Below are 115,343 nucleotides of genomic sequence, written 5' to 3'. Positions count from 1 at the left end.
CAGGACGTCACGCACCTGCCCCCGTACAAGCGGCCGGTGAACACGGTCTTCCAGTCGTACGCCCTCTTCCCGCACCTCGACATCTTCGAGAACGTCGCCTTCGGTCTGCGCCGACGCGGCATCAAGAGCGTGAAGAAGCAGGTCGAGGAGATGCTGGACCTGGTCCAGCTCGGCGAGCAGGCGCGCAAGAAGCCGCACCAGCTCTCGGGCGGCCAGCAGCAGCGCGTCGCCGTCGCCCGCGCCCTCATCAACCACCCCAAGGTGCTCCTCCTCGACGAGCCCCTCGGCGCCCTCGACCTCAAACTGCGCCGCCAGATGCAGCTGGAGCTCAAACGCATCCAGACCGAGGTCGGCATCACGTTCATCCATGTCACGCACGACCAGGAGGAGGCCATGACCATGGCCGACACGGTCGCCGTGATGAACGGTGGCCGGGTCGAGCAGCTCGGCTCGCCCACCGACCTGTACGAGAACCCGCAGACCACCTTCGTCGCCAACTTCCTCGGCACCTCCAACCTCATCGAGGCCGAGGTCGACTCCCGCAGCGGCGACGACATAGTGCTGAAGGCCGGCGACGGCAAGCTGATCCTGCCCGACGTCCGATGTTCGGCGCCCGCCACCACCGGCGGCAAGGTCCTCGTCGGCGTACGCCCCGAGAAGATCACCCTCACCCACGCGGACGACGCGGGGGAGATCCCGGTCGGCCGCAACCGCATCACCGGGAAGATCGCCGCGACCAGCTTCATCGGCGTCTCCACGCAGTACGTGATCGACAGCTCGGTCTGCCCCGAGTTCGAGGTCTACGTCCAGAACATCGACCGCGACACCCGGCTCGTCCCCGGCGCCGAGGTCGTCCTGCACTGGAGCCCCGCGCACACGTTCGGCCTGGACGCCGCCCAGGACATCGACGCGGGTGTGGACGAGGGGGCGGCCGCCTGATGTCTACCGGAACCCTCGCCGAAGCCGAGGCACCCCCACCCCTCGCCCCGGTACCGGCCACCGGGAAACCGCCCCGCAAGAGGGGCCGCTGGACGCCGTACCTGCTGCTCGCGCCCGGTCTGATCTGGCTGCTCGTCTTCTTCGCGATGCCGATGGTCTACCAGGCCTCCACGTCCGTGCAGACGGGCTCGCTGGAGGAGGGCTACCAGGTCACCTGGCACTTCGCGACCTACTGGGACGCGCTGAGCGAGTACTACCCGCAGTTCCTGCGCTCGGTGCTCTACGCGGGCTCGGCGACGGTCCTGTGTCTGCTCCTCGGCTATCCGCTGGCGTATCTGATCGCCTTCCTGGCCGGCCGCTGGCGCAATCTGATCCTGATCCTGGTGATCGCCCCCTTCTTCACCAGCTTCCTGATCCGCACCCTCGCCTGGAAGACGATCCTCTCGGACGGCGGCCCGGTCGTCGGAGCCCTCAACACGCTGCACGTCCTGGACGTCACCAGCTGGCTCGGCCTCACCGCCGGGGACCGGGTGCTGGCCACCCCGCTCGCCGTGGTCTGCGGCCTCACGTACAACTTCCTGCCGTTCATGATCCTGCCGCTCTACACCTCCCTCGAACGCATCGACGGACGGCTGCACGAGGCGGCCGGCGACCTGTACGCCCGACCGTTCACCACGTTCCGCAAGGTCACCTTCCCGCTCTCCATGCCGGGCGTCGTCTCCGGCACCCTGCTGACCTTCATCCCGGCCAGCGGCGACTACGTGAACGCCGAACTCCTCGGCTCCACCAACACCCAGATGATCGGCAACGTCATCCAGAGCCAGTTCCTGCGGATCCTCGACTATCCGACGGCGGCGGCGCTCTCCTTCCTTCTCATGGCCGCGATCCTCCTCATGGTCACGGTCTACATCCGAAAGTCCGGGACGGAGGACCTGGTTTAAATGGCCTTCGTCAATTGGCTCAAGCGCCGACTCGTCGTCATCGCGGGACTGCTGACGCTCGGATATCTCCTGCTGCCGAACATCGTCGTCACGGTCTTCTCCTTCAACCAGCCGAAAGGCCGCTTCAACTACGAGTGGCAGGAATTCTCCACCGCCGCCTGGACCGACCCGTGCGGTGTCGCCGACCTGTGCGGCTCGCTCTCGCTCAGCCTCCAGATCGCCGCCTGGGCGACGCTCGGAGCGACCGCCCTGGGCACGATGATCGCCTTCGCGCTGGTGCGGTACCGCTTCCGCGCGCGCGGCGCCGTCAACTCGCTGATCTTCCTTCCGATGGCGATGCCCGAGGTCGTGATGGCCGCCTCGCTGCTCACCCTGTTCCTCAATCTGGGTGCGCAGTTGGGATTCTGGACGATCCTCATCGCCCACATCATGTTCTGCCTCAGCTTCGTCGTGGTCGCCGTCAAGGCACGGGTGATGTCGATGGACCCGAGGCTGGAGGAGGCCGCGCGCGACCTCTACGCCGGGCCTGTCCAGACCTTCGTCCGGGTCACCCTGCCGATCGCCGCACCCGGTATCGCGGCGGGCGCGCTGCTCGCCTTCGCGCTCTCCTTCGACGATTTCATCATCACCAATTTCAACGCGGGCTCGACCGTCACCTTCCCCATGTTCGTCTGGGGTTCGGCGCAACGCGGCACACCCGTCCAGATCAATGTCGTCGGTACGGCCATGTTCCTGGTCGCCGTACTGTTCGTGGTGGCCGGAATGGCCATCGGAAATCGCAGAAGGCGGCAGAAGGCATGACGCCGCTCGTTTCGATGACTCTGTAGGGAGTTGAAATCATGGCCCCGAGCGCCATGAACCGTTGGACAAAGTCTCTCTCCGACGCACAGCCGGTCCCGTTCTGGCTCGATGACCCCGGCAAGCCCCGTCCCGAGCCCGCGCTCACCGGCGCCGAGACCTGCGACCTGCTGGTCGTCGGCGGCGGCTACAGCGGCCTGTGGACCGCGCTGAACGCCAAGGAGCGCGACCCCGGACGGGACGTCGTCCTGCTGGAAGGCCGCGAGGTGGGCTGGGCCGCCTCCGGCCGCAACGGCGGCTTCTGCGCCGCCTCCCTCACCCACGGCCTGGCCAACGGCCTCGCCCGCTGGCCCGACGAGATACACAAGCTGGAGGAACTGGGCGCCCGCAACCTCGACGAGATCGAGGCGGCGGTCGCCCGCCACGGCCTGGACTGCGACTTCGAACGCACCGGCGAGATCGACGTCGCCACCGAGACGTACCAGGCCTGGGAGCTGCGCGACTGGTACGACGAGATCGCCCGCAAGGGTCTCGCCGACGGCATCGAGTTCCTGGACGCCGACGCCGTGCGCGACCAGGTCGCCTCGCCCACCTTCGAGGCGGGCCTGCACGACCGCCGGGGCGTGGCCATGCTGCACCCCGCCAAGCTCGCCTGGGGCCTCAAGCGGGCCTGCCTGAACCTCGGCGTCCGGGTCTACGAGCACACGCCCGCGCTGAACCTGAAGGCGTACGGCGCCGGCATGGCAGTCCGCACCCCCTACGGCCAGGTCCGTACCCGGCAGGTGGCGCTCGGCACCAACATCTTCCCCAGCCTGGTCAAGCGCGTCCGCGCGTACACCGTCCCCGTCTACGACTACGCCCTGATGACCGAGCCGCTCACCGCCGACCAGCTGGCGTCGATCGGCTGGAAGAACCGGCAGGGGCTCGGGGACTCGGCCAACCAGTTCCACTACTTCCGGCTCAGCGCCGACAACCGGATCCTCTGGGGCGGCTACGACGCGGTCTACCAGTACGGCGGCCGGGTGCGCGCCGAGTACGACGACCGGCCGGAGACGTACGCCAAGCTGGCCGGCCACTTCTTCGCCTGCTTCCCGCAGCTGGAGGGCGTTCGCTTCACCCACGCCTGGGGCGGCGCCATCGACACCTGCTCCCGCTTCTCCGCGTTCTACGGCACCGCCCACCAGGGCAGAGTCGCCTACGCGGCCGGCTACACCGGGCTCGGCGTGGGGGCCACCAGGTTCGGCGCGGACGTCATGCTGGACCTCCTCGCGGGGGAGCGCACGGAGCGCACCGAGCTGGAGATGGTGCGCAAGAAGCCGCTGCCCTTCCCGCCGGAGCCGTTCGCCTGGACCGGTATCGCTCTCACCAAGTGGTCGCTGGCCCGCGCCGACTCCCACGCGGGCCGCCGCAACCTGTGGCTGAAGGCCATGGACCGGCTCGGGCTGGGCTTCGACAGCTGAGGGCGCGGGCACCGGAACCCGTGGTCGACAGGGCGTGCGGGCGCACTCGTGATCGACAGGCGTGCGCCCTGCCCGACCGCCTTACGCCATTCACCACCAAGAAATCGCCAGAACCCGCGTAATGCCCGGCCGGAACCTCTGTCTGTGCTCCTGACGCGAAACCGCGTCCGCAGGAGCTCTAGAGAGAGGAAGGTCCCTGTCATGACTGGGGCCAAGACGGCGGTCGAGTGGCTGGCATCCGTGTCACCGGACCCCGAGGCCTGCCGCTGGGAGTGGGAGCGCAACCCCCTGGGGGTCGCCCTGCTTCCGGCCGGCAGGGCCTGGGACGTGCTGATCCTGCCGGGTGAACTCGGCTATCCCACGCTCGATGTCCTGACCCGCATCATCGATCGACCGGGGCCCGTGCTCGCCGACTTCGGCGACGACCGCATGGGGTTCTTCGTACCACCGGGCACGGCCTCCCGGTGGCTGGGCACGGGGGTGCGCAGCGCGGGCGGCGGCACCTGGATCGTGGTGCCGTACCCGGGCCGGCAGACCGGCGGCGTCCGCTGGCTGGTCCCACCGGACGGCAGCGGCACCCTCACCGACCCGGCTCTCCTCGAACTGGCCATGCACGAGGCGGCGGCGAGCCTGGCGAGGGACGAGGACCGGTAGCCGGGGCCGACCGCCCCGTGTCGTGACGAGCGGCCGTCCGCCGGCCGCACCCGCTCTCGTCGGCCGCCCGTGCGGCCGACGCGAAAGCGGACACCGAACAGATGTCGAACGGGCGTCGAACTGACCCACGAGTGTCGAGTCGATCTGACCCACAAGTGGCGAACGGAGCGCGCACGTCACCCGGGACGGCGGCGCCGCACCCCGAACCACAGCGAGGAGAGCAGCAGCGTGCACACACACCAGCTCGCCACCACGTCGAGCGGCCAGTGGTAGCCCTGCCGGACCAGCCCGAAGCCGACCCCGATGTTCACGACGACCGCGACGGCGACGGCCGCGAGGCGCGCGAGGGTGCCACGCAGCCAGGGCCACAGCAGCAGGACGGCGGAGCCGTACGCGACCGAGGCGGTCGCGGTGTGGCCGGAGGGGTAGAAACCCGTCCCAGGGCCCATGATCGGCGGGCCGGACCGGGCGATGAGCTCCTTCAGCGGGACGACCCACAGGGGTACGGCGGCCATCAGGAGGGCCGCGGCGGCGGACGGCCGCCACCAGCGGTCCCGACCGGTGGCACGCGCCCGCCACGCGACGAACAGGACCACCAGGGCGAGGGCCGGGACGGCGACCGTGACGTTGCCGAGGTCGGCGAGGAACTGCGTGGGGGCTCCCCGGTGGACGAGCGAGTCGCTGAGGCGTTCGTCCAGGCGGGCCAGTGGGCCGCGCGCGAGGACCTGCCAGGTGATCAGCGCGAAGAGAAGGGCCGGGGCGCCGCCGAGAAGGAGGAGGCGGGCGGCGCTGCGGCCCGAGGGGGTGGTCGGCCGTCCTCGAACAGGGGGGGTGGTTCGAGGACGGCCGTCCGGATCGGTGTGCCGCACGCCCCGGGGGGTTTGGGGCGGGCGGCCATCCGATCGGTGAGGAGATCCGGAGCCGGAAGCTCCGAGTGTGTGCGCGAGGGCACGACCAGGGCGAAGCTGGGGAGGCCCCGACCCGGTGTCACCCACAGTCCCCTGTGGGTGGGGTGTATCTCTCATCTGCATCTGAACCTACGGCAGCGAGAGCGGCGAGGACAGGTGGAATCGCGACCCGACATGCACCTTGCACACCTTCTTCACGCCCTCTGACGCTTGTCCACAGGGGCCGGAATCCGGGCTCGGATTCCGGTTCCGGGAAGCGTGGGACGTCGGGGACGGATGGGGGATTCCGTATGCGAGCGCCGTGCGGAGAACGGGCTCCCGCGCAGGTGTCCGGCCCTCTCGGACGTGTGTCAGATGCGGGTGAACGCCTGCTCGATGATGTCGAGGCCCTCGTTCAGGAGGTCGTCGCCGATGACGAGCGGCGGCAGGAAGCGCAGCACGTTGCCGTACGTGCCACAGGTCAGGACCAGCAGTCCCTCCTGGTGGCACGCCTTGGCGAGCGCGGCGGTCGCCTCGGGGTTCGGCTCCTTCGTCGTACGGTCCTTGACCAGCTCGATGGCGATCATGGCGCCGCGGCCGCGGATGTCACCGATGACGTCGAACTTCTCGGCCATGGCGGTCAGGCGCGCCTTCATGGTCGCCTCGATGTTCTTCGCTCGGGTGTTGAGGTCGAGCTCCTTCATCGTCTCGATCGAGCCGAGGGCGCCCGCGCAGGCGACGGGGTTGCCGCCGTAGGTGCCGCCCAGGCCGCCCGCGTGCGCCGCGTCCATGATCTCCGCGCGGCCGGTGACGGCGGCGAGCGGGAGACCGCCGGCGATGCCCTTGGCGGTGGTGATCAGGTCCGGCACGATGCCCTCGTCCTCGCACGCGAACCACTGCCCGGTGCGGCAGAAGCCGGACTGGATCTCGTCGGCCACGAAGACGATGCCGTGGTCGGAGGCGAACTTGCTGATCGCGGGCAGGAAGCCCTTGGCCGGCTCGATGAAGCCGCCCTCGCCCAGCACCGGCTCGATGATGATCGCGGCCACGTTCTCCGCGCCGACCTGCTTGGCGATCTGGTCGATCGCCTGCGCGGCGGCCTCCGGGCCCGCGTTCTCCGGACCGGTGGGCCAGCGGTAGCCGTAGGCGACGGGCACGCGGTACACCTCGGGCGCGAACGGGCCGAAGCCGTGCTTGTACGGCATGTTCTTCGCGGTCAGCGCCATCGTGAGGTTGGTGCGGCCGTGGTAGCCGTGGTCGAACACGACCACGGCCTGGCGCCTGGTGTACGACCGGGCGATCTTCACGGCGTTCTCGACGGCCTCGGCGCCGCTGTTGAACAGCGCGGACTTCTTGGCGTGGTCGCCCGGGGTCAGCTCGGCGAGGGCCTCGGCGACCGCGACGTAGCCCTCGTACGGCGTGACCATGAAACAGGTGTGCGTGAAGTCCTGGAGCTGGGCGGTCGCCCGGCGGACCACGGCCTCCGCGCTGGCGCCGACGCTCGTGACGGCGATGCCCGAGCCGAAGTCGATCAGCCGGTTGCCGTCGACGTCCTCGATGATGCCGCCGCCCGCGCGCGCGGTGAACACGGGCAGCACCGACCCCACGCCCGCCGCGACGGCGGCGACACGGCGAGCCTGCAGTTCCTGGGACTTCGGTCCGGGGATGGCGGTGACGACGCGGCGCTCCTGGGGAAGTGCGCTCATGTGGGGCTCCTGGGATGGTACGGACGTCTTGGCTTCTTTTCTCGCAGGCTAGGGCGACGGCCGGTGGGTGGGCATGCTCCATGTGGGCGTTGTCGGGTGTTCGTCTTGTCCGGGTTGGACATGGAGGAACGGGGGCACGGGTGTGCGCCCTGCCGCGTAATACGGTGAGCACGCGGGTCCGCCCGGCCGCGTAAACGGTGAACTCCCCATGCGGGAGCGTTAGATTGGCTCGCTGATGGTGGACGGAACGGCTGGTCAGGGGGCAAGCGCGATGAACAGCGACGGGACGCGGGACGCGCGGGGCACACATGCGAATCCTGTGCCGCGTCCGGCGGGGTCGCCGGAGATGCCGGCCGCACCTCCCGTGCCGCCGATGCCCGCGGGGGCGCCGGGCGCACCGGGAATGCCGGGCGTGCCGCCCCGGCCGGACGGGAACGCCTTCCTGTCCTGGCTGCGGACGCCCCGGCCCGACGCGGCCCCCGGAGTGTGGCGGTTCGGCCACCGGCCGCGGCCGGAGGAGGAGCCGGAGACCGTCCCCGCCCGGCAATTGCTGGGCGGCGCCCTGATCGCCTTCCTCGTCGGCTGGCTGATCTGGTCCCTGCTCTGGAACGGCTACCTCGGCGGCTGGTGGCTGGTGCCGCTCTACGCCATGATCCCGGACTCCTGGGCGCCGGCCCACTCCTACTCCGCCGTGGTGCTCAGCTACGTCTGGTACGCGGTCGTCGCTCTGGCGATCATGATCGGCGTGGGACGGCTCGGCCGCTGGGGCGAGGTCTGGCGCCGTTACGGTGCCTCGCGTCTGCGGCAGCCGCGGGAACGGCAGGTCGTACCGCCGCCCCAGGACGACCCCGCCCAGTGGAACCAGCTGCGGGAGGCCGGGGCCGGGGAGGCCGCCGAGCGGCTCGTGGCCGAGGCCGGGGCCGGGCTGATGCGGGACGTGGACCATGCGCGGATCATGCGGGCGTGGCAGGGCGTGCGCAGCGGCCGGCACAGTCTGGCGACGTTCACCGGCGCCGTGCTGAAGGACGGGGCGGCCGCGTGCCTGCACCCCTCCGGGGAGCGGGACCTGCCCACCCGGCTCGCCAGGCACGACCTGGTCACCGGGCAGGTCCGCCTCGGCGGCACCGTCGACGACCCGCGCAACCCGTACGCCTACCGGGGCACGGGCCTCGCCCTCGGCCCCGAACTGCTCGGCACGTCCCTGCTGGCCGTCGGGCCCGCCGGGTCGGGGAAGACCGGCAGTGTCGTCTGGCCCGTCGCCGAGTCGCTGTGTCTGCACGCGCTCGCCGGGCGGGCCGCCGTGGTGGTCGTGGGCGCGGCGGGGGCGGGGCTCGGCCCGGCGGACGCGTACGACGTCGTCGTGCGGATCGGGAACCCGGAGTCCGTGTACGACCTCGACCTCTACGGCGGGACCACCGATCCCGACGAGGCGGCGGCCGTCCTCGCGGAGGCGCTCGTCGGTGATCTCGCCGACCCGCACCCCGGCGGCGACAGCCGGCGCTCGACCACTGTCCTCGCCCAGTTGCTCGGCCCCTTCCGGGCGGTGCACGGGCGGTTCCCGTCGGTGCCGCAGCTGCGGCAGCTGCTGGACGGCGCCCCCGGCCCGCTGGGCGAGCTGCGCGCGGCCCTCCAGGACGCCGGGCAGGAGTCGCTGCTGCGGGAGCTGGACGCGCGGGAACGCCAGCTCGGACACCCCGGGGACGTCGGGAGTGTCCTGGCGGACCGGGTCGCCCTGCTCGACCGGCCCGCCTTCGCCGCGTTCTTCGACACCTCCGGCCAGTCCCGGCCCTTCTCGCTGCGGGCCCTCGACCACCCCGTACGGGTCCGGATCGACCTCCCCGAACGCGGTCACGCCGACGCCTCGCGCATCCTGGCGCGGCTGGTGCTCGCGCAGTTCACCGCGAGCGTCGCCGTCCGGGAGGACCGGTCGCTGTTCGCCTGCCTCGTGCTGGACGACGCCACGGGCGTGGTCACGCCTGAGGCCGTACGCGGCATCCAGCGGCTGCGGTCCACCAACGCGGGGGCCGTCCTCACCCTGCGCACCCTCGACGACGTGCCCCGGCCGCTGCGCGGCCCGCTCCTCGGCGCCACCGGCTGCCGGATGGCGCTGTCCGGCCTCACCCCCTGGGACGGGCAGGACTTCGCCGAAGTGTGGGGCAAGGAGTGGACCGAGGCCAGGGATGTCACCGACCGGCAGATCATCGCCGACTCCCCGGCGGGCAAGGCCTGGCACGCGCTGCGCCGGGTCATGACCGGCCACGCGCCCACGGCCCGGGCCGTCACCGTCCGGCAGGTGGAGCGGGAACGCTGGTCCGCGTCCGAACTGGCGCACGGGGTGCCGCCCGGGCACGCGGTGCTCTCCCTGACGAACGTGCGGGGCGAGCACGCGCCGCCGTTGCTGGTGGACCTGCGGGGCTGAGGGGCGCGCGCCGAGGGGAGCTGTCGGGAGACGTACGTGGGGTCGTCGGCGGACCGTTCGTGGGGTCGGCGGGTGCGTTCGATTCGAGCCATTCGGTGTGCGGTGCGTGGGACTTGTGATCGTACGGTGAGGCAGAATCGGGACAGGCCGTTCATACGCGGCGGCCAAAAAGCCTTGTCTGTTTCCCGCCCGGTCCTCTTCCCGCCTCCGACGTCGACCTGAAGGTCCCATGCCCCCGACGCTCGCCTCGCTCGTCCACCACTCCGCGCTCAAGCTGACCGTGCGGGCGGGCGAGGACCGCCTCGACGTGCCGGTGCGCTGGGCGCACGCCAGTGAGCTCGCCGACCCCGTGCCGTACATGGAGGGCGGGGAGCTGCTGCTGATCACCGCGCTGAAGCTGGACGCGGAGGATCCGGAGGCGATGCGGCGCTATGTACGGAGGCTGGTGGGGGCCGGGGTGGTCGGGCTCGGGTTCGCCGTCGGGGTGCACTACGAGGACATCCCCCAGGCGCTCGTCGACGCGGCCGAGGGGGAGGGGCTGCCCCTGCTGGAAGTCCCCCGGCGCACGCCCTTCCTCGCCATCAGCAAGGCGGTGTCCGCCGCGATCGCCGCCGAGCAGTACCGGGCGGTGACGGCGGGGTTCGCCGCGCAGCGCGAACTCACCCGGCAGGCCCTGGCCGCCGGACCCGAGGGACTGCTGGGCGCGCTCGCCGGGCAGGTCGACGGGTGGGCGGCCCTGTACGACGCCTCCGGCGCGGTCGTCGCGGTGGCGCCCGAGTGGGCGGAGCGGCGGGCCGGGCGGCTCGTCGCCGACGTCGAACGGCTGCGGGACCGGCCCGCTCCGGCCAGCGCGGTCGTCGGCGGCGAGGACCGCGTCGAACTGCACTCCCTCGGCACCGGCCGCCGGGCCCGCGCCGCCCTCGCCGTCGGCACGGCGGCGGCTCTCGGTACGGCCGAGCGGTACGCCGTGCACTCCGCGATCGCGCTCCTCACCCTCACCACGGAACGGTCGGGCTCGTTGCACGCCGCCGAGCAGCGGATCGGCGCGGCGGTGCTGCGCATGCTGCTGGCGGGGGAGTGCGACCACGCGCGCGCCGTCGCCGGGGATCTGTACGGGGGCCTCCTTGACGCCCCGTTCCGGCTGATCCTCGCGGAGGCGGCGTCGGCTTCGGCCGCGCGGGCGCGGATGGAGGGGACGGTCGGTGCGGTGGGGACGGCGGGCGCCGTGGAGGAGGCGGTCGGGGCCGGGTCGGTGAGTTCGGCCGGGGGCGCGCGTGCCTCCGAAAGGGCGCGCGGGGTCGGGGAGGGGGCTCGGTCCGGGCTTGGGGGCGCGCAGGGGGCTGCTGGGTCCGGGGGCGCGGCGGCGGGCGCGGCCGGGGGCGTGACCGCCGAAGTCGTACGGGCCCCGGCGGGCGCGACAGCCGGTGGCGACTCGGGTGGGGAACTGCTCGGGCAGCTCGTCGAGGTGGTGGAGGCGGCAGCGGCGCGCGCCGGGGAGGCGGTGCTGGTGGTGCCCGACGGGGAGCGGCTCGTCGTGCTCGCCGTCGACGGGGGCGCGGCGGTGGCCGCGTGCGGGGAGTTCGCGGTGGCATTGGAGACGGCTCGGGCGGCGGGGCGGGACCCTGTGTCCGCCGGCGCGTCCGGCTCCGCGGCAGTCGGTGGGGGCGTCGAGGAGGAGGAACTCGTCGTCGGGCTGTCCGCGCCGGCCGGGCCGATCGCCGCGGCGGCCGCGTACAAACAGGCCGAGCAGGCGTTGTCCGTGGCCCGGCGCCGGGGGCGTTGTCTGGTCGAGCACGAGGAGCTGGCGGCGGGGTCCGTGCTGCCGCTGCTCGGGGACGACGCCGTGCGGGCCTTCGCCGACAGCCTGCTCCGCCCGCTGCGTGAGCACGACGCGACGGGGCGGGGGGATCTGGTGGCCTCGCTGCGGGCGTGGTTGTCGCGCCACGGCCAGTGGGACGCGGCTGCCGCGGACCTGGGAGTGCACCGGCACACGCTGCGGTACCGGATGCGCCGGGTGGAGGAGATCCTCGGCCGGTCCCTGGACGATCCGGACGTGCGGATGGAGCTGTGGCTGGCCCTGAAGGCCACGGAGGCGGCCGGGGAGTAGGGCGCATTTCCGTGCCCGTAGCCCGTGCCCTTTCCCGTGCCCGTGCGGCTGCGGGCCTGGCGGGGCCTCCTCAGACGATGGCGAGCCGGTCCACCAGCAGCTCCACCCTGCGTTCGGTGTCCTCCGGGGGGAGCCGTCGGGCGCGGGTGAGGCCGGCGAGTCCGTGCAGGGCCGCCCAGAACACCTCGGTGAACAGTCCCGGGTGGACGCCGTCCCCGGCGACCTCGTCGAGGTTCTCCAGCAGGGCGGCGAAGGCGTCCTTCAGCGGTTCGGGGGTGTCCTCGTGGGCGAACGCCAGGCCGCCGTCGAGCCGGAACATGGCGTCGTAGACCGCCGGGTGGCGTTCGGCGAAGTCGAGGTAGGCGCGGGCCAGAGCGGTGATCCGGGAGCGGGCGCCCTCCGAGGCCGAGGCCGAGGCCGCGGCTCGTAGCGCCGCCGCCATCTCGGTGGCCCCCTCCAGGGCCACGGCCCCGATGATCTCGCGCTTGCCGCGGAAATGACTGTAGAGGACGGGCTGGCTGTACTCGATGCGCTCCGCGAGCCGACGGGTGGTGACCGCGTCCCAGCCCTGGTCCTCGGCGAGTTCGCGGGCCGTGGCCACGATGAGGCGCTCGCGGACCGCCCGTTCGCGCTCCTTGCGTTCCTGTGCCGACATGTCTCGATCCTAGCATCGCTAGACAATCGAGCGATGGAAGGTCTAGCGTTGCTTCATCGGCTAGCGACGCTAGATTCCTGGAGGGTCATCATGCTCGACGCACTTGAGGTGTTCACCACGGTGGTCATCGGCCTGATGGTGGGGGTGGAGTTCTCCGTCGCCTTCGTCGTCAACCCGATCCTCAACGGACTGCCCGAGGAGAGCGCCGTGCTCGGCCGCGCCCGCGGGGGCCGGATGCTCGGCACCGTGATGCCGGTCTGGTACATCGCGTCGCTCGTGCTCGTCGCGGTCTGGGCGGTGGCCGGATGGCAGCACCGCGGTACCGGCCTCGTGGTCACCGCCGGGGTTCTGCTGGTCGTCAGCGTGATCATGTCGCTTCTGCTGCTCGCCCCGATCAACAACCGGGGCAAGACGTGGACGCCCGAGAACCGACCCGAGGACTGGAAGGAGCAGGCGAACCGCTGGGACCGCTTCCACTACGCCCGCGTCGCCGTCATCATCGCCGCCTTCACCCTGCTGGTCGCGGCCCTCGCCTGAGCCCGCCTGCGCACGTGGCTCACGCCCGCAGGCACGCCGCCTGTGGGTCGTAACAGACGAGCCCGTGCTCGTGGGCCAGTGAAGCGGCGTGATCAAGGACCTCTTGGGTCGCGCGACAGGACATGACCAGGTAGACGATCGGCCCCGAGGCTTCGTCGACGACCGGGGGCGACGCCCAGACGGTGTCGCCGTCGATGTCGTCCGGGTATCGCTGGAGGAGTGCCTCGACGTAGGCCGCGATGGCCGGGGTCGGGGGCGCGGTGACCTCGTCCGACTCCAGGTAGCGTGCATAGAGCTCGTCGTAGACCGAGCCCGCTTGATCGTCGTCGAGTGGGCGTGCACCGTCCCACACCGCGAGGTCGTAGGTCACGGGGGGAATCCTCGCAGGCGGCGCTCCGGTCGGGTCCGACGGGCCTGATTCCAGCGGTGTCGGTGCCCCACTCGTCCAATCCGGCGCAACCCCCGGCCGTACTCATACGTGCCGGACAAACGACCCCTCGGCGACCCGGCCCTACCGTGGAGCGGAAGCCGAAGTGTCACTTATCGAAGGGCCGGGAACGACTATGACCGCCACTCACGCCTTCTGGCTCGCCGGCCGTCGGGCCACCGGTGAGACCACGTTCGATGTGACGTCGCCCTGGGACGGGCGCTCGGTCGGCAGCGTGAGTGTGCCGACGGACGAGCAGGTCGAGGAGGCCGTGGCCGCCGCGTACGCCGTGCGGGACGAGTTCGCGGCGACGCCCGCGCACGTGCGGGCCGCGGTCCTGGACCGGGTCAGCCGGAGTCTGGCCGAGCGGACCGAGGAGATCGCGCAGCTGATCTCCGCCGAGAACGGCAAGCCGATCAAGTGGGCGCGGGGCGAGGTCGGCCGGGCCGTGTCCGTGTTCCGGTTCGCGGCCGAGGAGGCCCGGCGGTTCAACAGCGGCGAGGCGCAGCGGCTCGACACCGACCTCGGCGGTCAGGGGCGGCTGGCCCTCACGCGCCGCTTCCCCAAGGGCGCCGTCCTCGGTATCGCACCCTTCAACTTCCCGCTCAACCTCTGCGCCCACAAGATCGCCCCGGCGATCGCGGCCGGTGTGCCGATCGTCCTGAAGCCCGCCCCGGCCACCCCGCTCTCCGGTCTGATCATCGGAGAGCTGCTCGCCGAGGCCGAGGCCCACGCGGCGACCGCGGCAGGCGCGGGAGCCGGGACCGTGCTTCCCGCCGGCTCCTGGAGCATCCTCCCCGTCGCCAACGACCGCATGCCCGCCCTCGTCCAGGACGAGCGGCTGCCCGTGATCTCCTTCACCGGCTCCGAGAAGGTCGGCTACGCGATCATGGACTCGGTGCCGCGCAAGCACTGCACCCTGGAGCTGGGCGGCAACGGCGCGGCGGTCGTGCTGGCCGACTACGCGAGCGACGAGGACCTCGACTGGGCCGCGACCCGTATCGCGACCTTCTCGAACTACCAGGGCGGCCAGTCCTGCATCTCGGTGCAGCGGGTGATCGCGGACGCGTCCGTGTACGAGCGGCTGCTGCCGCGCATCGTCGCCGCCGTCGAGGCCCAGGTGACCGGCGACCCGTCCGACGGCGCCACCGACGTCGGACCGCTGGTCGACGAGAACGCCGCCAAGCGGGTCGAGGCATGGGTCCAGGAGGCGGTCGGCGCCGGGGCCACCCTCCTCACCGGCGGCAAGCGCGACGGCGCCACGTACGCGCCGACGGTCCTGGCCGACGTGCCCGCCGACGTGACCGTCTCCTGCGAGGAGGTCTTCGGACCCGTCCTCACCGTGCGGAAGGTGGACGGGGAGGCCGAGGCCTTCGCCGCCGTCAACGACTCCAAGTACGGCCTCCAGGCGGGCGTCTTCACCCACGACCTGCAGACCGCCTTCCGTGCCCACCGCGCGCTGGAGGTCGGCGGCGTGATCATCGGCGACGTGCCGTCCTACCGCGCCGACCAGATGCCGTACGGCGGCGTGAAGCAGTCCGGGACCGGGCGCGAGGGTGTGAAGTTCGCGATGGACGACTACACCTACGAGCGGGTCATGGTCCTGACGGGACTCCAGCTCTGACGCCCCACTGAGATCACCCCGCTCCACCCCTAGCTTCTGACAATCGTTTTCAGGTAGCCTGGGGGCAGATCCCGGGATGAAGGGGCCCGGCACCGATGCCTTCCGGTGCCGGGCCCCTTCTGTGCGTCGGCCTGCCTCCGGACCCTCAACCGGAGAAGCCGACGTGCGCCAGCCGCAGGGGGCCGCGCAGCTCCAGGCGGACGTCGTGCACGCCGGCGGCCCTCAGGTCGGCGCGCAGCGTGGTGTACGTGTACAGGTCGCAGGTGGGACGCTCCGGTGTCAGCGTGGCGAGGACCGGGCCGCCGATCAGGGAGAACTCGACGGTGCCCGCCCCGGACACCTCCACCTCGACGCCGGTGATCCCGGCGCCGAAGTCGCAGTCGCGGAAGAGCAGTTCACCGGCACCGCCGCCCGTCGGTGTCACCGCGTCCCCCGACTCCTTGGTGCGGTCGACGATCTCCGTGCCGCGCTGCTCGTCGAAGTCCGCCGCGGCCAGGCCGTGCGTCACGACCGCCCGCGGGGCCACGGGTTCGCCCTCGACGGTGACGGTCGTACGGAGACGGATGTCCTCGCTCGACGCGCCGGCGAGGAGTTCGTACGCGCCGGGCTCCAGGTGCCAGGTGCCGTGGGCCACGTCCCAGAACTGCAGTACGGAGAGCGGGAGTCGGAAGGCCAGCTCGGACGAGGCGCCAGGCGTGAGCGTGACCCGGCGGTGCCCGACCAGCTCGCGGCGGGGGCGCGGGACCGACGGGTGCTCGGCGCGGACGTACAGCTGGGCGACCTCGTCGGCGGTCACCGCGCCCGTGTTGGTGACGGTGAAGGAGACCGTCAGGACGTCGTCACCCACCTGAGCGACCAGGTCTCCGTACGCGAACTCCGTGTACGACAGGCCGTGGCCGAACGGGAAGAGCGGGGTGCCCTCGAAGTAGAGGTAGGTCTGACGGGCGCCGATCACGTCGTAGTCGAGGAGGCCGGGGAGGTCGGCGTCGGCGGCGTACCAGGTCTGCGGGAGGCGCCCGGCCGGGGAGACGTCGCCGGCGAGGACCCGAGCCAGGGCGGTGCCCGCTGCCTGGCCGCCGTGCGCGGTCCACAGGACGGCGGGCAGGTCGGCGGGATCGACCGCGTAGGGATAGGCCGAGACCAGGACCAACGCGGTGTCGGGGTTGGCGGCGCGGGCTGCGCGCAGCAGGCGCTCCTGGTGGGCGGGGAGCGCGAGGCCGGTGCGGTCCTCGGTCTCGCGGCCGTTGATGTGGGGGTCGTTGCCCGCGACGACGAGCACCATGTCGGCCTCGGCGGCCACCCTGGCCACGGCCTCCTCGCCGGACTGCACCACCACGAGTTCGAAGGTTTCCGGATTCTTGTCGGCAACCTTCACGCCGTCGGGGCCGACAGTGACGTACCGGCCTGTCCCGGCGTGCTTGAGGAGGTGCCCGTTCCCGTGGGATCCGGAGGGCTCCAGGTGGAACGTCTCCTGCACGATCCAGCCGCCCGGCTGGTCCGCCGAGGCGCGCAGGTACCCGTCGTCGGCGACCGAGAGGTAACGGCCGTCGGGGGCGCGGAAGGTGAGGACGCCGTCGCCCCAGTCGACGAGGGCCAGTTCGGTGCCGTCCGGGTCCGTGGTGAGCGGGGGCAGGTCGGTGCGGCCGGCCAGCAGCGCCGGGTCGAGGGCGCCCTCCGCGCCGCGCGCCTCGTCGGCGGCCTCGGCGGCCTCGGGCACGGACACGAACGCGCCGGTGGACAGCGCCCTCAGACGGACGCGGTCCACGCCCTCCGCGAACGTCACCCGCTCGGCGCCGAAGCGGTCGTACAGGCCTTCGAGCGGGGTGGAGCGGTGGAGAAGGGTGCCGCTGTACCAGTCGAGTTTGCACTCGTCGGCGAGCAGCCCGACGACGGCGATCCGGGTGTCGGCCGCGAGCGGCAGCAGCTCTCCCTCGTTCTTCAGCAGCACGACCGCCTGCTCGGCGGCCTCCTGGGCGAGGGCGCGGTGGGCCGGGGTGTCGAAGTCCGTGACGGCGGCGTACGGGTCGGCTTCGATGTCGAACTCGCCGAGGCGGAAGCGCACCGAGAGCTGGCGGCGGACCGCCCGGTCGATGTCCTCCTCCGTCAGCAGGCCCTTGTCCAGGGCGCCCCGGATGCGGCCGATCATCGTCGAACTCTCCGTGCCGTGGTCGGTGAAGCTGTCGACTCCGGCACGCAGCGAGGCGGCGGTCGCCTCCTCGTGGGTGGCGTAGTAGTGCTCGGAGTCGACGAGGTTCGACGGCGCGCCCGCGTCCGAGCAGACCAGCAGGTGTTCGTCGGTCCAGCGCCGCAGGTGCTCGGCCAGGTGGGGCGAGACGTGGTTGGGGCGGCCGTTGACCAGGTTGTACGCGGGCATCACCCCGGCCACGGCGCCCGCCTCGACGGTCTCGCGGAAGGCGCGCAGGTCGTACTCGTGCAGGACGCGCGGGCGGACCGAGGAGGAGGTGGTGGAGCGGTCGGTCTCGTTGTTGTGCGCCAGCCAGTGCTTGAGCACGGGGGCCGTACGCCAGTACGTGGGGTGGTCGCCGCGCAGACCGCGGGTGTACGCGGTGGCGATCGCCGAGGTCAGCCTGGGGTCCTCGGAGTAGCCCTCCTCGTTGCGGCCCCACAGCGGGTGACGCAGCAGGTTGACCGTGGGGGACCAGACGTTGAGGCCGACGCGGTCGTCGCGGGCGCGCATCGCGCGCACCTCGGTGGAGACGGCCTCGCCGACGCGGCGGACGAGATCCTCGTTCCAGGTCGCGCCAAGGCCCACGGCCTGCGGGAACACCGTCGCGGGGCCCATCCAGGCCACCCCGTGCAGAGCCTCCTGGCCGGTGCGGAAGGCGGCGACCCCCAGACGGTCGACGGCGGGGGCGAACTGGTGCAGGAAGGCGACCCGCTCGTCCAGGGTGAGCCGCTGGAGCAGATCGTCGATGCGCTTCGCGAGCGGCAGCTGCGGATCGCGGAAAGGCGGCGTGGGTGTCGTGTGTGCGGTCACGTTGGGGATCCCTTTGCGATGAACCGGCGGGGCGCTTTCGAAGCGCTTCGATGCTCATTCGACTGTGGGGCGGGTGTCAAGAGATCGAGGCGCAACAGATCCGTTTCCGCACCGACATACGGCCCGGGACAACGAAGGTCGGAGTGGGGTGTTCCGGTCGGCCGCACCGCCGAGGAATCTGGGAATCGACCCTTGTGCACCCCCGGTCGTTCACTTAACCTCGCAGCAACATCGAAGCGCTTCGACTGTGGAGGGCAACGCTTCGCGTGCTCACCTCCCTCCGTCGCTCGAGGGTTCACCGCTTCAGCACAGCCAGTTCCTCACAGACACCGCAGCCGACGGCCACCGCCGGGTGTCCTGGTGTGCGCCATGAAGGGTTGACGCAATGACGCCGAACTCCGCCACCCCCGCCCCGAGCCGGAGAAGTTTCCTCGCTTCCACGGCGGTCGCCACCGCAGCGGTCGCCGGGGGGCTGCCGCTGCTGTCCGCCTGCGGCGGCTCGGACAGCGGCTCGCGCGAGGGCACCACGTCGGGCAAGGACGCCAAGAAGATCCTCCCGGCGTACGTGGCGAGCGACGTGGTGAAGCCGGACATCCCGGCGAAGAACGGCTCGTCGATGGGCTTCACCGCCAAGCTCGACAGCGCCGACCTCAGGACGTCGGTCACCAAGAAGCTCGGCAAGGGCGGCAAGGTCACCATCATGTCGCCGTTCTGGGGCTCGCCGCCCAAGCAGGACAACGCCTACTACACGTCGATGAACGACCTGATCGGCGTCGACGTCCAGTGGCGCAACCAGGACGGCGGCACCTACGACCAGAAGCTCGGCGCGGTCCTCGCCTCCAGCGACGTCCCGGACGTGGTCGTCATCCCCGGCTGGAACATGATGGGCAAGATACCCAGCGCCATCATCAGCAAGTTCGCCGACCTGGGCCCGTACCTGTCCGGGGACAAGGTCAAGGAGTATCCCAACCTCGCGGCGATCCCCAGCGATGCCTGGCAGCGCTCCATCTTCGGCGGCAAGCTGATGGGCCTGCCGATGCCCGCCGGGTACGTCGGGAACATCGTGCCGCTCTACCGCCAGGACATCTTCGACAAGGAGGGCTACGAAATCCCGCGGTCCGCCGACGAGTTCATGGCCCTGTGCAAGGACATCACCAACCCCAGGGCCAAGCGGTGGGCCTGCGGTGACATGAAGTGGACCGCGTTCAGCAACTTCGGCGTGCTCGGGGGCGGTGAGAAGCCGCTCTGGTGGAACCTGGTCGACGGCAAGCTGATCAACCGTATCGAGACCCCGGAGTACCTTGAAGCCATCGAGTGGACGCGGAAGTTGTTCGCCGCCGGAGTCGTCCACCCCAACTTCAAGCTGGGCAAGAGTCAGATCGCCGACCCGACACCCAAGTTCGCCGCCGGCGAGTTCCTGATCTGGAACACCGACATGTCCGGCTGGTACGGGCACCAGGCCTCCTTCTCGACCCAGAACCCCGACGTCAGGGTCTGGGGCATGGACATCTGGGGCCACGACGGCGGTGACCCGACGCTGTACGCCACGATGCCGGCCAACATCTTCGCCTTCGTCAACAAGAAGGTCTCCGAGTCCGTCATCCGCGACGTGCTGGCGGTCGCCAACGTCACCGCGGCGCCGTACGGCACCAAGGAGTGGATGATGACCAACTACGGCGTCGAGGGCACCCACTACACGCTCAAGGACGGCGTCCCCGTCAAGAACGACAAGGGCAACAACGAGGTCATCAACGCCTACGTCATGGTGGCGAGCCCTGCCCCGACCATCGCGCACCCCGACCTCCCGGACTACACCAAGGCCCAGGTCGAATGGCAGCAGCGGATGGGCGCCTTCACCAAGAAGTCGTCCTTCTGGGGCCTGCAGATCACCGAGCCCTCCCGCTACACCAACCTCGCCAACGACTTCGAGCAGCTCGAGGACGACATCATCCGCGGGCACAAGAAGATCAGCGACATGCAGCAGGCCGTGTCCGACTGGAAGAGCAAGGGCGGCGACAAGCTGCGCGACTGGTACAAGAAGCTCCTCGACGAGAACGGTTCGGCGGCGAGCTGACCGGGCTCTGAGGCAAGGAGAGCGGCTGTGTCCCACAGCACGGTGCCTCGCAGCGAGACCGAGGCCAGCACGCCGGTGAAGACCCGGGTGACGTCCGGCGGCACCACCGGCTCCCCCGAGAAACGCCCCCCGGAGAAGCTGAGCCTGCGGCTCAGGTTCCGACGCGACCGGGTTCTGCTCCTGATGACGCTGCCGGCCGTCGTGCTGGTCCTGGTCTTCAACTACCTGCCGGTGCTCGGCAATGTGGTCGCCTTCCAGGACTACGACCCCTACATCAGCGACAACGGCATCGTGTCCATGCTGAACAGCCCCTTCGTGGGTTTGGAGAACTTCCAAAGGATCTTCGAGGACTCGGCCTTCTGGAACGCCGTCGAGAACACGCTGGTGCTGTTCCTCGTCCAGCTCGTGCTGTTCTTCCCGATCCCGATCCTGCTCGCGCTGCTCATCAACAGCGTGATCCGGCCCCGGGTGCGGGCTGTCGCCCAGGCCGTGCTCTACCTGCCGCACTTCTTCTCCTGGGTGCTCGTCATCGCCGTCTTCCAGCAGATGTTCGGCGGCGCCGGGATGCTGTCCCAGTTGCTGCGGCAGAACGGCTACGACGGCCTCGACATCATGACCAACCCGGACACCTTCCCGTTCCTGATCACCGCGCAGAGCGTGTGGAAGGACGCCGGGTGGGGGATCATCGTCTTCCTCGCCGCGCTGGCCTCGGTGCCCTCGGACCACTACGAGGCCGCCGCGATGGACGGTGCCGGACGATGGCGCCGGATGTGGCACGTCACGCTTCCCGCCCTGCGTCCGGTGATCGCCCTTCTGCTCGTCCTGCGCGTCGGCGACGCCCTGACCGTCGGGTTCGAACAGATCCTGCTGCAACGCGACGGCGTCGGACCGGGCGCGGGGGAGGTCCTCGACACCTTCGTGTGGTGGAACGGCGTACGCAACCAGGACTTCGGCTACGCGGCCGCCGCCGGCCTCGTCAAGGGCGTGGTCAGCATCGGCCTGGTGCTCGCCGCCAACAAGGTGGCCCATCTCATGGGCGAGCAGGGGGTGTACAAGAAATGACGTCCGTGATGGCGCGCCCGCGCCAGGACACCGAGCCGGACCGGCGGGAGAGGACACCCCGCTGGTGGCAGGCCCCGCCCCGACCGGCCTGGGAGGAGGAGCCCTCGAAGGCCGGCCTGGCGGGCAAGGGGATCGCCCTGTCGTTCGCCTGTCTGGCGGTCCTCTTCCCACTGTGGATCGTGGTCGTCACCAGTCTGTCGTCCCGCAAGACCATCGACGAGGCGGGCGGCCTGGTGATCGTGCCCAAGGGCATCACCTTCATCGCCTACGAGGAGCTGCTCAGCGGCGGTCAGGTCACCCGCGCCGCGATCATCAGCATTCTCATCACCCTGGTCGGCACCCTGTTCTCCATGGCGGTGTCCGTCCTGTGCGCCTACGGCCTGTCGCGCAGCGGATCCTTCGGGCACCGCTGGATCCTGATGATGCTGCTGGCGACGATGTTCTTCAGCGCGGGGCTCATCCCCACCTACCTGCTGGTGCAGTCCCTCGGACTGATGGACACCTATCTCGCGCTGATCCTGCCGAGCGCGGTGAGCATCTTCAACATCCTCGTGCTGCGCGGCTTCTTCATGGGGGTATCGCAGGAACTCATCGACAGCGCGCGCATCGACGGCGCCGGTGACGTCCGGATCCTCTGGCAGATCGTCATGCCGCTGTCCCGGGCGGTCCTCGCCGTGATCACGCTGTTCTACGCCGTCGGGTACTGGAGCGCCTGGTTCAACGCGTCGATCTACCTGAACGAACAGGACATGATGCCGTTGCAGAACGTCATGATCCAGCTCGTTCAGAAGCAGGAAGCGCCGGTCGGACTGAGCCAGGCGATCAGGACCGGTCAGCTGTCCGGGCTGGCCATCCAGATGGCGGTCATGGTGATGGCCCTGCTGCCGGTCGCGGTGCTCTCGCCCTTCGTCCAGAAGCACTTCAAGAAGGGCATGCTGACCGGCGCGATCAAGGGCTGACAGGGGCGCCTGACAGCTCGGGGGTTCGGGTGCGTGGGCGGCTGCGGGTGCGTGGGGCTTCTCGCGCAGTTCCCCGCGCCCCTGGGCGCATGGGGCTCGCCCGGAGTCTTTGGGGGCGCGGGGAACTGCGCGACCAGCCACGAACCACCGCAGCCGCCCACGCACCCCGAACCCCCGAGCTCGCGGCACTCCACCCACCCGAATCTTCAAGCTCGTGGCGCTCCGCCCACCCCCACCCCCCCCGTACAAGACGAGGTATGTCATGCGCACCCCCCACCCAACCCGCCGAACCGTACTCGCCGGGACCGCGGCCGCCGCGGCCCTCACCACCCTCCCCGCACTGACAGCCCAGGCCCACGCCACCGAGGCTCGAAGCGGCTCGACCGCCGGAGGCTACCGGTGGCGCAACGCCGTGATCGGCGGCACCGGCTTCGTCAGCGGCGTCCTCTTCCACCCCGCGAGACGCGGTCTCGCCTACGCCCGCACCGACATCGGCGGCGCCTACCGCTGGGACGACCACAAGGCCCGCTGGACCCCGTTGACCGACCACCTCGGCTGGGACGACTGGAACCTCCTCGGCGTGGAGGCCATCGCCCTCGACCCCGCCCACCCGGACCGCGTCTACCTCGCCCTCGGCACCTACACCCAGCCCTGGGCCGGCAACGGCGCGATCCTGCGCTCCGACGACCGCGGCGCCACCTGGACCCGCAGCGACCTGACCGTGAAGCTCGGCGCCAACGAGGACGGCCGGGGCACGGGGGAGCGCCTGCTCGTCGACCCCCGCGACAGCGACACCCTGTGGCTGGGCACCCGGCACGACGGTCTGCTCAGGTCGACGGACCGGGGCGCCACCTGGGCGTCCGCGACCGGCTTCCCGGCGACCCCGAGCGCCTCCGGCCAGGGCGTCACCCTGCTCGTGGCCGCCGGCCGCACCGTGTACGCCGGCTGGGGGGACGCCGACGACACCTCCGCGACGGCGAACCTCTACCGCACCGGCGACGGCACCACCTGGGAAACCGTCCCCGGCAGCCCGACCGGCGCCGCCGCCAAGGTCCCGATCCGAGCCGCCTACGACCGGCACACCCGCGAGCTGTACGTGACGTACGCGAACGCCCCCGGCCCCAACGGCCAGTCGGACGGCAGTGTGCACAAGCTCCGCACCACCACCGGCACATGGTCCGAAGTGACCCCCGTGAAGCCGGGCGGCACCACGACCGACGGCGGCACCGACGCCTTCGGCTACGGCGGAGTCGCCGTCGACGCCCGCCGCCCGGGCACGGTGGTCGTGTCCACCAACAACCGCTGGGCGGAGATCGACACCCTGTTCCGGTCCACGAACGGCGGCCGCACCTGGACGTCTCTCAAGGACTCCGCCGTCCTCGACGTGTCCGAGACCCCCTATCTCAAGTGGGGCGCCGACAAGCCGAAGTTCGGCTGGTGGATCCAGGCGCTCGCCCTCGACCCGTACGACTCGAAGCACATGGTCTACGGCACCGGTGCGACCCTCTACGGCACCCGGGACCTGAAGAACTGGGCCCCGCAGATCAGGGGCCTGGAGGAGACGTCCGTACGCCAGCTGATCTCGCCCCCGACCGGGCAGGCGCACCTGATCAGCGGCAGCGGGGACATCGGCACGATGTACCACGAGCGGCTCACCGCCTCCCCGTCGCGCGGCATGGCGTCGAACCCCGTGTTCGGATCGGCGACCGGACTCGCGCAGGCCGCGGCGAAGCCGTCGTACGTGGTCCGCACCGGCTGGGGCGACCACGGCAACGGCGCCCGCTCGAACGACGGCGGCCGGACCTGGGAGCCCTTCGGGGCCCAGCCCGACATCGCGAAGGACGCGCCGGGACCGATCGCCGTGAACGCCGACGGCAGCGTGCTGGTGTGGTCCTTCGTGCACTGGGACGGCACGAAGTACGCGGCCCACCGCTCCACCGACAACGGCGCGACCTGGGCCGAGGTCCCCACCTTCCCCAAGGGCGCCACGCCGGTTGCCGACCCGGTCGACCCCGCGCGCTTCTACGCCTACGACACCGACACGGGGACGCTGTACGCGAGCACGGACAGCGGTGCCTCCTTCTCGGCCCGGGCCACCGGACTGCCCGCGGGGGACAGCCAGTTCAAGCTGGTCGCGGCCCCCAGACGCACCAGTGACCTGTGGCTGAGTGCGAAGACGAGCGGGCTGTACCGGTCCACCGACGCGGGGGCGGCCTTCTCGAAGGTCGACAGTTGCCGGGCCTCGTACACCCTCGGCTTCGGCAAGGCGGCCCCGGGCGCCGGCTACCCGGCGATCTACCAGGTCGGCTCGACGGAGACCCGCACCGTCGTCCACCGCTCCGACGACGCCGCGAAGACCTGGACCCGGATCAACGACGACGCCCACCAGTGGGGCTGGACCGGTGAGGTCATCGTCGGCGACCCGCGCGTCTACGGCCGTGTGTACCTGGCCACCAACGGGCGCGGCATCCAGTACGGGGAGCCGACCTGATGCCGGGACCGACGGGACCGTCCCTGGCCGACGCCACCCGTGGCCGCATCCTCTTCGGCGGCGACTACAACCCCGAGCAGTGGCCCGAGGAGGTGTGGCATGAAGACGTACGCCTGATGCGGGAGGCGGGCGTCAACTCCGTCACCCTCGGTGTCTTCTCCTGGGCGAAGCTCGAACCCAGGCCCGGGGCACGAGAGTTCGGCTGGCTGGACCGGCTGATGGACCTGATGCGCGCGAGCGGGATCGGCGTCGTCCTCGCCACCCCCACCTCCTCCCCGCCGCCGTGGATGGGGCGCCTGTACCCCGAGACCCTCCCGCGCGACGAGGACGGCCGCATCGAGTGGTGGGGCTCCCGCCAGCACTTCTCCCACTCCAGCGAAATCTACCGGCGTCACGCCGCAGCCATCACCGAGGATCTCGCCGCCCGCTACGCCGACCACCCGGCCCTCACGATGTGGCACATCAACAACGAGTACTGCACCTACGACTGGGGCGACGAGGCGGCCCGCACCTTCCGGGCGTGGCTGCGGCGGAAGTACGGCACGCTCGAAGCGCTGGGCGAGGCCTGGGGCACCGCCTTCTGGAGCCAGGGCTACGACGGCTGGCACGAGATCCTCCCGCCGCGCCGGGCCCACTACCTGCGCAACCCCGCCCATGTGCTCGACTTCAAACGCTTCACGAGCGACATGCTCCTGGAGTGCTACGTCATGGAGCGCGACATCGTCCGCCGGCACACCCCCCACCTGCCGGTCACCACCAATTTCATGCCGATGTGGGTGGGGCAGGACGCCTGGCGGTGGGCCGAGGAGGAGGACGTCGTCTCGGTCGACCTCTACCCGGATCCGCGTGACCCGCTCGGCGCGCAGAACGGCGCCCTGGTCCAGGACATGACCCGCTCCCAGGCGGGTGGCGGCCCCTGGATGCTGATGGAGCAGGCGGCCGGACCCGTCAACTGGCGCGGTGTCAACCACCCCAAACCCCGCGGGCTCAACCGCCTGTGGTCCTTCCAGGCCGTGGCCCGGGGCGCGGACGCCGTCTGCTACTTCCAGTGGCGGCAGTCCCGGCAGGGCGCGGAGAAGTTCCACTCGGGCATGGTCTCTCACGCGGGCGAGCAGGGCCGCACCTACCAGGAGGTGAAGCAGCTCGGACAGGAACTCGCGGCCATCGGCAGCGAGGTGACGGGCCGGCGCATTCAGGCGGACATCGCTGTGCTGTTCGACTGGAACTCCTGGTGGGCCGGTGCCCATGACGGCCGCCTGTCGTCCGAGGTCGATCTCCCGCAGGTCGTGGGCGCCTGGCACCGCGCGCTCTGGGAGGCCAACCTCACCACGGCCTTCGCCCACCCCGAGCACGATCTCTCCGCCCACCGGCTCGTCGTCGTACCGCAGCTCTACCTGCTCACGGACGCCGCCGTGGACAACCTCCGCGCGTACGTCCGGGGCGGAGGCACCCTCGTCAGCGGCTTTCTGACCGGTGTCGCCGACGAGGACGACCGGGTGCGCCCCGGCGGCATGGACGCCCGGCTCCGCGACCTCTTCGGCATCCGCACCCTGCACGAGTGGTGGCCGCTGGACCCGGGGGAGGAGGTCGAGTGCGACGGCGCCCGGGGCGTCTTCCGGGGAACACTGTGGTCCGAGGAGATCGAGCCGGAGGACGCGGAGCAGGTCGTCCCCTACAAGGGCGGCGAACTCGACGGCCTCCCGGCGGTGCTGCGGAAGGGGCGGGTCTGGTACGTCTCCACGCTGCCCGAACCGGCCGAACTGCGGGCCCTGCTGGGGCGGATCGCCGCCGACGCCGGGGTACGGCCCGTGCTGGACGGACTGCCCGGCGGGGTCGAGGCGGTGCTCCGCGGCGACCTGCTGTTCGTGCTCAACCACGGCCGCGACGAGGTCACCGTCGACGTGCCCGGTACCCATCGCGACCTGCTGACGGGGGCGACCGTCACCGGGTCGCTCTCGCTCGGCCGGCACGGCGTGGCGGTACTGAAGCCGTGACCGTGATCATGCCCATGGCTTCCCCGGCGCCGCGGCAGGCCGGACATTCGCAGTGATCGGCCCCGGCGCCGGAGAAGACCGCGATCTCCCCACGAGTCCGCGGTAGCTCCCCACCCCGCACGCCCCCCCACCCATGGAAGGAACCGGCACCCATGGCACTACGCACCCGCACCCGCACCCTGGGCCGGATCGGCAAGGTCCTGCTCGCCCCCGCGCTCGCGCTCGGCGCCACGATCGGCCTCGCCGCCGCCCCCGCCTCGGCCGCAGTCTGGAACTCGTGCGACCAGTGGGGCAACACCAGCCTCAACGGCTACACGCTCTACAACAACATCTGGGGCTCCGGAGCCGGCAGCCAGTGCATCTGGGCCAACTCCGGTACCAACTGGGGAGTCTGGGCCAACCACCCCAACACCGGCGGCATCAAGTCGTACCCCAACACCAAGAAGGTGATCAACAAGACGATCACCTCGCTCGGCTCGCTCAACAGCAGCTACAACGTCACGGTCCCGTCGTCGGGCGCGTACAACTCGTCGTACGACATCTGGGACACGGACTACGACTACGAGATCATGCTCTGGGTCAACTACAACGGAGCCGTCGGTCCGCTCGGCAGCGCGCAGGGCAACGCCACGCTCGGCGGCCACACCTGGAGCGTCTACAAGGGCAGCAACGGGGCCAACGAGGTGTTCTCCTTCCTGCGCACCTCGGACTCGAACTCCGGCACGGTCCAGATCCTCCCCATTCTCAAGTGGATCAAGGACACCAAGGGCTGGATGGGCAACGAGACCATCGGTGACGTCCAGTTCGGCTTCGAGGTCACCTCGTCCTCCGGCGGCCTGGACTTCGTCACCAACAACCTGACGGTCAGCAGCAGCTGACGTGCGGACGTCGTCGGCGAACGGGTCGTAGCCAGGCCCGCGTACGAGTCCGAGCCGGTGCCGCGCCCCACGCGGTGCCGGCTCGGGTCCTCCTAGGCCCTTGTCCGTTCCTCCTGGGACAGGCGAATCAGCAGGATGCCGGGGGTGCGCGGCACCGAGACCCGTAGTTCGCCGGTGGCGGGGTCCCAGGATGCCGCCGAGTCCGCACGCGCGGCCGAGGGGTGCAGGACCTCGGTGTGCACGGGCAGGTCCGAGCCCGCCAAGTGCCGTACCGGGATCCGTACTTCGGCCGCTCCGCCCCTCCGCCACACGGACACGTACGCCGGTCCTCGTCCGTCCTCGGCGCGCAGCCCCAGCGCCAGCCACTCGTCCGTCCAGCCCGGCGCCTGCCGATGATCGCCGTCTTTCTCGTCGGCCGGCGAAAGATCGTGTCCGGAATCACCAGTGGAGCCGTCAAATGACCGGAGGTCCAGCCGCGTGATCACGCCCACCCGCACGAGAGCCCGCAGCCAGCACCGCACCAGGTCCCGAACGAGAACCGCCCTGGTCACAGCACTACTTGGAGTCACCGTCATGGCAGGCAGCACCCTCCCCGCCACCGGACCGGCCGCCGCCGCGGCCGCCGATCCGCAGCGCCTCACCGTCGACCTCTCCGCCTCCGAGGGCCCGGTGATGCACGGCGCCAACGGCGCGCTGTACGGGCTCAGCGACGACGGGGTGCCCAGCGACGCGGCCCTCGCCCCGCTGAAGATCACCAGCATCTCGCAGAAGCCGGAGGGCGGCGCCCAGCACCCCAACGGCGACGCGCTCACCGTCTCCAAGTCGTTCTTCCGCAACGGCGGCGGCGAGATCAACGTGATGATGCAGGACATCTACGCCAAGTGGCCGTACGAGGACCTCGGCATCGACGACTACCTCCCCAAGGTCGACAAGATCGTCAAGCAGGTCTCGGCCGACCCCGACAGCGACCGCTTCGTCTACATCCCGTTCAACGAGCCCGACCAGATCTGGTACAAGCTCGACGTCGCCGACCAGGCCCAGTACGAGATCAACCGCGACCGGTTCTTCCGGGACTGGAAGACGGTCCACGAGCGCATCCGCGCGATCGACCCCGACGCGCGCATCGCCGGCCCCAACGAGGCCGGCTACCACACACGCCTGCTGCGGGACTTCCTCGCCTTCGCCAAGCGCGAGAACGTCCTGCCGCAGGTGATGACCTGGCACGAACTGAGTTCGGGCTCGCTCCGCGACTTCCAGGGGCACTACGACGACTACCGCGCACTGGAGCGGGCGGCGGGCGTAACCCCCCTGAAGATCAACATCGACGAGTACGCCAACCGCCGCGACCTCTCCGTCCCGGGTCAACTCGTCCAGTGGGTCTCGATGTTCGAGCGCAACAAGGTGTACGCCAACCAGGCCTACTGGGACGCGGCCGGCAACATGGACGGCAACGTCGTCCGCTCCAACATCCCCAACGGCGGCTGGTGGTTCTTCCGCTGGTACGCGGGTCTGACCGGGAACACCGTCAAGGTCACCCCGCCGCGCGCGAACACCATCGACACCCTCCAGGGCCTCGCCTCCCTCGACACCTCCCGCCGTCAGTCCCAGGTCCTGCTCGGCGGCTCCGCCGGCGACGCGGACGTCGTGGTCCAGAAGGTCCCCCGGTCCCTCTTCGGGCGCACGGTCACCGCGACCGTCTCCGAGGCCGCCTGGTCCGGCTACGAGGGACAGCACGCAGCCCCGCGCGTCCTGTCCCGCACGAAGGTGCGGATCGCGGACGACGGCACGGTCACCGTCCCGCTGCGCGGCCTGCACAAGATGTCGGCCTACCGTGTCGTCCTGACCCCGGGCGGCACCGGCACCCCGACCATGCCCGCCGTCCCCTGGAGCGCCTCCTACGAGGCCGAGGACGCCGCGATCACCGACGGCAAGGTCTACACCCAGGGCACCGTCGCCAACGCCAACGGCTACGCAGCCTCCGGCACCAAGGACGTCGGCTCCCTCAACCAGCCCACCAGCAAGGTCGACTTCACCGTCTCCGTCCCCGAGAACGGCACGTACGACCTGGCGATCCTCTACGGCAACCAGTCCGGGACCCCGGCCACCCAGAAGCTGACCGTCGACGGCGGCGAACCGGTCACGGTCACCTACCCCTCCACCGAGAACTGGACCTATCGCGCCAAGAAGGACCTCACCGTCCGGCTCACGGCGGGCACCCATCGACTGACCCTCGCCAAGGGCGACACCGAGGTCACCCTCGACCGGATCGACCTCACCGCCCGCACCGGCGAGCCCGCCGCCTCCTACGAGGCCACACTCGCGGACATCAGCGGTAAGCCGTCGTACGACTACTCCTCCTCGGCCGGCGTCGGCACCGGCGCGCTCGTGCTGGGCTCCGGGGACAAGGCGGTCTTCGACGTGTACGCCCCGCACGACGGCTACTACCGGGTGGTGCCCCGGGCGTCGGCGCCGGTGCGGCTCGCCCTGCACGGGCAGTCGGTGGCGGCGGTGCCCGACCGGCCACTGCGGCTCTACCTGGTCGCGGGCAACAACCGGATCACCGCGACCGCCAGGCACACGGCCGTGCGCTCCCTCGACGTCACGGGCGCGGGTTCGACCACCGGCACCCTGGCGTACGACGGCGCCACGGCCACCCTCGCCGGCGGGGCCGAGCTCGTCGACTCCGCCCACGCCTCGGCCGGTTCGTACATCGGATGGCTCGGCAACGGCGCGGACTCCACCGCCGAGTTCACGGTGGACGCCCCCACCGCCGGCCGGTACGTCCTGGTCGTCCACTACGCCCACAACGACCGCCGCGACAACGGCCACGCCTACAACACCGACATCATGTCCCGCACGGCGGACATCACGGTCGGGGACGGTGAGCCGCGCACGGTCACCTTCAAGAACACCTGGGGCTGGGACGACTACTGGAGCGTGGGCGTCCCCGTCGACCTGGGGAAGGGGCCCAACAAGGTGACCTTCGGCAATGCGAGCGCCTGGGCGCCGAACATCGACCGGATCGAGGTGGGCCGGGTCGTCGGCTAGGGCCTCCGGAGCAGGGGCGTCTGTGGGCCCCCGGGCGTCGGCGACCGCCGGCGGCCGGGGGCCTTCGCACGTCAGGCGCGGTCGACCTCGGCCCGCAGCGCCTCGTACTCCGTGAACTCGGCCTCGACGTCCTCGCGGGTCAGTCCGTAGCGGGCCAGGTCGTAGCGGTGAGGGCGGGAGCCCTTGAGGCCGGTGGCGACCTGGGGCAGCCGGGCGGCGTCCGCGTCGGTCCAGCGGGCGCCGACGGCGTCGTACAGCTTCGGCACCCCCGTGGCCGGATCGGAGCCGAGCCATGCGTACGGCACGTCCACCACGGCCTCGCGGGGGATGCCGGCGCGGGCGTCGAGGCCCCGCCGCACCGACCGGCTCAGCAGGTCCAGCCAGGTGGCGCCGAGGTGGTGCGGGTCGACCGTGCGGCGGGACAGGGCCATGCCCACCTCGACCAGGCTGCAGAAGGAGGCGACGGCGGTCACCGGATCACGGTGCGTCCACACGAGCGTGGCGTCCGGGAACACGGCGAACAGGGCGTCGAGGTTGCCGGTGTGGAAGGGGGACTTCAGGATCCAGCGGCGGCGCGGGCGGCCGTACTGGAGCACCTGGAAGACCTGCTTGAGGTGGCGGTAGTCGGGGACGAAGTCCCGCTCGAACTGCCAGGCGTGGTAGCGCGGCAGATGCGCCTGGGACAGTGGCACCAGGGCGTGCGGCAGGAGGAACGTGTCCTCCTCGGGACCCTCGGCGGTCATGGGGTGGATCTCCCGGAAGCGCGGAGCGAGTCGATGGGTGCCGTCGAGCATCCGGCGCGCCGAGGTGATCGCCTTCCGCCGCTGCTCGGGCGACGGTTCGAGGCCGGGGGCGAGCAACTCCCACAGCCGCGGGGACCGATGGTCGTCCGAGAGCGAGAGAACGCCGTGGGCGAGCGTGGTGGACGTGCGGGGCAGACCCACCACGAACACCGGCCGCTCGACGGGCTCCTTCTCGATGGCCGGGTTCTCGGCGATCAGCCGCCGGACGCGGGCCCGGTTGGTGAGATGCCGGCGCACATGGGCCTGCGCCGACTGCCAGCCGACCGGGGACAGGCCCGGGTCGCCCGCCCAGTCGCGCAGCAGTGACCGGAAGCCGTCCAGGAACTCCTCCTCGCCCTCCGGCCATCCGGCCCCGTCGAGGATCCGCGCGAAGACGCGGTCCGGGTCGCGGCGGGAACGGAGCGTGGGCCGGAGCAGGAGGTTGGCCAGGGTGAGGGCCGACGGGGTGGAGGGCACGGGCGTGTCCTTTCCGGGAGAGCGACGGACGGCACGCGTCGCGTCGGACCGGCTGGGACCCCAGCATAAACGGGGAGTGGTCCCCGGAACATGTCGCCGTGCGCCCGCGGACGGTTCCGGGGCCCCGCACGGGCCCCGGAACCGTCACGTCATGTCCGCCCCACCGGGACGCTCACCCCCGGTCACTGCCCCTGTCCCTGTCCGTCCCCGTACCGCGCCCGCAGCTCCGACAGCACCCCGCTGGCCGCCGCCACGAGCGGCACCGCCAGGAGCATGCCGAGGATGCCGGCGATGGAGGCACCCGCGGTCAGGGCCAGCAGGATCGCCGCCGGGTGCATCTGCACGGTCCGGCTGTGGATCATCGGCTGGAGCACGTTCCCCTCGATCAGCTGCACCGCGAAGACGACGCCGACCGCCCACAGCGCCGTGACCAGACCGCGGTCCGCGAACGCGACGAGGATCGCCACCGCGCCGGACAGGAACGCGCCGAGATACGGGATGTACGCGCCGACGAACACCAGCGCGCCGAGCCCCACCGCGCCCGGCACCTGGATGATCAGCAGGCCGATGGCGATCAGGGCACCGTCGATGAACGCGATGAGCGTCGTCCCCCGCATATAGCCCTCGATCGCCCGGAACGCGCGCCGGGCCATCACCTCCAGGGTGTCACCGGAGCCGCGGGGCGCGAGCGAGTGCAGGGAGGCGACCGCCTTGTCGGAGTCCCGCAGGAAGAAGAACATCAGCAGCATCGCCAGGACCGCGCTGGCCACGAACCCACTGACCGCGCTGACCCCGGAGAGCACCCCGGAGGCCGCGGTGCCGCCGAACTTGGACAGCAGTTCCTTGGCGTTCTTCGCGAGGTCGTCCAACGACGTTCCCGCCAGGCCGAACTCGTCGCTGAGCGACTTCGCCGCGTCCCTGAGCGAGGAGATGATCTGGTCACCGGTGTCGATCAGCGCGGCGACCACGATGTACGCGGCCCCGCCCATCACCACGAGCACGGCCGCGCAGGTCAGCCCGGCGGCGAGGGACCTGTTGAACCGCATCGCCACCAGCCGCCGGTACAGCGGGCCGAGCAGAGCGGTACCGAGCAGCGCGATCAGCAGCGGCGTGACCGCCGTCTGGAACGTCACACAGATCCATACGCCCACGTACACGACACCCGTCACCAGCAGGGTGAGCGCGCTCCACACGGCGATGTGCCGCGCGGGCCCCGGCAGGAACCCGGGCGCGACCGGCTCCGCAGGCGCCGCGACCGCCGCCGGCACCTCCACGTACCCGCCGTGCCCGGCGTACCCGCCGGTGGTGCGTATCGTCGTACGCGTCCGATGCACCGGGCTGCGCGCCGGCCCGCCACCCCTGCGACCAGGCCGTCCCCCGCGTACTGCGCGAGAGTCTCCCGTACGGCTGTTCACTGTCATCTCCACTCACTCGGAGGTCGCGCACACCCCCTGAGGATCATGGGATGGCCGTGGCGCCATAGCGTAGACCCGGCCGACGAACGCCCCGCGTGCCGGGAGACCCCTGCCACGTCACCGCGTCGCGGGCCTACTCGGCGATCGGCAGGGCCACCCCGTCCCGCAGGAACACCGGGATCCGCTCCAGCGGCGCGTCGACGGTAACGGTCGCACCCCCCTCGTACGTCTCCCCGGTCCACGCGTCCGTCCACCGCGCCCCCGCCGGAAGGTAGGTCGTCCAGACCCTCGCCCCCGCCTCCAGCACCGGCGCCACCAGCACATCCCGCCCGAACAGATACGCGTCGTCCACGGACCAGGCCCGCTCGTCCTCGGGGAACTCCAGGAACAGCGGCCGCATCACCGGCAGCCCCTCCTCGTGGGCCTCCCGCATCACCCGCAGCACATACGGCTTCAACCGCTCCCGCAGCCGCAGGTAGGCCTCCAGGATCGCCCCGGCCTCCTCCCCGTACGACCACACCTCGTTGGGTCCGCCGGTCATGTCCGGCCCCAGCGGCATCCCGGGCTCCCGGAACCCGTGCAGTCGCATCAACGGCGAGAACGCCCCGAACTGGAACCAGCGGACCATCACCTCGCGGTACGCCGGATCGTCGGGGTCGCCCCCGTGGAAGCCGCCGATGTCCGTGTTCCACCACGGGATGCCCGACAACGCCGTGTTGAGCCCCGCCGCGATCTGCCGCCGCAGGGTCGGGAGGTCCGTGCCGATGTCACCGGACCACAGCGCGGCCCCCCACCGCTGACTGCCCGCCCACGCCGACCGGTTGAGGGAGACGATCTCCTCCCGGCCGGCCGCCCGCAGCCCCTCGTAGAAGGTGCGCGCGCTCTCGGCCGGATAGATGTTGCCGACCTCCAGGCCGGGCCCGGCCCAATAGCGCAGGTTCTCCTGGAAACCCGGCTTGAGCTCCGGCTCGCAGGCGTCCAGCCAGAACGCGTCGATGCCGTACCGGTCCAGGTAGTTCTCCTTCACCCGCGACCACACGAACTCACGGGCCTCGGGGTTCGTCGCGTCGTAGAAGGCCACCTGGACGGTCGACGCGACCTCCTTGTCCGGCCAGTCGGCGTGCGCCATCGGGCCGTACTGCGTCCCGATGAAGTACCCGCGCTGCTCCATCACAGGGTGGTTCTCGCTCAGCGGCGACACCGACGGCCACACGGACACCACCAGCTTGATGCCCAGCTCGTCCAGCTCCCGCACCATGGCCGCCGGATCGGGCCACTCGTCGAGGTCGAACTTCCACTCGCCCAGATGCGTCCAGTGGAAGAAGTCGCACACGATGACGTCGATGGGCAGGCCCCGCCGCTTGTACTCCCGTGCCACCGCGAGGAGTTCGTCCTGCGTGCGGTAGCGCAGCTTGCACTGCCAGAACCCGGCCGCCCACTCGGGCAGCATCGGCGTACGGCCCGTCGCCGCGCTGTAGCGGCGCTGCGCGTCGGCCGGATCGCCCGCGGTGATCCAGTAGTCGATCTGCCGGGCCGAGTCCGCGACCCAGCGGGTGCCGTTGCCGGCCAGCTCGACACGGCCGATCGCCGGGTTGTTCCACAGCAGGGTGTAGCCCCGGCTGGAGGTCAGCACCGGGATGCCGACCTCCGCGTTGCGCTGCACCAGGTCGAGGACCAGCCCCTTCTGGTCGAGCCGCCCGTGCTGGTGCTGCCCGAGGCCGTACAGCTTCTCGTCGTCGTACGCGGCGAACCGCTGCTCCAGGCGGTGGTACCCGTTGCCGACGGCCGTGTAGAGGCGCGGGCCGGGCCACCAGAAGTGGGCGCGGGCCTCCGACAGCAGCTCGCTCCCGTCGGCCGTGCGGCTGTAACGGACCAAGCCCTCCGCGTTCACCTCGACGGTGAGCGCGCCGACGGTCAGCCGCCCGAGCCCGTCCTCGATCTTGACGCTGCTCTCGGTGGACTCCGGCTCGTCGAGCAGGGCGCCCGGCAGCCCGTCGAGCACCGGGCCGCCGAGGCGGGCCCGGACCCGGACCGCGTCCGGGCCCCAGGGCTCGATCCGCAGGGTCTCCTGACGTCCGCTCCACTCCAGGGCACCGTCCCGCTCACGGAACGTGCCGACGGTGGGTGAGGACTGGGCGAGGCTGACCGCACCCGTCGGGGTCTGGTTCTCGGCAGGCTGATTCACGTGAGGTCTCCTGGAAGGGAGGAGTGAAGGAAGGAATCGAGGCGGGCGGTGGCCCGCGTACGGCCCCGGCTCGCGTACGCCGTCGGCTCAGCTGGTGGGGGACAGTGGCCCCGTGCTCGCGCGGACCGTCAACTCGGGGGCGAGGAGCACCACTTCGTCGGTGTCCCGGCCCTCCAGCTTGGCGATCAGCTGTTCCACAGCCCGGCGGCCCATCTCCTGGGCGGGGATGGCCACGGAGGTCAGCCGCACCGATGCCTGTACGGCGACCTGGTCCGGGCAGACCGCGATCACCGAGACGTCCTCCGGCACCGCGCGCCCCTGCTGCCGCAGCAGCGCGAGCAGTGGCTCCACGGCGGACTCGTTCTGCACGACGATCCCTGTGGTGCCGGGCCGTTCGTCGAAGATCCGGGCCAGGGTGGCGGACATCGCGTCGTAGCCGCCCTCGCAGGGCCGGTGCAGCACACGCAGGCCCAACTCCCGCGCGCGGGACCGCAGTCCGTCGAGGGTGCGCTCGGCGAAACCGGTGTGCCGCTCGTACACCGCGGGGGCCTCGCCGATGACGGCGATGTCGCGGTGGCCGAGCATCGCCAGATGCTCCACGCACAGCGCGCCCGTCGCCCCGAAGTCGAGGTCGACGCAGGTCAGACCGTTGGTGTCGGCGGGCAGCCCGATGAGTACGGAGGGCTGGTCGGTGTCGCGCAGCAGCGGCAGCCGCTCGTCGTCGAGCTCCACGTCCATCAGGATCATCGCGTCGGCGAGACCGCTGCCCGTGACCCGACGCACCGCGTCCGGGCCCTCCTCGCCGGTGAGCAGCAGCACGTCGTAGCCGTACGTACGCGCCGTGGTGGCCACCGCGATGGCGATCTCCATCATCACCGGGACGTACATGTCGGTACGCAGCGGGACCATCAGGGCGACGATGTTCGACCTGTTGCTCGCCAGGGCGCGGGCCCCCGCGTTCGGGTGGTAGCCGAGCTCCTGGATGCTCCGCTCGACCCGCTGCCGGGTGCCGGCGGAGATGGACCGCTTGCCGCTGAGGACGTAGCTCACCGTGCTCGCCGAGACTCCGGCGTGCTGGGCGACCTCGGCGAGGGTGACCATCCAGCTCTCCAAGGGTGTTTAAGCGCTTCGACAGCGCGCTAGCTTTGAACGAAAGCGAGTGGGGGTGGCTCGACAGTAGCTCGGCGGTGGGTGGGTGTCCATAGGTTGTCGAAGCGCTTCGATTATTAGCCGGACACCCAAGGCGAGGCGTGGAGGTGTGGGGGGTGGCGACCGCGGGTCCGTGGGGCTTCTCGCGCAGTTCCCCGCGCCCCTTCAGGGCGCTGTTGTCGCCCCCCAGCTTAGAACGCGAGGGGTGGCGGGGTCGTCCCGGATCGGGTACCAACGATCGAGTAGCACCCATCGGTAACCAATCAGGTACCCACCGGTACAAGATCCCGATTCGCGGCGAGGTGAGCCTCATGTCCGCCCCACCCCTCAAGAAGCCCGTCGTCACAGAACGTGAGGCCCGCCAGGTGGCGGAGGCCGCCCGGGAGCAGGCCTGGCGCAAGCCCAGCTTCGCCAAGGAACTGTTCCTGGGCCGGTTCCGCCTCGACCTCATCCACCCCCACCCGCTCCCCACCGACGAGGCCGTCCGGCGCGGCGAGCAGTTCCTGACCAAGCTCCGCGCCTTCTGCGAGACCAAGGTCGACGGGGCCCTGATCGAGCGCGAGGCCCGGATCCCCGACGAGGTGATCAACGGCCTCAAGGAACTCGGCGCCCTCGGCATGAAGATCGACCCCAAGTACGGCGGTCTCGGCCTCACCCAGGTGTACTACAACAAGGCGCTGGCCCTGGCCGGCTCGGCCAGCCCGGCCATCGGCGTCCTGCTCTCGGCGCATCAGTCGATCGGCGTACCGCAGCCGCTGAAACTGTTCGGCACCCCCGAGCAGAAGGAGAAGTTCCTGCCGCGCTGCGCCCGCACCGACATCAGCGCCTTCCTCCTCACCGAGCCCGACGTCGGCTCCGACCCCGCCCGACTGGCCACCTCGGCCGTGCCGGACGGCGACGACTACGTCCTCGACGGCGTGAAGCTCTGGACCACCAACGGCGTGGTCGCCGACCTCCTGGTCGTCATGGCACGCGTGCCGAAGTCCGAGGGCCACAAGGGCGGCATCACCGCTTTCGTCGTGGAGACCGACTCGCCCGGCGTCACCGTGGAGAACCGCAACGCCTTCATGGGCCTGCGCGGTATCGAGAACGGTGTCACCCGCTTCCACCAGGTCCGGGTCCCCGCCGCGAACCGCATCGGCCCCGAGGGTGCGGGCCTGAAGATCGCCTTGACCACCCTCAACACCGGCCGGCTCTCCCTGCCCGCGTCCTGCGTGGCCGCCGGCAAGTGGTGCCTGAAGATCGCCCGGGAGTGGTCGGCGGCCCGTGAGCAGTGGGGCAAGCCGGTCGCCCACCACGAGGCGGTCGGCCAGAAGATCTCCTTCATCGCGGCGACCACCTTCGCCCTCGAAGCCGTGTCGGACCTCTCGTCCCAGATGGCCGACGAGGACCGCAACGACATCCGTATCGAGGGCGCCCTCGCGAAACTCTTCGCCTCAGAGATGGGCTGGAAGATCGCCGACGAGCTGGTCCAGATCCGCGGCGGTCGGGGCTTCGAGACCGCCGACTCCCTCCGGGCCCGCGGCGAACGGGCCGTCCCCGCCGAGCAGATGCTGCGCGACCTGCGCATCAACCGGATCTTCGAGGGCTCCACGGAGATCATGCACCTGCTGATCGCCCGCGAGGCCGTCGACGCCCACCTCACCGTGGCCGGCGACCTCATCGACCCGGAGAAGTCCCTGTCCGACAAGGCGAAGGCGGGCGCGAACGCGGGCGTCTTCTACGCCAAGTGGCTGCCGAAACTGGTCGCCGGGCCGGGTCAACTCCCCCGTACCTACGGCGAGTTCCACCCGGCGGGCCACCCCGACCTGGCGACCCACCTGCGTTACGTCGAACGAGGCGCCCGCAAGCTGGCCCGCTCCACGTTCTACGCCATGTCCCGCTGGCAGGGCCGGATGGAGACCAAGCAAGGGTTCCTGGGCCGGATCGTCGACATCGGCGCCGAACTCTTCGCGATGAGCGCGGCCGTCGTCCGGGCGGAACTGCTCCGCACCACCACCGGCCACGGCCGCGAGGCCTACCAACTGGCCGACACCTTCTGTCGCCAGTCCCGCATCCGCGTCGAGGAACTCTTCGGCCGCCTGTGGACCAACACCGACGACATCGACCACAAGGTGGTCAAGGGCGTCCTGGGCGGTGCCTACGCATGGCTGGAGGAGGGAGTGATCGACCCCTCGGGCGAGGGCCCCTGGATCGCGGACGCGACGCCGGGCGAGAGCGAGAAGGAGAACGTCCACCGCCGCATCCAGTGACCTGACACGCCGCCCCGCGCCTCATGAAGATCGGCCCGCAGGACCATCTTCAGGGGCGCGGGGAACTGCGCGACCAGCCCTCACGGCCCCGCACCCGCCCGACGGCAGGGCGCGGTACCCCGAAAGGCGCGGCGCCAGTCCCTGGCGTCACGTTCCCGCCTGCCCCGCGACGCCATGCACGCGCTCTCGACGCACCGGGCGCTGACCCGAGTACGTCGAGAGCGCGGGTCAGTGCCCGGCACGCCGAGAGCACGCTCCCCCGGTCTCGGCTGCGCTCGACCGGGAGGTACCCCCACGACGCCGCGGGGCCGCCCTTCGGGCGACGACGGGAATCTGGCGACAGGGCCTAGAAGCGTCCTGAAGATCTTGAAAATGCGCCCGGCTTGCCCTACTTGATGGCGATTGACATTTACCGGCAATCCAGGGTGAGTCGGGCGGCCAGAGCAAGATCTTCAGCGGTCTCCTAGTGTCCTGAGTCTTTATTTCGCTAAAGAAGTAGGCTGGGCTCATGGCGCGTATGGGTCGGCCGACGGTCGAAGTGGTCCTGACGGATGAGGAGCGAGAGACGCTGCTGCGCTGGTCGCGGCGAGCAACGTCCTCGCAGGCTCTGGCGTTGCGGTGCCGGATCGTGCTTGCGTGTGCTGAGGGCGGTTCGAACACCGCGGTGGGAGCGGAGCTTGGGGTCCACCCGGTCACGGTGGCCAAGTGGCGCAGGCGGTTCGCGGCCGACCGGCTCCAGGGCCTGTCCGACGAGCCGCGGCCCGGCCCGCCCCGCACGGTGAGCGACGAAAAGGTCGAGGAGGTGGTCGTGCGGACCCTGGAGACCACCCCGAAGAACGCCACGCACTGGTCGACGCGGGGAATGGCCGCGGCCAGCGGCCTGAGCCAGTCCACCATCTCGCGGATCTGGCGGACCTTCGGCCTCAAACCGCATCTGGTGGACACCTTCAAGCTGTCCAAGGACCCGCAGTTCATCGAGAAGGTCCGCGACGTCGTCGGCCTGTACCTGGACCCGCCCGAGCGGGCCATCGTCCTCTGTGTGGACGAGAAGTCGCAGATCCAGGCACTGGACCGGTCGGCACCGGTGCTGCCGATGATGCCGGGCATGCCCGAGCGCCGCACCCACGACTACCTGCGCGGCGGCGTGACGACCCTGTTCGCCGCCCTGAACGCGGCCACCGGCGAGGTCATCAGCTCGCTCCACCGCCGGCACCGCGCGGTGGAGTTCAAGAAGTTCCTGGCCAAGCTGGACAAGGAGGTCCCCGACCATCTCGACGTCCACCTGATCTGCGACAACTACGCCACCCACAAGACGCCCGCGATCCAGAAGTGGCTGCTGGCCCATCCGCGGTTCCACATGCACTTCACCCCGACCAGCGCCTCCTGGCTCAACCAAGTGGAGCGCTGGTTCGCCCTGCTGACGGACAAGCAGATACGGCGTGGCGTCCACAGGAACGTCCAAGCCCTGGAGAAGGACATCCGGACCTGGATCGCCGACTGGAACGACAACCCCAAGCCCTTCGTCTGGACGAAGACCGCTGACGAGATCTTCGAACGCCTCACCGGATATCTGAACCGAATCAAAGACTCAGGACACTAGCAATACTTGTCGCTGGCGTCCCGAGTCGTCCAGGAACAGGAATCGACCTTCGTCCCGCTCGCCTTGGACAACGTCGCCGTGTCGCTCGTGTTGTTCCACACATAGGCCCTGCGGTTCTGGAACTTGGTCGCGCTCGTGTCCGTGCCCGACCCCGTTCGAACCTTGATGTACTTCTTCGCTCCGATCTTGACGTTCGGGAACGTGTACTTGTGGTTGTCGGGGTCCTTCAGCACCCACCCCTTCAGCGAGATCGCCGACGAGCTCGTGTTCTTGATCTGCACCCACTCACCGTTCAGGCTCGTGTTGGAACGCGTGTCCTTGCCAGGGCTGTCGAAGTACACGCGGTAGATGATCACCCCGCCCGCGGCCTCGGCCGGGCTGCTGAGCAGCGTGCCGGTGAGGGCGACGGCTCCGGCGAGCGCGGGCAGGGCAGCGCGTATGCGCTTGTGCATGGGTCCCCCAGGGTCCTCGTTCGCGATCGGCTGATCCGACAATCCGATCAGCAAGGGAAAAGTCATATCACCCCGCCTTCACGTGTACTTCACAAACGGAGAAACGGCCCCGTCAACCACAGACGGCACGAAGCGGGGCATCATGGGGACGCGCGGTCCAGCCGGACACCGGATGCGGCCACAATGGGGGGATGAGCGACAGTCCAGCCCCTCTCGCCGATCCGCATCTCGTCTACGACCCGGTCGACGGTGTACGGGACGTAGTGATCCTCGGATCGACCGGCTCGATCGGCACCCAGGCCATCGACCTCGTCCTGCGCAACCCGGACCGCTTCCGCGTCACCGGGCTCTCCGCCGCCGGAGGGAGGGTGGACCTGCTGGCCGAGCAGGCGCACCGCCTGCGTGTGCGGACCGTCGCCGTCGCCCGCGAGGACGCAGTACCCGCCCTGCACGAGGCCCTTGCCACGGCGTACGGCGCGGGGGAGCCGCTGCCCGAGATCCTCGCCGGCCCGGACGCCGCCACCCACGTTGCCGCCTCCGACTGCCACACCGTGCTCAACGGCATCACCGGCTCCATCGGCCTCGCCCCGACCCTCGCCGCCCTGGAGGCGGGCCGCACCCTCGCGCTCGCCAACAAGGAGTCGCTCATCGTCGGCGGCCCGCTGGTGAAGGCCGTGGCGAAGCCGGGCCAGATCATCCCGGTCGACTCCGAGCACGCCGCGCTCTTCCAGGCCCTCGCCTCCGGCACCCGCGCCGATGTGCGCAAGCTGGTCGTCACCGCCTCCGGGGGCCCGTTCCGCGGCCGTACGAAGGCGGAGCTGGCCGGCGTGACGCCCGCCGACGCGCTCGCGCACCCCACCTGGGCCATGGGCCCGGTCATCACGATCAACTCCGCGACCCTGGTCAACAAGGGCCTGGAGGTCATCGAGGCGCACCTGCTCTACGACATTCCCTTCGACCGCATTGAGGTCGTCGTGCACCCCCAGTCGTATGTCCACTCGATGGTTGAGTTCACGGACGGATCGACGATGGCCCAGGCGACGCCCCCCGACATGCGGGGCCCCATCGCCATCGGCCTCGGCTGGCCGCAGCGCGTCCCCGACGCGGCGCCCGCCTTCGACTGGAGCAAGGCCTCCACCTGGGAGTTCTTCCCCCTCGACAACGACGCGTTCCCGTCGGTCGGGCTCGCCCGGCACGTGGGAGAGCTCGCGGGCACCGCCCCGGCGGTGTTCAATGCGGCGAACGAGGAGTGCGTCGACGCGTTCCTGCACGGGGGCCTCCGCTTCGACGCGATCATGGAGACCGTCACGCGGGTCGTGCAGGAGCACGGCACCCCCGCCGCGGGAACTTCCCTGACCGTGGCGGACGTCCTCGAAGCGGAGACCTGGGCACGCGCCAGGGCCCGCGAACTCACCACACCGACCACCTCGACAGGCAACCCCACCGAGCGGACGACCGCGGAGGCCCGTGCATGACGACCCTGATGTTCATCCTCGGCATAGTGGTCTTCGTGATCGGCCTGGCGTTCTCGATCGCGTGGCACGAGCTGGGCCACTTCTCGACCGCCAAGCTCTTCGGCGTGCGCGTGCCCCAGTTCATGGTGGGCTTCGGCCCCACCCTCTGGTCGAAGAAGAAGGGCGAGACCGAGTACGGCGTCAAGGCGATCCCGCTCGGCGGCTACATCCGCATGATCGGCATGATCCCGCCCGGCGAGGACGGCCGGATCGAGAGCCGCTCGACCTCCCCCTGGCGCGTGATGATCGAGGACGCCCGCGCGGCCTCCTTCGAGGAGCTCCAGCCCGGCGACGAGAAGCGGCTGTTCTATAGGCGCAAGCCCTGGAAGCGCGTCATCGTCATGTTCGCCGGCCCCTTCATGAACCTGGTCCTGGCCGTCGTGATCTTCGTCGGCGTGATGATGACCTTCGGCGCCCAGACCCAGACCACCACCGTCAGCAAGGTCTCGGACTGCGTCATCGAAGCCAGCGAGAACCGCTCCAAGTGCCGCTCCGACGACGCCGAAGCCCCCGCCAAGGCCGCGGGCCTGAAGCCGGGTGACAAGATCGTCGCGTTCAACGGCGAGCCCGTCGACGACTGGGCCGCCCTGCAGTCCGACATCCGCTCCAACCCCGGCAAGCAGGTCACCGTCACCGTCGACCGCGACGGCAAGCAGCTCGACCTCACCGCCACCCTGGTCAAGAACCAGGTCAGCAAGACCGACGGCAACGGCGGCTACGTCGAGGACAAGTACGTCTCCGCCGGCTGGTTCGGCTTCACGCCCGCCTCCGGCATCGTCCCGCTCTCCTTCGGCGAATCGGTCGACCGCATGGGCGACATGATGGAGAACGGCGTCGAGTCCCTGCTCGCCCTGCCGTCCAAGGTCCCCGCCCTGTGGGACGCCACCTTCGGCGACGGCGAGCGCGAGGCCGACTCGCCCATGGGCGTGGTCGGCGCGGCCCGCGTCGGCGGCGAGATCTTCACCATGGACATCCCCGCCACCCAGCAGCTCGCCAGCTTCCTCATCCTGCTGGCCGGCTTCAACCTCTCCCTCTTCCTGTTCAACATGCTCCCGCTGCTCCCGCTCGACGGCGGCCACATCGCGGGCGCCCTGTGGGAGTCACTGCGCCGGAACGCGGCGAAGCTGCTGCGCAGGCCCGACCCGGGCCCGTTCGACGTGGCGAAGCTGATGCCCGTCGCCTACGTCGTGGCCGGCATCTTCGTCTGCTTCACCCTCCTGGTCCTGATCGCGGACCTCGTGAACCCGGTGCGCATCTCCTAGCCACCCGCGGTTCACGACGGCCGGGCACACTCACGCGGTGGGCCCGGCCGGACGGTGATGTGCTCGGGCCCGTGCCGGTGCCGTAATCTCGAAGCCTGGAGCCCGCCCGTACCGGGACCCGATCCTGATCCACAACTTGGGGTTGCACAGCAGATGACTGCGATTTCTCTCGGCATGCCGTCCGTTCCGACCAAGCTCGCCGAGCGCCGGAAGAGCCGGCAGATCCAGGTCGGGTCCGTGGCGGTGGGCGGAGACGCACCGGTGTCGGTCCAGTCCATGACGACCACGCGTACGTCCGACATCGGCGCCACGCTCCAGCAGATCGCCGAGCTGACGGCCTCCGGCTGCCAGATCGTCCGGGTCGCCTGCCCCACGCAGGACGACGCCGACGCGCTGCCGGTGATCGCCAGGAAGTCGCAGATCCCGGTCATCGCCGACATCCACTTCCAGCCGAAGTACGTCTTCGCCGCGATCGAGGCCGGCTGCGCCGCCGTCCGCGTCAACCCGGGCAACATCAAGCAGTTCGACGACAAGGTCAAGGAGATCGCGGCGGCGGCCAAGGATCACGGCACACCGATCCGCATCGGCGTCAACGCGGGCTCCCTCGACCGCCGCCTCCTCCAGAAGTACGGCAAGGCCACCCCCGAGGCGCTGGTCGAGTCCGCCCTGTGGGAGGCATCCCTCTTCGAGGAGCACGGCTTCCGCGACATCAAGATCTCGGTCAAGCACAACGACCCGGTCGTCATGGTCAACGCCTACCGCCAGCTCGCCGCCCAGTGCGACTACCCCCTCCACCTCGGCGTCACGGAGGCGGGCCCCGCCTTCCAGGGCACCATCAAGTCCGCGGTGGCCTTCGGCGCGCTTCTCTCCGAGGGCATCGGCGACACGATCCGCGTCTCTCTCTCGGCCCCGCCGGTCGAGGAGATCAAGGTCGGCAACCAGATCCTGGAGTCGCTGAACCTCAAGCCGCGCCGCCTGGAGATCGTCTCCTGTCCCTCCTGCGGCCGCGCCCAGGTCGACGTCTACAAGCTCGCCGAGGAAGTCACCGCCGGCCTCACCGGCATGGAGGTCCCCCTCCGCGTCGCCGTCATGGGCTGCGTCGTCAACGGCCCCGGCGAGGCCCGCGAGGCCGACCTCGGCGTCGCCTCCGGAAACGGCAAGGGCCAGATCTTCGTCAAGGGCGAGGTCATCAAGACCGTCCCCGAGTCCAAGATCGTCGAGACCCTCATCGAGGAAGCGATGAAGATCGCCGAACAGATGGAGGCGGACGGCGTGGCCTCCGGCGAACCGACGGTGGCGGTAGCGGGCTGAGGGGCCGCAGGCGCCCCTCAGGGGCGCGGGGCTGTTTCGATGTGCGGCTCCGCCGCGTGGGCGCGACAAGCCACGAAGCACCCGCACCCGCCAAAGCGCAGGAGCCCTCGGGCTATCAGGCGCCCCGGCCGCGGCGCAGCCGCAGGGCGGCCCCGCACAGCCCGGCAGGGTATCGTGCGGAGACCAGCGCAGACCCCAGGGTGAGGCCCCCGCACGTGTTGACCCAGACCACCACCAGGGTCCTCGAACCGAGTGACCTGGACGCCGCACTCGCCGTCCTGGACCGAGACCCCGTCGCGAACGCCTTCGTGACCTCCCGCGTCCAGGTCGCCGGGCTGGACCCGTGGCGGCTGGGCGGCGAGATGTGGGGCTGGTACGAGGACGGCGCCCTGACCTCCCTCTGCTACGCCGGCGCCAACCTCGTCCCCATCTGCGCCACCCCCCGCGCCGTGCGCGCCTTCGCCGACCGCGCCCGCCGGGCCGGCCGCCGCTGCTCCTCGGTCGTCGGCCCCGCCGAGCCCACCGCCCAGCTCTGGCGCCTCCTCGAACCCAGCTGGGGCCCGGCCCGCGAGGTCCGCTCGCACCAGCCCCTCATGGTCACCGACCGGCTGCCCGACCCCGCCGAGGTCACCCCCGACCCGTACGTCCGCCGGATCCGCAAGGACGAGATGGACACGATCATGCCGGCGTGCGTCGCCATGTTCACCGAGGAGGTCGGCGTCTCCCCGCTGGCCGGCGACGGGGGCCTCCTCTACCAGGCCCGGGTCGCCGAACTGGTGGGCTCCGGCCGCTCCTTCGCCCGCCTCGGCGCCGACGGCCGCGTCGTCTTCAAGGCCGAGATCGGCGCCGCCACCCCCCAGGCCTGCCAGATCCAGGGCGTCTGGGTCGCCCCCGAATACCGGGGCCAGGGCCTGGCGGCCCCCGGCATGGCAGCGGTCCTCCGCTACGCCCTGGCCGACGTTGCCCCCGTGGTCAGCCTCTACGTCAACGACTTCAACACGGCGGCGAGGCGCACGTACCAGCGGGTGGGCTTCCAAGAGGTGGGCGCTTTCATGAGCGTGCTGTTCTGAGACAGGTCGGCTGCAGCAGAGTCAGGGGCGCGGGACCGTATTTCCTATGCGGCTCCGCCGCGTGGGTGCGACCAGCCACATCCAACCCGCACCCCGCACACAACCCGAACCCCCCTGTAGCATCCGCAACATGGACCTCGTCATCGGCCCCTTGGACCTCCCCGCCCACGTAGACGAGGCCCTAGCCGTACAAGCCGTAGCCTTCGGCCTGGGCCCCGACGAGGTCGCGGTCCGCCGCCAGATCGTCCTCCGCCACATGACGTACCCGGGGGCCAGAGCCCTCGGCGCCACGTCCGGAGGCCGCCTCGTCGGCTTCGTCTACGGCATGCCCAACGACCGCACCCACTGGTGGTCCACCGTCGTCGAGCCCTACCTCCGCGCCCTCGGCCACGCCCACTGGCTGGACGACTCCTTCGTCATCACCGAACTGCACGTCCATCCCCGCCACCAGAACCACGGCGTCGGCCGCGCCCTGATCACCACCATCACCGACAGCGCCGTCGAACCCCGTTCGATCCTCTCCGCGATCGACGTCGACAGTCCCGCCCGCGGCCTCTACCACTCCCTCGGCTACACCGACCTCGCCCGCCAGGTCGTCTTCCCCAGCGCCCCCATGCCCTACGCCGTGATGGGCGCCCCCCTGCCCCTGCGTCGCAGGTAGCCGGCCCGCCGACCTCCCTCGCCACCACCGGATTTCCACGGGCACCCGCCCCCCGGCTAACCTCCTGCCATCAACCAAACCCCGGCAGGAGTACGACAACCATGGCGAACGCACCGGTCCAGCGCATGTCCCAGTTGATGGCGAAGACGCTGCGCGACGACCCCGCGGACGCCGAGGTGCTCAGCCACAAGCTCCTCGTCCGCGCCGGTTACGTCCGCCGCACCGCAGCCGGTGTGTGGACCTGGCTGCCGCTCGGCAAGAAGGTCCTCGCCAACGTGGAGCGGATCGTCCGCGAGGAGATGGACGCGATCGGCGCCCAGGAGGTGCTGCTCCCCGCCCTGCTGCCGAAGGAGCCGTACGAGGCGACCGGCCGCTGGGACGAGTACGGTCCGGAGCTGTTCCGCCTGAAGGACCGCAAGGGCGGTGACTACCTCCTCGGCCCCACCCACGAGGAGATCTTCACGCTGATCGTGAAGGACCAGGCGTCCTCCTACAAGGACCTGCCGGTGATCCTCTACCAGATCCAGACCAAGTTCCGTGACGAGGCCCGCCCCCGCGCCGGCATCCTGCGCGGCCGTGAGTTCCTGATGAAGGACTCGTACTCCTTCGACACCGAGGACGAGGGCCTGGCCCAGTCGTACGCCCTGCACCGCCAGGCGTACCAGAAGGTGTTCGAGCGCCTCGGCCTCGACTACCGCATCTGCGCCGCCACGGCCGGCGCGATGGGCGGCTCGAAGTCGGAGGAGTTCCTCGCCCCGGCGGGCGCCGGCGAGGACACCTTCGCGGACTGCCCGGCGTGCGACTTCGCGGCCAACACCGAGGCGATCACCTTCGAACTGAAGCCGGTGGACGCGGGCGACGTACCCGCCCTCGAAGAGATCCCGACCCCGGACACCCCGACCATCGAGACCCTCGCCGCGCACCTGGGCGTCGAGGCCTCCGCCACCCTGAAGAACCTCCTCGTCAAGGTCGACGGCGAGATCGTCGCCGTCGGCGTCCCCGGTGACCGCGAGGTCGACATGGGCAAGGTCGAGGCGCACTTCGCCCCGGCGGTCGTCGAGATGGTCACCGAGGCGGACTTCGCCGGCCGCCCCGACCTGGTCCGCGGCTATGTCGGCCCGCAGGGCCTCGGCGAGAAGGTCACGTACATCGCCGACCCGCGCGTCGCCCCGGGCACCGCCTGGATCACCGGCGCCAACAAGCCCGGCACGCACGCCAAGAACGTCGTCGCGGGCCGGGACTTCGAGGTCGCCGAGTACGTCGACGTCGTGGTGGTCCAGGAGGGCGACCCCTGCCCGAACTGCGGCACCGGCCTCAGGCTGGACCGCGCCATCGAGATCGGCCACATCTTCCAGCTTGGCCGCAAGTACGCCGACGCCCTCAAGCTCGACGTCCTCGGCCAGAACGGCAAGCCCGTCCGCGTCACCATGGGCTCCTACGGCATCGGCGTCTCCCGCGCGGTCGCCGCCCTCGCCGAACAGTCCGCCGACGACAAGGGCCTGTGCTGGCCGGCCGAGGTCGCTCCGGCCGACGTCCACGTCGTCGCCGCGGGCAAGGCCCTCCAGACCGAACTGGCCCTCGACGTCTCCGAGAAGCTGCGGGCCGCCGGCCTCCGCGTCCTGGTCGACGACCGCGCGGGTGTCTCGCCGGGCGTGAAGTTCACCGACTCCGAGCTGATCGGCGTACCGAAGATCCTGGTCGCCGGCCGCCGCTCCGCCGAAGGCGTCCTGGAGCTGAAGGACCGCCGCACCGGCGAGCGCGAGGAGCTGACGGTCGACGAGGCGATCGCCCGCCTGACGGTCTGAGCAACCTCGCTCCTCCCGGACCGTTCCCCGACCGTGGGGCGTGACAGAACGCCACCACGGTCGGGGAAACCGGACGGCACCCCCAGGGGCGAGGGGCTGTGTCGACGGACCCGGTCAAAGCCACCCGGCGAACTCCAGCAACAGCTCGGCGTCCCGCGGTCGCCCCACCCGCCGGGCCCGTACCCCCGACTCCACGGCCCGGAACAACGTCCACCCCCGCAGCCGCTCCTGATCCACTTCCAGCGACTCGGCCAGTTTCCGCACCCGCCGCCGAGTGATCGCCGCCCCCGACGGCGAGGCGATCAGATCCTCCACGCGATCCCGCACCAACCGGGCCAGATCGAACGCGCACTCACCCACGACTGGATCCGGCCCCACAGCCAGCCACGGCAACCGCTCCCCGGCGAGCACCTTGCTCTGCCGGAACGTCCCGTGCAGCAACCGCTCCTCCGGCGCGGACTCCAGCAGCTCCGCACGGACCCCGAGAGCCGCGTCGACCAGCCCCCGCACCTCGGGGTCCTCCTCGGCGCCCGCCTGCAGGGCCTCCCCCTGCCGGCCCGTCCGCTCGGACACGGTCTCGAAGACATGCGCCTCGGGCGGCTCGACCCACAGTCGGCGCAGGGTCGCCGCGGCCTCCAGCAGAGCCTTCGCCTCGGGCAGCGACCGCACCGACAGATCGGGGTGCAGTCGCTCCAGCAGCAGCACACCATGACTGTCCCCCGGGTTCAGCAACTGAACGGCTCCCCGCCCGTCCCAGTGCGCGAGCGCGGCCCGCTCGCCCTCCGGCCGGGCCCGATCAGGCGCCAGCTTGAGCACGGCGGGCGTGCCGTCGATGAGCCGCACCAGGAGCACCAGACTGCTCCGGCCACCTGGGGCCTGTACGCGTTCGACCGTCAACTCGCGGAGATCCACGGCCTGTTGGGCCAGCGCGGGGAGTCCTTCCAGCCACTCGCCGATCCCGTCCCCGCCGTCCGGCCGACGGGTCTCGGCGAGCGCTCGCACCAGCCGCCGCGGTGGTTCGAAGTCCTCGAAGGCCATGCGCGCCATGGGCGAGTCGTTCCCTTCCGGAGCGTGATCAGGTGTGCGGTGTCGCCGACGGGCCGGCGGCGGCCGTCCGCTCGGCGAGACCAGGGAAGGCTACGCTTCCGCCCCGCCACCGCACCGCCCGCACCGCCGCCTCCCGCAGCGCCTCGGCGGCCGTGGCGCGACGGTCGCCCTCGGCCGCCCGCACGAGATCGGAGTAGACGCCCGCCACCCGTTCCTCCAGCTCCGCGGCGAGCCGCACGGCGGACTCGGAATCGGCCACCTGGAACGGCAACGCGTACCCGGCGGCCGCCACGGCGGGCTTGCCGCCCAGGTCCCGTACGGCCCGGGTGAGCTCGTCCCGGCGGGCCCGGTGCGCGTCGTACGCCTCCCGTGCCTCGCGCCGGCGCGCCTCGCCGATCTTCCCGCCGACGACGCCGTAGCCGTACACGGCGGCGTGCTCGGCCCCGAGCGCCGCCTGTACCGCCTTCAGCTCCCCGCTGCTCACTTCGCACCCTCCGTCAACATGTACGCGTGCCCGGCGCCCGCCGCCGCCACCGAGGCCATCAGCCGCGCCACCTCCCCCGGCACCCGAAGCAATGTCCTGGCCCGCTTGTCGGCGAGCGTCCGCTCGGCGGCGGCCAGCTCGGCGAGGGCGGCCCGGGGGTCGTCGGGCACGGGGGCGGAGGAAGCCGAGGCGGACGAGGACGGCGTACCGGACGGGGACGGCGCATCCGAGGAGGACGGCGAGCCGGACGGGGAGGCGCTCGCCTCACCCGCGCCCGCCCCCTTCGCGCCCCCGAACGCCTCGGCGTGCCGTACAACCTCCGCCCGCAGCGGGGTCAGCAGCGCGGCCAGGTCCGGATGGGCGGCGAGCACCAGGTCGTACCGGTCCACAAGCCCTTCGCTGTCCCGCGCCGCACGAGCGCGCGCCCGCTCCAGCTCCGACCTGCCACTCCCGCCGTCGGACCCCTCACTCCCGGACGAGCACCCGGCGAGCAGCCCCACACCGGCGGCCCCGACCAGCAAACTCCTTCTGCGCGGCCCCGACGGGGCACGCGACGACAGGCTGAACGACACGGCAGACGTCCTCGGGGGGTCGTACGAACAAAAGAGCGGTGTGATCACGTTACCCGGCCGCGCCCCGGAAGGGGCGCGGGGAACGGCGCGCCGAGCCACGGACAACCCGCACGCGCCGCACGGACTACGCCACCCGAGCTCGGAGGCGGACGGCAACACCCCAGTGGAGCGGCTACCCTTTGACCTGACACGCGCCCTACCCACAACAGCACACGCGGCCGAGGAGTCACCCGGATGAGCACCACCCAGAGCGAGAGGCTGCGAGAACTGCTGGAACCGCTCGTACGCTCCCAGGGCCTGGATCTCGAAGAGATCGCAGTGGACTCGGTCGGACGCAAGCGGGTGCTGCGGGTGGTCGTCGACTCGGACGAGGGCGCCGATCTGGACACCGTCGCCGACGTCAGCCGCGCCCTCTCGGCCAAGCTGGACGAGACGGACGCGATGGGCCAGGCGGAGTACACCCTGGAAGTCGGTACGCCGGGTGCCGAGCGCGCCCTCACCGAACACCGTCACTACCGCCGTGCCGTGGACCGTCTGGTGAAGTTCGCGCTCCGCGAGGACGGGGAACTGATCGCCAGAATCCTGACCGTGGACGACGACGGCCTCGACCTCGAAGTGCCCGGGGTGAAGGGCCGCAAGGCCACCACTCGCCGGCTCGCCTTCGCGGAGATCGACAGGGCCCGCGTCCAGGTCGAGTTCAACCGCAAAGACAAGAAGGACCAGAAGGACATGACGGAAGAGGAGGAGGCGTAGCCGTGGACATCGACATGAGTGCCCTCAGGGGCTTGGTGCGGGAGAAGGAGATCTCCTTCGACCTGCTCGTCGAGGCGATCGAGGCGGCCCTCCTCATCGCCTACCACCGCACCGAGGGAAGCCGCCGCCACGCGCGCGTGGAGCTCAACCGGGAGACCGGCCATGTGACCGTGTGGGCGAAGGAGGACCCCGAGGACCTGGAGGAGGGGCAGGAGGCACGCGCGTTCGACGACACCCCGTCGGACTTCGGGCGCATCGCCGCCACCACCGCCAAACAGGTGATCCTGCAGCGACTGCGGGACGCCGAGGACGACGCCACGCTCGGTGAGTACGCCGGGCGCGAGGGCGACATCGTCACCGGTGTGGTCCAGCAGGGCCGCGACCCGAAGAACGTGCTCGTCGACATCGGCAAGCTGGAGGCCATCCTGCCCGTGCAGGAGCAGGTCCCCGGCGAGACCTACCAGCACGGCATGCGGCTCCGGTCGTACGTCGTACGGGTGGCGAAGGGTGTGCGCGGCCCCTCCGTGACGCTCTCCCGCACCCACCCGAACCTGGTGAAGAAGCTCTTCGCCCTGGAGGTGCCGGAGATCGCCGACGGGTCCGTCGAGATCGCCGCCATCGCCCGGGAGGCGGGGCACCGCACGAAGATCGCCGTCCGCTCGACCCGCAGCGGTCTGAACGCCAAGGGCGCCTGCATCGGTCCGATGGGCGGCCGGGTGCGCAATGTCATGGGCGAGCTGAACGGTGAGAAGATCGACATCGTCGACTGGTCGGACGACCCGGCGGAGATGGTGGCGAACGCGCTCTCCCCGGCCCGGGTCTCCAAGGTCGATGTGGTGGACCTCGCGGCCCGCTCCGCGCGCGTGACGGTGCCCGACTACCAGCTGTCGCTGGCGATCGGCAAGGAGGGCCAGAACGCCCGCCTCGCCGCCCGTCTCACCGGCTGGCGGATCGACATCCGACCGGACACCGAACAGCCGTCCGAGTAGTCGTCGCAGTCGTCCGGGCGGTCGGGGAATAGATCCAAGCCGCAGGTCGCTTAGATCACGTCAGTTATACGTGCTGCAAGTGTTCGATTCTTGCCCCAAAGGGGTGAGGTCGCTGCGGGGAGGTAGACTTAGCAGTGTCTGGCCGGACGCGCGCCCGCGCATGCCCTGAACGCACCTGTGTGGGGTGCAGGCAGCGATCGACCAAGACCGAACTGCTGCGCGTCGTGGCGATCGAGGACGAATGCGTCCCCGATCCTCGCGGTACGCTGCCCGGCCGGGGTGCGTACGTACACCCCGTTCAGGTCTGTCTCGACCTGGGCGTACGCCGCCGGGCGTTCACACGGGCGCTGCGCGCCCCGGGAGCGCTCGACACAAAGGCGTTGCGCCGATACGTGGAGCAGACAACAGTTGCCGAGCAGGCAACACCGTAAGACGTGTCGCACGGAACCTCCGTGCGGCCCTGGTACCCCGCGAGTTGGAAGTAGGTCGAGATTGCGATGAGCACTCGATGAGCACGCGATGAGTACGCCCATGAAGTAGCGACGGTCCGGACGCACCCGGACCTAAAAAGGAGCGAAGTGGCTAAGGTCCGGGTATACGAACTCGCCAAGGAGTTCGGGGTTGAGAGCAAGGTCGTCATGGCCAAGCTCCAAGAGCTCGGTGAATTCGTCCGTTCGGCGTCCTCGACGATCGAGGCGCCCGTTGTACGCAAACTGACTGACGCCCTCCAGCAGGGCAGCGGCGGCGGCAAGCCCGCCCCGCGCAAGGCCGCCCCGGCACGTCCGGCGGCCCCTTCTCCCGCGCAGGCCGCACGTCCGGCCGCGCCTCGTCCCGGTCCGGCCGCGCCGAAGCCGCCCGCCGCCGAGCGGCCCGCCGCTCCGGCCCCGGGTCCGCGCCCGACGCCCGGTCCCAAGCCGCCGACGCCGAAGCCCGCTCCGGCCTCCCCGGCCCCGAGCGTGCCCGAGTTCCAGGCACCCCCGTCGGCTCCGGCCGCCCCCTCGTCGACCCCGCGTCCGGGCGCCCGTCCGGGCCCGGGTGCGCCGCGTCCCGGTGGCCAGCAGCGCCCGAGCGGTCCCGGCCAGGAGCGTGGCGGCCAGGCCCCGCGCCCTGGTGGTGCCCGTCCCGGCGCCGGTGCGCCCAAGCCGGGCGGTGCCCGTCCCGCGGGTCCGCGTCCCGGTAACAACCCCTTCACCTCCGGCGGTTCCACCGGCATGGGTCGCCCGCAGGGCCCCCGTCCCGGCGGTGCGCCTCGACCTGGTGGACACGGCGGCCAGGGCGGCCCCGGCGGTGCCCAGGGCGGTCCGCGTCCCTCGGCTCCCGGCCAGGCGCCCCGTCCGCAGGGTGCCGGCGGCGGTCCCCGTCCGCAGGCTCCGGGCGGCGCCCGTCCGACCCCGGGCGGCATGCCTCGTCCGCAGGGCGGCGGTCCCCGTCCCGGCGGCGGCCCCGGCGGCCCCCGTCCGAACCCCGGCATGATGCCGCAGCGTCCGGCTGCCGGCCCGCGTCCCGGCGGCGGTGGCCCCGGTGGCCGCGGTCCCGGTGGCGGCGGTCGTCCCGGTGGCGGTGGCGGCGGTCGTCCCGGTGGCGGTGGCGGCTTCGCCGGTCGTCCCGGTGGCGGCGGTGGCGGTTTCGCCGGTCGTCCGGGTGCTCCCGGTGGCGGCGGCGGTTTCGCCGGTCGTCCCGGTGGTCCGGGTGCCGGCGGCGGTGGCCGTCCCGGCTTCGGTGGTCGTCCCGGTGGTCCGGGTGCCCGTGGTGGCACGCAGGGCGCCTTCGGTCGTCCCGGCGGTCCCGCGCGTCGCGGCCGCAAGTCGAAGCGGCAGAGGCGCCAGGAGTACGAGGCCATGCAGGCCCCGTCGGTCGGCGGCGTGATGCTGCCTCGCGGCAACGGACAGTCCGTCCGCCTGTCGCGCGGTGCCTCCCTCACCGACTTCGCGGAGAAGATCAACGCCAACCCGGCGTCGCTCGTCGCCGTGATGATGAACCTCGGCGAGATGGTCACCGCCACGCAGTCCGTCTCCGACGAGACCCTCCAGCTGCTCGCCGGCGAGATGAACTACGTCGTCGAGATCGTCAGCCCGGAGGAGGAGGACCGCGAGCTGCTCGAATCCTTCGACATCGAGTTCGGCGAGGACGAGGGTGGCGAGGAGTTCCTCGTCGCGCGTCCGCCGGTCGTGACCGTCATGGGTCACGTCGACCACGGTAAGACCCGACTGCTGGACACCATCCGCAAGACGAACGTCGTCGCGGGCGAGGCCGGCGGTATCACGCAGCACATCGGCGCATACCAGGTCGCCACCCAGGTCAACGACGAAGAGCGCAGGATCACCTTCATCGACACCCCTGGTCACGAGGCGTTCACCGCCATGCGTGCCCGTGGTGCGAAGTCGACCGACATCGCGATCCTGGTCGTCGCGGCCAACGACGGCGTCATGCCGCAGACGGTCGAGGCGCTCAACCACGCCAAGGCGGCCGACGTTCCGATCGTCGTCGCGGTCAACAAGATCGACGTCGAGGGCGCGGACCCGACCAAGGTGCGCGGTCAGCTGACCGAGTACGGCCTGGTGGCCGAGGAGTACGGCGGCGACACCATGTTCGTCGACATCTCCGCCAAGCAGGGTCTCAACATCGACAGCCTGCTGGAGGCCGTGGTTCTCACCGCGGACGCCTCGCTCGACCTGCGGGCCAACCCGGAGCAGGACGCGCAGGGCATCGCGATCGAGTCCCACCTCGACCGTGGTCGAGGTGCCGTCTCGACGGTCCTGGTCCAGCGCGGCACGCTGCGCATCGGCGACACCATGGTCGTCGGCGACGCGTACGGCCGTGTCCGGGCGATGCTCGACGACAACGGCAACAACGTCGAGGAAGCGGGTCCGTCGACCCCCGTCCTGGTCCTGGGTCTCACCAACGTCCCGGGTGCCGGCGACAACTTCCTGGTCGTCGACGAGGACCGTACGGCCCGTCAGATCGCCGAGAAGCGGGCGGCGCGCGAGCGCAACGCCAACTTCGCCCGGCGTGGCGTCCGATTCTCCCTGGAGAACCTGGACGAGGCGCTCAAGGCCGGTCTGGTGCAGGAACTCAACCTCATCATCAAGGGCGACGCGTCCGGTTCGGTGGAGGCCCTCGAGTCCTCGCTGCTCCAGCTCGACGTCGGCGAAGAGGTCGACATCCGCGTCCTGCACCGCGGCGTCGGTGCGGTCACGGAGTCCGACATCGACCTGGCGATGGGCTCCGACGCCATCGTGATCGGCTTCAACGTCCGCGCGGCCGGCCGTGCCGCGCAGATGGCCGAGCGCGAGGGCGTGGACGTCCGGTACTACTCGGTGATCTACCAGGCCATCGAGGAGATCGAGGCGGCCCTCAAGGGCATGCTCAAGCCGGAGTACGAGGAGGTCGAGCTCGGCACGGCGGAGATCCGCGAGGTCTTCAAGTCGTCCAAGCTGGGCAACATCGCCGGTGTCCTGGTCCGCTCGGGCGAGGTCAAGCGCAACACCAAGGCGCGCCTCGTCCGCGACGGCAAGGTCATCGCGGAGAACCTCACCATCTCCGGTCTGCGTCGCTTCAAGGACGACGTCACCGAGATCCGCGAAGGCTTCGAGGGTGGTATCAACCTCGGAAACTTCAACGACATCAAGGTCGACGACGTCATCGCGACGTACGAGATGCGCGAGAAGCCGCGGGCGTAAGCCGGTGGTTCACGCCGGCCGGGGGTGCCATCGGGCGCCCCCGGCCGGCGTGGCCGTTCCTGGGGGCTTCGCCCCCGGACCCCCTTCGCGCAGTTCCCCGCGTCCCTGATCACCCGGGCCGGGGTCGCGAACAAATCCCGTCGAGGGCGTCCGCCTTTCGATGTACGGTTCTGATGTTGCCGCCCGGCCTACGGGTGGGCCATCGATCCCGTACCGGTGGGTGAACCGGATACACACATGTACGTGGGGACTCTGTCCTTCGATCTCCTCCTCGGCGACGTACGGTCGCTGAAGGAGAAGCGCTCCGTCGTCCGCCCGATCGTGGCCGAGCTGCACCGCAGGTTCGCGGTGAGCGTGGCGGAGGTCGACCATATGGATCTGCACCGCAGGGCCGTGATCGGCCTGGCGGCGGTGTCCGGTGACACGGGGCACCTGACCGACGTACTGGACCGGTGCGAGCGGCTGGTCGCCGCGCGCCCCGAGATCGAGCTGCTCTCGGTACGGCGGCGCCTGCACGGCGACGACGACTGAACCGGCGGCTCGGGGACAGTTGAAGAAGCAGTAGTCAAGCAGAACGAGCTAGGAGACGGACCAGTGGCCGACAACGCGCGTGCCAAGAGGCTGGCGGACCTCATCCGAGAGGTGGTGGCCCAGAAGCTGCTGCGCGGGATCAAGGACCCGCGGCTCGGCTCACACGTCACCATCACGGACACCCGGGTGACCGGGGACCTGCGGGAGGCGACCGTCTTCTACACCGTGTACGGGGACGACGAGGAGCGGGCGGCCGCCGCCGCGGGGCTGGAGAGCGCCAAGGGCATCCTCCGCTCCGAGGTCGGCCGCGCCGCGCAGGTGAAGTTCACACCGACCCTCACCTTCGTGGCCGACGCCCTCCCGGACACCGCCCGGACCATCGACGACCTCCTCGACAAGGCACGGGCCTCCGACGCCCAGGTCCGCGAGAGCGCGTCGGGCGCCAGGTACGCCGGTGAGGCCGACCCGTACCGCAAGCCGGGCGACGACGCCGATGACGACGAGGATGCCGCCGCCGAATGACCCAGCAGCGCCAGAAGAACACCACGCCCGACGGCCTTGCCATCGTCGACAAGCCGTCGGGCTTCACTTCGCACGATGTCGTCGCCAAGATGCGGGGCATCGCCCGGACCCGACGGGTCGGGCACGCGGGGACGCTCGACCCGATGGCCACCGGAGTACTCGTCCTGGGGGTGGAGAAGGCGACCAAGCTGCTCGGTCACCTCGCCCTCACCGAGAAGGAGTACCTCGGCACCATCCGGCTCGGGCAGACAACGGTCACCGACGACGCCGAGGGCGAGATCACGGCGTCGGTCGACGCGTCGAAGGTCACCCGGGACGCGGTCGACGCCGGTGTGGCCGAGCTGACCGGACAGATCATGCAGGTGCCGTCCAAGGTCAGCGCCATCAAGATCGACGGCGTGCGGTCGTACAAACGGGCCCGGGACGGCGAGGACTTCGAGATTCCCGCCCGGCCCGTCACCGTCTCCTCCTTCGCCGTGTACGACGTCCGCGAGGCCGTCGCCGAGGACGGCACCCCCGTACTCGACCTGGTGGTGTCGGTGGTGTGCTCCTCCGGGACGTACATCCGTGCCCTCGCCCGCGACCTGGGCACGGGACTGGGCGTCGGGGGCCACCTCACGGCGCTGCGCCGCACCCGCGTCGGTCCGTACAAGCTGGACTCCGCGCGCACCCTCGACCAGCTCCAGCAGGAGCTGACCGTCATGCCGGTCGCCGAGGCCGCCGCGGCCGCGTTCCCCCGCTGGGACGTGGACGAGAAGCGGGCCAGGCTCCTGCTGAACGGCGTCCGCCTGGAGATGCCCGAGGAGTACACGGACCGGGGCGCCACCGCAGTCTTCGACCCCACGGGCCGCTTCCTGGCCCTGGTCGAAAGCCAGAAGGGCAAGGCGAAGAGCCTGGCAGTCTTCGGCTGAGCCGGCGCCGACTCCGTGGGTCAGTCATGGGTCAGCCATGGGTCAGTCATGGGTGGGCACGGTGGCTGAGGGTTCTTGCGGCCCCCGGGGCCTGCGGGTTCTCAGGGGTGCGGGGCGCGGCGGGGTGCGGGGCCCTGCGGGTTTCGAGGGGTGCGGGACAAGAGGGGTTCTGCGGGGCGCGGGGCCCTGCGGTTTTTAGGGGCGCGGGGAACTGCGCGAGCAACCACGCACGACCCGCACCCACGAAACCCAGCGAGACAACCCGAGTGATAGGCGGGGCTCCCAGGGGCGCAACCCCTGCCCCTGCCCGGAGCCACACGCACCGCGCCGCCCCCGTCACGACACGGCCGAACCCAGCGGAGCGTGGAGCGGCGGTCACGGGGTAGCTGTTCCCGCCGCTCCACGGTCCCCCCTCGGTTCCCCCACCCAGAGGTGTATCCATCTGCTCGGGGCTATTCACCCCTTCGTGCAGGCGCTCGGAGTGAACCGAGGGAGCGGAAGGGGGCGCGTTCGCCGCGCGATCTGTTCCGCTGATCTTCACGTGCCTACCGTCGGAACGCAGGTACGACGGGGAGGTCAGGACATGGTGGTACGGGGCCGTCGGGCGACCGACGACGGCCGCCGGGCGGCGCGGGACGAAGTCCTGGTGCGGGTCGGCGATCTGACGGGACGACCACGCGGCACGGGCTTCGTCGCCGACCACCACGGCACGGTCGTCACCAGCCACGAGGCGGTGGACGGCCTGGCCCGGATCGTGGTGCGCGCCACCGGCGACCGTGTCTGCGTGGTGACGTCCGACGCGGTCACCCCGCTGCCCGCCCTCGATCTCGCGCTCATCCGCACCCAGGGGCTGTCCGTGGATCCGCTGCCCTTCGCCCCGAGGGACGGGGTCGAGACGGGCGCGTACGTCCTTATCGCGGCCGGCGGCTGGCGCGAGGCTCGGGTGCTGGGCACGGCGGACGTGACGTACACCGCGACCGACGGTTTCCATCTGTTGCGCGGCGCACTGGAGTTGGCGATCGGCACCGCCGGGAGCGAGGCACTGCGGCTGGGCGGTGGCGCGGCCGGGGGACCCGTGCTCGACATGACCACGGGTGCGGTCCTGGGTGTCCTCGGTACGGCGCTGGAGGCACAGCACCGGGCCACCGGCTTCGCCGTCCCCCTGCGCGGGTGGCGGGCCGAACAGCCGCTGGCCGAGCTGCTCGCGCGCAACGCGGCGAGCGTACCGGCGTACGGGACCGATCTGAACCTGGCGGGGGTGCTGGAGCTCACGGCCACGACGGTGGGCTCGGACGGGCCGGGGGCGGGTGCGGGGGCAGTGGCGGCGACCGGTGCCGATCCCGTCGAACGGGTCGATGTCGTAAGGGAGTTCAGCGCCTTCTCCGAGGGCCCCGCCACGGTTCTCGGTCTCGTCGGACCGCCCGGCAGCGGCCGTACGACGGAACTGGCCGCGCTTGCCGCCCGACGCGGCCGGGGTCCTGCCCCCGCTCCCACCCTCTGGCTCCGCGGCGCCGACCTCCTCTCCGACGACACCTCCGTCGCGGACGCGGCCCGCCGCGCCCTGGAACGCGCGGGACGGATCGTGGCGGCGTCCACGGCGGCGGTCTCGGCGGTCGGGGCGGACACGGAGAGTTCGACGGGGGAGTGGGGCGCTTCGCCGGAGGCGGGGGAGGCCGGTGGGTGGGCCGCGTCGGACTTCTCGGCCGCCTCCGCCGCTTCCGCGGGTGCGTGCGGCGGTGAGAGTTCCTCGGGCGTTGGGGTGGGACGGCCCTGGCTGCCCGGGCGCTACCAGGGTGAGTTGGGGGACATCCGGCCGGAGCGGCTGGCGCGGCTCGCGGAGGCCGAGGGGCGGCCGCTGCTGCTGCTCCTCGACGGACCCGAGGAGATGCCGCCGACGCTCGCGCACCGGCTGGCCGAGTGGACCGCGGGGACGGTCGAGTGGCTGCGGGCGAACGGGGCCCGGCTCGTGGTGGCCTGCCGCGCCGAGTACTGGGAGCGGGCGGGGGCGCACTTCCCGGCGGACCTGGTGCACGGTGAGGGGCACCCCCGACCGGCCTGCGTGCGCCTGGGCGACCTCACCGAGAGCGAGGCCCGCCGGGCCCGCATGCGATACGGGATCCCCGAGGACGCGCTCCCCGCGGCGGACGCCCGCCACCCCCTCACCCTGCGACTCCTGTCCGAGGTCCGGGCCGCCCTCTCGGCCCCCATGAACGGCGGGCCCGGCGAGGATGGCGCCTTCGCCGGCCCACCGAACGAGCCCCCGGCAGGGCCCACCTGGGCGGACCGGCCCGACGGGGCCTCGGAGGACCGAGTACCGGGGGACGGAGGGCCGGAGAAGCAGGGCTGGGTTGGTCGGGGGTCGGAGGGCCAGGGCGGGTACGGCGGGGTGCCCGAGCACCACGGTCGGGACGGCCGGGGAGGCCAGGGGCCGGAGAGGCCGGGCGGGTACGGCGGGGTGCCCGGGAACCGGGGCCGGGACGGTCGGGGAGGCCGGGGAGCGGGTGAGCCAGGCTGCCACTGGCTCCGCGCCCCGCAAGCCGGTGCTGAGGGCCCTTCAGCCTGGAGCATCACCACGCCCGCCCTCGAACCCGGCGGTGCCTCCGACTCAGCCGGCTCCGCAGCACGCGGCGCCGGCGCTCACCCACCGGGACGGACGCCGCCCTCCACCGGCCGAGAACCGTCCTCCTTCAGCGCGACGGCAGCCTCGTCCGGGGCGACCTTCGCTGCGGGATCAGCCGCCTCCTTCCCGGGATCAGCCGCCTCCGCTGCGGGGTCGGCCGTCCACTCGCCGGACGCGGCTTCCTCCGTGGGCGAGGCCTCCTCGGACGGTGCGGCGTCCGCGTACGGCGCGGTCTCCCCGTACAGCACGGCGTCCGCGTACGGCGAGGCCTACTCCCCGGATCCGGTGGCCTCCTCTCCCGACTCGACCGGCACCTCCGCCGACTCGACCACCCACGGCTCCGGCCCGACCCCGACCTCCTCCGGCCCAACCGCACCCCCCAAACCCCCCACCCCCTCCGGCCTCCCCGGCAGGGACGACGTGTTGGCTGCCTATCTGGATCTGATGTGTCTGCGGGTCGCCGTGCGGCTCGCCGCGGTGAACGGGGTGCGAGGGGCCGGCGTACGGCGCCTGGCGGCGCAGGTCGCGGGGCAGGTGCACGAGGCCGCCCGGCGGTGTCTCGGCCCCGGGCAGGGGGAGTTGGACCGGGCGGCGTTCGAGGCCGTGTTCCCGTGGGGACCCGTACCGGGACGGCGACTCGGCGGCACCACCGGCTGGGCCTCGGCCGTACTCACCGAGGGCCTGCTCGTCCCGGCCGGCGACGGCTACCGCTTCGCCCACGAGGAGCTGGCCGACTGGATCCAGGGCGCCCACCTGGACCTCGACGCCGCACTGCACGCGCTCGTGCACCACGGCTGGGTCGCCCGGGCCGAGGCACGGCGCGGCTGGGGCACGATGCCCTCGGAGGCGCGTGTCCGCAGGCAGGCACGCCGGGCCACCCGCAACCTCCCCGTGCCCCGCCACCGGATCGGCCCCGTCGTCCACGCCCTTCTCCTCCTCGGCCGGCAACAGGGCCCCACCGAACTGGCCGGACGCCTGGAGGAGTTGCTCGACGCCCTGGACGCCCTGTTGCCCCCGGGCGCCCCCGCCCCGGACGACCCCACCTGGTGGGCCACCCGTCTCCTGGCCGAGGCCCTGCTCCGGGTGCCCGACGCGACGCCGTACACCAGGGTGCTGCGGTTCCTCACCGAGCGGATCGGGGCCTGGCGGGCCCAGGGCCGAGGCGTGCCGGCCGAGTTCGGGCCGGACTTCTGGGCCTCACTGCCCCTGCCCGAGGCGGAACGGTTCGATCTGCTGCGACGCCTGGTCGTCGCCGACCCGGCGACCGGCGAGGGGCCTCGCTACCTGGACACGGTCTCCCGGCTGCTGGCGGCCGACCCCGCCGCCGTACAACCGCTCCTCACCCGCTGGTTCCTGGACGACACCCCGTTGGTCGCGACCCCGGACGCCACCGTGGCGACGGCCGCGCAGGCACTGCTGCACACCCATCGCCGATGTGCCCTGGACGATCTGACCGAAGCCCTCGTCGAGAGCGCGCACCGACGGGGCGACGAACTCCTCGCCGTACTGTCCGAGGAGGAGCCCTCGGCGGTGTGCCGGGCCGTCGACCGGTGGGCGCACGACGAGCGTCCGGCCCGGCGCGTCGCGGGGCTCGCATACGGACTGCGGACCGCTCCGCACGTCAGCACCGAGGCGGACCGCGAACTCCTCCGCTACGCGGCACTCGCCCTGCTGGGCCGCCCCGCCGACGTCACCCTGCACAGCGGCGCCCTCGCCCTGCTCGTACGGGATCCGCGGACCCGGTCGCGGTATCTGACACAGGCGCTGGCGCGTTTCGCCGACGGTGACCCGCAGCTGCCCGCCGGCGCCGTGGTCACCGCGCTGGCCACCGACCCGGACCCGGTCCTGGAGGCATTCCGCGCGCGGCTGCGCGTGCCGGGCGCCGAGGGCTCGGACAGGGAGGCCCTGCGTACGCTCGCCGAGGTCACCACGCCCGGCCTCGCACGCCGCGTCACCGCCCTCGTACGGGAGGTCGTCGCCCTGCGCCCCGAGGTGGCCGGACACGTCGCCGTGTACGTCGACCGCAGACTGGAACACGGTCCGGGCACCCGCGCCGTACTGTTCCCGCTGGTCAGCGGCCTCATCGTGGACGGTCCCGTCCAGGTGCGCGCGGCCCTCGCGGCGGTCTTCGCCGAGCCGGGCACCGCCGCTTCCGGCCCGCTGCGGCGCGAACTGCTCGACCTGCTGATGGCGACCGAGCGGGACCCCTCCGTCCTCGACGCGCTGCTGCGGGCGGTGGTCGCGAGCACGACGGGCAGATCGGATACGGCGGGTATGGCGAATACGGCGGGTATGGCGAACATGACGGGTGCGGCGGGCACGATCGAGGGCGCGTCCGTCCGGGTGCTGGTCCACCGGATCGGCCTGCTCCTCGTCCGTACGCCCGATGGGGCCACCCGGTTCGACTGGGCACTCGTCGACATGGCGCGCCATGTGCCCGGTTTCGCGGAGCTGGTGGCCGGCTGGCTGAGCGGCACGCCCCAGGAGTGGGCGGCGGTGGTGGGTCCCAGCACGCGTCGGATGATCGAGAACCTGGCGGGCGTACCGGGTGTGCGGGTGCCCGCGTGAGGAGGGACGCGCGTGCCGGGGCGAGGGGCTGGGTGCCGTGCTCCGGGTCACAGCCCGGATGCCGATGCGGGCGGAGAGCATCGGGCATGGCACCCTTAGACCTGCGCAAGGGTTAAGCGTCAATACGGACACGGGTTCGACGAGGAGCGGTCACAGTGCAGCGCTGGCGTGGCTTGGAGGACATCCCCGAGGACTGGGGGCGCAGCGTCGTCACCATCGGCTCCTACGACGGGGTGCACCGCGGGCACCAGCTGATCCTCCGGCACGCCGTGGAATGCGCGCGTGAGCTGGGCGTTCCCTCCGTCGCCGTCACCTTCGACCCGCACCCCAGCGAGGTCGTGCGCCCCGGTACGCATCCTCCGCTGCTCGCCCCGCACCACCGCCGTGCCGAACTGATGGCCGAGCTGGGCGTGGACGCGGTCCTGATCCTGCCCTTCACGACCGAGTTCTCGCGGCTGTCGCCGGCCGACTTCGTCGTCAAGGTGCTGGTCGACAAGCTGCACGCCAAGTTCGTCGTCGAGGGCCCCAACTTCCGCTTCGGCCACAAGGCCGCCGGGGACGTGGCGTTCCTGGCCGAGCAGGGCAAGACGTACGACTTCGACGTCGAGGTGGTCGATCTGTTCGTCACCGGCGAGGCGGGCGGCGGACGGCCGTTCTCCTCGACCCTGACCCGGCGGCTGGTGACCGAGGGCGATGTCGAGGGTGCGTGCGAGATCCTCGGCCGCCCCCACCGCGTCGAGGGTGTCGTCGTACGCGGCGCCCAGCGCGGCCGCGAGCTGGGCTTCCCCACGGCCAACGTCGAGACCCTCCCGCACACCGCGATCCCCGCCGACGGTGTCTACGCCGGCTGGCTGCACGCCGCAGGCGAGGCCATGCCCGCCGCGATCTCGGTCGGCACCAACCCGCAGTTCGACGGCACCGAACGCACGGTCGAGGCGTACGCCATCGACCGCGTCGGCCTCGACCTCTACGGCCTCCATGTCGCCGTCGACTTCCTCTCCTTCGTGCGCGGCCAGGCGAAGTTCGACTCGCTGGACGCGCTCCTCGTGGCGATGGGCGAGGACGTGAAGCGGTGCCGGGAGCTGATCGGCGCGTACGAGGGCGACGAGGCGAAGTAGCCGCCGAGACCTGGAGATGGACCGAGGCCCGTACCGTTCACGATCCGTGAACGGTACGGGCCTCGGTCGTGCCGCCGTGCGGCGCCCGGCTACTGCTGGGGTGGGGCGGGAGGGTGCGGTTGACCCTGCTGCGGCGGATACGGCTGCCCGGGGGCGGGCTGGCCGGGGTGGCCGTAGGGCTGCGGGGCCTGTCCGGGAGCCGGCTGACCCGGATAGGGCTGACCGGGATACGGCTGCTGCCCCTGCTGTGGATGCTGCGGGTACTGCGGCGCGTACGGCTGCTGACCGGGCGTCTGCTGGCCCGGCGCCTGCTGGCCCGGCATCGGCGGGGCGACGACCGGCGGCGGGTTGCCGTCCGACGTCCACAGGCCGTGCGACTGCTGGTGCCGGGCGATGTCCTCGGCGACCATCGCGGCGAGCGTGAAGTACGCCTCCCGCACCTTCGGCCGCATCATGTCGAGGTCCAACTCGGCGCCTGCGGAGAGGTGTTCGTCGAACGGCACGACCACGACGCCCCGGCAGCGCGTCTCGAAGTGGGAGACGATGTCCTCCACCTTGATCATCTTGCCGGTCTCGCGCACGCCCGAGATGACCGTGATGGAGCGTGCCACGAGATCCTGGTACCCGTGCGCGGAGAGCCAGTCCAGTGTCGTACTGGCGCTGCTCGCACCGTCCACGGACGGCGTCGAGATGATGATCAGCTGGTCGGCGAGGTCGAGCACCCCGCGCATCGCGCTGTAGAGGAGGCCGGTGCCCGAGTCGGTGAGGATGATCGGGTACTGCTTGCCGAGGATGTCGATCGCCCGCCGGTAGTCCTCGTCGTTGAACGTGGTGGAGACGGCGGGGTCCACGTCGTTGGCGATGATCTCCAGACCGGAGGCCGCCTGCGAGGTGAACCGCCGGATGTCCATGTACGAGTTGAGGTACGGGATCGCCTGGACGAGGTCGCGGATGGTGGCCCCGGTCTCGCGCCGCACCCGACGGCCGAGCGTGCCGGCGTCCGGGTTGGCGTCGATCGCGAGGATCTTGTCCTGCCGCTCGGTGGCGAGGGTCGAACCGAGGGCCGTGGTGGTCGTCGTCTTGCCCACGCCACCCTTGAGGCTGATGACCGCGATGCGGTAGCAGGACAGCACCGGCGTCCTGATCAGCTCCAGCTTCCGCTGCCGCTCGGCCTCCTCCTTCTTGCCGCCCAGCTTGAACAGCCCGCCGCCCGAGGCCGGACGGCTGCTCTTCTGCTTCTGCTTCTTGCTGTTCAGCAGCCGGTCCGACGACAGCTCGACCGCGGCCGTGTAACCGAGCGGTGCCACACCCGGGTTGGTCGGCTGCCGCTGATCGTGCTGCACGGCCTGCGGCCAGGCGGCGCCGGTGCGGGGGTCGACGGGGGCGGGGGGCTGGGGCTGCCCGCCGGGGTGCCCGGGCTGACCGGCCTCTCCGGGCTGTCCTGGGTATCCGGGGAAGGGGGACTGGGAAGGCTGGGGTTGACCGGGGTGGCCCGGGTGTCCCGGCTGGGCGGGGGGCTGGGGGAACCCGTAACCGGCCTGAGGCGCAGGGGAGTTGGGCTGACCCGGAGGGGTCGGCGCCGGGGCACCCGGAGCGGCGGCGGGCGGGAACCCGTAGCCGGGCTGGGGCGCCGGGGGGTACTGGGGGCCGGGCTGCCCCGCCTGCTGAGGAAAGCCGTAGCCCTGCTGCGGAGGAACGGGTGCGCCGCCGGGGGCCCCCTGCTGCTCCGGCTGGACCGGTCCCGGCTGGCCCGCTTGTGGCGGCTGGCCTGGTTGGGCCGGAGGCTGGGGGAAGCCGTAGCCGCTCTGCTGGGGGATGGGTGCCTGCGGCGGCACGGGCCCGCCCGCGGGCGGGAAGCCGTAACCGGCGGGGGAGGAGGCGCCGGGCTCCTGCGGAGGCGTCGGACCGGGTGCTGGGGTCGGCGCAGCGGAGGCGTCGGCGGGCGGCACGGGTGCGCTGGGGGCGGCGGCGTGGGACGCGGCGTCGACGGGGCTGCCCCAGGCGGAGGGCGCGCCCTGAGGGGCCTGCGGGTGGAACGGCTGCTGAGGCGGCACGGACGGCTCCCTCGGCGCGGCCGCCGACTGCTGCCCGTCGGGCCTTTCGGGAACCGCAGGTGTGGTCGGCGCCTGCGGGGCGGACGGGGGCCAGGGCGCCGCGGGGGCGGGAGCCTGGGCGTCAGCGAGCTGAAACGCGGGCGGCAACGGCGGAAGTCCACTCTGCGGCGGCGGAGGCGTCCAGGCGGGAGGCGCCTGCGGTACGGCGGTGGGGGCCGCGCCGGGAGCGGCTGCGGGGGACGGGGCAGCCTGAGGAGTGCCGGGCTGCGGCGGGAGGTCCTGGGGCGGGGTGGCCTGAGGCGCGATGGCTTCGGGAGCGGACTCCTGAGAAGCGGTGGCCCGGGGCTCGGCGCCGGGAGAGGAATCGGGGGCGTCGGGAGCGGCGTCCTGCGGGGCGGGATCCTCAGGAAGGGCATTCTGCGGAGTCGCGTCCAGCTGAGCCGCGCCCTGCGGAGCGATGCCCTCGGTGGGAGCTCCCTGTGGGACGGCGCCGGGGGCGGGACTGTCCTGCGAATCCGGGCCCTGGGTGGACGGCTCCTGGGGGTCTGAGCCCTGAGTGGACGGTTCCTGCGGACCGGCAGTCTGCGCAACGGCGTCCTGAGATCCCGAACCCACCGGCTCGGCCGCATCGGTGACGCTTGCGGAGACGTCCTCGGAGGCCGCGACGCCACCGGACTGCTCGCCCTCAGCAGCATCGGCAGAGCCAGACGCCACCTCGGCGGCAGAACCCTCGGCGCTGCCACTTCCCTCGCCGTGCTGACCGTGGCCGCTCGCCGAGCCGTGACCCTCGCCGGATGGGGCGGCATCCCCCGACGTCTCGACGATCTCAGCGGCAGCGGAGGCGGCGCCACTGTCTTCGCTCGCACCCGAAGCCGCACCCGCAGGGTCGCCGGAGGCACCCGTGGGCGCGGCCACGTCCGCGATCTCACGCTTCAACGCGGTAGCGGAAATGCGCATGGTCGCGCCACTCTCGATGTCCGCACCTTGGCCGCCGGCCTCGGGGGCGGCGGCCACCGGGGGCCAGGGCGGCGGCAACGTGCCACCCGAAGCGCCAACCGGCGCACCGGACGTGTCGACAGGCGGACCGACCGGCGGCGCGGGCGGAGGCGTCACGGCCCCGCCGGCGGACGGCATGCTCCCCGCGCCCACCCCCCTGTCAGCGTTCGCAGCCGCACCCGAACTCGACCCCGATTCCGATTCCGAACCGGCCCCCTGCGAAGAAGCGTTCTGCGTGTACCAGGCAGGCGGCGCGTAGTCGATGGTGAACTCGCCCGTCGCCTCGACGGCGGACTCCGCGTCGGACTGGTCATCGCCGGGTGTGGCCCAGCCCCCGCGGATCCCGTCCCGATCGCTGTTCACAATTCCTCCTGGTGTGGTCGAGCACCCTCAAAGCCGTGCCGGGGCCGACCGTTCTGGTCGTTCGAGCCGTGTCGTCGTGACGTCGTGATGTGCGCCCCCGGTCCCAGCCTAATCACCACAAGCGCCATGACGGCAGGCCAGTCCACCCCTCCGTGCCTGCCCGCTCCGTCACGCCCTGCCCTGAGATGGCACACATATCCCCAACGAGTGTCAACAAATCGGTCATTGCAGGTGAACAGCTCGAAAGAAGAAGGGGGCGAAGGGTTACGGGACCGGTACCCCGAGGCGGTCGTATCCGTCAGTCCATCCGCCGGGGCGTACCCAGCAATCCGATCTCGGCGTCGGTCGGCTGGGTCATCACGTACTGCCGGTCACGGTCGGCACTCCAGAGAGTGACACCGTCGGCGAGCGAGGGCAACGACTCGACGTCTGCCCGGGGCAGAGCCATGGTGCGCCCCAACTCCGCCGCCTCGTCGGGCGAGACCCGCTGCACTCCGACCAGACGGGCCCGTCTGATGAGCCGCGGAGCCACCGGGCTGAGGTAAGGCAACAGCGTGAGTACGGACTGCCAGGGCCCGGCGACGACCCGACCGCGCGGCGGCCGCATACCGCAATCACGCACCACCAGCACGGGACCGGCGGCTGACGCACCCTGCGGCGGCACCCGCCCGACGTCGTACACGGCCAGACCGTTCTGGCCGCCGCCCATCGCGTGCACCAACTGCATCCAGGACTGCGCGCGCCCAGTCTCCACAGCGACCCGCGCCCCGGTGGCCGCCGCGCGCAGCGCGAGCACCTGGGCGGTCCACAGTCCACCGATCAGGACGACGTCATAGGGGGTGGGTCGGTTGATCCCGAGGACGGCGGGTCGGCTCTCGGCGTCGACGCCGATGACGACGCCGTCGTCCCCGACGGGCAGTGCGAGCGAGTCGAACTGCTCGACCGACAGCGCGTGCCGTCCGTGCCGCGGCCCGATCAGCCCGAACCCGGAACGCAGTCGCTCCCGCATCCGCTCACCCATGGAAGGTTCAGGAGCGGTGGAACCAGGTGCGTGGGGGCCCGTACCGGTCATGGTCATCACCGAACACCTCCCAGGGGCAGCGTGGCGAGGACGCCCGGTACCTGTTCACGATCGAGCCGCGCGAGCCCGGTCCCGGCCTGTCGGGCCGCGTGCTCCAACGCGCGCCGGGCCGCGACGAGTTCGTCGTCGCTGCGCCCCGTCACCCGAACGTGTCCGGCGACCGTCACCTCCTGTCGCACTCCGCGTGCCACGGTCAGACTGAACGTGGTGGCGAGTGCGGGCAGGGCTGTCAGCTGTCCCACGAGCTGCGGAAGGGAGGAACCCCGGCCACCCAACTGCGGCCATCGCCGCACCCAGTAGGTGGTGTGCCGACGGTTGTCGCACCGCCAGTTGCGCCCGGACTCCTCGGTCCGTCGCTGCGGTGTCTCCGTACGCCCCGCCTCGGCCGTCACCAGGGGGTTGGCGCAAGCTGAGGTGGCGACGGCGGCTATCAGCTCCTGCTCGTCGAGCACGGTCGTACGGAATCCGGACCCGGTGAGCCGACTGGCCAGATGGTCCGCGACCCGCACCACGCACTTCTGTGCCCCGAGGAGACCGCCCCCGCGCGCGGCCACGGCTTCCGGGCACAGCTCCGGATCGAGCTTCAGCGCGATCCAGGTGATCCGGATGGCCGGCGTACCCGTCTGGGCCTGCAGCGGCGCGTAGTTGCTCACGGCCACCGACTGCTGGGGCAACTGGATCGCGGGCGCCGGCTGGGTGTGCAGCACGATCTGCGCCCCCTCCAACCGGATCCCGTCGACCTCCAGCGAGTCCCGCACCAGGCCCAGCGGCAACGGCTGCCGGCTCCTGTCCGCCCGAAGCGCCGTGGCGTCCGCCTCGACCTGCAACACGGCACTGACGAACGTGCCGTCCCCGATGACCCCGACGGCACGCCGGTCCCGCCCGCGGTAGGTGTAGCTCCGCAGCGTCGGGTCGCACTCCACCGCGGGCGCGAGCCCCGGCTCGGTCCCGGGCGGTATCACAGTCTCGGCTGCCTTTCGCTGCCGTGCCTTCAACGCCCTTGCCGTGGCCAGCCATTCGGGCAGAGAGCGCCCCCGGCGACGTACCACTGCGAGCAGCACCAGCAGGCTCGCGACGAGGGCCGCGGGCACGAGAACGAGGGGGTGCACCGCCCAGCCGACGAGCAGAACGGCGGCGGCTGCTTCGACGAGGAGGACCTGCCGAAACCGGAATGCGCCGAAGTGCCCGGAACCCGCCTTGAGATGCGGTGCGAAGGGACCGGGAGCGAACGTCGTCACCGCGGGCGGGGCCGGGGAAACGGCGGAAGGAGCAGAACGCGGGTCGACCGCTTCTGTACGCGATCGTGATCGCGTCCGGCGTGCGGAAGCCATTGCTGCAAACCCCCCGTAGTCACCTGAAACGCCCCACTCGACAGCGGCCTCGATGGGGAACGAACCCTACCCGCCCCACGTGCGCAGTGGCGCAACAGGCATAGTAGGGGCGGGTCTGACAGCGGAGTGCGGGGGCGTTGCCCCCGGGGCGCAGTACGGGGAGAAACAGGCACTCATGGCATCACGGCGGGACGAACTCAACGCCTACACGTTCGCGAAGCGACGCACTCTGGCCGCCTTTCTCCAGCCGTCCCCCTGGGGTTCGGAAGAAGGCGCTCCCAAGCCGTTGCGGGCCGTCGTACCCAGCTTGATCGCAGGCGCCCTCGTCCTGGGCGTCTTCGGTGCCTGGGGCATGTTCCAGCCGACCGCGCCCAAGGGTTGGAACCAGCCGGGCACCCGGGTCATCGTGGGAAAGCAGTCCACGACGCGCTACGTAGTCCTCAAGACGGACGGGGCCACCCGCCTGCACCCGGTTCTCAATCTGGCCTCCGCCCGTCTGCTCATGAACGGCGCCGACTACCAGGTCGTCCAGATCAGTGACGAGATCCTCGACTCGGGCAAGCCGCCTCGCGGTCCGATCCTTGGCATCCCCTACGCGCCGGACCGGCTGCCGACGGCCGACGAGGCGGGCGTGGCCAAACGGTGGGCGGTCTGCGAGCAGCCCGGCGGCAAGGGAAGCACGGTTCAGGAGGCGACGTTCGTCCTGGCCGACCGGGACGTGAAGAAGACGGACGGCTCCGAACGCCTTTCCGGCGGCGAGGTCCTGTACGTCAAGACCCGTACCGGGGAACGCTATCTGGTGGACGCCGCCGGGAAGGCGTACCCCGTCGCGGGGGCGGCCACCGAAGAGGACGACCGGAAGCTGACGGACGCGCTCGTGGGCTCCAAGCAGCCGCAGCTCGTCACGCAGGAGTGGATCGACACCCTGCACAAGGGCGACCCGATCGCGTTCCCCGAGCTCCCCGCAGGTGTCGGCTCTCCGGCCGGAGTCCCGGGCCAGCTCTCGGACGACGAGAACCGGGTCGGCATGGTACTCGAGACGGAGACGGGCGAAGGCAAGAAGTACTACGTCGTGCTGCCGGGCGAAGTGAGGCCCGTCAGCGAGTTCACCGCCTGGCTGCTGATCACCTCGCCCCGGACCGGCGTCCTCAACATGAACGGTGAGGCCGCCAAAGTGGGCCTCCAGGACTTCACCGCCGACAGCAGCCCCTTCGCCGGACAGCCGGCGAACTGGCCGGCACGGCGCGCCTCCATGGTCAACTCCGCCTCCGCGGAATCGGGCCGCAACACCGTCTGCAGCGTTCTGCGCGATGTGGACGACGACAACGACACGACGCTCAGCACCTGGGCGGGCAGCGAGTACCCTGCCGAGATCGCCGCAGGCGGCGCGAGCACGTACGTCACTCCCGGAACGGGACTGCTCTACACCCAGATCCAGGGCACCGACACCGACTCGGGATCACTCTTCCTCGTGACGGACACCGGCCTGCGGTACGCCGTCCAGGCGAACGGCGACAGCGACAGCGAGCAGTCCGGCGTCGGCACGGACGGCAAGCAGAAGACGTCGGACGGGACGCCGGAGCTGAGCGAGGCCCAGGTGAAGCTCGGCTACGAGAACGTCCGGCCGGCCAAGGTCCCGCTGGTCTGGTCGGAGTTCCTGGCCAAGGGCCCCCGCCTCGACACCAACAGCGCGCGACAGCCACAGGGTTCGTGAGGACGGGCGCCGGCCCACCACCTCTGCCACGGCTTCACACGACAGAAGGACGGGAGCGACGTACAGGTGTCGCCGAAGAAGAAATCGCTGCCGGCAGCGGCCGCGGCCGCGCTGTTGGCTGTGCTGAGCACCGCACCGCCTGAAACCGGAGTCGACGTCTCCGCCGATGCACGTGTGCCCGTGCGGCTGGACGGCAGCGGTGAGTGCACCTTCCCCGCCAAGCCGGTCAAGGGCACCCCCTGGGCACTGCAGCGGGTGCTCCTCGACGAACTCTGGCAGGGTACGGACAAGGGCAAGGGCATTCGGATCGCGGTCATCGACACCGGAGTCGACGACAGGAACCCACAGTTGAAGACGGCGGTCGACAAGGCGGCCGGACGCGACTTCCTGACCGCGGGCAAGGGCGCCGATCCCACGAACGACCGGGAGGGACACGGGACGAAGGTCGCGGGCATCATCGCCGCCCGGCCGCACGACGACACGGGCTTCGTGGGCCTGGCCCCCAACGCCACGATCATCCCGATCCGTCAGAACGACGCCGAGAACAGCGGCGACTCGGACTCCATGGCGGAGGCGATCACCTACGCCGTGTCGCAGGGGGCTGACGTCATCAACATCTCCCAGGACACGACGAAACCCCTGTCCGGCACGTCCAGGCTCGCTCAGGCGGTACGCGCCGCCATCGCCCAGAACGTCGTCGTGGTCGCCTCCGCGGGAAACGACGGCCTCGACGGCACATACAAGAACACCTACCCGGCGGCTTTCCCCGGCGTCCTCGCGGTGGCGTCCTCCGACCGGAACAACGAACGAGCCTCCTTCTCACAGGCGGGCGAGTTCGTGGGCGTCGCGGCCCCCGGCGTCGACATCGTGTCCACGGTCCCGGGCGGCGGCCAGTGCACGGACAACGGCACCAGTTTCTCCGCCCCGTTCGTCGCCGGCGTTGCCGCGCTCCTGAAGGAGAAGCACGAGGACTGGTCGGCCGCCCAGATCGTGACCCAGATCGAGCAGACGGCCGAACGCTCCGTCAACGGTCACGACAACTTCGTCGGCTGGGGGGTCGTGGACCCGGTCCGCGCAGTCCAGGACTCCGATCTCGAGGACCCACCCTCGTCACCGACCCCGGACCCCGGGGTGTCAAAGCCCGCAGCCCCCGACACCGCCCGCTTCTCCCTCGCCGAGACCCCACACGAACGCGACGAGCGCTACGCCACGTACGCCCTCGGTCTCACCGCGGCCGTGGTCACGGTCATCACGGGCACGGCGGTCGTGCTACGTGATCTGCGCCGTCGGAGGCGCGGAGGGGGCGCCTGAGCACGAACTTCGGGCCCCGCCTTCTCCGCTCACCTCGGGGCCCGGCGCACCGCGCGGCGGCCGTCAGGCCGGGCACCCGTCCCGCACTCCAGCCACTGACGCACTCTCACCGGGGGGCGTCGACGTCCTGGTCGAGGCCGCCGTCACGACCACCGTTGTGAGGCGCCGGTTCCAGGTCGAACTCCCCGTCCCGCGCTCCGAGGACGAAGGCCCGCCACTCGGCCTCGGTGTACCGCAGCACCGTGTCCGGATCGAGCGACGACCTCATGGCCACGGCACCCTCGGGCAGGTACGCGATCTCCACCCGCTCCTCGTGCTCCTCGGTGCCGGGCGCGCTGTGCCACTCCACCCCCGAGATGTCGAGTGCGTACAGCTCGTCCTTCTCGCGCTCTTTGCGTTCCTTGAGTGCCTTCTCGGCATCCCTGTCCAGCCCATCGGCCATGATGGCGCGGTTCCTTCCCGACGTACGAACGAGCTACGCACTCACAGTACTTGTGTGGTGGCAACTCCGTGACCGACTGACCCAACAGCGACGTGTCACATGGAGCGATGCCTGCGTCACCGCCCGCTCGCACCCGAATTTCTCGTGCCGCTCTTGTCCCGATAGTTGCTCAGCCCTTGAACTGCCCTGTTGCGGCTTTGCAGTTGGAAGCGTCCCGTCAAGTGACTAGAGTGGTATGCGGTATCACATGGGTGGTACGACACGGGGGCGGTGTAACGCTGTGGCCGCGCGACGCGTGGCAATCACGGTGATTCTTGCCCGCCTGGCATGTGGGCGTCGGGCCTCGATGGACGCGTCGCGGCGGTCGGTGCCGCCGTTACTTCAAGAGGAGGGTGGAGAACCTGTGAGTGACATCACGGCGGACCAGAAACGCGAGAACGACCAACTCATCGCGCTTGCCAACAAGATCCAGAACTTCCACGTCGAGGTGAGCCGTCGCGTGACGTCACTCAATACGGTCGTGGACATGATCCAGGGCGGTTGGCAGGGCGCCGCGAGCCAGGAGTACGACAGGGTGCAGCGCGAGGTGAACGTCCACCTCAAGAAGCTCCAGGACAACCTCGTCGACCTGGAAGACGTCATGCGCATGGCCGTCAACGGGTTCGAGGACCACGAGCAGGAGCGCATCGCGGAGATCCGGAAGGTGGACAACTCCGCGGAGTCCCAGGCCCAGGCCGAGGCCGGCATGGGAGGCCAGACGTACACCACCAACCGCATCACCAGCCTCGCCTGAGCCACGGAGGAGACCCACGATGAGTACAGGCTTCGACCGCACAGCGATCAACTACGCCACGGTCACCCAGGCGGCGAGTGACGTCCGCAAGACAGCCACTGACCTCACGCAGGAACTCGAAGCCCTCATGCAGGAGGTGAAGCGCGTCGCCGAAACCTGGGAGGGCGAGGCGAAGACGGCGTACGGAGACATCCAGCGCAAGAACACCACCGAGATGCAGGCGATGACGGAAAAGCTCAACTTCATCGCCACCCTGCTGGACAGGTCGGTCGTCGGCTACCAGGGCACGGACCTGGACGGCGCGAAGCGCATCCGCATGCTGATGGGCTGACACACGGCTGACGGGCGGGGGAGGCGGCGGAATACGCTGCCTCCCCCGTTGTGCTGATGAAGGTCACCCGGCAGACTCCGGAGACTCCATGGGAACCTCGGCCCAGACCGTCAGCTCGCCGCCGTCCCGCAGCGTTCCCCACCGGACGGCCAGCGCTTGGGTGATCAGCAGCCCGCGTCCGCGTTCCTGCTCCAACCCCAACAGTTCCGCCGACGTGGGCAGAGCCGCGGATGTCGGCCCTCCACCCTCGTCCGTCACGCTGATAACAGCGGTGCGGGAGGTGAGGCCACAGTCAACGGTAATCGTGTGGCTGTCACTGTGCTCCAGAGCGTTGGCGACGAGCTCTCCGGCGATCGTTTCCAGGTCGTCGATGACGCTGTGAGGCAGCCCCCACGTGTCGGCCGTGTCACGGACGTGACGCCGGGCGAAGCACGCGGAGGTGAGATCGCTACCGGGGAGGGCGATCCGGCCGAAGCGTCGATGCTCAGCCAGTCCCCCGCCGAGCCGAGCACCACGAGACTCGGCGATGAGCAACACGTCGTGGAGCGCATCGGTCAACTGACCTGCCAGCGGCGCCCACTGACTGCCATCCGCACTCTGATCCGGCAACACGGCCCGCGCTCGCCCCAGAAGCCGGCCCGCGAGTCCGAGCTGCGTGCGCTCGATCCGGTCGGCCACGCGAGAGGCCGTGCCCTCGCCGTCGGTGAGGAGGAGACAGGGCTGTCCGTGGGAGCCGGTCCAGGGCAGGAGCCGTACATGCTTCGCCTCGTCGTTCATGACGCGGTCCCCAGGTGGGTGTGGATATCGCGGCGCAGCGGCTGGACCCCTGCCTTCTCCTCGTGCTCGTACGCGGCGAGGTAGCGGTGGGCGAGGGCTTGCGAGGTGCCGTCGAGGGGTTCGTACCAGCAGCGGACGGTGGGGACTGCAGGCCCACGGTGCGCTGCGGGGCGAGGAACCCCGAACTGGCTCGGTAGTGGATTCAGTCGTCGCATGAGCACTCCCTTGATGAGGTGCGGCTGGCAAGGCGGATGTACACGCACACGTCGAACCACCGCGCATGGTGACAGCTTCACTACGCAGCGTGCCTGTTGAGTATGCTGCCATTGAATTTCAATGGTCGATACTCGATTGGCTCAACTCTCCCTCGACAAGGTGAACTCAGGGCGGGAGGTGCGAGCTCCGGGTAGCGCATACGCTCTGCCTGGCGCTCCGCAGTCCGAGGGCAGGTGACGACGACGGCCGAGTAGGAGACGAGACGGTGACCGTACGAGGATCAGCGGGACCTGCTGGCCGCATGCAGATCGCCCGCGGGCTGAAAGCGCTGCGAGCTCGAGCCCGCCTCACACAGTCCGAAGTGGCCAAGCATGCTGGGGTTTCCGTCGGTACCGTCAACCGGTACGAGACGTGGCAGGACCGCGCGAAGCTCCGGATCCCGACGGTGAGAGCGATCGCCGATACGTGCGGTGCCACATCGGACGAGCTGGACACGCTGATCCAGCTCGTCCGCAACCAGGAGAACGGCTGGTGGATGGACCATCCGGCAGTACCAGAGGTCCTGGACCCACTGATGTCCTTTGAGGATGTCGCCGAGTACGAACACGTCTTCGCCAACGCTCTGGTGCCCGGACTGCTTCAGACACCGCGTTACGCCCTCGCTCTGCACGAGGCACAGGACGTCCGAACGGGGGCCGATGCCATCGCGAGCAAAGTGGACGCCCGCGTCAAGCGCCAAGCGATTCTGGAGCGGACCCCGGCGCTACACCTGTGGGTGGTGCTGGACGATGCGGTCCTCCGGCGCCGTGTCGGCGGCGTTGACGTGATGGCCGAACAGCTCGACCATCTGTACGCCATGGCGCAACGCCCCAACGTGGACATCCAGATTCTCCAGTTCACCGCAGGCGCCCACGCGGCTGGCTCGGGCGGTCACTTCTTGATCCTCGGCCGTGACGACACAGGCGACCCGCTCGGCAATGTGAGTGTGGTCTATCTGGAACTCCACAAACGGGGGCTCTATCTCGACGCCCCCACCGATGTGCAGAGCTACAAGCTCATGTTCGACTACCTGCGATCACAAGCGGCCGACACGTCGGCCAGCCTCCAGCTGTTGGCCGAAGCACGACAGGAGCTCAACCGATGAACGAGACACCGATAACCGACCAACTCGCGGCAGCGGATTGGTTCAAGAGCAGTTACAGCGCGGCGGACAACGAGTGCGTGGAGGTTTCACATGCTGCACAACGTGTGGGTGTACGTGACGCCAAAAGTGTTGGCCGGAGAGGATTTACCGTTGGTTCACGTGCGTTCGCTGCATTTGTTGCCAGCCTGAAGAACAGGTCCAGTGACAAAATGGCCTGACAGCTTTGATGGTGTCCCACCGAGTGGTGTAGCAGCGATCTCTGCGTAACCCCTGGTCATGGGGCGGCCATCGCGCAACTCTCCGAGTAGAGACGCTCGTTGAGGTGAGAGGTGACGCGATGGCCTTGTCCCAGCATGACTTACTCAGGTTGAACTCGTAGTGTCTGCCCGAGTGATCACCAAGGTTCGATGATCAGGCCGGTCCCGGCGAGGCAGCCGTCGATCAGGTGGGGTCTGAACTGGATCTTCTTCAGCTTGCGTTTGACGATGCGGACGAGGCCGCTGAGGTCGGTGGCGACGAAGTTGGCGATGGCGCGTTTGAGGAGTGACCACACGCCTTCGGCGGGGTTCAACTCCGGTGCGTAGGACGGCATCTGGAAGATCCGTAACCAGTCCGCGTGTTCCTCGGCGAAGGCGGCGAGTTCCTTGGCGAGGTGGACGTTGAGGTTGTCCCAGCACCACACCAGTGGGGCGCCCAGCTGCTGGTGGGCGGCGATGATCAGGTCGCGGTACTCGTGCCAGGCGAACGTCTTCGGCTCGCCCCTGCGGCCGTGGTAGACGTGCAGCCGGTAGAAGAAGTGCGGGCGGTTCCCTGGCCGGTAGCAGACGGCGCCGGCGATGTTGACCCGGCCGTTTCCCCGACCTCGCACCCGCACCACCGGACGTGCTCCGCGCGGTGCCCAGGTGCGGCCTTTCGGCGGCCTCAGCCCCTGGCCCGCTTCGTCCTCGAAGCAGATGTAGGCGCCCAGGTCCGCCGCTGTCCTTTTAACCGCGGCCACACCTCGTCCTTCCACATCTCGATGGCCGCCTCGTCGCGCTCGATCGCGTGGCGCACCGGGACCTGGCAGGACCAGCCGTGCCGTTTCAGCAGTTTGGCCACCCCCTGGATCGTGTAGCCCTTGTGGAACAACCTGCCGATCAGCGTCTTGATCCGGCCCAGCGTCCACCGCTGGTCATCGGTGAAGCCGTGGGCCAGCGGCCCACGCTTCAGCTCCGCCTCCAGCCGGTCCCACTCCCGCACCGACAGCCGCTCCCGCGACACCGGCCCCTTCGACTCCAGCGCCGCGCCCCCGCCCTCGCGCCACACCTTGCGCCACCGCCGCACCGTCCGCTCCGTGACCCGCAGATCGGCCGCGATCACCCTGGCCTCATCACCGCGCTCGAACCGCTCGGCCGCCTCCAGCCTCAGCTGTTCCCGCTTCTCCTGCTCGGCGGGCGTATAGCCGCCCCTCTGTGCGTACCGCATGATCCCGTCGTACCGCAGGGATCATGAACCGTCACGACCCCGCAGGCTCTACGAGTTCAACCTGAGTACCCGCCCATATCCGGCTCATCGCACTCCATCAGGTCGTTCCTGGCTCGCGTACCACGGACGACTTCGCCGGCATTGCTCTACACAGCGACACATTCGCACTTCCCAATCGGCGGCCGAGTCGTCGTGGGGATCCGAGCGGCCAAGCATTTCGAGCCACGACCGGCAGCACGACGACAGCCACACCCGGTTCCCCTGGGTGCCACAACCCTACGAACGGCTGGGGCGGACCCAGGAAGGAACGTAGAGCACGACGAATGGATCGCCTTCCCCCGCCGCTACCTCCCCGAAGGCAGCATGGACAAGATTTACCCACCCGACGATCAACCCGGCACGGTTACACCACTACAGGGGACATGACCACAGCTTTACGCTCTGGCTAACATATGCCTGCCTTGAGCATCCCGAAGAGTAGTCCAATGGAGTATGTCGCTCGGGATCAAAATGCCCGACGAGTCACGCGCTGGGTGGCATCTTGTAATTCAAGCCAATGTTGCCGCAGTGTCCCCGTGAGATGAACGTCTGCGCCTTCGAACGTTCTCAAATTACCTGAAGAAGCCAACCATTATGAAGAACGCTCCTAGCGGGATCCAAAACCCGCCCACGATGCGCAGTGTCTGCGGAGTCGCAATCCCAACGGTTGGATTTAGCCGCGCATAGATTTGAAAGGCGCATTCGGCGCCTTTGGCGATATTGAAAGCGAAGAGAATCCCGAAGGTGAAGAATAGGATTCCGACCACGCTGAAATGCATTGTCGTCCTTCTTCTTCCTAAAAGGTCCAGCCGTTCGGCCGATGGTGTTCCGCGTAGTCGCGTAGGCGATCACCGTGTGTGTGCGGGGCGGGGCCGGGCATGCAGCCGGTGATCGCCTACGCTCCCTCCGCACCGGGCAAGCCACAGTGTAAATCTCCCTGTTGAACGGCCAGTTCAGCCCCGGGGGTGCCCGATGGCCTTGTCGCAACTCCGACCTCCGCCTGATGGAGTCACTGCGCACAGCGGAGGGTAACGAGCTCGTCCGCAGATCGCGGAGCGCATACTGCAAGAGCTGATCGAGGCCGAGCGCAGCGGCCGGATCGGCGCCCAGTGGAATGAGCACACCGAGGGCTGCACTGGTTGCCGCAACAATCATCGCGACAAGGCCCTCGCCACCCAGGCCAGCGATCGGTACCTGGCAATCCCGAAGTTGTGCAGCGGCAGCTTCTTCCCCAGTCTGCAAAATGGCTGGCGATATCGACACCGCCCCCAAGGTGGCAGACGAGCCACCGTGAGGATGAGGTCAGCGATCAGTACATTTGGCTTCCTTTGTTATGGCTGGGGCGAAGTCCTCCAGGAAGCGTTGAAGTTTTTTATATCCCTGGGAATTTTTCTCGACGCGGTCACCAAAGAAACGGACGTCAAAATAGACGTACTTCGTGGGGCTGCCGCATACTGCCGTTGCCAATGCTCCGTCAGAACCGATGACCGCAGTGCCTGGGAAAGATACTGTGCGCCTGGAGGCGTGCGTGAACTGCTTAGTTGCCCTTTTCCAGTCCTCCGTAGGGAGATTGTCATCGATTTGGCGGATAGTTATGGCCAGGACCCTCTCGCCGTCTACATTTAGATCGCAATAGACGTGCCGTAGCCCCATGTTCACCGGGTTCTCTTGAGGTATTTTCACTTCCTCGCCGTCTGGCAGAAGAGGTGAGAGTGCGGATTGCGAAATCCGAACATTGCAAAATTCTTCAGGAATACTAAGACTGCTGCTGCAGCCAACTGCCAGGGGGCCCATGACGAGAAGGAAGGCTGTGCCCTTACCCAAGGTTCCCACTACTGATCACCCGCAATTCCGTCTGCACGCCTGTTTCCATGGTTCGCTGCTGCTTCAATTTCCTTGTACAAGCCGTCCTCACGGGAGTATCCAGTTTCGTTCAATGCCCAGTATGAATTTATCGCATACCATTGTTCGGCAAGTTCGTTGAGCTGGTTGCGACGACTTACGTACGTCTTCTGATTGTCGCTCGTCAGTTCTTCCCCTTGGCGTTGCTGCTCGTCCATGATCCAGGCAGTTGTGGCCATGTCTGCACCGCGCTGCAGGACATCACCTGCGACGGGGATAAAGTTCAGCACCGAACCGGATACGTGGTAACTCCACGCCTTGTCCCAGGTGTAGTCGTGCTGGTCTCCCTTCAAGGCGTTGTAGCGGGCTTCCTCCATGAATCCGACCGCGTATCCAGCGGATTCCAGCGTGTCTTCCGGGGCTCGGGAAGTGTCGTGCATGTCATTGAGGATCGCGTAATTCATGCCTTCATGGAGGGTTCCGTAGGAATCCTGACTTCTCGATATCTGTGTCGTCATCGCCATTACCTCTTCCGGATCCAGGGCATAGAGCGGGTCTCCACGCTTTCCGCCCACATCGGTCATGGCGATGTAAACCTCATCACCGTGGTTGACCATGACCTTGGCCATGTCATCGCGTAGCGATGAAGGCATGTCGTCGCCCTGGCCGGAGAGAACCTGTAGCGCTTCTCTGAAGACCCGATCATTTGCCTCGGTGTGGTTGCCGGGACTCTGCGGGTGTGACGGGTCGACACCGGTGGCTGCAGCGACCAGGGCATTGCCCAGCCCCTTGCGGTTGTCGCCGTCCTCGACGTCGCTGGTGGTGACCTCGAGGTTGCCGCGCCACTCTGTTGTGTTCGTGACGTTCCAGTCGCGACTTCCGTCGCCGTTGCCCAGAAGATAGTCGAAGCGTTCCTTACCGGCGGGGGTGTCGGGATCGAGATAGCCGGCTGCGCCTTCCGGGTCACGCGACATGGTGTTCAACGCGCCGTCGACCGGATCGTTCGCGAACCAGCCGTCTCCGTTCTTGCCGCTGAACTGCCCATACAGGTCCCAGATGTCCGGGTCCTTCTTCTCCATGGCGATCATGTCGTCGGTGACGTCCGCGACAAACTGGGGCGAGTAGCCGCTTCCCTGCTGCATGAGTGTGACCAGGCTCTGGTAGCCGCGAACCTGTTGGTCCGCTCCCTTGGCCATGTCGATCTTGTCCTCTGCGGCTTTGAGGCCATATTTGTCGTCACCGTGTTCGTGCAGGGCCTCGGTCCACTTGTTGTAGAACTGCGCGTCTCCCGTGTTCTTCCAGTTGTTGAACGCCTCGTTGTATTCGCTCGTGCCGAAACGCAGCTGCTTTCCGTTGGCATCCCTGAAATCTGGGACGCGAGTAGCAGTCGCCAGGGAGTCGGAAAGGCCTCCATTGATATGGAGGTACGCCTTCTTGTTCTGGGTGTCGTCGTAGTACGCCAGGTCGTTGATCTTGTTGGTGAGCTTCAGCGTGTTGTCAGGCCCGAGGGAGTTGAGATAGGTCTGGCTGAAGGCCTTGTCGCCGGAGTTGTCGCGCATCAGGCGTTCCCACTCCTCCAGGTCGGCGGGCTTTTCTCCGGCCAGGATCTGGTCCGCGTACTCCTTGGCCTCACGGGCCTCGTAGACCTCGACGTCGCCGACGGCGGAGCCGTTGAACGAGTGCGCGCCAGGGCCCATGGCCTGGTCAAACGCCCGCTCGAACCAACTCTTGACACCGGCTGCTTCGCGTAGAGCCAGCTTGACGCCCTGGTCGGCGTCGTCGACGGCCTGCACGGCGTCTTTGATCGCCTTTGTCCACGAGGTTTCGGCTTCTTTGGCCTGCGAGACGAGCTTGGGGTATTCGTTGTCGTGCCGCATGGGGGTGAGCTTGCTGAAGTCGTAGACCGCCTCGCCCTTGCTGTTGACGGACATCTCGGCCTTCTTGGCGTCCTCGACCGTGTCCTTGACGTGGCCGATCAAACGGGAGAACTGCTCATGTGCGTCGCGGAGCAGTGAGGCGATGGCGCGGGCTTCGACCTGGGCGTTGGCGAACTGTTTGCGGGTGTCGGCGAAGCGTGAGGCGGCGGCTCCAGCACTGACGCCGACCCAGGTTCCGTCGGTCGCGACGCCCTCCACCTTCGCCGCGTACAGCGACTCCAACTCCCCGAAGCCGCCGGCCATGTCGTCCCAGTCCTTGGCGGTGGTGGTCAAGAAGCCCAGTCCGATGGTCACCACGTCTTGATACGTGAGCATGATTCTCCCCGATTTCTAACTGTTGTGCCTCGGATCACGCCCAGCATCCAACTGGCCTATCTGGCTCCGGATTTCGAGATTGAGATACTCGAAATCTCTCTTGGTTCCTTGTAGCGCTTCTCGATCTTCCTTGAGGCGGTTCATCAGGTTCTTGACCTGAAGTTCCCACTCCTTGTGTGCGTCCTTGAGCCCAGATCCGGTCGCCCAGTCCGAGAACTCCCGGACGGTCGCGTCCAAGTTCTCCTCGGCATGCCGTCCAGCCTTCTCCGTGCCTCGGGGGATGTCGTCCTGCAGCATCCTGATCGCGACAGCCTTGCCCGACGAGTTCGTTTTGAGGTCGGCTACATCGCCGCCACCCCCACTGGGAGGTAGCTGATTCAACTGCATGCTGCTGCTCTGGCGAGCTGTAGCGGCGGTGCGTGCTTGACCCCACGCTTCATCGAACGACATTGCTGATCCCCTCGTGGTACTCGCTGACTGTCAGGCCGCCGTTGCCCCGCATGTTCAGTAATGCCGTCCTGTACTCGACGGGCCTTCCGACGGCGAGCCGGTGCCATGACTCTGTACGGGGCTGTCGGGTGGGTAGTGGTGCTGTGGTGCGTATATGGGAGGCGGGGGGACGGTGAGAGGCGCGGGACGTCGGCGTCGCGCGCGAATCACGGGCACGGCGACCGCTGTACCGAGGAGTGCCGCGGCCCCGACGCCAAGGGCGATCCACAGAGCCGGGTTGCTGTCGTCCGCGGGCGGCGCTGCTGCGGTGGGTTTGTCGTCCTTCTTGTCATTGCTGGAGGAGCCGCTGGATTTCGAGGGTTCGGGAGATGGCGACGGGGACGCTGCCGCGGTCAGGTCTGGGAGCGGGTACTCGTCGGCAGGCCCGGGATCACCAGGGTTCTGCAGCGCGATGCGCGGACGGACAATGCCGTAACCGATGGCGTTGTTCCACGTCCACTTCTTCTCGTTGCCCTTCATCGTGTTGATCAGGACTCGCAGGACCTGGTTGTTCGTCCAGGTCGGGTGCTTCGACCAGATGAGGGCGGCGGATGCGGAGGCGATGGCGGTGGCATCGCTCGTTCCGTCGGACTTGCAGATCTGTGTGCCACCAGTGCATGCGTGGACCATCTCTTCGCCAGGAGCGGCAACATCGATCTGTGGCCCCCACTGGGAAAAGGTGCTCCGCTCGACGTTCTTGTCGATCGCGGCAACAGCTACGACGCCAGGCGTCGCTGCTGGATATTGCAGGAAGTTAGATGTGTCACCGCTGTTGCCAGCCCCAGCGAAGATCAGCTTTCCCTTGGTCAGGGCGTACTTGACGGCGGAGGCAAGTGCCGGAGTGCCGACGTTTTGTGCGCCCGGGGAATCAGCCCGAGCCATGGAGATATTGATGATCTGCGCCTTCGAGTCGGCCGCGTACCGGATTGCCTCCGACAGCTTCCTGGAGTACTCGGCTCCTACATCGACCTTCCCGTAGTCCTCGGTGCTGTAGCGCATACGAATGGGAAGGATCTTGGCTCCTGGTGCGATGCCGTAAGAGCCGCTGGCCGTTCCGCGTGCTCCGGTAGCCGCGATGAGCGCTGCAACACCGGTTCCGTGTCGATCACGGTCCGTGTGCTCGTCGCCAGGAAGGTCTGAGTAGTCCTTGCCCGCCAGCACCTGACCCTTGAGGTCGGCTGTCGAGTCGTCAACTCCCGAGTCGATGACGGCGACCGTGATCCCCCGCCCCGTACTGGTCTTCCACATCTCCTCGGCGTGCATCGCGTCGAGATGCCACTGTCGATCCCGAACTGATTCGGCATGGGCAGGTGTCGAGGCAATTCCCACCAGCAACAGGCCGAGGGCTATTGATACCGCTGAGCCATCTTGCAGCGCTCGCTTACCACTGGTGCGCATATGCCTTCCTGAAGTGTGGAAGTGGAGGGAACTCAATCCACGACCGGCGGAAGAGAGCGCCGGTTGTTGTGTGCCCAGGTTTCCTCGTCCTCAATGAGGTAGTCCGGTCGTTGGCCTGACCGTTGATCTCGCTGTGAGCCGGAAGGCACTGCGGAAGGTGACGCTGCTCCCGTACCTGATGAGGTCGAATTGCGCAGTGCAGCGGTGGTACCGGGTGTATTCGCCAATCCTGACCCGCCCGGTGTGAAGGGACGCGTGCCCGTGCGACCTGGCATAGCCGGTCGGTTGCCCACAGGACCACCGGTTTCCGAAGAGAGGCGGCGCCCTCCTACCACACCGTTCTGACCTGAATTGATATTCCCGCCGCTTGGGACACCGGGAGTGGTTCCGCGGGTCATGGGTGCGCGGCCCTGCACAGGGTCACCGCCGATGACGGTCCCGCGCGGGATGCCGCCTGTTCGGCCGGAGGAGGGTGGGACAGGCCGCCCTCCAAGGATTCCGCTCTCGCGTGGCATACGTGTCGCAGTACCGTTGGGGCTTCCCTGCACGGCCTGGAACGGCACGCGGGTGGCTGACGGACCACGTCCAGTAACCGGATTCTGCACGCTCCCGCCACCGTTGAGAGATGGCAGGCCAATGCCCGATGGGAAGTGAGGCGTCGATTCAGAGCGTGCTGGAGGTCCACCGGGCGCAGGTGTAACCGGGCTGCTCGGTCCCGAAGCCTCCGGGAGTTTGACCAGGCCGTCGAGGTCCATTCCGATGGGCTCGAAGCGCTCGATACGGCGCTCGCCCGACTGCAGAGGAAGGGACGACTGGCTGCTGTCGGGCCGTGACACTTGGCTGCGTTCGGGCACCGCAGAGGCGGAAGGGGAACCGAACGAGCCTGAGGTGCCTTGTGACGGGCCAGAGATGTACTGCTGATTGGTGTCAACCCAGCCTGCGCCCAGATGGTTGCCCGGCGGCGAAAACGTAGGCGGCTCCACCCTGTTAACCTGCGCAGCCGACTGCTGATAGGCCTGCGCCAGCTTCCGCATCTGCTGCACGGCCTCATACCGTGCCGCGTCGATCCGCTCCTGCGCCGCCGTCGCATCGGACTGGGCGGTCTGGGCCAGCTTTCGGGAGTCGGGGTCGTTGCGGGCGCCGGGTTCCTTGGCTGCGGCGAGGGACTTCTCCGCGTTGCGGAGGTCCGCCTGCGCGGCCGTGGTCTCGGAGGTGTCCGGCATGACCGCCTTTGCCTCCCCGATTGCCTGGGAGACGATGCCCATCCACCGGGACGCCACCTCGGCGTACTCCCCGAGGTGGAGCGTCGCGCTTGCCGTCTGCCCGCCCCACTCACGGAAGGTGTCGCCGGCCTCGCCCTGCCACTCCAGGCCCTTGACGTACGTCATGAGGTCGTCGCCGATCTTGGTGATCGTCGAGGCGGCCTTGGAGAGCTTTGCGGCAAGGTCGTAGGCGCTCTCGGAGTTCGCCGAGTTGAGCATGGCCACCAGTTGGGCGTGGGTCATGGACTCGAAGTCGGTGTGCTGGGGCGTGGGTTGCTTCCGTGCGGGCTGCTCGCTCATCACAGGCCCTTCTCGGCGTCGGTGACCTCCGCGACCTGCTCGCCCTGTTGTTGGTCGGCCTGCCGTCGGGCATACGGATCCCGGTCGACGTCGTAGTACTTGTCGACCTCCGCGTTGACCTCCCGCATCCGCGCCTTGATGTCCTCGTCCAGGTTCTCGAAGCCCACGCGCGACGCGTGCACGGCCAGCCCCACCCCCTCGATCTGCGCGCTGAGGGCCTTGGAAAGGTTCTCCAACTCGTCGTGGACGATGGCGTACGACTCGTAGAGGAACTGTGCTTCCTTGAAGTCGGCGGACCCCAGATGGGCACGGGAGAGACGGTCCTGACCGACCTTGTCGGGGGAGGCCTCGGACCTGCCCAGCTCGATCAGCAGGTCGTCGACACGCTTCTTGAAGTCCTTCATGGCGTCGTGCTGGATGTCCAACGCCATCTGAGGGTTCACGCCGTACAAGCTGTCGAAGGACTTGCCGGTGTCCGGAGCACCCCCACCATCGCTGCCGCCCCCGTCCGAACTCACGTCAGCCGCCTCCCCGTTCTCCCCGATCGCTCAAGTCAACCAAGGCTTCAAGCAACACTGTTGGTCACTCTTCATCACTCTAATGGCGTTGCGGAAGCAAGCCCACCTGGATAAGAGGGGCTCCGCGCTTCCGCGAGACGAACGTGCCCCGTCCCGGAGGCATGGGCCTGGCCCGGACGTTGCCGAGGATGTCGCCTTCCATCGGGTCGCCGGACAGGACGAGCCCCTGGGCGCCCAGCTCCTTCACCCGCTGCATGAACGACTCGTACATGGAGCGCGAGGCCCCCGCCGCGTTACGGGCGATGATGAACTTGACGCCCACGTCACGCGCGAACGGCAGATGCTCGACGAGAGCCGACAGCGGGTTCCCGGAGTTGGTGGCGACCAGCTCGTAGTCGTCGACGATGACGAACAGCTGCGGGCCGCTCCACCAGCTGCGGTCGCGCAGCTGCTGCGGCGTGATGTCGGGCTTCGGCGCGCGCATCTCCATGAACTGCCGGATGGCGTCCATATGGACGTTCATCGCGGACGCCATCGGCGCGTACTCCAGCAAATGTTCCTCGGAGACCGCCTCCAGCATCGTCCTTCGATAGTCGCCGACGACGATCCGGGCCTCCGAGGGCGTGTAGCGCTCGGCGATCTGCTTCGCGATCAGGCGCAGCAGGTTGGTCTTGCCCGACTCGCTCTCCCCGAAGACCAGGAAGAAGGGGTCCGTGTCGAAGTCGATGAAGACCGGTTCGAGGTTGGCCTCGTCGATGCCGATCGCGATGCCGTGCTGCGGGAACTCGAAGCCCTTGGGCAACTGGTCGGCAGGCAGCCTGCGGGGCAGCAGGCGGACCGTCGGGGCCGCGGGACCCTGCCAGTTGCCCTTGACCGCCTGCACCAGTTGAGCCGTGGCCTCCGACAGGTCGTTCGCGTCGGACGAGGAGTCGATACGCGGCAGCGCCGTCATGAAATGCAGTTTTTCCGGGACCTGACCACGGCCTGGGACACCCGCCGGCACGTTCGCCGCGACCCTGCGGTCGAACTCGGAGTCCATGACGTCACCGAGGCGCAGCTCCAGTCGGCCCAGGATCTGGTCCTTGAGCGCGGACCGCACCTCCATGTAGCGCGAGGCGGAGAGGACGACATGGATGCCGTAGCCGAGGCCGCGGCCGGCGATGTCGTGGACGATGCCTTCGAGCCCCTCGTAGTCGCCCTTGAAGTTGCCCCAGCCGTCGATGACCAGGAAGACGTCGCCCCAGGCTTCGCCGGGCAGCTCGCCGGCCGCACGCCGCCGACGGTACGTGCCGATGGAGTCGATGCCGTTGGCACGGAAGAACTGCTCGCGGCGGTTGAGAATGCCCGCCACCTCCGCGACCGTGCGGCGGACCCGCTCGGGGTCCAGCCTGGAGGCGACCCCGCCGACGTGCGGCAGGTCCGACAGGGACGACAGGCCTTCACCGCCGAAGTCGAGGCAGTAGAACTGCACCTCGTGTGGCGTGTGGGTCACGGCGAAGGAGCCGATCAACGTGCGCAGCAGCGTGGACTTGCCGGACTGGGGGCCACCGACGACCATCATGTGCCCCGCCGCGCCGGAGAAGTCCCGGTAGAGCACCTCGCGCTTCTGCTCGAACGGCTTGTCGATCAGACCGACGGGAACCGTCAACCCGCCCAGTCGCGTGTACTCGGCGGCCTGCAGGCCCCGTTCGGCTGTCGACGCGAGCGACGGCAGCAACTGGTCCAGCGTCGGCGCCCTGTCCAGGGGCGGTAGCCATACCTGATGGGCGGGCACGCCCTGGCCCTCCAGACGCTGCACGATGACGTCGAGGACCGTGTCCGCCAAGGCGTCGTCATCCTGGCGCGCGGGAGCTCGAGTCTGTGCGGGGTCCGCGGCCGCGTACGTGATCGGTACGTGGGCCGCGGTGAACAGCGCGGGCCGGCGCTCGATCGGTGTCCGGTCACCGGGGACCTCTGGGCCACCGGAGCGGTACGCACCCGACACGTACGCCGCCTTGAAGCGGGTCATCTCGTCCGTGCCGAACTTCAGATACCCGGAGCCCGGCACGGACGGCAGGTGGTAGGCGTCCGGAACCCCGAGCGCCGCGCGCGACTCCGCGGCCGAGAACGTCCGCAGACCGATCCGGTACGACAGATAGGTGTCCAGGCCGCGCAGACGGCCTTCCTCCAGGCGCTGCGAGGCCAGCAGGAGGTGCACACCCAGGGAGCGGCCGATGCGGCCGATCTGGATGAACATGTCGATGAAGTCGGGCTTGGCCGTCAGCAGTTCGCTGAACTCGTCGATCACGAGGACGAGCGAGGCCAGCGGCTCCAGCGGAGCACCTGCGGCCCGCGCCTTCTCGTAGTCGTGGATGTTGGCGTAGTTGCCCGCCGAGCGCAGCAGCTCCTGGCGGCGCTGGAGTTCGCCGCGGATCGCGTCGCCCATACGGTCGACGAGAGTCAGATCGTCGGAGAGGTTGGTGATGACGGCGGCGACGTGCGGCATCTGGGACATGCCGGCGAAGGTGGCGCCGCCCTTGAAGTCCGCGAGGACGAAGTTCAACGTTTCGGAGGAATGGGTGACCGCGAGGCCGAGCACCAGCGTGCGCAGCAGCTCCGACTTGCCGGAACCGGTCGCGCCCACACACAGACCGTGCGGGCCCATGCCGTCCTGCGCGGCTTCTTTGAGGTCCAGCATCACGGGTCGGCCGTCCTCGCCGACGCCGATGGGGACCCGCAGGCGCTCCGGCGTCGACCGTGGTCGCCAGGTGCGAGTGACCTCCACGGAGGCGGCGTCGCCGAGGCCCAGCAGATCGGTGAAGTCCAGGTTGGCGAGCAGTGGTTCGTCGTCGTTCCCGCCGCCCATGCGCAGGGGCGCCAGCTGCCGGGCGAGTGCCTCCGCGGCGGGCAGGGACAGCCCGTCGGGGGTGCCCTCGTAGGCGAGAGGGGCACCCGTGTCCAGCCACAGCCGGTCCGGCCGTACGACGATGGAGAGGCCGCCCCGGGGCTGGTCGAGTTCGCCCGGGACCACCTCGATGATCGTCACGCCCTGCAAGCCCTCGGCGGCCGCGAAAGCGGAGGTCGGGGGCACGATTCCGCCGTCGAGGACGACGATGATGTGCGGCTGGTCCAGTACCGGCTGGCCGTCCCGGCTGAAACGCGGGCGGCCTTCGAGGTGGGCCGACAGCAGCTGTTCCAGCTCCCCGAGGTCGTCTCCGAACAGCCGCCGGGTGCCTGCGCCGTCGAACTGCCCGGTCAACTGACTGTGCGGCAGCCACTTGGTCCAGTCCCAGCGGTCGACCGCGGCCGGGGCGGCGACGACGGCCAGCAGCAGGTCCTCGGGGGAGTGCAGGGTGGTGAGTTGGGCGACCAGGGCACGCGCCGCGGCCTGGGCACGCTCCGGCTCGCCGGAGACCGTCACGTGGTAGAAGGCCCGCATCGACACCGCGACCGGCAGCCCGTCCAACTGGCCGTGCACGGCGAGGAAACGCTGCATGGCGCCGGCGCACAGGGGCTCGAGTTCGTCTACGGGCGCTGTCTCGGGAGCCACCAGCGGAGAGGCCAACTGCTGCGGTCCCAGACCGATCCGCGCCTGCCCGAAGTCCGCGTCCCCGACGCGGCGCTCCCACACCCGGCTGCCCTCGGCGACCACGGACCACAACTGTTCGGGAGAGGGGTGCAGATACAGCTGGGCGTCACGCTGCTTCAAACCGATCCTGCGCACCGTACGCCGGGTCTGCGCGAGGTATTTGAGATAGTCCCGACGCACATCGGCCATTTGCCCCTGCGTACCGCGACGGTGTCGGACGATCTGCGCGATCACCATCGCGGCCGTCGACACGAGCATCACCACACCCATGATCCGCATGAACGGATGGGCGTTCGGGGAGGCGAAGTAGAACACCACCGACGAGCCCATGCCGAGCGTCGGCAGGATCTGCATCAGCATGCCCTCCTGCTGACCCCGCGGCAGTTCTGGAGGAGCCTCCAGGCGCAGCTCATCGGTGGGTACTTCGGGCGGCAGGGAACGCGGTGGGCGCTTGATGACGATCTGGCTCACCGGTGCGTCAATCCCCCTACGCGGACAAGCAGTTTCCCACCGGCACCCCCGTGGTGACGGTCGCCCTCCGCTAGGCGGGGATCCTACTTGTCACCCCTGACGGCACCTACCGGTAGGGTGACGTCCGCAGCGTGCGCATCCGCGAAGCAGGGGGTCAATCAAGGTGAGTACGACCGCGACGACCGGGTTCTGCCGAGTCACTGTCGTGGCACCCGACAGCCGCATCGACGTTGCCCTCCCGGTGGACATCACCATCGCCGACATCTATCCGGAGATCCTGCGCCTGACGGGCCAGACCCAGCCGGTGGGCACCCCGACGGGCTACCACCTGGTACGCCGGGACGGTGCAGCCCTCGACGGCGCCCGCTCGCTCGCGGAGGAACGGGTCCTCGACGGCGAGGTGCTCAGTCTCCGTCCCTTCGCCGAGTCGCTGCCCCCTGCCGTCCACGACGACGTCTCAGACGCGGTCGCCTCCGCGGTCGTTCGCGACCGCCATCTGTGGAGCGACGACCTGCTGCGCGTCGCCGGGCTGATCGGCGGCGCGCTGCTCGTGCTGCTCGTCGCTTTCGTGCTCTGGTACGCCGACCCGATCCATCACGACATGAATGGCCTGCCCGGCATCATCGCGGGTGGCCTGGGCGTACTCCTGACCGCCTACGCGGCCGTGCGCGCACGCGTGTACGCCGATCGCGTGGCCGCGGCGGCCATCGGACTTGCCGCCCTGCCCCTGCTTCTCATCGCGGGCTCCGGAATCATCGGCCCGGCTGCCGGAGAGGGGCCGGGCAAACTGCAGTTCATGCTGGGCTGCGTGGCGGTGCTGGTCGCCTCCGTCGCCCTTGTCGCGCTCGCCCCCAGCGGGGACGCGGCGTTCGTGGCCGCTACCTTCGCCGCTGCGGTCGGTACCGTGGCCACCTTCGTGGCGATCCTCGCCGACGCCTCCGCGACCGACACCGCCGCGGTGTGCGCCCCGGTCGCCATCGGTCTGGTCGCCTTCCTGCCCGGCCTGTCGGTACGCTTCGCCCGCCTGCCGATCGGTTACGCCTCCCCGCGCTCCGTCGTGTACGAGGACTTCGACCTCGACCCCGCACAGGGCCAGGACACCGAGCCCCTCGACGCCGAGCGCATCGCCGCCCAGGCCCGGCGCGGCCACGAGATGCTGCTGGGTCTCGTCGGCGGCACCTCCGCCGTGGTGGTCGCCTCCGCCGCCGTCCTCGGCTTCTCGGACGACGTGTGGGGCAGGCTCCTGGGCCTTGCCGCCGGCCTCGCCATGCTGATCCGAGCCCGCCTGTTCCGCTACACGTCACAGGTGGCCTGCACCCTCCTCGCCGGGGTCGCGGCCCTCGCCCTCCTGCTGATCGGCCTCGCGCTCAATCCGTCGGCCGACGCTCTGACCGAGTTCACGCTCCACGCGGACCGGGGAGCCTTGGACCTCCGCACCATCTGGCTCACGGCCGCCCTCACCGCCGGAGCCGCGCTGCTCACCGCGATCGGTCTGATCATTCCCCAGAAGGGGCTCTCCCCCTTCTGGGGCCGTCTGCTCGACATCGCCGAGGCGGTCGTGCTGCTCACTTTGATCCCGCTGTGCCTGGCGGTGCTGGGCGTCCTCACCAAGGTCCGGTCGCTGACCGGCTGAGGGGCACCCCGACGGCCGGCTCAGCGCGTCTCACCAGCCTGGTACCCTGTCTGCGGCCGTTCGTGTTCGCACCCGGGCTCCTTCCAGGGACCCGGAGACCGCGCCGACGGACCCGTCACCCGAGTCACAGAAGCCCCCCTGAGACGAAGACCAGGGGCACTCGGTGGCATCAATGAGACTCATGAGGAGTATCGCGTGTCGCTCGACGCCGCTACGAAGAAGCAGATCATCAGCGAGTTCGGTACCAAGGAGGGCGACACCGGCTCCCCCGAGGTCCAGGTCGCGATGCTCTCCCGCCGTATCTCGGACCTGACCGAGCACCTCAAGACCCACAAGCACGACCACCACTCCCGCCGTGGTCTGCTGATCCTGGTCGGTCAGCGCCGCCGTCTGCTGCAGTACCTCGCCAAGAAGGACATCCAGCGCTTCCGTACGCTGGTCGACCGCCTCGGCATCCGCCGCGGTGCGGCGGGCGCCAAGTAGGACGCCGTGCAGGGGAGCGGTTCCCGGGAAAAGGGGACCGCTCCTTTTGCTGTACTCGCGGTAGTCGCGGGTACTCGCTGTACTTGCCGCCTTGCCGTACGCCCTCCACGGCACCCGCCGGATCCCGGCGCGACCTCGCCCGGAGGGGGCTCGCGGCCCCGCCGTACGCGGGACGTACGGGCGGAAACGTGCGGAGTGTCACCACCCCTTTGTAGTGTGGTAGCACAACGCAAGAGACACGACACAGTGTGAGGACGCCCGGGCACGGGCGACCGCACGCACACCGAACGAGGAGAAGCGCACCTCGCCGCCGCCGGTCCTCGGTAGTGGCCCCCGGGGAATTGCGAACCCCGAGGGCTTCGATCGAAGACCGGCCCGCACCAGACGGCGCGCTTCTCCGCCACCGTCCCCCTGCCACACGGGCGGGATCCGGGACGAAGACGAGGAGAAGTCACTAGTGGAGAACGAGACCCACTACGCCGAGGCCGTCATCGACAACGGTTCCTTCGGCACCCGTACCATCCGCTTCGAGACGGGCCGCCTGGCCAAGCAGGCCGCCGGCTCCGCCGTGGCGTACCTGGACGACGACACCATGGTGCTGTCGGCCACCACCGCCTCCAAGAACCCCAAGGACCAGCTCGACTTCTTCCCCCTCACGGTGGACGTCGAGGAGCGGATGTACGCCGCCGGCAAGATCCCCGGCAGCTTCTTCCGCCGCGAGGGCCGTCCCTCCGAGGACGCCATCCTCACCTGCCGCCTCATCGACCGCCCGCTGCGCCCGTCCTTCAAGAAGGGCCTGCGCAACGAGATCCAGGTCGTCGCCACGATCATGGCGCTCAACCCCGACCACCTGTACGACGTCGTGGCGATCAACGCCGCCTCCGCGTCCACGCAGCTGGCCGGTCTGCCCTTCTCCGGCCCGATCGGCGGCGTCCGCGTCGCGCTGATCAACGGCCAGTGGGTCGCCTTCCCGACGCACTCCGAGCTCGAGGACGCCGTCTTCGACATGGTCGTCGCGGGGCGCGCCCTGGAGGACGGCGATGTCGCGATCATGATGGTCGAGGCCGAGGCCACCGAGAAGACCATCCAGCTGGTCAAGGGCGGCGCCGAGGCGCCGACCGAGGAGGTCGTCGCCGCCGGTCTGGACGCCGCGAAGCCCTTCATCAAGGTCCTCTGCAAGGCCCAGGCGGACCTCGCGTCGAAGGCAGCCAAGCCCACCGGCGAGTTCCCGATCTTCCTCGACTACCAGGACGACATCCTGGAGGCCCTCACGGCCGCCGTCCGGGACGAGCTCGCCCAGGCCCTCACCATCGCCGGCAAGCAGGAGCGCGAGTCCGAGCTGGACCGCGTCAAGGCGCTCGCCGCCGAGAAGCTGCTCCCGCAGTTCGAGGGCCGCGAGAAGGAGATCTCCGCCGCGTACCGCTCGCTGACCAAGACCCTGGTCCGTGAGCGTGTCATCAAGGAGAAGAAGCGCATCGACGGCCGTGGCGTGACGGACATCCGTACGCTCGCCGCCGAGGTCGAGGCCATCCCGCGCGTGCACGGCTCCGCCGTGTTCGAGCGTGGCGAGACCCAGATCCTGGGCGTCACCACCCTCAACATGCTCCGCATGGAGCAGCAGCTCGACACGCTGTCGCCGGTGACGCGCAAGCGCTACATGCACAACTACAACTTCCCGCCGTACTCCACCGGCGAGACCGGCCGCGTCGGCTCCCCGAAGCGCCGCGAGATCGGTCACGGCGCCCTCGCCGAGCGCGCCCTCGTCCCGGTCCTGCCGACGCGCGAGGAGTTCCCCTACGCGATCCGCCAGGTCTCCGAGGCGCTGAGCTCCAACGGCTCGACGTCCATGGGCTCGGTCTGCGCCTCCACCATGTCGCTGCTGAACGCCGGTGTGCCGCTGAAGGCCCCCGTCGCCGGTATCGCCATGGGCCTGATCTCCCAGGAGATCGACGGCGAGACGCACTACGTCACCCTCACCGACATCCTCGGTGCGGAGGACGCCTTCGGCGACATGGACTTCAAGGTCGCCGGCACCAAGGAGTTCGTCACCGCCCTCCAGCTCGACACCAAGCTGGACGGCATCCCGGCCTCCGTCCTGGCCGCCGCCCTCAAGCAGGCCCGTGACGCCCGCCTCCACATCCTCGACGTGATGATGGAAGCGATCGACACGCCGGACGAGATGTCCCCGAACGCCCCGCGGATCATCACCGTCAAGATCCCCGTGGACAAGATCGGTGAGGTCATCGGCCCCAAGGGCAAGATGATCAACCAGATCCAGGAGGACACCGGCGCCGAGATCACGATCGAGGACGACGGCACCATCTACATCGGTGCCGCCGACGGCCCGGCCGCCGAGGCCGCCCGCGCCACGATCAACGGCATCGCCAACCCGACCATGCCGGAGGTCGGCGAGCGCTACCTGGGCACCGTCGTGAAGACGACGACCTTCGGCGCGTTCGTGTCGCTGCTCCCGGGCAAGGACGGTCTGCTGCACATCTCGCAGATTCGCAAGCTCGCCGGCGGCAAGCGCGTGGAGAACGTCGAGGACGTCGTCGGCGTGGGCCAGAAGGTCCAGGTCGAGATCGCCGAGATCGACTCCCGCGGCAAGCTCTCCCTCATCCCCGTGATCGAGGGCGAGGAAGGTTCTGAGGACAAGAAGGACGACGGCGACAAGTGACGTCCCGTAGCTCCAAGGCGACGGCCCGCACCTCCACGGAGGCGCGGGCCGTCGCCCGTACCCAAACCCTGATCAAGGGCAGGGACGGCATCGGCACGGTCCGCAAGACCACCCTCCCGGGAGGCCTGCGCATCGTCACCGAGACCCTGCCCTCGGTCCGCTCCGCGACCTTCGGCATCTGGGCGCACGTCGGCTCCCGCGACGAGACACCCGCGCTGAACGGCGCCACCCACTACCTGGAGCACCTGCTCTTCAAGGGCACCTCCCGCCGCAGCGCGCTCGACATCTCGTCCGCGATCGACGCGGTCGGCGGCGAGATGAACGCGTTCACGGCGAAGGAGTACACCTGCTACTACGCGCGTGTGCTCGACTCCGACCTGCCGCTGGCCATCGACACGGTCTGCGACATGCTCACCGGCTCGCTCATCCGTGAGGAGGACGTCGACGTCGAACGCGGCGCCATCCTCGAGGAGATCGCGATGACCGAGGACGACCCGGGCGACTGTGTGCACGACCTGTTCGCGCACACGATGTTCGGCGACACCCCTCTCGGCCGCCCGGTCCTCGGCACGGTCGACACGGTCAACGCCCTCAGCGCCGACCGCATACGCCGCTTCTACAAGAAGCACTACGACCCCACCCACCTCGTGGTCGCCTGCGCCGGCAACATCGACCACAACAAGGTCGTACGGCAGGTCCGCGCCGCCTTCGAGAGCGCCGGCGCCCTCACCCGCGTCGACGCCACCCCGATCGGCCCGCGCGAGGGCACCCGGGGCCTGCGCACGGCCGGTCGAGTCGAGCTGATCGGGCGCAAGACCGAGCAGGCGCACGTCGTCCTCGGCATGCCCGGCCTCTCCCGCACCGACGACCGCCGCTGGGCCCTCGGCGTCCTCAACACCGCCCTCGGCGGCGGTATGTCCTCCCGCCTCTTCCAGGAGGTCCGGGAGAAGCGCGGCCTCGCCTACAGCGTGTACTCGTACACCTCCGGCTTCGCCGACTGCGGACTCTTCGGTGTCTACGCCGGCTGCCGCCCGTCCCAGGTCCACGACGTGCTCAAGATCTGTCGCGACGAACTCGACCAGGTCGCCGAGCACGGGCTGCCCGACGACGAGATCGCACGCGCCATCGGCCAGCTCCGCGGCTCCACGGTCCTCGGCCTTGAGGACACCGGCGCGATCATGAACCGCATCGGCAAGAGCGAGCTCTGCTGGGGCGAGCAGATGTCCGTCGACGAGATGCTGACCCGGATAGCCATGGTGACCCCGGACGAGATCCGTGCCGTGGCCCGCGAGATCCTGGGCCGGCGCCCCTCCCTGTCGGTGATCGGCCCGCTCAAGGACAAACAGGCGTCCCGTCTCCACGAAGCCGTCGCCTGACGCCTGACGTCGTCGCCCGACAACCCCAGTTAAGGAACCAAGCAATGAGCAAGCTGCGCGTGGCGGTCCTCGGTGCCCGGGGCCGTATCGGCTCCGAGGCCGTACGGGCCGTCGAGGCCGCCGAGGACATGGAGCTGGTCGCCGCCCTGAGCCGGGGCGACAAGCTGGAGACGCTGGCGGAGACCGGCGCCCAGGTGGCCGTCGAGCTGACCACCCCCGCCTCGGTCATGGACAACCTCGACTACTGCGTCCGCCACGGCATCCACGCGGTCGTCGGCACGACGGGCTGGACCGACGAGCGCCTCGCGCAGCTGAACGGCTGGCTGGCCGCATCCCCGGAGACCGGCGTGCTGATCGCGCCCAACTTCTCCATCGGGGCCGTCCTGAACATGAAGTTCGCGCAGATCGCCGCCCCCTACTTCGAGTCGGTGGAGGTCGTCGAACTGCACCACCCGAAGAAGGTCGACGCCCCTTCGGGCACCGCCACGCGCACGGCTCAGCTCATCGCCGAGTCACGGCGCGCGGCAGGCACGGCCCCGGCTCCGGACGCCACGGAGACGGCTCTGGACGGCGCGCGCGGCGCGGACGTCGACGGCATCCCCGTCCACTCCGTCCGGCTGCGCGGCCTCCTGGCCCACCAGGAGGTCCTCCTCGGCGGCGAGGGCGAGACCCTCACCATCCGCCACGACTCCCTCCACCACAGCAGCTTCATGCCGGGCATCCTGCTCGGCGCCCGCCGCGTGGTGACCACCCCGGGCCTCACCTTCGGCCTCGAACACTTCCTCGATCTGGGCTGACAGGCCGGGAACGTCATGCGCGCGAAGATCACCTACGCCGTCACGGCAGCCGTCCTGGTCGTCTACTTCGTCCTGGTCGGCAGCCGCGGGATCCTGCTCATAGAGACGGGCACACCGGTCACGATCGCCTTCGGCGTCGCCGTGCTCGTCCTGCCGGCGATCGGCCTGTGGTTCCTGTGGAAGAACACCCAGTTCGTCCGCCGGGCCAACCGGCTCGCCGCCGAACTCGACGCCGAAGGGGGCCTGCCCGTCGACGAGTTGAAGCGGACCCCGAGCGGCCGCATCGACCGCGACTCGGCCGACGCGGTCTTCGCGCAGCGCAAGGCGGAGACCGAGGACGCCCCCGACGACTGGCGTACCTGGTTCCGTCTCGCCGTCGCCTACCACGACGCCCGCGACACACCCAGGGCGCGCAAGGCCATGCAGCGCGCCATCGCCCTGCACGACGGCCGGCCGGCGCCGACCGCCTGACCCCCGCCGTACGTCGTACCGCAGACAGCGAGGAGGGGCCGGTCCGCACCCGCGGACCGGCCCCTCCTCGCTGTCTGCGACCCTCGTGGACGTCCGACTACGCGGCGCGTCCGTACTCCGCCGCCCATGCCTCGATCGTGTCGGCTGCCCGGTCGAAGGCCTCCGTACGGGCCAGGAAGTCGGCGTTGTGCGTGGTCATCAGCGGCGTCACGTACTCCTGCACCCGGTCCCTGCGGACGAGGAGCAACGCCTGCCCCTGCACGGACCGCGGGAGCCCGAGCCAGCGCACCGGCTGCTGCACGGTACGCACCGAGACGCTCGCCTCCCAGGACGCCGTACGCGTGCGGAAGAAGCTCACCTGCCGCACCCCGCGCGCGCTCACCCAGATGCCGACCCGCAGCAGCCGCAGGGCGCAGATGATGACGAGCAGCGCGCCCCCGAAGCAGATCGCGCCCGCCTGAAGTGTCTCGGCCGCCGCGATGATGACCGCCGCGACCAGCACGTACGAGGCGAGCAGCAGCAGGAGCGCGGCCGCGCCGACCCGCCACGGGCCGGGCCGGTAGGGACGCCGCCAGCGGTCACGGTCCTCGAACGGCAGCGCCTCGTCCACCGCCTGGTCGAAGGCGCGGTCGGCGGTCAGGAAGGGCAGGGGCACGGCTGATCCTCACTCGATCCACGCACAGCTGTCGCCGGGTGAGGCTACCGAGCCGAACCCCTCCCCACCACTTTCGGGGGTCCAACAGGGGCACAAGAGTGCGCAACTCGGGGCATCCGGTCCCTTGTCGGTGTCGGCCCGTAGAGTGGGCGCCGCCCGAGAGCAGCCATGGGAAGGACCCTCCGAGCCGTGACCGACACTCCCGTCGACGATCTCAAGCCCAGCTTCCGCAGCGACGTCACCGTCGAGTTGGTGAAGCACAGCGCCGCCGACTCGGACGTGCTGTGGGCCGCCCGCGTCTCCACCGCGGGCGAGCAGTCCCTGGAGGAGCTGCAGAAGGACCCCGAGCGCTCCAAGGGCCTCATCAACTACCTCATGCGGGACCGGCACGGCAGCCCCTTCGAGCACAACTCGATGACCTTCTTCATCAGCGCCCCGATCTTCGTCTTCCGCGAGTTCATGCGCCACCGGGTGGGCTGGTCGTACAACGAGGAGTCCGGGAGGTACCGGGAGCTCCAGCCCGTCTTCTACGTCCCGGACGAGGCCCGCAAGCTCGTCCAGGAGGGGCGTCCCGGCAAGTACGTCTTCGTGGAGGGCACCCAGGCACAGCAGGAGCTGGTCGGGCGGGTCATGGAGGACTCGTACGTCCACGCCTACGAGGCGTACCAGGAGATGCTGGCCGCCGGGGTCGCCCGCGAGGTCGCCCGCTCGGTCCTCCCGGTCGGACTCTTCTCCTCGATGTACGCAACCTGCAACGCCCGCTCGCTGATGCACTTCCTCGGTCTGCGCACCCAGCACGAGCTCGCCAGGGTTCCGTCCTTCCCGCAGCGGGAGATCGAGATGGTGGGCGAGCGAATGGAGACGGAGTGGGCGCGGCTCATGCCCCTCACGCACGCCGCGTTCAACGCGAACGGCCGTGTGGCGCCGTAGCGGACCATCGGCTTTCGGCCAGGCACAGATGTGCGGGTCAGCCGAGCGAAGTGTCCGTATTGCGGCATTTCGCGAAGTTCATCTAGCCTGATCAAACGGACCCGGCACTGCTTGAACCCCCGAGCAGGCAGTGCCGGGCTCCGCATTTGTCCGGACTTTTCCCGCCCCCCGAGGGCAGACCGCGCCCTGAGCAGCGAGTAGCGTGTTACCCATGGCTCCGACCTCGACTCCGCAGACCCCCTTCGGGCGGGTCCTCACCGCCATGGTCACGCCCTTCACGGCGGACGGCGCACTCGACCTCGACGGCGCGCAGCGGCTCGCCACCCACCTGGTGGACGCAGGCAACGACGGCCTGGTCATCAACGGCACCACCGGCGAGTCCCCCACCACCGGTGACGCGGAGAAATCGGACCTGGTACGAGTCGTCCTCGAAGCCGTCGGCGACCGCGCGCACATCATCGCGGGCGTCGGCACGAACGACACGCACCACAGCATGGAGCTGGCCCGCGCCGCCGAGAAGGTCGGTGCCCACGGCCTCCTCGTCGTCACGCCGTACTACAACAAGCCCCCGCAGGAGGGCCTGTACCGCCACTTCAAGGCGATCGCCGACGCCGCCGACCTCCCGGTCATGCTCTACGACATCCCGGGCCGCAGCGGCGTCCCGATCGACACGGAGACGATCGTCCGGCTCGCCGAGCACCCGCGCATCGTCGCCAACAAGGACGCCAAGGGCGACCTCGGCCGGGCCAGCTGGGCCATCGCTCGCTCCGGCCTCGCCTGGTACTCCGGCGACGACATGCTCAACCTCCCGCTGCTCTCCGTGGGCGCGGTCGGCTTCGTCTCGGTCGTCGGCCATGTCGTCACCCCCGAGCTGCGCGCCCTCGTCGAGGCGTACGTCTCCGGTGACGTCCAGAAAGCCACCGAGATCCACCAGAAGCTGCTCCCGGTCTTCACCGGCATGTTCCGCACCCAGGGCGTGATGACCACCAAGGCGGCGCTCGCCCTCCAGGGCCTGCCCGCCGGACCGCTGCGCGCCCCCATGGTGGAACTTTCCCCCGAGGAGACCGCCCAGCTCAAGATCGATCTTGGTGCCGGCGGGGTACAGCTCTAACACCGGACTTCGTACGACGCACCACCCGATGTCAGACCTGACACATCTGACACACCCGAGACTTCACAACTGAATAGGCAGGACGAAAGCGCCTGCGTTCCCATCCACAACTGCTTTTGCACGAACGTCATGCGCGCCACGTGCCACAGAGGTACGTGGCGCGCGTGGTGAGGAGAGTCTTTTGAGTCATCCGCATCCTGAACTCGGCCCGCCGCCGCCGCTTCCCCAAGGTGGCCTCCGGGTCACCCCCCTGGGCGGCCTCGGCGAGATCGGCCGGAACATGACCGTCTTCGAGTACGGCGGCCGGCTGCTGATCGTCGACTGCGGGGTGCTCTTCCCCGAGGAGGAGCAGCCCGGAATCGACCTGATCCTGCCGGACTTCTCGTCCGTCAGGGACCGCCTCGACGACATCGAGGGCATCGTCCTCACGCACGGCCACGAGGACCACATCGGCGCGGTCCCGTACCTGCTGCGCGAGAAGCCCGACATCCCGCTGATCGGCTCCAAGCTGACCCTCGCCCTGATCGAGGCCAAGCTCCAGGAGCATCGCATCCGCCCGTACACCCTTGAGGTGGCCGAGGGGAACCGCGAGCGCATCGGCCCCTTCGACTGCGAGTTCGTCGCGGTCAACCACTCCATCCCGGACGCCCTCGCCGTGGCCATCCGCACCCCCGCGGGCATGGTGGTCCACACGGGTGACTTCAAGATGGACCAGCTCCCGCTGGACAACCGCCTCACCGATCTCCACGCATTCGCACGGCTGAGCGAAGAGGGCATCGATCTTCTTCTCTCCGACTCCACGAACGCGGAGGTCCCGGGGTTCGTTCCCCCCGAGCGCGACATCTCCAACGTCCTGCGTCAGGTCTTCGCGGGCGCCAGCAAGCGGATCATCGTGGCCAGCTTCGCCAGCCACATCCACCGCATCCAGCAGATCCTCGACGCCGCCCACGAATACGGCCGCCGGGTCGCCTTCGTCGGCCGCTCGATGGTCCGGAACATGGGCATCGCCAGGGACCTGGGCTACCTCAGGGTTCCGCCGGGCCTGGTCGTGGACGTCAAGACCCTCGACGACCTGCCGCAGCACGAGATCGTCCTCGTCTGCACCGGATCGCAGGGCGAACCGATGGCCGCCCTGTCCCGCATGGCCAACAGGGACCACCAGATTCGCATCGTCCAGGGCGACACGGTGATCCTGGCCTCGTCCCTGATCCCGGGCAACGAGAACGCGGTCTACCGCGTCATCAACGGCCTGACCCGCTGGGGCGCCAACGTCGTCCACAAGGGCAACGCCAAGGTCCATGTCTCCGGACACGCCTCGGCCGGCGAGTTGCTGTACTTCTACAACATCTGCCGCCCGAAGAACCTGATGCCGGTGCACGGCGAATGGCGCCACCTGCGGGCCAACGCGGAGCTGGGCGCCCTGACCGGCGTACCGCACGACCGCATCGTCATCGCCGAGGACGGTGTGGTCGTCGACCTCATCGAGGGCAAGGCCAAGATCGCGGGCAAGGTCCAGGCCGGTTATGTGTACGTCGACGGCCTCTCGGTCGGTGACGTCGGGGAGCCGGCGCTCAAGGACCGCAAGATCCTGGGGGACGAGGGCATCATCTCCGTCTTCGTCGTCGTGGACTCCTCCACCGGCAAGATCACCGGCGGTCCGCACATCCAGGCCCGGGGTTCCGGGATCGAGGACTCCGCGTTCGCCGCGGTCGCCCCGAAGATCACCGAAGTTCTGGAGCGTTCGGCGCAGGACGGGGTCGTCGAGCCCCACCAGCTGCAGCAACTCATCCGTCGCACCCTCGGCAAGTGGGTGTCCGACACCTACCGCCGCAGGCCGATGATCCTGCCTGTGGTGGTTGAGGTCTGACCCTCCGTCAGCGCTCAGCCGGAGCGGGGCTCCTCGATTTGCATCGGGGCGCCCCGCTCCAGTACGTTTACGGCTCCGCCCAGGGGGGAACTCGGCGCAACTGATGCGCCAGGGTCCTGCCGGACCGGGTGGAAATTCCGACTCAGAACCTCTGATAAAGTCGGAACCGCCGGAAAGGGAAACGCGGAAGCGGAAACCTGGAAAGCACCGAGGAAATCGGATCGGAAAACGATCTGATAGAGTCGGAAACGCAAGACAGCAAGACCGAAGGGAAACTGCCCGGAGGAAAGCCTGAGAACAGCTCGGGTGAGTACAAAGGAAGCGTCCGTTCCTTGAGAACTCAACAGCGTGCCAAAAATCAACGCCAGATATGTTGATACCCCGTTCCTGGCCGATCTCGGCTGGGGCGAGGTTCCTTTGAAACAAACACAGCGAGGATGCTGTGAACCATCGGACTATTCCTCCGGTGGTTCCGCTCTCGTGTGTGTGCACCGGATTACCGGTAAACATTCACGGAGAGTTTGATCCTGGCTCAGGACGAACGCTGGCGGCGTGCTTAACACATGCAAGTCGAACGATGAACCACTTCGGTGGGGATTAGTGGCGAACGGGTGAGTAACACGTGGGCAATCTGCCCTTCACTCTGGGACAAGCCCTGGAAACGGGGTCTAATACCGGATACGACACTCTCGGGCATCCGATGAGTGTGGAAAGCTCCGGCGGTGAAGGATGAGCCCGCGGCCTATCAGCTTGTTGGTGAGGTAACGGCTCACCAAGGCGACGACGGGTAGCCGGCCTGAGAGGGCGACCGGCCACACTGGGACTGAGACACGGCCCAGACTCCTACGGGAGGCAGCAGTGGGGAATATTGCACAATGGGCGAAAGCCTGATGCAGCGACGCCGCGTGAGGGATGACGGCCTTCGGGTTGTAAACCTCTTTCAGCAGGGAAGAAGCGAAAGTGACGGTACCTGCAGAAGAAGCGCCGGCTAACTACGTGCCAGCAGCCGCGGTAATACGTAGGGCGCGAGCGTTGTCCGGAATTATTGGGCGTAAAGAGCTCGTAGGCGGTCTGTCGCGTCGGATGTGAAAGCCCGGGGCTTAACCCCGGGTCTGCATTCGATACGGGCAGACTAGAGTGTGGTAGGGGAGATCGGAATTCCTGGTGTAGCGGTGAAATGCGCAGATATCAGGAGGAACACCGGTGGCGAAGGCGGATCTCTGGGCCATTACTGACGCTGAGGAGCGAAAGCGTGGGGAGCGAACAGGATTAGATACCCTGGTAGTCCACGCCGTAAACGGTGGGAACTAGGTGTTGGCGACATTCCACGTCGTCGGTGCCGCAGCTAACGCATTAAGTTCCCCGCCTGGGGAGTACGGCCGCAAGGCTAAAACTCAAAGGAATTGACGGGGGCCCGCACAAGCAGCGGAGCATGTGGCTTAATTCGACGCAACGCGAAGAACCTTACCAAGGCTTGACATACACCGGAAACGGCCAGAGATGGTCGCCCCCTTGTGGTCGGTGTACAGGTGGTGCATGGCTGTCGTCAGCTCGTGTCGTGAGATGTTGGGTTAAGTCCCGCAACGAGCGCAACCCTTGTTCTGTGTTGCCAGCATGCCCTTCGGGGTGATGGGGACTCACAGGAGACTGCCGGGGTCAACTCGGAGGAAGGTGGGGACGACGTCAAGTCATCATGCCCCTTATGTCTTGGGCTGCACACGTGCTACAATGGCAGGTACAATGAGCTGCGAAGCCGTGAGGCGGAGCGAATCTCAAAAAGCCTGTCTCAGTTCGGATTGGGGTCTGCAACTCGACCCCATGAAGTCGGAGTTGCTAGTAATCGCAGATCAGCAGTGCTGCGGTGAATACGTTCCCGGGCCTTGTACACACCGCCCGTCACGTCACGAAAGTCGGTAACACCCGAAGCCGGTGGCCCAACCCGTAAGGGAGGGAGCTGTCGAAGGTGGGACTGGCGATTGGGACGAAGTCGTAACAAGGTAGCCGTACCGGAAGGTGCGGCTGGATCACCTCCTTTCTAAGGAGCATCTAGATCTCGCAAGAGATCCAGGGCCACAACGTCGGCGAACGTCCGACGGTGGTTGCTCATGGGTGGAACGTTGATTATTCGGCCGGTTTCACGGGCCGGAGGCTGTTAGTACTGCTCGCAAGAGCGTGGAAAACATGATCTCCGGACGGAATCCGGTCGGGCACGCTGTTGGGTGTCTGAGGGCACGGCCGTGTGGCTGCCTTCAGTGCCGGCCCCGGTGCACTCGAATCTACTGGTTCGGGGTGATGGGTGGTTGGTCGTTGTTTGAGAACTGCACAGTGGACGCGAGCATCTGTGGCCAAGTTTTTAAGGGCGCACGGTGGATGCCTTGGCACCAGGAACCGATGAAGGACGTGGGAGGCCACGATAGTCCCCGGGGAGTCGTCAACCAGGCTTTGATCCGGGGGTTTCCGAATGGGGAAACCCGGCAGTCGTCATGGGCTGTCACCCGCTGCTGAACACATAGGCAGTGTGGAGGGAACGCGGGGAAGTGAAACATCTCAGTACCCGCAGGAAGAGAAAACAACCGTGATTCCGGGAGTAGTGGCGAGCGAAACTGGATGAGGCCAAACCGTATGCGTGTGAGACCCGGCAGGGGTTGCGTATACGGGGTTGTGGGATCTCTCTTCTGTTGTCTGCCGGCAACAGGACGAGTCAGAAACCGTTGATGTAGGCGAAGGACATGCGAAAGGTCCGGCGTAGAGGGTAAGACCCCCGTAGCTGAAACATCAGCGGCTCGTTTGAGAGACACCCAAGTAGCACGGGGCCCGAGAAATCCCGTGTGAATCTGGCGGGACCACCCGCTAAGCCTAAATATTCCCTGGTGACCGATAGCGGATAGTACCGTGAGGGAATGGTGAAAAGTACCGCGGGAGCGGAGTGAAATAGTACCTGAAACCGTGTGCCTACAAGCCGTGGGAGCGTCGCGCATTGAGTTTACTCAGTGCGTCGTGACTGCGTGCCTTTTGAAGAATGAGCCTGCGAGTTTGCGGTGTGTTGCGAGGTTAACCCGGGTGGGGTAGCCGTAGCGAAAGCGAGTCCGAACAGGGCGACTCAGTAGCACGCTCAAGACCCGAAGCGGAGTGATCTAGCCATGGGCAGGTTGAAGCGGAGGTAAGACTTCGTGGAGGACCGAACCCACCAGGGTTGAAAACCTGGGGGATGACCTGTGGTTAGGGGTGAAAGGCCAATCAAACTCCGTGATAGCTGGTTCTCCCCGAAATGCATTTAGGTGCAGCGTCGTGTGTTTCTTGCCGGAGGTAGAGCACTGGATAGGCGATGGGCCCTACCGGGTTACTGACCTTAGCCAAACTCCGAATGCCGGTAAGTGAGAGCGCGGCAGTGAGACTGTGGGGGATAAGCTCCATGGTCGAGAGGGAAACAGCCCAGAGCATCGACTAAGGCCCCTAAGCGTACGCTAAGTGGGAAAGGATGTGGAGTCGCAGAGACAACCAGGAGGTTGGCTTAGAAGCAGCCACCCTTGAAAGAGTGCGTAATAGCTCACTGGTCTAGTGATTCCGCGCCGACAATGTAGCGGGGCTCAAGCGTACCGCCGAAGTCGTGTCATTCCAGCATGAGGGCCAACGCCCGCTGGGATGGGTAGGGGAGCGTCGTGTGCCGGGTGAAGCAGCCGCGGAAGCGAGTTGTGGACGGTTCACGAGTGAGAATGCAGGCATGAGTAGCGATACAAACGTGAGAAACGTTTGCGCCGATTGACCAAGGGTTCCTGGGTCAAGCTGATCTGCCCAGGGTAAGTCGGGACCTAAGGCGAGGCCGACAGGCGTAGTCGATGGATAACCGGTTGATATTCCGGTACCCGCTGTGAAGCGTCAAACATTGAACCAGGCGATGCTAAGTCCGTGAAGCCGTCCCGGATCCTTCGGGTGAAGGGGAGTGGTGGAGCCGACGAACCAGACTTGCAGTAGGTGAGTGATGGGGTGACGCAGGAAGGTAGTCCATCCCGGGCGGTGGTTGTCCCGGGGTAAGGGTGTAGGACGTCGGGTAGGTAAATCCGCCTGGCACATAGTCTGAGACCTGATGCCGAGCCGATTGTGGTGAAGTGGATGATCCTATGCTGTCGAGAAAAGCCTCTAGCGAGTTTCATGGCGGCCCGTACCCTAAACCGACTCAGGTGGTCTGGTAGAGAATACCGAGGCGTTCGGGTGAACTATGGTTAAGGAACTCGGCAAAATGCCCCCGTAACTTCGGGAGAAGGGGGGCCACACCTGGTGATCCGATTTACTCGGTGAGCTGGGGGTGGCCGCAGAGACCAGCGAGAAGCGACTGTTTACTAAAAACACAGGTCCGTGCGAAGCCGTAAGGCGATGTATACGGACTGACGCCTGCCCGGTGCTGGAACGTTAAGGGGACCGGTTAGTCACTCTTCGGGGTGGCGAAGCTGAGAACTTAAGCGCCAGTAAACGGCGGTGGTAACTATAACCATCCTAAGGTAGCGAAATTCCTTGTCGGGTAAGTTCCGACCTGCACGAATGGCGTAACGACTTCTCGACTGTCTCAACCATAGGCCCGGTGAAATTGCACTACGAGTAAAGATGCTCGTTTCGCGCAGCAGGACGGAAAGACCCCGGGACCTTTACTACAGTTTGATATTGGTGTTCGGTTCGGCTTGTGTAGGATAGCTGGGAGACTGTGAAGCTCGGACGCCAGTTCGGGTGGAGTCGTCGTTGAAATACCAGTCTGGTCGTGCTGGATGTCTAACCCGGGTCCGTGATCCGGATCGGGGACAGTGTCTGATGGGTAGTTTAACTGGGGCGGTTGCCTCCCAAAGGGTAACGGAGGCGCCCAAAGGTTCCCTCAGCCTGGTTGGCAATCAGGTGGTGAGTGTAAGTGCACAAGGGAGCTTGACTGTGAGACCGACGGGTCGAGCAGGGACGAAAGTCGGGACTAGTGATCCGGCGGTGGCTTGTGGAAGCGCCGTCGCTCAACGGATAAAAGGTACCCCGGGGATAACAGGCTGATCTTCCCCAAGAGTCCATATCGACGGGATGGTTTGGCACCTCGATGTCGGCTCGTCGCATCCTGGGGCTGGAGTCGGTCCCAAGGGTTGGGCTGTTCGCCCATTAAAGCGGTACGCGAGCTGGGTTTAGAACGTCGTGAGACAGTTCGGTCCCTATCCGCTGTGCGCGTAGGAGTCTTGAGAAGGGCTGTCCCTAGTACGAGAGGACCGGGACGGACGAACCTCTGGTGTGCCAGTTGTTCTGCCAAGGGCATGGCTGGTTGGCTACGTTCGGGAGGGATAACCGCTGAAAGCATCTAAGCGGGAAGCCTGCTTCGAGATGAGGACTCCCACCCCCTTTGAGGGGTTAAGGCTCCCAGTAGACGACTGGGTTGATAGGCCAGATATGGAAGCCTGGTAACGGGTGGAGTTGACTGGTACTAATAGGCCGAGGGCTTGTCCTCAGTTGCTCGCGTCCACTGTGTTGGTTCTGAAACCACGAACAACCCCATTTCTCATGTGTCATGAGGGATGGTGCGGTATTCATAGTTTCATAGTGTTTCGGTGGTCATAGCGTGAGGGAAACGCCCGGTTACATTCCGAACCCGGAAGCTAAGCCTTACAGCGCCGATGGTACTGCAGGGGGGACCCTGTGGGAGAGTAGGACGCCGCCGAACAATCATTGATAGAGCTGGTCCCCGAATTTCGGTTCGGGGACCAGCTCTTTTTTGTTGGGCTTTACTTGGAGTTCACGTTGCGCGACCAGGATCCGCGCCATGGGTACCGTTGGAATGCTCAGGGCCGCGGGTGTCGGCGCAGGTGACGAGGTAGTCGTGCCGGCGTTCGGCAACCCGGAGGTCGCTCAGGCGGTGAGCCTGGCCGGGGCTGTGCCGGTGTTCGCCGACATAGATCCGGTGACGTACTGCCTGGACGCTTCGGCCGTCGAGGCCGCGGTGACGTCGCGGACGGTGGCCGCGGTCGTGGTGCACCGCTTCGGGAGGACCGCCGACATCGCGGCGCTGCGTCAAGCCAGCCAGCGCCATGGGCTGTTGGTGCTGGAGCAGGGCGAGTCGGAGACGCCGTACAGCGAACTCGGGGAGCGTCGGCGTCGGGCCGCGTATCTCAGTGCCAAGCTCAAGGGCGTACGGACCCCCGAAGGCTGTGACGGGCACACCTTCCAGCAGTACGTCGTGCGGGTGCCCGGGAACGGGCGGCCGGACCGGGACGCCTTCGCGCGAGCCGTGCGGGCCAAGGGAGTCGAGTGCAGTGTGCCGGTGAAGACGCCTGTGCACCGGATGCCGGGATTCCGGCGGGACGTCTGTCTGCCGGAGACCGAACGGGCCGCCGACGAGACGCTGGCACTGCACATCGGCGGCGAGATGTCCCAGCGGCAGCTGCAGCGGCTGGTGTCCGCCTGCAATGCGCTCGGCGGGCTGCTGCAACCGGCCTTCTAGCGGCGGTGCTTGGCGCGACCGGGACGCCCGGGTCCGGCCGGTGCGCAGGTGGTTCGAAGCATCGGCCGAATCGGGGTATGATCTATCTCGTTGCCACGAGGGAAGCTTCGAACAGGTGACAGGCCCCTATAGCTCAGTCGGCAGAGCGTCTCCATGGTAAGGAGAAGGTCAACGGTTCGATTCCGTTTGGGGGCTCAGACTAAAGGCCCCGCCCATTGGGCGGGGCCTTTCTCATGCCCGCTCAGTCCTGCTGGAGGCCCGGGACGCGCATCGCCAGAATGGCCATGTCGTCGGAGGGAGCGTCGGAGGCGAAGCGTTCGACCGCACGCATGACACGGGCCGCGACCGCGCCGGCCGTGAGACCCGTGCAGGTGGTGAGGACCTCGGTGAGGCCGTCGTCGCCCAACATGCGGGTGCCCTCGCGGCGTTCGGTGACGCCGTCCGTGACACACAGGAGGACGTCGCCGGGGTCGAGGGTGACGGCCTGCTCGTACAGCTCCAGGTCCTCCATGACGCCGAGCAGGGCCTGCGGTTCGGCGGCCGGCTCGACCGTGCCGTCCTGGCGCAGGCGCAGCGGGAGCGGATGGCCGGCGCACACGACCTTCAGGAGCGCGCTGCCGTCCTCCTGGGGCCACAACTCGCCGTACAGAAGCGTGAGGAAGCGGCTGCGGGCGCCCTCGTCGATGATCGCGGAGTTGAGGCGTTCCAGGACCGCCGGTCCGGCGTAGCCCTCGCGGGCGAGCAGGCGTAGGGCGTGGCGGGCGAGGCCGGTCACCGCAGCTGCCTCCGGGCCCGTACCGCAGACGTCGCCGATGGCGAAGCCGTACGCGCCGTCGCGGATGGGGAAGAGGTCGTAGAAGTCGCCGCCGACCTCGTTGCCCTCGCCGGCCGCGCGGTAGATGACCTCGACCTCGACGCCGTCGATCTGCGGGAGCTCGGGCGGGAGGAGGCTGCGCTGGAGGGACTGGCTGATGGCCACGCGCTCCGAGTAGAGCCGGGCGTTGTCCAGGGCGAGGGCGGCCCGGCGGGAGAGGTCCTCCGCCAGCTCCAGGATCTCCTGGCGGAAGTGTTCGTCGGTGGGCTTGCCGAGGGTCAGCATGCCGATGACGCGGTTGCGGGCGACGAGCGGGAGGACGACGGTCTCGCCGCCGACCGCCGAGGCCGTCGCCAGGGTGGTGCCGATGCCCGAGCTGACCGTGGCGGGTTCGCCGAGGCCGAGGCTGCGCATGGAGGTGCGCAGGGCGGCCTGGTGGGCGGCCTCGGCGGGGGCCGTCCAGACGCGGGCGCCCGGCGTGGGGATGGGCTCCGGCGGGCGGATCTTGACCAGGAGAGCCTTGAGGCCGTCGATGAGGTCCTCGTCCTCGTGCAGGACGTAGGAGAGGTACGGGTCGGAGGCCTGGTCGGCGATCGTGTAGACCGCGCACCACGTCGCGAGCGTCGGGATGGTCATCTGGGCCATCAGGGCCAGGGTCTGGTCGCGGTCCAGGGTGCCCGCGAGGAGGTCGGAGGCCTCCACCAGGAAGCTCAACGAGCCGCGGCGCAGGCGTTCCAGTTCGCCCAGGCGGGCCGACTCGACGGCCAGCGCGATGCGGTCGGCGGCGAACTGCAGGCGCAGGGCCTCCTCGTTGGAGTACCGGCCCTGGGCCTCGGCGGCGACGCCCAGGGAGCCCGTGAGGCGGCCCTCGACCTTGAGCGGGACCGTGACGACCGAGCGCATGCCCGTGCCGTTGAGCAGGGGGACGGCGCCGGGAACGGCCGTGAGGTCGTCGTGGACGGCGGGCATGCGGGCCGAGCCGTAGCGGCCGGGGCCTGCCTCCACGGGGACGCGGGCGAAGCGTTGGCGGGCCGAGGGCAGTCCCGTGGAGGCCCGGACCTCCAGCTCCGTCTCGTCGTCGGTGGCCAGGAGCAGGAAGGCGGAGTCGCCGTCGAGCATGTCGCGGGCGCGCTCGACCGTGCGCTGGAGGAGGCCGTCGAGGTCGTCCGGGGCGGGGGAGCCGATGAAGACCTCGAAGGGGTCCGTGGCCTGGCCCTCGCCTGAGCCGGAGGTGTCGCCGGACTGCATGCGGATGGGGGTCTGGAGGACGGCGCGCTCGTCGTCGCGCACGAGGAGGCAGACCGTGGAGGGGGCGCCGGCGGAGTCGCGGACCCGGAGGTGGGAGGCGTAGACCGGGGTCACCCGGCCGTTGGCGCCGCGGATGCCGTAACTGCCCTCCCAGCGGGAGAGCTGGAGGGCCTCGGCAACCCCCGTGCTGGTGCCGGGGGTGTGCGGCCACGCGGCCAGGTCGGTGAGGGGTTTTCCGATGACCTGGTCGGGGGTGTAGCCGAAGAGTTCCTCGGCGTCCTCGTTCCAGGCGCCGATGGCGCCCACGCGGTCGATCTGGACGACCGCGACGCGGACCCGGCCGTCGGCGAGCGGGAGCAGGTCGGCGGGGAGGGACGGGCCGGCCGAGCGGGTGCCCACCGGGCGGTCGGGGAGGTCGAGTTGGAACCAGACCTGCTTGTGCGTGGACGTGTACTCCACGCCCCAGCGGGTGGCCATCGCCGCGCACAGCTGGAGGCCGCGGCCGCCCTCGCGGTCGGGGCTGCCCATGTTGATGTGGCTGCCCTGGAGGGGGATCTCACGTTCGGGGTATCTGTCGGCGACCTCGATGCGGACGCCGTCCTCGGCACGCAGACAGAGGACGTCCGCGGAGGTGCCGGCGTGGACGACCGCGTTGGTGACGAGTTCGCTGGTGAGGACCACCGCGTCGTCGACGATGTCGGCGAAGCCCCAGCCCTGGAGGGTGTCGCGGACGAACGAGCGGGCGGTCGCGACGGATCGTGAGACGGCAGCGAAGCTGGCGGCCGCGCGCGCGGTGATCACAGAACTCCTTGTCCGGTTCTCTACGTGCGGGGGTGCGAGGACGGCCTCCTGCCGTGGCAGAGGCTGGTTCTCCGTCGGCCTGGGGTCCTGGGGGGTCTCCCCGGGATGCAGTCCGGTGGTCATGGTGCGGCCGCCCCTCCGATGCCTGCCCGCTCGTGCTCGTGCGCCACCGCCCAGGCCGGGTAGGAACCGGCGTGGCTGGACAGCCGCATGCAAGGTTACTTACCTTCGCCGTCCATGCGGATGCCGGTCGTCTGTGTTTCCGTCCGGAGGTGTGCGGACCGTGTGCGAAGCTGCCGAACTGTTATGGCCTGGTTCAGCCATGGTGAAACACTGGGCAGGCTTCCAGGAGAAGGTCGGGCGACTCCGAGTACGAAGTAGCACGAGTGGTATGAGCAGTATGAGCAGTACGAAGCGTTCGAATACGGCGAAGTACGCCCAGCAGGAACGGTCGACCCTTGCGGGAGGGACACAGTGGAGTCTGGCGGAGCGACGCGGGGCACTAAAGCGCGCGCGAAAGGCGGACAGTCCCTGAGCGACCAGCGCAAGTCGCGCAAACCACGCAATGGAACCACGACCGTGGACACGGCCGCCCTGAGCCGGCTGCTCACGGCTCTGGAAGCGATGCGGGACGGCAACTTCCGCAAGCGGCTGACCGTCTCGGGCGACGGCGTCATGGCCGAGATCGCCGCGGTCTTCAACGAGGTGGCGGACCGGAATCTGCATCTCACCGGCGAGCTGTCGCGGGTGCGGCGGGTCGTCGGGCGTGAGGGCAAGCTCACAGAGCGGCTGGAGACGGGTGCCACCGAGGGGTCCTGGGCGGCGGCGATCGACGCGTCGAACGCGCTGGTCGACGACCTCGTACGGCCTGTCTCCGAGGTCAGCCGGGTGCTGTCGGCCGTGGCGGACGGTGATCTCTCGCCGCGGATGGAGCTGCGGACGCAGGCGCCGGACGGGACCGGGCATCCGTTGCGCGGGGAGTTCCTGAAGGTCGGGCGTACGGTCAACAACCTGGTCGACCAGCTGTCCACGTTCACCGACGAGGTCACCCGGGTGGCCAGTGAGGTGGGCACGGAGGGCAAGCTGGGCGGGCAGGCCAAGGTGCGCGGCATGTCCGGTTCGTGGAAGGACCTGACGGAGTCCGTCAACACGATGGCGTACCGGCTCACCGCGCAGGTGAGGGACATCGCGCTGGTGACGACGGCGGTCGCGAAGGGTGACCTGTCCCGCAAGGTCACGGTGGACGTGGCCGGCGAGATGCTGGAGCTGAAGGTCACCGTCAACACGATGGTGGACCAGTTGTCCGCGTTCTCCTCCGAGGTGACGCGGGTGGCCCGTGAGGTGGGTACGGAAGGGCAGCTCGGCGGGCAGGCCGAGGTGCCGGGTGTGGCCGGGGTGTGGAAGGAACTCACCGATTCGGTGAACCTGATGGCCGGCAATCTCACCGCGCAGGTGCGGGGGATCGCCCAGGTCACCACCGCGGTCGCCAACGGTGACCTGTCGCAGAAGGTGACCGTGCCCGCACGGGGCGAGGTCGCCAAGCTCGCCGAGACGATCAACCAGATGACCGAGACGCTGCGGATCTTCGCCGACGAGGTCACGCGGGTGGCCAACGAGGTCGGGGCCGAGGGGCGGCTCGGCGGTCAGGCGCAGGTACCGGGCGCGGCGGGAACGTGGAAGGACCTCACCGATTCGGTGAACACGGTGTTCCGGAACCTCACCATCCAGGTGCGGGACATCGCGGCCGTCACGACGGCGGTGGCCGACGGCGATCTCTCGCAGAAGGTCACCGTGGACGTGGCCGGCGAGATGCTCGAACTGAAGAACACCGTCAACGGCATGGTCGACCAGCTGTCGTCCTTCGGTGACGAGGTCACGCGGGTGGCCAACGAGGTGGGTGCCGAGGGCCGGCTGGGCGGTCAGGCGCAGGTGCCGGGCGCGGCCGGTACGTGGAAGGACCTGACGGACTCCGTCAACACCGCGTTCCGCAACCTCACCGGACAGGTGAGGAACATCGCGGCGGTGACCACGGCCGTGGCCAACGGTGATCTCTCGCAGAAGGTCACCGTCGATGTCGCGGGCGAGATGCTCGAACTGAAGAACACCGTGAACACGATGGTGGACCAGCTGTCGAGCTTCGCCGACCAGGTGACGCGGATGGCCCGGGACGTGGGTACGGAGGGCCGCCTCGGCGGTCAGGCCCGCGTGGACGGTGTGTCCGGCACGTGGAAGGAGCTCACCGACTCCGTCAACTCGATGGCCGGCAATCTCACCTCGCAGGTGCGGAACATCGCGCAGGTGACGACGGCCGTGGCGCGGGGTGACCTCTCCCAGAAGATCGACGTGGACGCGCGCGGCGAGATCCTGGAGCTGAAGAACACCATCAACACGATGGTCGACCAGCTGTCGTCCTTCGCGGATCAGGTGACCCGGGTCGCCCGGGACGTGGGTACGGAGGGCCGCCTCGGCGGTCAGGCGCAGGTGCCCGGCGTGGCCGGCGTGTGGCGCGACCTCACCGAGTCCGTGAACGGCATGGCCGGCAACCTCACCGGCCAGGTGCGCAACATCGCCCAGGTGGCCACGGCGGTGGCCAGGGGCGACCTCTCGCAGAAGATCACCGTGGACGCGCGCGGCGAGATCCTGGAGCTGAAGAACACGCTGAACACGATGGTGGACCAGCTGTCGTCGTTCGCTGAGGAGGTCACCCGGGTCGCCCGTGAGGTGGGTACGGAGGGCCAGCTCGGCGGTCAGGCCGAGGTGCAGGGCGTCTCCGGCACCTGGAAGGACCTCACGCAGTCGGTGAACTTCATGGCGAACAACCTGACCATCCAGGTGCGCCAGATCGCCGAGGTCACGACCGCGGTCGCCAAGGGCGACCTGTCGAAGAAGATCACCGTCGACGCCAAGGGCGAGATCCTGGAGCTCGTCACCACCGTCAACACGATGGTGGACCAGCTGTCGTCGTTCGCCGAGCAGGTGACCCGGGTGGCCCGCGAGGTGGGCACCGAGGGCATTCTCGGCGGCCAGGCGCACGTGCCGGGTGTCACCGGCATCTGGAAGGACCTCAGCGGCAATGTGAACCTGATGGCCAAGAACCTGACCATGCAGGTGCGGAACATCTCCCAGGTCGCCGCGGCCGTCGCCAACGGCGACCTGACCCGGACGGTGACGATCGAGGCGGCCGGTGAGGTCGCGCAGCTCGCCGACACCTTCAACAGCATGGTGAAGACGCTGAGTTCGTTCGCCGACCAGGTCACCAAGGTGGCCCGCGAGGTGGGCACGGACGGCATCCTGGGCGGTCAGGCGCACGTACCGGGTGTGGCGGGTACGTGGAAGGACCTCACCGAGTCGGTGAACTCGATGGCGTCCAACCTCACCGGGCAGGTCCGCAACATCGCGATGGTGACGACCGCCATCGCCAAGGGCGATCTGACCAAGAAGATCGACATCGACGCGCGCGGCGAGATCCTGGAGCTGAA

General features: G+C 69.3%; 81 protein-coding genes, 1 tRNA gene and 3 rRNA genes (2 of these 85 only partly in view). 55 read left to right on the top strand and 30 right to left on the bottom strand.

Annotation, left to right across the window (positions count from 1 at the left end; genetic code table 11):
- The 5 genes from P8T65_RS12620 to P8T65_RS12600 all read left to right on the top strand — a co-directional run.
- Positions 1-939 carry the 3' portion of an ABC transporter ATP-binding protein gene (locus tag P8T65_RS12620; protein ID WP_316725485.1) on the top strand. Its footprint begins 234 nt before the window's first position, so only the last 939 of its 1,173 coding nucleotides appear in the window; its start codon lies off the left edge, out of view; its stop codon occupies positions 937-939.
- Complete coding sequence (locus P8T65_RS12615) at positions 939-1,880, top strand: ABC transporter permease (protein WP_316725484.1); 942 nt, start codon at positions 939-941, stop codon at positions 1,878-1,880. Before P8T65_RS12620 ends, P8T65_RS12615 begins: the two co-directional genes overlap by 1 nt.
- Complete coding sequence (locus P8T65_RS12610; RefSeq protein ID WP_316725483.1) at positions 1,881-2,681, top strand: ABC transporter permease; 801 nt, start codon at positions 1,881-1,883, stop codon at positions 2,679-2,681.
- Positions 2,682-2,719: 38 nt separating this feature from the next.
- Positions 2,720-4,138 (top strand): FAD-dependent oxidoreductase, encoded by a 1,419-nt coding sequence (locus P8T65_RS12605; RefSeq protein WP_316725481.1) that lies wholly within the window; start codon positions 2,720-2,722, stop codon positions 4,136-4,138.
- Between the two features lie 201 nt (positions 4,139-4,339).
- The gene (locus P8T65_RS12600) at positions 4,340-4,792 is read left to right on the top strand and encodes a hypothetical protein (protein ID WP_316725480.1); all 453 of its coding nucleotides are present in this window, start codon (positions 4,340-4,342) and stop codon (positions 4,790-4,792) included.
- 176 nt (positions 4,793-4,968) lie between these two features.
- Here the strand turns inward: P8T65_RS12600 and P8T65_RS12595 are convergent, their stop codons facing one another.
- Positions 4,969-5,661: a phosphatase PAP2 family protein gene (locus P8T65_RS12595; protein ID WP_316725479.1), complete on the bottom strand. Its 693-nt coding sequence runs from the start codon at positions 5,659-5,661 to the stop codon at positions 4,969-4,971.
- A 389-nt stretch (positions 5,662-6,050) separates the two neighbouring features.
- Entirely contained in the window at positions 6,051-7,385 is a 1,335-nt protein-coding gene (gene gabT / locus P8T65_RS12590) for a 4-aminobutyrate--2-oxoglutarate transaminase (RefSeq protein ID WP_316725477.1), read from the bottom strand.
- Between the two features lie 271 nt (positions 7,386-7,656).
- Here gabT and P8T65_RS12585 point away from each other — a divergent pair, with 271 nt between their 5' ends.
- Together P8T65_RS12585 and P8T65_RS12580 are read left to right on the top strand one after the other, a co-directional pair.
- Entirely contained in the window at positions 7,657-9,804 is a 2,148-nt protein-coding gene (locus P8T65_RS12585; RefSeq protein WP_316725476.1) for an ATP-binding protein, read from the top strand.
- 229 nt (positions 9,805-10,033) lie between these two features.
- Positions 10,034-11,911, top strand: a complete 1,878-nt coding sequence (locus tag P8T65_RS12580; protein ID WP_316725475.1) for a PucR family transcriptional regulator — start codon at positions 10,034-10,036, stop codon at positions 11,909-11,911.
- A 70-nt stretch (positions 11,912-11,981) separates the two neighbouring features.
- On the opposite strand, the gene P8T65_RS12575 is transcribed toward P8T65_RS12580, so the two are convergent.
- On the bottom strand, positions 11,982-12,566 hold the full coding sequence (locus tag P8T65_RS12575) for a TetR/AcrR family transcriptional regulator (RefSeq protein ID WP_316725474.1): 585 nt from the start codon (positions 12,564-12,566) through the stop codon (positions 11,982-11,984).
- Positions 12,567-12,656: 90 nt separating this feature from the next.
- Here P8T65_RS12575 and P8T65_RS12570 point away from each other — a divergent pair, with 90 nt between their 5' ends.
- Positions 12,657-13,103, top strand: a complete 447-nt coding sequence (locus P8T65_RS12570) for a DUF1772 domain-containing protein (protein WP_316725473.1) — start codon at positions 12,657-12,659, stop codon at positions 13,101-13,103.
- 19 nt (positions 13,104-13,122) lie between these two features.
- Here the strand turns inward: P8T65_RS12570 and P8T65_RS12565 are convergent, their stop codons facing one another.
- Positions 13,123-13,473 carry a hypothetical protein gene (locus tag P8T65_RS12565; protein ID WP_316725471.1) on the bottom strand — a complete coding sequence of 117 codons (351 nt, stop codon included), beginning with the start codon at positions 13,471-13,473 and terminating at the stop codon, positions 13,123-13,125.
- 193 nt (positions 13,474-13,666) lie between these two features.
- On the opposite strand from P8T65_RS12565, the gene P8T65_RS12560 reads away from it, so the two are divergent.
- Positions 13,667-15,154: an aldehyde dehydrogenase family protein gene (locus P8T65_RS12560; protein ID WP_316725469.1), complete on the top strand. Its 1,488-nt coding sequence runs from the start codon at positions 13,667-13,669 to the stop codon at positions 15,152-15,154.
- A gap of 145 nt (positions 15,155-15,299) precedes the next feature.
- On the opposite strand, the gene P8T65_RS12555 is transcribed toward P8T65_RS12560, so the two are convergent.
- Positions 15,300-18,152, bottom strand: a complete 2,853-nt coding sequence (locus P8T65_RS12555) for a glycoside hydrolase family 3 C-terminal domain-containing protein (RefSeq protein WP_316725468.1) — start codon at positions 18,150-18,152, stop codon at positions 15,300-15,302.
- Between the two features lie 385 nt (positions 18,153-18,537).
- Between P8T65_RS12555 and P8T65_RS12550 the strand changes: the two genes are divergently transcribed.
- From P8T65_RS12550 to P8T65_RS12525, 6 genes are all read left to right on the top strand, one after another.
- Positions 18,538-20,226 carry an extracellular solute-binding protein gene (locus P8T65_RS12550; RefSeq protein ID WP_316725467.1) on the top strand — a complete coding sequence of 563 codons (1,689 nt, stop codon included), beginning with the start codon at positions 18,538-18,540 and terminating at the stop codon, positions 20,224-20,226.
- Positions 20,227-20,253: 27 nt separating this feature from the next.
- Complete coding sequence (locus P8T65_RS12545; protein WP_316725466.1) at positions 20,254-21,288, top strand: ABC transporter permease subunit; 1,035 nt, start codon at positions 20,254-20,256, stop codon at positions 21,286-21,288.
- A complete protein-coding gene (locus P8T65_RS12540; RefSeq protein ID WP_316725464.1) occupies positions 21,285-22,247 on the top strand; it encodes a carbohydrate ABC transporter permease in 963 nt (320 codons plus the stop codon). The genes P8T65_RS12545 and P8T65_RS12540 overlap by 4 nt, the downstream gene beginning before the upstream one ends.
- Before the next feature lie 262 nt (positions 22,248-22,509).
- On the top strand, positions 22,510-24,738 hold the full coding sequence (locus P8T65_RS12535; RefSeq protein ID WP_316725463.1) for a 1,4-beta-glucanase: 2,229 nt from the start codon (positions 22,510-22,512) through the stop codon (positions 24,736-24,738).
- The gene (locus tag P8T65_RS12530; RefSeq protein WP_316725462.1) at positions 24,738-26,732 is read left to right on the top strand and encodes a beta-galactosidase; all 1,995 of its coding nucleotides are present in this window, start codon (positions 24,738-24,740) and stop codon (positions 26,730-26,732) included. Before P8T65_RS12535 ends, P8T65_RS12530 begins: the two co-directional genes overlap by 1 nt.
- 152 nt (positions 26,733-26,884) lie before the next feature.
- A complete protein-coding gene (locus P8T65_RS12525; protein WP_316725461.1) occupies positions 26,885-27,610 on the top strand; it encodes a GH12 family glycosyl hydrolase domain-containing protein in 726 nt (241 codons plus the stop codon).
- Positions 27,611-27,702: 92 nt separating this feature from the next.
- Here the strand turns inward: P8T65_RS12525 and P8T65_RS12520 are convergent, their stop codons facing one another.
- A complete protein-coding gene (locus tag P8T65_RS12520; RefSeq protein WP_316725460.1) occupies positions 27,703-28,161 on the bottom strand; it encodes a hypothetical protein in 459 nt (152 codons plus the stop codon).
- A gap of 22 nt (positions 28,162-28,183) precedes the next feature.
- Between P8T65_RS12520 and P8T65_RS12515 the strand changes: the two genes are divergently transcribed.
- A complete protein-coding gene (locus tag P8T65_RS12515; RefSeq protein ID WP_316725459.1) occupies positions 28,184-30,658 on the top strand; it encodes a CBM35 domain-containing protein in 2,475 nt (824 codons plus the stop codon).
- A gap of 71 nt (positions 30,659-30,729) precedes the next feature.
- On the opposite strand, the gene P8T65_RS12510 is transcribed toward P8T65_RS12515, so the two are convergent.
- The 4 genes from P8T65_RS12510 to P8T65_RS12495 all read right to left on the bottom strand — a co-directional run bounded on the left by P8T65_RS12510 (position 30,730) and on the right by P8T65_RS12495 (position 36,618).
- Positions 30,730-31,917, bottom strand: a complete 1,188-nt coding sequence (locus P8T65_RS12510; RefSeq protein WP_316725458.1) for a sulfotransferase — start codon at positions 31,915-31,917, stop codon at positions 30,730-30,732.
- A gap of 182 nt (positions 31,918-32,099) precedes the next feature.
- Positions 32,100-33,251 carry an AI-2E family transporter gene (locus P8T65_RS12505; protein ID WP_399098802.1) on the bottom strand — a complete coding sequence of 384 codons (1,152 nt, stop codon included), beginning with the start codon at positions 33,249-33,251 and terminating at the stop codon, positions 32,100-32,102.
- Positions 33,252-33,465: 214 nt separating this feature from the next.
- Positions 33,466-35,517, bottom strand: a complete 2,052-nt coding sequence (locus P8T65_RS12500) for a glycoside hydrolase family 31 protein (RefSeq protein WP_316725457.1) — start codon at positions 35,515-35,517, stop codon at positions 33,466-33,468.
- 87 nt (positions 35,518-35,604) lie between these two features.
- On the bottom strand, positions 35,605-36,618 hold the full coding sequence (locus tag P8T65_RS12495) for a LacI family DNA-binding transcriptional regulator (protein ID WP_316725456.1): 1,014 nt from the start codon (positions 36,616-36,618) through the stop codon (positions 35,605-35,607).
- Between the two features lie 359 nt (positions 36,619-36,977).
- Between P8T65_RS12495 and P8T65_RS12490 the strand changes: the two genes are divergently transcribed.
- Entirely contained in the window at positions 36,978-38,918 is a 1,941-nt protein-coding gene (locus P8T65_RS12490) for an acyl-CoA dehydrogenase family protein (protein WP_316725455.1), read from the top strand.
- A 508-nt stretch (positions 38,919-39,426) separates the two neighbouring features.
- Entirely contained in the window at positions 39,427-40,518 is a 1,092-nt protein-coding gene (locus P8T65_RS12485; RefSeq protein WP_316724587.1) for an IS630 family transposase, read from the top strand.
- On the opposite strand, the gene P8T65_RS12480 is transcribed toward P8T65_RS12485, so the two are convergent.
- A complete protein-coding gene (locus P8T65_RS12480) occupies positions 40,515-40,970 on the bottom strand; it encodes a lamin tail domain-containing protein (protein WP_316725454.1) in 456 nt (151 codons plus the stop codon). The genes P8T65_RS12485 and P8T65_RS12480 overlap by 4 nt on opposite strands.
- A gap of 191 nt (positions 40,971-41,161) precedes the next feature.
- Here P8T65_RS12480 and dxr point away from each other — a divergent pair, with 191 nt between their 5' ends.
- From dxr to P8T65_RS12450, 6 genes are all read left to right on the top strand, one after another.
- Positions 41,162-42,445: a 1-deoxy-D-xylulose-5-phosphate reductoisomerase gene (dxr, locus tag P8T65_RS12475; protein ID WP_316725453.1), complete on the top strand. Its 1,284-nt coding sequence runs from the start codon at positions 41,162-41,164 to the stop codon at positions 42,443-42,445.
- Positions 42,442-43,746: a site-2 protease family protein gene (locus P8T65_RS12470; protein WP_316725452.1), complete on the top strand. Its 1,305-nt coding sequence runs from the start codon at positions 42,442-42,444 to the stop codon at positions 43,744-43,746. The genes dxr and P8T65_RS12470 overlap by 4 nt, the downstream gene beginning before the upstream one ends.
- A gap of 153 nt (positions 43,747-43,899) precedes the next feature.
- A complete protein-coding gene (gene ispG / locus P8T65_RS12465) occupies positions 43,900-45,057 on the top strand; it encodes a flavodoxin-dependent (E)-4-hydroxy-3-methylbut-2-enyl-diphosphate synthase (protein WP_215449257.1) in 1,158 nt (385 codons plus the stop codon).
- Positions 45,058-45,272: 215 nt separating this feature from the next.
- Complete coding sequence (locus P8T65_RS12460; protein ID WP_316725451.1) at positions 45,273-46,127, top strand: GNAT family N-acetyltransferase; 855 nt, start codon at positions 45,273-45,275, stop codon at positions 46,125-46,127.
- Between the two features lie 130 nt (positions 46,128-46,257).
- Positions 46,258-46,788 (top strand): GNAT family N-acetyltransferase, encoded by a 531-nt coding sequence (locus P8T65_RS12455; protein ID WP_316725450.1) that lies wholly within the window; start codon positions 46,258-46,260, stop codon positions 46,786-46,788.
- Between the two features lie 101 nt (positions 46,789-46,889).
- The gene (locus P8T65_RS12450; RefSeq protein WP_184899983.1) at positions 46,890-48,593 is read left to right on the top strand and encodes a proline--tRNA ligase; all 1,704 of its coding nucleotides are present in this window, start codon (positions 46,890-46,892) and stop codon (positions 48,591-48,593) included.
- A 114-nt stretch (positions 48,594-48,707) separates the two neighbouring features.
- Here the strand turns inward: P8T65_RS12450 and P8T65_RS12445 are convergent, their stop codons facing one another.
- From P8T65_RS12445 to P8T65_RS12435, 3 genes are read right to left on the bottom strand one after another with little or no spacing between them, the layout of a single operon-like run.
- A complete protein-coding gene (locus P8T65_RS12445) occupies positions 48,708-49,640 on the bottom strand; it encodes an aminoglycoside phosphotransferase family protein (RefSeq protein WP_316725449.1) in 933 nt (310 codons plus the stop codon).
- Positions 49,641-49,668: 28 nt separating this feature from the next.
- The gene (locus P8T65_RS12440; RefSeq protein ID WP_316725448.1) at positions 49,669-50,124 is read right to left on the bottom strand and encodes a ferritin-like domain-containing protein; all 456 of its coding nucleotides are present in this window, start codon (positions 50,122-50,124) and stop codon (positions 49,669-49,671) included.
- Positions 50,121-50,696: a hypothetical protein gene (locus tag P8T65_RS12435; protein WP_316725447.1), complete on the bottom strand. Its 576-nt coding sequence runs from the start codon at positions 50,694-50,696 to the stop codon at positions 50,121-50,123. Before P8T65_RS12435 ends, P8T65_RS12440 begins: the two co-directional genes overlap by 4 nt.
- Before the next feature lie 234 nt (positions 50,697-50,930).
- Here P8T65_RS12435 and rimP point away from each other — a divergent pair, with 234 nt between their 5' ends.
- From rimP to P8T65_RS12390, 9 genes are all read left to right on the top strand, one after another.
- Positions 50,931-51,449 carry a ribosome maturation factor RimP gene (rimP, locus tag P8T65_RS12430; RefSeq protein ID WP_184899989.1) on the top strand — a complete coding sequence of 173 codons (519 nt, stop codon included), beginning with the start codon at positions 50,931-50,933 and terminating at the stop codon, positions 51,447-51,449.
- Positions 51,450-51,451: 2 nt separating this feature from the next.
- Complete coding sequence (gene nusA / locus P8T65_RS12425; protein WP_033527005.1) at positions 51,452-52,438, top strand: transcription termination factor NusA; 987 nt, start codon at positions 51,452-51,454, stop codon at positions 52,436-52,438.
- Positions 52,439-52,572: 134 nt separating this feature from the next.
- On the top strand, positions 52,573-52,869 hold the full coding sequence (locus P8T65_RS12420) for a YlxR family protein (protein WP_184899991.1): 297 nt from the start codon (positions 52,573-52,575) through the stop codon (positions 52,867-52,869).
- A 147-nt stretch (positions 52,870-53,016) separates the two neighbouring features.
- A complete protein-coding gene (gene infB, locus P8T65_RS12415) occupies positions 53,017-56,118 on the top strand; it encodes a translation initiation factor IF-2 (RefSeq protein WP_316725446.1) in 3,102 nt (1,033 codons plus the stop codon).
- A gap of 237 nt (positions 56,119-56,355) precedes the next feature.
- The gene (locus tag P8T65_RS12410; RefSeq protein WP_184899995.1) at positions 56,356-56,649 is read left to right on the top strand and encodes a DUF503 domain-containing protein; all 294 of its coding nucleotides are present in this window, start codon (positions 56,356-56,358) and stop codon (positions 56,647-56,649) included.
- A 63-nt stretch (positions 56,650-56,712) separates the two neighbouring features.
- The gene (gene rbfA, locus P8T65_RS12405) at positions 56,713-57,171 is read left to right on the top strand and encodes a 30S ribosome-binding factor RbfA (protein ID WP_184899997.1); all 459 of its coding nucleotides are present in this window, start codon (positions 56,713-56,715) and stop codon (positions 57,169-57,171) included.
- Positions 57,168-58,082 carry a tRNA pseudouridine(55) synthase TruB gene (gene truB / locus P8T65_RS12400; protein WP_316725445.1) on the top strand — a complete coding sequence of 305 codons (915 nt, stop codon included), beginning with the start codon at positions 57,168-57,170 and terminating at the stop codon, positions 58,080-58,082. Before rbfA ends, truB begins: the two co-directional genes overlap by 4 nt.
- 583 nt (positions 58,083-58,665) lie before the next feature.
- Positions 58,666-63,270 carry a trypsin-like peptidase domain-containing protein gene (locus tag P8T65_RS12395; RefSeq protein WP_316725444.1) on the top strand — a complete coding sequence of 1,535 codons (4,605 nt, stop codon included), beginning with the start codon at positions 58,666-58,668 and terminating at the stop codon, positions 63,268-63,270.
- 155 nt (positions 63,271-63,425) lie between these two features.
- A complete protein-coding gene (locus P8T65_RS12390; protein ID WP_316725443.1) occupies positions 63,426-64,388 on the top strand; it encodes a bifunctional riboflavin kinase/FAD synthetase in 963 nt (320 codons plus the stop codon).
- An 89-nt stretch (positions 64,389-64,477) separates the two neighbouring features.
- On the opposite strand, the gene P8T65_RS12385 is transcribed toward P8T65_RS12390, so the two are convergent.
- The 3 genes from P8T65_RS12385 to eccE form a co-directional block, all read right to left on the bottom strand.
- A complete protein-coding gene (locus tag P8T65_RS12385; RefSeq protein WP_316725442.1) occupies positions 64,478-67,801 on the bottom strand; it encodes an SCO5717 family growth-regulating ATPase in 3,324 nt (1,107 codons plus the stop codon).
- Positions 67,802-68,099: 298 nt separating this feature from the next.
- Complete coding sequence (locus P8T65_RS12380) at positions 68,100-68,879, bottom strand: hypothetical protein (RefSeq protein ID WP_399098792.1); 780 nt, start codon at positions 68,877-68,879, stop codon at positions 68,100-68,102.
- Positions 68,879-70,213 (bottom strand): type VII secretion protein EccE, encoded by a 1,335-nt coding sequence (gene eccE / locus P8T65_RS12375; protein ID WP_316725441.1) that lies wholly within the window; start codon positions 70,211-70,213, stop codon positions 68,879-68,881. Before eccE ends, P8T65_RS12380 begins: the two co-directional genes overlap by 1 nt.
- A 175-nt stretch (positions 70,214-70,388) precedes the next feature.
- Here eccE and eccB point away from each other — a divergent pair, with 175 nt between their 5' ends.
- Both eccB and mycP (P8T65_RS12365) read left to right on the top strand, forming a co-directional pair.
- Positions 70,389-71,927 (top strand): type VII secretion protein EccB, encoded by a 1,539-nt coding sequence (eccB, locus tag P8T65_RS12370; RefSeq protein WP_316725440.1) that lies wholly within the window; start codon positions 70,389-70,391, stop codon positions 71,925-71,927.
- Between the two features lie 66 nt (positions 71,928-71,993).
- Entirely contained in the window at positions 71,994-73,238 is a 1,245-nt protein-coding gene (mycP, locus tag P8T65_RS12365; RefSeq protein WP_316725439.1) for a type VII secretion-associated serine protease mycosin, read from the top strand.
- Positions 73,239-73,344: 106 nt separating this feature from the next.
- On the opposite strand, the gene P8T65_RS12360 is transcribed toward mycP (P8T65_RS12365), so the two are convergent.
- On the bottom strand, positions 73,345-73,680 hold the full coding sequence (locus P8T65_RS12360) for a DUF397 domain-containing protein (RefSeq protein WP_316725438.1): 336 nt from the start codon (positions 73,678-73,680) through the stop codon (positions 73,345-73,347).
- A 403-nt stretch (positions 73,681-74,083) separates the two neighbouring features.
- Here P8T65_RS12360 and P8T65_RS12355 point away from each other — a divergent pair, with 403 nt between their 5' ends.
- On the top strand, positions 74,084-74,473 hold the full coding sequence (locus P8T65_RS12355) for a WXG100 family type VII secretion target (protein ID WP_230218148.1): 390 nt from the start codon (positions 74,084-74,086) through the stop codon (positions 74,471-74,473).
- A 19-nt stretch (positions 74,474-74,492) separates the two neighbouring features.
- Complete coding sequence (locus P8T65_RS12350; RefSeq protein ID WP_316725437.1) at positions 74,493-74,804, top strand: WXG100 family type VII secretion target; 312 nt, start codon at positions 74,493-74,495, stop codon at positions 74,802-74,804.
- 63 nt (positions 74,805-74,867) lie between these two features.
- Here P8T65_RS12350 and P8T65_RS12345 read toward each other — a convergent pair whose 3' ends face one another.
- The gene (locus tag P8T65_RS12345; RefSeq protein WP_316725436.1) at positions 74,868-75,581 is read right to left on the bottom strand and encodes an ATP-binding protein; all 714 of its coding nucleotides are present in this window, start codon (positions 75,579-75,581) and stop codon (positions 74,868-74,870) included.
- A complete protein-coding gene (locus P8T65_RS12340) occupies positions 75,578-75,796 on the bottom strand; it encodes a hypothetical protein (RefSeq protein ID WP_316725435.1) in 219 nt (72 codons plus the stop codon). The genes P8T65_RS12345 and P8T65_RS12340 overlap by 4 nt, the downstream gene beginning before the upstream one ends.
- 302 nt (positions 75,797-76,098) lie before the next feature.
- Here P8T65_RS12340 and P8T65_RS12335 point away from each other — a divergent pair, with 302 nt between their 5' ends.
- Positions 76,099-76,941 carry a helix-turn-helix transcriptional regulator gene (locus tag P8T65_RS12335; RefSeq protein WP_316725434.1) on the top strand — a complete coding sequence of 281 codons (843 nt, stop codon included), beginning with the start codon at positions 76,099-76,101 and terminating at the stop codon, positions 76,939-76,941.
- The gene (locus tag P8T65_RS12330; protein WP_316725433.1) at positions 76,938-77,159 is read left to right on the top strand and encodes a DUF397 domain-containing protein; all 222 of its coding nucleotides are present in this window, start codon (positions 76,938-76,940) and stop codon (positions 77,157-77,159) included. The genes P8T65_RS12335 and P8T65_RS12330 overlap by 4 nt, the downstream gene beginning before the upstream one ends.
- 176 nt (positions 77,160-77,335) lie before the next feature.
- Here P8T65_RS12330 and P8T65_RS12325 read toward each other — a convergent pair whose 3' ends face one another.
- Both P8T65_RS12325 and P8T65_RS12320 read right to left on the bottom strand, forming a co-directional pair.
- The gene (locus P8T65_RS12325; protein WP_399103057.1) at positions 77,336-77,866 is read right to left on the bottom strand and encodes a transposase; all 531 of its coding nucleotides are present in this window, start codon (positions 77,864-77,866) and stop codon (positions 77,336-77,338) included.
- Positions 77,863-78,405, bottom strand: a complete 543-nt coding sequence (locus P8T65_RS12320; RefSeq protein ID WP_316725431.1) for a winged helix-turn-helix domain-containing protein — start codon at positions 78,403-78,405, stop codon at positions 77,863-77,865. The genes P8T65_RS12325 and P8T65_RS12320 overlap by 4 nt, the downstream gene beginning before the upstream one ends.
- 1,086 nt (positions 78,406-79,491) lie before the next feature.
- On the opposite strand from P8T65_RS12320, the gene P8T65_RS12315 reads away from it, so the two are divergent.
- Positions 79,492-80,070 carry a transposase gene (locus tag P8T65_RS12315; RefSeq protein ID WP_316731562.1) on the top strand — a complete coding sequence of 193 codons (579 nt, stop codon included), beginning with the start codon at positions 79,492-79,494 and terminating at the stop codon, positions 80,068-80,070.
- 206 nt (positions 80,071-80,276) lie between these two features.
- On the opposite strand, the gene P8T65_RS12310 is transcribed toward P8T65_RS12315, so the two are convergent.
- From P8T65_RS12310 to eccCa, 6 genes are all read right to left on the bottom strand, one after another.
- Positions 80,277-82,517 carry a hypothetical protein gene (locus tag P8T65_RS12310; protein WP_316725430.1) on the bottom strand — a complete coding sequence of 747 codons (2,241 nt, stop codon included), beginning with the start codon at positions 82,515-82,517 and terminating at the stop codon, positions 80,277-80,279.
- Between the two features lie 36 nt (positions 82,518-82,553).
- Entirely contained in the window at positions 82,554-82,988 is a 435-nt protein-coding gene (locus P8T65_RS12305) for a hypothetical protein (protein WP_316725429.1), read from the bottom strand.
- 54 nt (positions 82,989-83,042) lie between these two features.
- On the bottom strand, positions 83,043-84,425 hold the full coding sequence (gene mycP, locus P8T65_RS12300) for a type VII secretion-associated serine protease mycosin (RefSeq protein ID WP_316725428.1): 1,383 nt from the start codon (positions 84,423-84,425) through the stop codon (positions 83,043-83,045).
- 32 nt (positions 84,426-84,457) lie between these two features.
- The gene (locus tag P8T65_RS12295) at positions 84,458-85,987 is read right to left on the bottom strand and encodes a DUF4398 domain-containing protein (RefSeq protein WP_316725427.1); all 1,530 of its coding nucleotides are present in this window, start codon (positions 85,985-85,987) and stop codon (positions 84,458-84,460) included.
- Positions 85,987-86,505, bottom strand: a complete 519-nt coding sequence (locus P8T65_RS12290; RefSeq protein WP_316725426.1) for a hypothetical protein — start codon at positions 86,503-86,505, stop codon at positions 85,987-85,989. Before P8T65_RS12290 ends, P8T65_RS12295 begins: the two co-directional genes overlap by 1 nt.
- Before the next feature lie 79 nt (positions 86,506-86,584).
- A complete protein-coding gene (gene eccCa, locus P8T65_RS12285; protein ID WP_316725425.1) occupies positions 86,585-90,544 on the bottom strand; it encodes a type VII secretion protein EccCa in 3,960 nt (1,319 codons plus the stop codon).
- 163 nt (positions 90,545-90,707) lie between these two features.
- On the opposite strand from eccCa, the gene eccD reads away from it, so the two are divergent.
- The 6 genes from eccD (at position 90,708) to P8T65_RS12255 (ending at position 97,981) form a co-directional block, all read left to right on the top strand.
- Positions 90,708-92,177, top strand: a complete 1,470-nt coding sequence (eccD, locus tag P8T65_RS12280) for a type VII secretion integral membrane protein EccD (protein WP_316725424.1) — start codon at positions 90,708-90,710, stop codon at positions 92,175-92,177.
- 195 nt (positions 92,178-92,372) lie between these two features.
- Positions 92,373-92,660, top strand: a complete 288-nt coding sequence (rpsO, locus tag P8T65_RS12275) for a 30S ribosomal protein S15 (RefSeq protein WP_033529274.1) — start codon at positions 92,373-92,375, stop codon at positions 92,658-92,660.
- A gap of 457 nt (positions 92,661-93,117) precedes the next feature.
- Positions 93,118-95,337 carry a polyribonucleotide nucleotidyltransferase gene (locus P8T65_RS12270; RefSeq protein WP_184900024.1) on the top strand — a complete coding sequence of 740 codons (2,220 nt, stop codon included), beginning with the start codon at positions 93,118-93,120 and terminating at the stop codon, positions 95,335-95,337.
- Positions 95,334-96,713, top strand: a complete 1,380-nt coding sequence (locus P8T65_RS12265) for a pitrilysin family protein (RefSeq protein WP_316725423.1) — start codon at positions 95,334-95,336, stop codon at positions 96,711-96,713. The genes P8T65_RS12270 and P8T65_RS12265 overlap by 4 nt, the downstream gene beginning before the upstream one ends.
- A 44-nt stretch (positions 96,714-96,757) precedes the next feature.
- Positions 96,758-97,510, top strand: coding sequence for a 4-hydroxy-tetrahydrodipicolinate reductase (gene dapB, locus P8T65_RS12260; protein WP_230218218.1), 753 nt, complete (start codon positions 96,758-96,760; stop codon positions 97,508-97,510).
- A 15-nt stretch (positions 97,511-97,525) separates the two neighbouring features.
- The gene (locus P8T65_RS12255) at positions 97,526-97,981 is read left to right on the top strand and encodes a hypothetical protein (RefSeq protein ID WP_316725422.1); all 456 of its coding nucleotides are present in this window, start codon (positions 97,526-97,528) and stop codon (positions 97,979-97,981) included.
- A gap of 97 nt (positions 97,982-98,078) precedes the next feature.
- Here the strand turns inward: P8T65_RS12255 and P8T65_RS12250 are convergent, their stop codons facing one another.
- Complete coding sequence (locus tag P8T65_RS12250; protein ID WP_316725421.1) at positions 98,079-98,636, bottom strand: hypothetical protein; 558 nt, start codon at positions 98,634-98,636, stop codon at positions 98,079-98,081.
- Between the two features lie 189 nt (positions 98,637-98,825).
- Between P8T65_RS12250 and thyX the strand changes: the two genes are divergently transcribed.
- From thyX to P8T65_RS12210, 8 genes are all read left to right on the top strand, one after another.
- Positions 98,826-99,566, top strand: a complete 741-nt coding sequence (thyX, locus tag P8T65_RS12245) for an FAD-dependent thymidylate synthase (protein WP_230218224.1) — start codon at positions 98,826-98,828, stop codon at positions 99,564-99,566.
- A gap of 211 nt (positions 99,567-99,777) precedes the next feature.
- The gene (gene dapA / locus P8T65_RS12240) at positions 99,778-100,677 is read left to right on the top strand and encodes a 4-hydroxy-tetrahydrodipicolinate synthase (RefSeq protein ID WP_316725420.1); all 900 of its coding nucleotides are present in this window, start codon (positions 99,778-99,780) and stop codon (positions 100,675-100,677) included.
- A 181-nt stretch (positions 100,678-100,858) separates the two neighbouring features.
- The gene (locus tag P8T65_RS12235) at positions 100,859-102,544 is read left to right on the top strand and encodes a ribonuclease J (RefSeq protein ID WP_316725419.1); all 1,686 of its coding nucleotides are present in this window, start codon (positions 100,859-100,861) and stop codon (positions 102,542-102,544) included.
- A 509-nt stretch (positions 102,545-103,053) separates the two neighbouring features.
- A 16S ribosomal RNA gene (locus P8T65_RS12230) occupies positions 103,054-104,579 on the top strand.
- 308 nt (positions 104,580-104,887) lie between these two features.
- Positions 104,888-108,011: ribosomal RNA gene (locus P8T65_RS12225) — 23S ribosomal RNA — on the top strand.
- A gap of 96 nt (positions 108,012-108,107) precedes the next feature.
- Positions 108,108-108,224, top strand: a 5S ribosomal RNA gene (gene rrf / locus P8T65_RS12220).
- Together the 16S, 23S and 5S rRNA genes form the textbook arrangement of a ribosomal RNA operon.
- Positions 108,225-108,338: 114 nt before the next feature.
- Positions 108,339-109,001 (top strand): DegT/DnrJ/EryC1/StrS family aminotransferase, encoded by a 663-nt coding sequence (locus tag P8T65_RS12215; protein WP_316731561.1) that lies wholly within the window; start codon positions 108,339-108,341, stop codon positions 108,999-109,001.
- Positions 109,002-109,123: 122 nt separating this feature from the next.
- Positions 109,124-109,196 (top strand) — tRNA-Thr (locus P8T65_RS12210).
- 46 nt (positions 109,197-109,242) lie between these two features.
- Here the strand turns inward: P8T65_RS12210 and P8T65_RS12205 are convergent.
- Positions 109,243-111,987 carry a SpoIIE family protein phosphatase gene (locus tag P8T65_RS12205; protein ID WP_316725418.1) on the bottom strand — a complete coding sequence of 915 codons (2,745 nt, stop codon included), beginning with the start codon at positions 111,985-111,987 and terminating at the stop codon, positions 109,243-109,245.
- A 456-nt stretch (positions 111,988-112,443) separates the two neighbouring features.
- On the opposite strand from P8T65_RS12205, the gene P8T65_RS12200 reads away from it, so the two are divergent.
- On the top strand, positions 112,444-115,343 hold the 5' portion of the coding sequence (locus P8T65_RS12200; protein ID WP_316725417.1) for a HAMP domain-containing protein. Its footprint extends 2,497 nt past the window's final position; only the first 2,900 of its 5,397 coding nucleotides appear in the window; its start codon is at positions 112,444-112,446; the stop codon falls past the right edge of the window.

This window comes from Streptomyces sp. 11x1, from assembly GCF_032598905.1.
Lineage (GTDB): Bacteria > Actinomycetota > Actinomycetes > Streptomycetales > Streptomycetaceae > Streptomyces.
The sequence above is the reverse complement of the archived record's forward strand: the minus strand, read 5'-3'. Positions and strand labels throughout refer to the sequence as shown.

Coding starts and splice junctions, on each gene's coding strand:
- P8T65_RS12615 (WP_316725484.1), top strand. CDS start 939: ATGTCTACCGGAACCCTCGCCGAAGCCGAGGCACCCCCACCCCTCGCC.
- P8T65_RS12610 (WP_316725483.1), top strand. CDS start 1,881: ATGGCCTTCGTCAATTGGCTCAAGCGCCGACTCGTCGTCATCGCGGGA.
- P8T65_RS12605 (WP_316725481.1), top strand. CDS start 2,720: ATGGCCCCGAGCGCCATGAACCGTTGGACAAAGTCTCTCTCCGACGCA.
- P8T65_RS12600 (WP_316725480.1), top strand. CDS start 4,340: ATGACTGGGGCCAAGACGGCGGTCGAGTGGCTGGCATCCGTGTCACCG.
- gabT (WP_316725477.1), bottom strand. CDS start 7,385: ATGAGCGCACTTCCCCAGGAGCGCCGCGTCGTCACCGCCATCCCCGGA.
- P8T65_RS12585 (WP_316725476.1), top strand. CDS start 7,657: ATGAACAGCGACGGGACGCGGGACGCGCGGGGCACACATGCGAATCCT.
- P8T65_RS12580 (WP_316725475.1), top strand. CDS start 10,034: ATGCCCCCGACGCTCGCCTCGCTCGTCCACCACTCCGCGCTCAAGCTG.
- P8T65_RS12575 (WP_316725474.1), bottom strand. CDS start 12,566: ATGTCGGCACAGGAACGCAAGGAGCGCGAACGGGCGGTCCGCGAGCGC.
- P8T65_RS12570 (WP_316725473.1), top strand. CDS start 12,657: ATGCTCGACGCACTTGAGGTGTTCACCACGGTGGTCATCGGCCTGATG.
- P8T65_RS12560 (WP_316725469.1), top strand. CDS start 13,667: ATGACCGCCACTCACGCCTTCTGGCTCGCCGGCCGTCGGGCCACCGGT.
- P8T65_RS12550 (WP_316725467.1), top strand. CDS start 18,538: ATGACGCCGAACTCCGCCACCCCCGCCCCGAGCCGGAGAAGTTTCCTC.
- P8T65_RS12540 (WP_316725464.1), top strand. CDS start 21,285: ATGACGTCCGTGATGGCGCGCCCGCGCCAGGACACCGAGCCGGACCGG.
- P8T65_RS12535 (WP_316725463.1), top strand. CDS start 22,510: ATGCGCACCCCCCACCCAACCCGCCGAACCGTACTCGCCGGGACCGCG.
- P8T65_RS12530 (WP_316725462.1), top strand. CDS start 24,738: ATGCCGGGACCGACGGGACCGTCCCTGGCCGACGCCACCCGTGGCCGC.
- P8T65_RS12525 (WP_316725461.1), top strand. CDS start 26,885: ATGGCACTACGCACCCGCACCCGCACCCTGGGCCGGATCGGCAAGGTC.
- P8T65_RS12515 (WP_316725459.1), top strand. CDS start 28,184: ATGGCAGGCAGCACCCTCCCCGCCACCGGACCGGCCGCCGCCGCGGCC.
- P8T65_RS12495 (WP_316725456.1), bottom strand. CDS start 36,618: ATGGTCACCCTCGCCGAGGTCGCCCAGCACGCCGGAGTCTCGGCGAGC.
- P8T65_RS12490 (WP_316725455.1), top strand. CDS start 36,978: ATGTCCGCCCCACCCCTCAAGAAGCCCGTCGTCACAGAACGTGAGGCC.
- P8T65_RS12485 (WP_316724587.1), top strand. CDS start 39,427: ATGGCGCGTATGGGTCGGCCGACGGTCGAAGTGGTCCTGACGGATGAG.
- P8T65_RS12480 (WP_316725454.1), bottom strand. CDS start 40,970: ATGCACAAGCGCATACGCGCTGCCCTGCCCGCGCTCGCCGGAGCCGTC.
- dxr (WP_316725453.1), top strand. CDS start 41,162: ATGAGCGACAGTCCAGCCCCTCTCGCCGATCCGCATCTCGTCTACGAC.
- P8T65_RS12470 (WP_316725452.1), top strand. CDS start 42,442: ATGACGACCCTGATGTTCATCCTCGGCATAGTGGTCTTCGTGATCGGC.
- ispG (WP_215449257.1), top strand. CDS start 43,900: ATGACTGCGATTTCTCTCGGCATGCCGTCCGTTCCGACCAAGCTCGCC.
- P8T65_RS12455 (WP_316725450.1), top strand. CDS start 46,258: ATGGACCTCGTCATCGGCCCCTTGGACCTCCCCGCCCACGTAGACGAG.
- P8T65_RS12450 (WP_184899983.1), top strand. CDS start 46,890: ATGGCGAACGCACCGGTCCAGCGCATGTCCCAGTTGATGGCGAAGACG.
- P8T65_RS12445 (WP_316725449.1), bottom strand. CDS start 49,640: ATGGCGCGCATGGCCTTCGAGGACTTCGAACCACCGCGGCGGCTGGTG.
- rimP (WP_184899989.1), top strand. CDS start 50,931: ATGAGCACCACCCAGAGCGAGAGGCTGCGAGAACTGCTGGAACCGCTC.
- P8T65_RS12410 (WP_184899995.1), top strand. CDS start 56,356: ATGTACGTGGGGACTCTGTCCTTCGATCTCCTCCTCGGCGACGTACGG.
- truB (WP_316725445.1), top strand. CDS start 57,168: ATGACCCAGCAGCGCCAGAAGAACACCACGCCCGACGGCCTTGCCATC.
- P8T65_RS12395 (WP_316725444.1), top strand. CDS start 58,666: ATGGTGGTACGGGGCCGTCGGGCGACCGACGACGGCCGCCGGGCGGCG.
- P8T65_RS12380 (WP_399098792.1), bottom strand. CDS start 68,879: ATGACCATGACCGGTACGGGCCCCCACGCACCTGGTTCCACCGCTCCT.
- eccE (WP_316725441.1), bottom strand. CDS start 70,213: ATGGCTTCCGCACGCCGGACGCGATCACGATCGCGTACAGAAGCGGTC.
- eccB (WP_316725440.1), top strand. CDS start 70,389: ATGGCATCACGGCGGGACGAACTCAACGCCTACACGTTCGCGAAGCGA.
- P8T65_RS12360 (WP_316725438.1), bottom strand. CDS start 73,680: ATGGCCGATGGGCTGGACAGGGATGCCGAGAAGGCACTCAAGGAACGC.
- P8T65_RS12350 (WP_316725437.1), top strand. CDS start 74,493: ATGAGTACAGGCTTCGACCGCACAGCGATCAACTACGCCACGGTCACC.
- P8T65_RS12345 (WP_316725436.1), bottom strand. CDS start 75,581: ATGAACGACGAGGCGAAGCATGTACGGCTCCTGCCCTGGACCGGCTCC.
- P8T65_RS12340 (WP_316725435.1), bottom strand. CDS start 75,796: ATGCGACGACTGAATCCACTACCGAGCCAGTTCGGGGTTCCTCGCCCC.
- P8T65_RS12335 (WP_316725434.1), top strand. CDS start 76,099: ATGCAGATCGCCCGCGGGCTGAAAGCGCTGCGAGCTCGAGCCCGCCTC.
- P8T65_RS12330 (WP_316725433.1), top strand. CDS start 76,938: ATGAACGAGACACCGATAACCGACCAACTCGCGGCAGCGGATTGGTTC.
- P8T65_RS12320 (WP_316725431.1), bottom strand. CDS start 78,405: ATGCGGTACGCACAGAGGGGCGGCTATACGCCCGCCGAGCAGGAGAAG.
- P8T65_RS12305 (WP_316725429.1), bottom strand. CDS start 82,988: ATGTCGTTCGATGAAGCGTGGGGTCAAGCACGCACCGCCGCTACAGCT.
- mycP (WP_316725428.1), bottom strand. CDS start 84,425: ATGCGCACCAGTGGTAAGCGAGCGCTGCAAGATGGCTCAGCGGTATCA.
- P8T65_RS12295 (WP_316725427.1), bottom strand. CDS start 85,987: ATGAGCGAGCAGCCCGCACGGAAGCAACCCACGCCCCAGCACACCGAC.
- dapB (WP_230218218.1), top strand. CDS start 96,758: ATGAGCAAGCTGCGCGTGGCGGTCCTCGGTGCCCGGGGCCGTATCGGC.
- P8T65_RS12255 (WP_316725422.1), top strand. CDS start 97,526: ATGCGCGCGAAGATCACCTACGCCGTCACGGCAGCCGTCCTGGTCGTC.
- dapA (WP_316725420.1), top strand. CDS start 99,778: ATGGCTCCGACCTCGACTCCGCAGACCCCCTTCGGGCGGGTCCTCACC.
- P8T65_RS12215 (WP_316731561.1), top strand. CDS start 108,339: ATGCTCAGGGCCGCGGGTGTCGGCGCAGGTGACGAGGTAGTCGTGCCG.
- P8T65_RS12205 (WP_316725418.1), bottom strand. CDS start 111,987: ATGACCACCGGACTGCATCCCGGGGAGACCCCCCAGGACCCCAGGCCG.